Genomic DNA, 89,324 nt, shown 5'->3' with positions numbered 1-89,324 from the left:
TGCAGCAGGCGGACGATGAAGCTGAAGTCGTCCTCGCGGTACTGCAGGCAATAGCTCCGCGGCTGCGCCGGGCCGACCTTGAACTCGATGGTCTGGGCGCGGGCGAACACCGGGTTGGCCGCCTGATGCTCGTGGACGATCTGCTGGACGATGTCCGGCACGCTCAAGTCCTGGAACACCCGCGAGGTGCGGCGGTGGCGCAATAGCGCGATCGGCGGCTCGATGGTCAGGCCATACTGGGCGAAGCCGCCGTCGGACCCCATCAGCCGGGCCTGGCTGACCACGCCGCAGCGGATGGTCTCCTGGCCCTGAGCGTCGGCGATGCCGATGCGGGCGGACTGGCCAAGCAGGGTCTTGAGTTCGATGGTGCCGTCAGGGGACAGGCAGGTAAGTTGATAACGATAGGCCTTGGACACGCCCTCTTCGCCATCCAGGCTTTGCGGCAGCAGCTGCTCGGCGGCGACGGATCCGCTGCCCAGCTCCAGGGTGAGCAAGCGCTGGTCTTGATTGAAGGCGGAGGCGAAGGAGGAAAGAAGGCTGTCAAGGTCCATCGATTGTCCAAAACGAAAGCGCCCTTGAAGCAGGGCTTGAAAGTGAGAAAACCGAAAAGAACCAGCATTTTATGTGGGAGGCATCGCGTCAACAAGGCGAACATTCTGCTTCATTAGCGTACCTGAACTAAAGGACAGGTATGACTGGGCGTCGGGGAGACAGGCAGGGGGTGGCGCGATGGCCGGTGAAATGCTGATGAGGCGAAGGTTTCGAGATTATGAGCGAAATTGGCGACGCGAATCTACATTTTTCGTTTGGCGTCGCTCGCCGGGCCGGTCAGCCGGCGAAGCCGCCGTCGCGCAGAAAAGCGCTTCCCTCCGGCGTGGAAGGGCGGCCGAGTATCCGGTTGCGGTGGGGAGAGCGGCCGAAGCGTCGGATGATGTCGCGGTAGTCATCCGTATGGCGCAGCCAGGGCTGATGGAGGTGATGCCGACGCATCTGGTTTCTCCCAGCCGGCGGCATCTGTCGCGCCAGGCGCAGGTTTTTCTCGCCTGGCTGGCGGCCCTGCCGGCGGCGCATGCGGGAGGGACGCGCTAGTTATTAGTACTAAATGAGATTTTTTCAACAGAGTCTAATCTGAAAGCCGATTCCGGTCGGCGGAGGATGAGGCCATGAAGGATTCGAAGTACCACGGCATCTGGATATGCTTGCTGTTGCTGGACGGCGCCGGAGTGGGCCTGGGGTATAAATGGGTGGATCGCGAGTTTCCCACCCTTTCCCTCAGCGGCTACATCACATTGGCGCTGCTGGTTTCCTGCCTGGCGGCCGCGCCGCTGATCCGGTTTCTGGTGGTCGGCTGGGGAGCGCGCTACGAGGAGTTCCGCAACCGGCTGAATAACGGCGCGTTGGTATTTTACTTGCGGCAGTTCTGGCAGCCGCGCACCGACAGGATCCCGGCGTTGAAGGAGTGGCCGCTGCCGCCTGAGAGGAAAGGCGAAGCGGACGCGGCTGCCGAGAGCCTGTTCGAGCTCATCTACCGCGAGCATTACGGCCGCTCGGCCTTCATCATGCCGCTGGCGCTGTTGCAGGTGGCCATTTTGCTCATGGTCACTTTGTACGCGTTGGCGGAAATGGAGAAGCTGAAGCTGTTGGTGAACAATCTGGTCATTGTGGCGTCCATTGCCGGCGCTTATCTGTTTGTCGTCAGCGACATGGTGACGGCAGTGCGGCGGCGCAGCCTGAACGTGGCGGACGTTTACTGGTACGCGCTGCGCATGACGCTGGCCATTCCGATAGGCGCGGCGGTGAGCGCCGCCTCCAGCGCCGATGCCCACGCGGTGTCTGCCTTGCAGACAGTGGTGGCTTTCGCCATCGGCGCTTTCCCCATGGATGTGCTGATGAAACTGCTGCGGCGCCTGGCGTCGCGCAGCTTTGGGGCCAGCGAACAGGATCAGAACAGCGACCAGTTGATCAAGCTGGAAGGGGTGACCGCCGACATCGCCGCCGGGATGGCGGCCGAGGGCGTCAATTCCATCGAGCAATTGATCGGCACCGATCCGGTGCTGCTGTCCATCCGCACCGGCTTCCCGTTCAAGTTCATCCTGCGGTTGAGCAGCCAGGCCATCGTCTGGCGCTATTTCAGCGATCACGGCGCCAGCCTGGCAAGGTTGGGTTTGGCCGATGTGGAGACGATTTTCAACCTGAACGAGAAGCTGGAGCTGAAAGAGGACGACCCGCACCGCCAGCAGGCCGACAAGGTGGTGGCCAACGCGGCCGCCTGTCTGCAGGCCGGCGGCGGAACGACGCCGGACGAGGCGACCTTGCGTTTCTTGTTTGGCGAAATCTGCAACCAGCCGTATACCCGTTTCCTGCTCTCCACGCTGAAGCAGAAGAACGGCTATCGCCGTCCGCGGCTGGTGAACGCCAAATCGCCGGAGAAACCGCCGGAAGAGCCGCCCAACGCCGCGTGAGGCCCGGTTGGCATGGCTTACCCTTTGGCGCAATATGCAGTTAAGGCCGGACTCTAGCGGAGTCCGGCTTTTTCCAAGGGGAAACCATGTTCGATAACCTTTTTCGACTCATCCCGGCAGGGGAGACGCCATGAGCCTGGCCGCCGACCTCGTCATCGCCCTGGTGGGGTTGCTGCACGTCTATTTCCTGATCCTGGAAATGTTTCTGTGGGACAAGCCGCTGGGGATGAAGACCTTCCGCCTGACGCCGGAGCGGGCGCGGGATACCAAGGTTCTGGCCGCCAACCAGGGCTTGTACAACGGCTTTCTCGCCGCCGGCCTGGTCTGGGGGCTGTGGCAGGGCGCGTTTGGATTCCAGATCAAGCTGTTTTTCCTGGCCTGCGTGCTGGTAGCCGGCGTATTCGGCGCCGCCACCGTCAACCGGCGCATCCTGTTCGTGCAGGCTTTGCCGGCGGCGCTGGGCATCGCGTTGCTGTGGCTGGCTTGAGCTGCGAGCGCGTCGCGGGGAGTGCGGATGGTTCCGGACATGAGCATCTTGGGGCGGTTTTCAGGCAGAAGGTTCAAGCCGGCGCGCATTGTGTTCGATGAGCGGGGCTTGTCCGTGCTTCGAGGCGATGCCTTGCGATGGAGAGTGCCGCTGGAGGATATCGCGTCCGTTAACCTGAGGCGGGGGCGGCGTCTATTCGGCTTGTTTTCGTTCGGCCGGTGGCTGGTGGCGGAGTCTCGCGGCGGCAAACTCTATCTTGAACCCACCCTGGAGTACAAGAAAGAGGATCTGGAGCGTTTGGTCGCGCGAATCTGCCAGTTCATCGCTTGATTCCGCGGTATCAGCCCGTGCGTTCCAGTTCCTGCAAGAAGCGCTCCAGCACCAGGTTGGCGCGCCGGCCCTTGCGCACCGCCAGCGCCAGCGGCGCGTCGTAATGGCAGACTGCAGGCAGCAATGGGCGCATCAGACCTTGCGTTACCCAGCTGGCGGCGAAGTGCTCGGGCAGATAGCCGATGTAGCGGCCGGTGAGAATCAAAAACGCGATGCCTTCGCGGTCGGACGCGGTGGCGATGGGCTTGAGCCGTTGTTGCAGCGCCTGGGCCTGCGGCGGCAGGCGGTAGCCGGGCGCGACTGCGTCGGCGGCGGCGAGGTCCGCCTCGGCCAGATCGTCGTCCGGCCGGCTGAACAGCGGGTGCTCGCGGCTGCAATACAGCTGCGAGCGCTCGTCGTACAGCGGCAGGTAGTCCAGCCCGGACAAAGGCTGGATCAGCGGCACCACGCCGGCGTGAAGCTGGCCGTCCATCAGCCCGGTTTCGATGTCGTTGGGCGTCATCATGCCGATATTGACGCGCACGTCCGGCCCCTGTTTGGCCAGCGCCCGCAGCGCCTGGGTGATGCGCATCTTGGGCAGCGTGACCAGGTTGTTGATGATGCCGATGTTCAGTTCGCCGCGCAGCTGGCGGTGCAGCAGGTTCACCTCGCTGCGGAAGTCCTCCAGCGCCGCCAGCAGCGTCTGGCTGGCGCGCAGCACCTCGCGCCCCTCATCGGTGAGGGCGAAGCCGGCGCGGCCGCGCTGGCACAGCCGGATGCCGAGGCGCTTTTCCAGGTCGCCCATCTGCAGGCTGATGGCGGAGCGGCTGATGCCCAGCACGCCCTCGGCGGCGGAGAAGCCGCCGCACTCGGCCACCGATCGGAACAGCCGCAGCAGCCGGATATCGAAATCGCTGACCTGGCCCAGCGCTGGTTTGCGGTTCATTTAAGTTGATAAATATATAATCTGAACATAAGAAAGATAGCATTTAACTCACGCAATGTCCGGCGCATGCTGTGTCCATATTCCCGCCTGCGAGGCTTGCGATGAACCACCCGCTCACCACCCGTTCCGAATTCTCCCATCTCGACCTGCGCGCGCACTGGATGCCGTTCAGCGCCAACCGCAACTTCCAGCGCGATCCGCGGCTGATCGTCGCCGGCGAAGGCAATTATCTGACCGACGCCGACGGCCGCCGGATCTTCGACAGCCTGTCCGGCCTGTGGTGTTGCGGCGCCGGCCACAGCCGCAAGGAGATCGCCGAGGCCGCCTATCGCCAGTTGTCGACACTGGATTATTCGCCCGGCTTCCAGTTTGGCCATCCGCTGTCGTTCCGCTTGGCCGAGCGGGTGGCGGCGATGACGCCGGGCGAGCTGAACCACGTGTTTTTCACCAACTCCGGCTCCGAATGCGCCGACACCGCGGTGAAGATGGCGCGCGCCTACTGGCGGCTGAAGGGGCAGGCGTCCAAAACCAAATTGATCGGCCGCGCCCGCGGCTACCACGGCGTCAACATCGCCGGCACCAGCCTGGGCGGCATGAATGGCAACCGCAAATTATTCGGCCCGCTGATGGACGCGGACCATCTGCCGCACACCTTGCTGCCGGACAACGCTTTCAGCCGAGGGCTGCCGGAGCAGGGCGCGGAGCTGGCGGACGACCTGCTGCGGCTGATCGAGCTGCACGACGCGTCCAATATCGCCGCGGTGATCGTGGAGCCGATGGCTGGCTCGGCCGGCGTTATCGTGCCGCCGCGGGGCTATCTGCAGCGCTTGCGCGAAATCTGCAGCCAGCACGGCATCCTGCTGATCTTCGACGAAGTGATCACCGGTTTCGGCCGCACCGGATCGATGTTCGGCGCCGACTATTTCGGCGTGACGCCGGACATCATGAATCTGGCCAAGCAGCTGACCAATGGCGCGCTGCCGATGGGCGCGGTGGTGGCGACGTCCGAGATCTACGACGCCTTCATGGCGCAGGCGACGCCGGAGTACGCGGTGGAGTTCGCCCATGGCTACACCTATTCCGCCCATCCGGTGGCCTGCGCGGCGGCGCTGGCGGCGCTTGACGTGCTGGAGAGCGAAAACCTGGTGGCCAGGGCCGCCGAATTGGCGCCGCATTTTGAGCGTGGCATCCACGGCCTGAAGGGCTTGCCGCACGTGGTCGACATCCGCAATTGCGGCCTGGCCGGCGCGGTGCAGATCGCGCCGCGCGGCGGCGACGCCATCGTGCGGCCGTACGAGGTGGCGATGGCGCTGTGGCGCAAGGGCTTCTACGTCCGTTACGGTGGCGACGCGCTGCAGTTCGGCCCGCCGTTCACCACCACGCCGCAGGAGCTGGACAGCCTGTTCGACGCCGTCGGCGAGACGCTGGCCAAGCTGGCCTGAAACGATTGTCACCAATAAAACGAGATCCTGAAATGACGACTTTGCAACACCTGATCGACGGCGAAGCTTGCGACGGCGGCAGTCGGCGCGCGCCGGTCTTCAATCCGTCCACCGGCGAAGCCATCGCCGAAGCGCAATTGGCCGACGCCGCCACCGTGGCGCAGGCGGTGGCGGCCGCGCTGGCGGCGTTTCCGGCCTGGCGCGACACCCCGCCGGCCAAGCGGGCGCAAGTGTTGTTCCGCTTCAAGCAGCTGCTGGAGCAGCATGAAGCCGAGATCGTGCCGCTGATCAGTCGCGAGCACGGCAAGACACTGGAAGACGCCGCCGGCGAGCTGAAACGCGGCATCGAGAACGTGGAATACGCCTGCGCCGCGCCGGAGCTGCTGAAAGGCGAGTATAGCCGCAACGCCGGCCCCAATATTGACGCCTGGAGCGATTTTCAGCCGCTGGGCGTGGTGGCCGGCATCACCCCGTTCAACTTCCCGGCCATGGTGCCGCTGTGGATGTATCCGCTGGCCATCGCCTGCGGCAACACCTTTATCCTGAAACCGTCGGAACGCGATCCCAGTTCCACCCTGCTGATCGCCCGTCTGCTGCATGAGGCTGGCCTGCCCAAGGGCGTGCTCAATGTGGTGCACGGCGACAAGGAAGCGGTGGACGCGCTGCTGGCCGCGCCGGAGGTCAAGGCTGTCAGCTTCGTCGGCTCCACGCCCATCGCTGAATACATCTATGCCGAAGGCAGCCGCCGCGGCAAGCGGGTGCAGGCGCTGGGCGGAGCCAAGAACCACGCGGTGGTGCTGCCGGACGCCGATCTAGACAATACCGTCAGCGCCCTGATGGGCGCGGCCTATGGTTCCTGCGGCGAGCGCTGCATGGCGATATCGGTTGCCGTCTGCGTCGGCGACCAAGCCGCCGACGCGCTGATCGCCAAGCTCACGCCGCAGATCAAGGCTTTGAGAGTGGGGCCGGGCACCTCACCGGGCCTGGACATGGGCCCGCTGGTGACGCGCGCCCATCTGGACAAGGTGAGCGGCTACATCGCCGACGGCGTGGCGGCCGGCGCGGAGCTGGTAGTCGATGGCCGCGGCATCAAGGTGCCGGGCCATGAGGGCGGCTTCTTCCTCGGCGGCTGCCTGTTCGACCGCGTGACGCCTCAGATGCGCATCTACCAGGAAGAAATCTTCGGCCCGGTGTTGTGCGTGGTGCGCGTGAACAGCCTGGAAGAGGCCATCGCGCTGATCAACGCCCACGAATACGGCAACGGCACTTGCATCTTCACCCGCGACGGCGAGGCGGCGCGGCTGTTCGCCGACACTGTGGAGGTGGGCATGGTGGGCATCAACGTGCCGCTGCCGGTGCCGGTGGCCTACCACAGTTTCGGTGGCTGGAAGCGCTCCTTGTTCGGCGACTTGCACGCCTATGGCCCGGACGGCGTGCGCTTCTACACTCGGCGCAAGGCAATCACCCAGCGCTGGCCGCAACGCGCCAGCCACGAGGCTTCGCAGTTCGCCTTTCCCAGTCTGTAAATCAGCCGCGGCAGACGGGCCGCTCGCGAGGGTGGCCCGTTTCGCTGGCATAATGGCAATGTCCTGACCCTGTCTGACCGCCATGAAACCGTTCGCTTCCGCAACCATCGTCTCTTCCCCTTGGATCATCCGCCGCCTGAGCGCGGCCGATATCGATGCGCGCTGGCTGGACGACTTCCAGCGCCGGCAGGAGGTGACGCTGGTATATCGCGGCGCGCCCGGAGACAGGCGCATTGTGGCCGACCCCTTCATCGACGACTGGTCGGCGGACGAGCGGCGGGCGTTGTGCCGCGAACTGGCGGCGATGGCGGACGCGGGGCGGGTGTGGGCGGCGCGGGAAGGCGGCAGCTTGGCCGGCTTCGCCGCCATTGCGCCGGAGCCGCTGGGGCCGGACGGCGAATACCGGCAATTGCAGGAGCTGCAGGTGGATGTCCGCTGGCGCGGCCGGGGGCTGGGCCGCGAGCTGATGCGGCAGTGCATGGCCGGCGGCAAGGCGATGGGCGCGCGCCGGCTGTACATTTCCTCGCACTCGGCCATCGAGACGGTATCATTCTACGAGCGTTGTGGCTGCGCGCCGGCGCGCTGGCTGCACCGTCCTCAGGTCGAGCTTGAGCCGTTCGATTGGCAGATGGAGTGCGATCTGGCGCACCAGTGAAATGTCATTGTGCTATCTTGCTTAAGCCTGCTTTCCCCTCGACAAGGAGCCTGCCATGCCCAATACGATACGCCTGCACCGCGTGCTGAGCGCGCCGCCGGAGCGCGTCTACCGCGCCTTCATCGATCCGCTGGCCCTGGTCAAATGGCTGCCGCCCGAGGGCTTCGTCTGTCGGGTGCTGGAACGCGATGTTTGCGTCGGCGGCAGCTACAAGATGGAATTCGTCGCTTTCGCCAGCGGCCAAAAACATGCGTTCGGCGGCCGTTACCTGGAGCTGGTTCCGGGCGAGCGCATCCGCTACACCGACCGTTTCGACGACGCGAACCTGCCCGGCGAAATGACCACCACCATCACGCTGGTGCCGCTATCCTGCGGTACCGATCTTTTCATCGTTCAGGACGGCATTCCCGACGCGATCCCGCCGGAAAACTGCTATCTGGGCTGGCAGCAGTCGCTGAAGCAGCTGGCGGCATTGGTGGAGCCGGATATAGCGGGCTAGATCGGGAGGAGTCAAAAAAAGCCGGGCGCATGCCCGGCTTGGCTTTTGCGGGGAGCGTCCGCTCAGTTGGACAGCGCCCACGGATCGCCGGCGGTGGGCAGATTGCCCTGGGTCCACCATTTGGCGCAGTACTTCTTGCCCTGGTACAGCGCGCAGTCCTTGGCGGAATAGGCGGCGGTTGCCGACCATTGCTGCAGGCCGCCGCCCTGTTGCTGCCACACCGAAGCCTGGCCGGGCACGTCGCCTTGGGTCCACCACTGGGCTTTCCAGGTGGCGCCGGAGTAGGTGACGGTGTTGCCGGTGTTGTAGATCTGGCCCGACGACCACGGCTGGCCGTTCACCGGTCCGCCGCCACTGCCGTTGTCGCCGCCGCCGTAATTCGGGTCCTGGGTGACGCCGCTGCCCCAGTGGTCTTTGAAGCCCTTGAACACATTGCTGAAGGCGTACGGCGTTTGCACGATGCCGGAGCACTGCGCGTCGACGTAGTGGCCGTTATTGGGGCAAGACTTGTCGCGGCTGATCGACCACATCGACAGCAGTCCGAAGCGATTGCTGTTGGCCATGCCGTACAGGTCCTTGGCGTTGTCCACGGTGAAGGTTTCCGGCTGGGTGTCGTTCAGGCCCGCCATGGGCGTGACGCCCACTTTTTGCCACAGCTGGGCGTCGGTCAGCGTCTGGCTGTGGGCCTTGTAGGCGGCGTCGATCTGGCCGTACAGCGCCTGGGCGGCCTGTTTGGCGGCCGCGCCCATGTTCGGATTGGATTGGCCGTAGTCCATCGCCATGATGTTGACGGCGTCCAGGGCCACGCCGTTGGCGAGCGCGGAGGCGAGCACGCGCTGGCCGTCCTGAGTCAGGCCGAAGGGCATGGCCGGCAGGGTCAGCGACACATGCAGGGTCTTGCCTTTGGCCTTGTAATTCTTTTGCAGCGCGGCCACCACCGCGAAGTTGCGGTTGTTGGCGGCGGTGTCGGTTTGCGCGCCGCCTTCGATGTCGAAGTCGATGCGGGACAGATTGTAGGTGTCCAGCACGGTCTGGTAGGCGGCCTGCAGGCTGGCGTTGGTGGTGCAGGCCTGTTGCAGCGGGGTGCCGTTGGCGCCGCCGAAGGACACCATCACCTCGCCGCCCTTGCCGCGGAAATTATTGATGCCGCTGCGGATGGCGCTCAGTTGTTGATCGGAACCGTTGCCCGGAATGGCCAGCACGCCGCCCCAAGAGGGCGAGCAACCGCCCTTGGCGACGACGAAGGCGAGGGTGAATTGCTGGATGCCTTGATTGACGCCCAGCTTGTCGATCTGCGGCGTCGGCCACAAGGTCATGTCGACATAGGGCGCGAAGGCGCCGGCTTGGGCGGCTGGACTGGCGATACCGGCTGCGGCGGCGGCTAGAGCGGAGAGGGCGGCAAACCTTTTCATCATGAGCGGACTCCCGGGTTGCGCAGCATTCTGATGTTTTGAATGGCTGAACATATTAAATGGTTTATAAAAACGCCAACATTTGTCAGCAATTCCCAAATATACCCAGATAGAGTAAAAACTCAATAGAAAATGGTCGCTCGCTTTTGATTTTGAGCAAAGGTATTGGATTGATTGCCGAAGGGGCTGCGGGGGCGGGGAGGCGAGGCAGGCCGCCGCGCGGCGGCGGCCTGGATGGGTTAGTCCAGAGGCCAGGGCATCGATTTCGGTAAGGGCGCGTCGGCTTCCGGCTCGCTTGGGGAGGCGGGCGCAGCCACGCTGTCTACCTCGCGCCACCAGGGATGGGCGCGCTCTGCATGGGCCGGCTCCATCGCTTGTCCCAGCCGCGGCATCATCAGCCGGACATTCTCTTTTTCGCCGCTGGCCAGCAGGGACTCGGCCGGCGCGTCCCAGGCGTGCATCGCCAGGTTGAAGGTGCCCCAGTGCACCGGCAGGAAGGCGCCGCCGCCCAGCAGGTCCAGCGCTTTGAGCGCATTGTCCGGCCCCAGGTGGATATCGCCCCAGGCGGGGTGATGGGCGCCGACTTCCAGCATCACCAGATCGAACGGGCCCATGCGCTCGCGGATTTCGGCGAATTGCCCAGACAGGCCGGTATCGCCGCTGAAGAATACCGAATGCCGGGCGCTGCGGATGGACAGCGACGACCACAGCGTGGCATTGCGGTCTTTCAGGCCGCGCCCGGAAAAGTGCTGGGACGGCGTGGCGGTGACCGTCAGATCGGATTCGGGATGATGATAGCTTTCCCACCAGTCCAGCTCGGTGATCCGCTCGGGCCGCACGCCGAAGGCTTCCAGGTGGGCGCCCACGCCCAGCGCGGTGACGAAGGGGACGTCGGTCTTGGCCAGCTCGCGGATGGTGGGGTAGTCGAGGTGGTCGTAATGGTCATGCGAGACCAGCACCAGATCCAGCGGCGGCAATTGCTTCAGCTTGATCGGCACCGGCTGGAATCGCTTGGGTCCGGCCAGCCGGGTGGGAGAGGCGCGCGGGCCCCATACCGGATCGGTCAGCAGGCGCAGGCCGTCGATTTCGATCAGCACAGTGGAGTGCCCGAGCCAGGTGGCGCGCAGGCCGGACTGGGCTGGCTTGCGCCAGGCATCCAGCGGATTGTCGGCTGGAAGCGGCGCGGAGGGCGCCCGGCGTTCGCCGCCGCACAGGAAGTCGCGCAGCGACGGCATGGTTGCCGACGGGTCGCGCAAGGCGGGATCGATAGGGTAGATGTTGCGAAAACCACTGCCGGACCAAAGCGGCGACGCCTGCATTTTTTCCAGCCTGGGGCCGGACGCTTTTTTGCCGAGAGACTTCATCGAGATGCCTTCCTGTTCGTTGCCGATGCGGACGGGGCCGGCGGACGGTCCATATTGATGGTAGCCGGCCGGGCTTCCGGCGTGCCGCTTTCCCGCGGCGGGTCCTGATAAGATGGGCGCTGAGCGTCGGGATTCAAGGCGTCGCGCCATCTTGCCACCCCATCCGGGGCTGCCTAGGATTAATTGTTCGCCGAGTGATAATCATTTTTTTCGACAAGGACAAGACGCGGGCGGTCCAACCGCAGGCAAGGATAAGATGTGGGAACGCTGGAAGACATTTTGCTGCAATTGAGCCGGAGCGAGGGGCTGCCGGATTCGGCGGTGCTGGACATGGTGGCGGTGCAGAAAAGCCTGCATCCCCGTGCCAGCCTGCTGTACTGGGCGGTGGTCGATTATGGCCTGCCGTCGACGGAGAGCCGGCTGTTCGTGTTCGACACGCTGGAGGCCAGCGTGCAACGTTTTCTGGTCGCGCATGGCCGCGGGCTGGATCCGCACGCCAATCTGCTGAGGGCCGGCGCCTTCTCCAATGAGCTGGATTCCGATTTATCCTGCCTGGGCGTGTGCCGCGCCTCCGAAACCTATTTCGGCAGCCAGGGCTTGTCGCTGTGGCTGGACGGCCTGGAGCGAAGCAATTCCAATATGCGGCGGCGCAATCTGGTGATGCACGGCTCCGACCACGTCACCTCGCAGTATGCAGCCGAACATGGCATCTTGTGGCGCTCCGACGGCAGCCTGGCGGTGGAGCCGCAATACAGCGTCGGCTTGATCAATATGTTGCAGGGCGGTTCCTACATCAACTGCATTCGCAGCCGGCGCTGAGTCGGCGCCGGGCCGCGCGAGCGGCCCGGCGTTTCAGCGGGTTATTCCTTCAACCGCTGGAATGACGCGGCGTTCAGCATTGAACATGCAGGTGGAAGGCGTGGTCGTTGGCCGTCCCGTTGGTATCGGCCGTCCGCACGAAAATGCCGTTAGGATTGCCGCTGCGCAGGGTCACGCTGATGAAACCCAGCGCGGGGAAGGTCGGCGAGGGATCGCCCAGGGTCGCGGTATACACGCACTTTGAGACGTCGCTCGGGAAAATCACCTCGAAGTAGCCGTAATTGCCGCCGAAGTTGTTGGAACTGGCACCGGCAGGGCCTGCGGCGAGCGTGCCATCGGTATTGACGATCACGCTGTAGGTTTTGGTGACGACAGGCGCGACCGCCGCGGTTGCGGCGGCCCTCACTGCCTGGGAGGCGGGCTGGCTGGCTGCCAGCGCCGCTGAGGTCAAGAGGCCGGCGGCCATGACGGCTGACGCGAGCAGCGCGCAGCGATAGGTGCGACGAGTATTCATGATCTTGCTCCTGAGTAGGTATCGGATACATCAAGTTTTAATAGTTTTGGCAAGCCCGCTTCTGACGTGGGCTATGGCGATGGCGCTCGATGCGCGGGAATGCGGTGGAGAGGGAATGGCAGGGCCATCAAGCTGAGACGGGACCGCAAGATACGGTCCGGGAATACGGAGGCGGCGAAACGCGCGTCGGTCAGGAGCGCGCTGCCGAGATTGTGTTAAGAGAAAAAGTTTTTTATGTAACTGTTTTTATTGATACTGATGGAATAGCCGTCAATATAGAAGCAGAACAGGCGATTGCATCTGTTCTTAAGGACAGTTTTTGGCGTTGGAGCGGAAGTGCGCGGAAGGAAGTTTCCTGGAGGGAGAGGGAAAACGGGCTGGATAGGGGCCGGGGCGAATAGGCATGGCGAAGCGCCCCGGCGCGGATTCAGGAAAGCGGCGCTCAATACTCTCCGCTCATCGCCTGCTTGCTCTGGCAATGCACATAAGGCTGGCCGGTCCGCTTGCCAGGGAAGGGATAGCCGGTGGGGCCTCCCACCGTGCGCAGCATCGCCACGCTATAGTCGCCCTTGAGCCGGGCTTTTTTGATCGCCGCCTGTATCGCCGTTGCGTCGCCGTCCACGAACAGCGCCAGGAAGCCGCCATCGGTTTCGGAGAGCTTGACCGAGCGGATCGGCAGGCCGCCAAAGACATAGCCGTCAGGCAAGGACAGCTCCTGGTCCCATACCGTGTTTTCTGGCTGGCGAGTCGCTTTGCCTAGCAGGGAGGCGATGCCGTTTTCTCCGAAGTTCAGCCGCTGGCAATTGAGCTGCGCCGCCAGGCGCTTGTCCTTGGCCGCGACTTGGGTCTTTTTGGCGCCCGCCTGGTACAGCCCATCGAAAGGCACATCGCCGAAGACGCCGGCGCAACGCTCGGTTTTGAGTTGCAAGGCGGACGCCTGCGGGGTGAGCGTCAGCGTGCAGCGATCCTCGCGGTAGGTCCATTGCTTGCCGTCCGTCGAAGTCAGCTTGCCTGCTCCCGATCCGGCATGCCGCGGGAGGGTGTTTCCTTTCTGCAGCACTTCCAGTTCGAATCGGCCATCCGCCTGGATGGTGATGGCGCGCTCGAACTCGGCGTCGGAGCCATCGTATTTGCCGGGGGCGGGATAGCCGGCGGCAGGGGCGCCAGTGTTGGCGTTGTCGCCCTGCAGCGCTTTATGGATGCCGTCCTTGATGATCGAGCCCAGGTTCAAGGTGAAGGTTTCCGCGCGCAGCGCCGGACTGGGCAACGCGATGGAGGCCAGAAGCAGGGCCAAGCGGATGGATGTTGCTGTTTTCATGTAAGGTCCAAGGTTAGGGGGTGATCACGGATGGATATGCCAGCTATAAGGCTTTCACTCAAATAAATCAAGATATTGGTATCTTGTTTTGAGATGAAAAATGACATCATGGCTTTAGCCAGCCGGGCCGCATCACGGGATGCCTGGGAGTCTAACAGCGGCGCCGACAGGCTATCGAAAGCTGATCGAGCAGCCTGGGATGATTGCAGCGACTTTACCCCATGAGTGTCGCTGCTTATGGGTAAAAATCGTAGGCTGCGGGGAACGGAGAACGTCGCCATGGCAGCTGGTGGATTGAGGGGTATCATACAGACAGGTTTACGATGATGGTTTTTTGGGGGGCGGCGCTTGGGTGCAGTATTGGACGTCAGCAATATCAATTGATATATGGACCTGCATGTCCGTATAAACCCTGTTCGGCTGCTCTCGAGGTTTACCCGCTCAGGAGAATGCATGTTTGACCATGTCGTAATCGGAGTACGCAACTATGCGGTGAGCAGATTGTTTTTCGTCCAGGCACTCGAACCGCTGGGCGTCACCGTGGTGCATGATGGGCCGCTCGGCGTCGAGCTTTGCCGTCCTGACAGCCTTTCATCGTTGTGTATTCGTCGAGAGCCCGAGGAGAGCCCGGCGCATCTCCACTTGGCGTTTACCGCCGATAATCGCCAGCAAGTAGAAGCTTTCTATCGCGCAGCCCTTGCGGCCGGCGCCATGGATAATGGCGCGCCCGGCTTGCGCGCTCAGTACCATGAAAATTACTACGCTGCCTTCGTTATCGGCCCCGACGGGCATAACATAGAAGCTGTGTGTCATGAGGCCGAGGCCTAATGATCCATTCAAGCCGGAGCCGTTTCGTGGCCCGGCTTAATTCAGGCATTGGATTGCAATGCCTGAACTCAACCATCCGCAGAGGCGCTTTGGCCCCCGCCTCCTCGCCAGCATCAGTAGGGAAATTTTCAATCAATTCGGCTGATGCTTTGAATTGTCGGGTTTTGTCACGCGCAAGTTTGATAGCCAGCAAGAAAATGCCCCACGATCAAAAGAGCGCAGGGCATTATTATCAAGCTACAGCGAAAGCGGAAAATCTTTAGTCGCAGCTTATGCTGCTCACAACCGGAAGCTATAGGTTCTGGCTTGCTGGAGTCAGCCGCAAGCCCCCACGTGCCCGCACGCGGTGCAGAACTCGCAGCCGTCCTTCTTGATCAACGCGTGGTTGCCGCATTCGGGGCAGGCTTTGCCGGCCAGCTGCTTCAGCGTGGCGGGCGCCTCCTGGGCGAACAGGTCGCTTTGTTCCGGCGCCATCACGCCCATTTCCTCCACCGGCACGCCTTCCTCGGTCAACACGCCCAGCATCGCGTAGCGGTGGATGATCAGCCGCGCCAGATAGGCGACGGTGGATGGCCAGCTCTGCGATTTCTCCATGCCCGGGATGCGGGCGAAGAAGTCGCCCTGCGGCTCCGCGTAGTTCAGCAGCTTGCGCAGCTTCAGGCCGATCCAGGCTGGGTCTATCACCCGCATGTCGAGGGACAGCATCTTGCACAGGCCGTCCAGCTCGCGCGGGTAGGCGCCGGCCAGCCACACCGAGTACGGGCGGCGCTGGCCGTTGGGCAGCACCAGCTCCTTGACGAACAGCACGAAGTCGTCGCCGGTTTGCGGATTGACCACGTCCACCGACCAGCTCATGGTGCCGTCGCTGCCGGATTTGGGCTCCTTGCGGGCGAACAGCGCGTCCATCACCGGAGTGGCTTCGCCTTCTTCCAGCCGCAGCGCGCCCAGTTGTTCGACGCGGTGGAGCACCACCTGGCCCAGCGCGGCGGCGGCCGAGGTGGCGTGTATGGTCTTGTCGCCCAGCGTGAAGCGGTAGCGTTTGTCGCCATTGGCGCGCGATAGCGCGTCCAGCTTGGCGGCCAGCCAGGCGCGGTCGCGGCAGCGCATGTCCATCGACAGCGTCTTGGCGATGGCGGACAGGCCGCGTTGCTCATCCGTCGCGTTGACCCAGCACTCGAAAGGCTGGGCGCGGCCGTTTTCCATGTGGCCGACCACCACGGCGAAATCGCCGGCGTCGCCTTCCACCATGAAGGTCCACGACGGGTTGCCTTCCTTCAGCTTGGGGCGGTTCGGCCATTTCAGGCTGGACAAGGCCGGGGTTGGGGCGGTGTTCAGCGTCACGCGGCGGTCCGGGTCGCTGGCGGCGCCGGACAGGTCTTCCGGCGCGGCGGCGGCGCTCTGGGCCGGCTCCACCGACAATACCGAACCCAGCACATTGTTGGGGCGGTAGGTGGTGATGCCCTTCAGGCCGTTGCGCCAGGCCTCCAGATACAGGCTCTCGAAGTCCTCGAACGGGTAGTCGGCTGGCACGTTGACTGTCTTGGAGATGGCGGTGTCGACATAGGGCGCGACGGCGGCCACCATGCGCATGTGGTCCAACGCGCTCATTTCCAGCGCGGAGACGAAGTAGTCCGGCAGCTTGGCGGTGTCGCCGCCCTGCATCCGCCATACGCGGTAGGCGTGGTCTTCCACCAGGTATTCTTGCTGCGAGTTGTCCGCCATCCGTTTCTTGCGGGTGTAGAACCATGAGAACGGCGGCTCGATGCCGTTGGACGCGTTGTCGGCGAAGGCCAGCGAGATGGTGCCGGTGGGAGCGATGGACAAGAGGTGGGAGTTGCGGATGCCGTGCTTGCGTATCCGGGCCTGGATCTTGGCCGGCAGCCGGCTGGCGCAGTGCGGCGCGGCCAGGTATTTTTCGGCGTCGAACAGCGGGAAGGCGCCTTTTTCGATCGCCAGGTCCACCGAGGCGTCGTAGGCGGCGTCGCGCATGCTCTCCGAGATGCGGGCGGCGAAGCGGCGGCCTTCCTCGCTGTCGTAGCGTATCTTCAGCATGATCAGCGCGTCGCCCAGACCGGTGAAGCCGAGGCCGACGCGGCGCTTGTTCATCGCCTCGCGCTCCTGCTCAGGCAACGGCCATACGGTCAGGTCCAGCACATTGTCCAGCATCCGGATCGATGCGCGCACCACTTTCTCGAACGATTTGAAGTCGAAATGGGCCTTGTCGCCGAACGGGGCGCGCACGTGGCGGGTCAGGTTGACCGAGCCCAGGTCGCAGCAGCCGTAGTCAGGCAGCGGCTGCTCGCCGCAGGGGTTGGTGGACTCGATCACCTCGCAGTAGGACAGGTTGTTGTCCTGATTGATGCGGGTCATGAACAGCACGCCCGGCTCGGCGTGGTCGTAGGTGGACTCCATGATCTGCCGCCACAGCTCGCGGGCGCGCACGGTGCGGTACACCCACAGGCCGTCTTCGCGGCGGAAGCTGTCGGGGAAGGCGTCGGACATCGGCTCCACCGCGTGGGTGAGCTGCCAGTCGGCGTCGGCCTCCACCGCGCGCATGAAGTCGTCGGACACGCCGACCGAGATATTGAAGTTGCGCAGATCGCCCTGGTCCTTGGCATGGATGAAGTCCTCCACGTCCGGATGGCTGACGTCCAGCACGCCCATCTGCGCGCCGCGGCGCGCGCCGGCGGATTCCACCGTTTCGCAGCTGCGGTCGAACACGCGCATATAGGAGACAGGGCCGGAGGCGCGGCTGTTAGTGCCCTTGACCCGGGCGCCGCGCGGACGGATGCGCGAGAAGTTGTAGCCGACGCCGCCGCCGCGGCGCATGGTTTCCGCTGCCTGCAGCAATGCCTGGTAGATGCCGACCTTGCCGTGCTCGGTTTCGGAAACCGAGTCGCCCACCGGCTGGACGAAGCAGTTGATCAGCGTGGCCCTGAGGTCGGTGCCAGCGGCGGAATTGATGCGGCCTCCGGGAATGAAGCCATGGTCCAGCGCTTCGAAAAACAGCGGCTCGAAGCGGGCCGGGTCTTTTTCCAGCGCGGCCAGCGCGCGGGCGACGCGGTGGCGGACTTCGCTGACGCTTTGCTCGCCATTCTTGGCGTATTTCTCCAGCAACACCTCGCGGGAGATGTCTTGTTCCGCCATGGCGGCGATGTTTTCCTGCTGCATGGAACGCTCATCCTTCTGAAACGGTGTTCAACGACGATGGCATGGCCGGCTGCGCATGAAAAACGGCGTAGCACACTATATGTTGTTACGCCGTTATGGGGTGAAACGCAAGTTGTTGTGTTCCGGCGCCGTTTCCGATTGTACTCCCGACACGGCGCCGGCGGGTTATTTCGCGCTGATTTTCACTGCCAGCTCCACGCCGTCGCGGTTGGCCGAGGTCTTCTTCGGCTCATCCAGCGCGATGCGGTCAGCCAGCTCCGGCTGATGCCGCAGCATCACCTTGCGGGCGTTGTCGCCGCGCAACTTGGCCAGTTTGACCAGGTCGGCCGCGCCGACTTTCTCGGCCGCCAGCATTTCGTCGCGCAGCAGCTTGGCCAGCGCTTCGCCGGACGGGCCGCCCGGCTTCAGCGTGTGGCCCAGCAGCTTCAGCCGGCCGATGCGCTGGCCGTAGACCGATTTGATCGCCGACTGGGTTTGCGCGTCTTTCAGGTCCAGCGTGGCCAGCGGCTCGTCGTCCATCGGCGGGTGGCCGGCGGCGGCCAGCACCGCGGCGTCGACGCGCGCGCGCGCTAGCTGTTTGGCGTCTTCGTCGGCGTAGCCGCCGGCGATGGCCAGTTGCATTTTCGGCCGCTTGGCCATCAGCGCCGCCACCTTGTCCAGCTTCTCGCGCTCGGGCGGGCTGACGTGGGCTTCGCCGGCGACGAAGCGGATGTCGTCGAAGCCGTCGCCGCCCAGCAGGGCGCCCAGCGCGCGGAACGGCGCGGTGACCACCTTGGTGACCACGTTGACGATGGCCTTCCATACCAGCTGGCCATAGCTGAACTGCGGGTCGTCCAGGCTGCCGGCCACCGGCAGGTCCAGGTCGATGCGGCCGTCGCTGTCTTCCAGCAATGCCACCGCCAGCTTCAGCGGCAGGTGGGGCGATTTGTCGCCCTTCAGCTCGTCGCCCAGCTGGATGGAGTCGATCACAATGCGGTTTTCGCCCTTCAGCTGGCGATGATCCAGCAGGTAGCGCAGCTCCAGCGACAGCTTGCCGTCCTTCACCTGCCAGCCGGCGAAGTTCATCGAGTACGGGTTCAGGTTGTTCAGCGCCAGATTGTGGAAGTCCAGCAGGATGTCGGTGCTGTCGGTGGGCGACATCGGCGACAGCGCGCCGCGCACCTTGACCTCGCCGTACTGGTCCACCGCGCCGTCCAGCGTGATCCGGCCGCGGCCGCCGGCGCGGGTGGACAGATTCTGGATGCTGCCGCGCAGGTGGTGCATGCGGGTGGCGAAGTCGGGCGTCATGCCGTGGTCGGCGAACTCGACCGCGCCGTTCTGCACGTGGATGCTGTGCACGTCCACCTGCGGCAGCGGCCCGCTTTTGCCGCTGGACGGCTTGGTCGGGCGCTTGGCGAATATCTTCTGCCAGTTCAGGCTGCGCTGCGCGTCCAGTATCAGGCGGGCGCGGGGCTGGTCCAGGCGAACGTCGTTGATGGAAACCTTCAGCGGCATGCCTTGCGCCTGCAGCTGGCTGAGCGAGAGCATGTTCCAGCCCAGCAGCGGCAGCGGCTCGCCGGGTTCCTGGAGCGCCATCTTCGCCACTTTCAGCTGGCCGCCCAGGCTCCAGCGGCTGGCGGAGGCGGCATTGAGCTTGAGATCGGCGCTGAGCGCGCCGCCGGACAGTTTCAGCGGGGTGCCGGCCAGCGCGTACGGCGCCAGCGGGGCCACCGGCAGCGCGTCCAGCCGTATCGAGCCGCGGGCGGAAGGCGAGGCGGCGTCGATGTCCAGCTTGGCGGCGAGCTTGCCGGCGCCGGCGCGGCCGGCAAGGTCCAGCGCCAGCTGGTCGCCGCTCTTCAGCTCCAGCGTGCCGCCCAGCTGCTTCAGGCTGTATTCCAGCGGTTTGCCCAGGCTGAGATCGCGCCAGCCGACCGCGCCGTTTTCCAGCGTCACCGCCGGATAGGACAGCTTCCAGCCCGGGCCTTCGTCCCTGGACGGGCGAGGCGCGGCGGGACGCGGCCGCTGGGCCAGCAGCTGCTGCAGTTGCAGCTGGCCGTTGCGCTCGCGCTGCAGGGAGACCTGCAGGCCGTCCAGCGAGATGTCGCCAGGTTGGATGCTGCGCTGTTTCAGGTCGATCAGCGTTGGCTCCAGCTCGGCCTGGCTCAGGCTGAGCCAGGGCATGCCGCCGGCGGCGGCGAGCTTGAGATCGGCGAGGGAGAGACCGGCTTCATCCAGCCTCAGGCCGTGGTCGGGGTCGAGCGACAGCTTGCCCTGCAGCCGCGGCACCGCGGTTTCCAGCTGCATCGGCCGGATAAAGGTCTGGTCGCGCCAGGCGGCATGCCAGTCGTTGAAGCGCAGATTGTCTATCTTGACGATCCACGGCGAAGGTTTGGCTGGCTTGGCCGTCTTGTCTTCCGGTTTGGCCGGCGGCAGCGCGCGCAGCCAGTCCAGCTGGCCGGCGGCGTCGCGGCTGGCGGCCAGCTTGCCATGGTTCAACTCCACCTTGGCCACGGTCAGCAGCGAGCGCGACAAATCCAGCGCGCCGCCGTCCACGCGCAGCTCGGGCAGATCCAGCATGCCGTCGCCGGTCGGCGCGCGCAGCTTCAGGCCTTTCAGGTTGGCGCTCAGCGAGGAGACGGTCAGATCGGGCGAGGCGCCGCTCATGTCGAACTGGTAGCGGGCATTGACCGACAGCTCGCCTTCAGGCTTGGCCGTGGCGAAGTGGGGGCGGACGTAATCCCATACCGATGCCAGCGGCAGGCCCAGCATGCGGGCCTCGCCGCTGGACTGCAGCGGTTGCAGCCGCATGCTGCCTTGCCAGTCGAAGCGGCCGCCGCCTTCCATCTCGGCGTGCAGCGTGTAGCGGCCGTTTTCTTCCAGCGTGGTCAGGTCGTTCAGGCTGAGATTGATCGGCATCAGGCGGAAATTGCCGTGCTGGCCGGCCAGGTGGTCGCTGATGCGGATCTGGCCGTTGCGCAGATTGATCGCGTCCAGTTTGAGGCGAGGCAACTTTTCCGGCGCGGTGCCGTCTTCCAGCTTGGGCGGGCCGGAAACGTCGGCGACGAAGCGGGCCCAGTTCCACACGCCGTCTTTGTTACGCTCCAGCCATAGCTCAGGGCTGTCCAGCAGGAACTCGCTAGCTTGCCAGCGGCCCATCAGCACTGCATACAGCGCGGCGTTCAGGTAAATGCGGCGGGCCTGGAACAGCGGCTTGCCGTCGCCCTCGCGCAGCGCCACGCCATCCAGCGTCAGCTCCATGCTCCACGGCACGATGCGGACTTCGGCGATGGCCAGCTGGCGGCCGTGCTTGCGCGCCCAGTCGGCGGCGGCCTTTTGCAGCAAGTGGGGCGCCGCCAAGCCTAGGAAAGCCCAAAAGGCCAGCACCAGCGCGCAGGCTATGGCGAGCCAGCGCAGCCAGCGGCGGGGTCGGCGGGGAGGAGGAGCGAGGGGGGCGGCGTCTGCCTGAACGTGGGTATCCATATCGCTTAATTCTAATGCACTTTGACGCTGCCGTCCTGTTGCGTTGTTTGTCCTATTGTTGACTAAAAATGACGACGCGGGTCCGCAGCCCGTTGCCGGCGGGGGAGAACGCTGGCTAGGATGGGCGAAGCGTTGAAAATATTGAACGCGATTTTGCCAAATCTTTATCACGAAAGGACGATGATCTTGCAGCAAAACCACTGGTCAAGCCGGCCAGGCAATTTCACTCGCATCGCGGCCGAAAGGCCGCTGCTGGCCGACCGCAGCTTGTTTCTATTGCAGGCCGCGCGCCGCCACACCCTGACCCATCACGCCCGGAGGCTGGGAAGCTCGGGCAAACACAGCTGACAGAGGATTTATGGATAGTGCCCATCTCATCAATCAATGGCTCGACGAACATCATATCACCGAGGTGGAGTGTCTGATTCCGGACATGACCGGCCTCGCCCGCGGCAAGATCGTGCCGCGCCACAAATACGACCCTGCTGTCGGACTGCGCCTGCCGGAAGCGGTGCTGTCGATGACAGTGACCGGCGACTACCCCGACCGCGACTTCACCTCCGTCGCCGATCCCGACATGAAGCTGCTGCCCGACCTCAGCACGCTGCGCCCGGTGCCCTGGAACAAGGAGCCCACCGCGCAGATCATCCATGACTGTTACAGCTTCGGCGGCGAGGCGGTGGATCTGGCGCCGCGCAATGTGCTCAAACGCATCCTGAAGCTGTACGAGGACCAGGGCTGGAAACCGGTGATCGCGCCGGAGATGGAGTTCTACCTGGTGGAAATCCAGCCTGACGAGGACCTGCCGCTGCGGCCGCCGGTGGGACGCACCCGCCGCACCGAGGCGGGGATGCAGAGCTTTTCCATCGACGCGGTCAACGAATACGACGATATCTTCGACGTGATGTACGACTGGTGCGAGGCGCAAGGCCTGGCGCTGGACACGCTGATCCACGAGATGGGCACCGCGCAGATGGAGATCAACCTGGACCACGGCGATCCGCTGCAGCTGGCCGACCAGGTGTTCCTGTTCAAGCGCACCGTGCGCGAGGTGGCGATCCGCAACAATATGTACGCCACCTTCATGGCCAAGCCGATGCAGGGCCAGCCCGGCAGCGCGATGCACATGCACCAGAGCGTGGTGGACATCGCCAGCGGGCGCAATATCTTCAGCCTGGCCGACGGCCAGCCGTCTCCGGCCTTCCTGCACTTCATCGGCGGCCTGCAGCGCTACCTGCCGGCGGCGATGCCGTTCTTCGCGCCCTACGTCAATTCCTACCGCCGCCTCAGCCGCTACACCTCGGCGCCGATCAATCTCAGCTGGGGTTACGACAACCGCACCTGCGGCCTGAGGGTGCCGCACTCCGATCCGGAGGCGAGGCGGGTGGAGAACCGGCTGGCCGGCGTGGACGTCAATCCCTACCTGGCGATGGCTGCCAGCCTGGCCTGCGGCTATCTGGGCATGCGCGACAAGATCGACCCGTCGGAGCCGCTGTCCGGCAGCGCCTACGAACAGCCGCACCAGCTGCCGCGCCACCTGGACGACGCCATCGACATGCTGCTGCGCTGCCAGCCGCTGGCCGAGCTGTTCGGCGGACACTTCGTGGAAACCTACGCGGCGATCAAGGAGGCGGAGTACCGCGAGTACTTCGACGTGATCAGCCCGTGGGAGCGCCGCTTCCTGTTGCTGCACGTGTGAGGGGAGGGGCGGGCGCGGGCCCGCCCCGGAGTCAGGCGTCCTCGCCGGCCAGAACCGAGGCCAGCATAGCCACGCCGTTGTGCTGCTGAAGCGGATCGTAGAAGCTGAAGTTGAGCCGCATCGCATTCAGCCGAGGCTGGCTGTCGCGGAAGAACAGCGGCGCCGGCGCGAAGTGGATGCCTTGTTGCATCGCGGCCGGCAGGCGGGCGCGGCAGTCGCTTCCTTCCGGCAATTCCAGCCACAGGAAGTAGCCGCCCTGGGGAGTGATCTGGCGGGTGCCGGCGGGCAGCTGGACCGACAGCTGCTGGCTCAGCGCCAGCCAGTTGGCCTGCAGCCGGCTGCGCAGCAGGCTGAGCATGTCCTCGTGCTGGCCGCCGGACAGCAGCCGGGCCAGCGCCATCTGGCTGGGCAGCGGCGTGGACAGCGAGCTGCACAGCTTCAGGCCCAGGATGCTGTCGCGGTAGCGGCCGGCGGCGATCCAGCCGACGCGGTAGCCCGGCGCCAGCGATTTGCTGAACGAGGAACAGTACAGCACGCTGCCTTTCTGGTCATAAGCCTTCAGCGGCAAGGGCGCGCTTTCGCCGAAATACAGCTCGCGGTAGGTGTCGTCCTCGATGATGGGCAGGCGGTGGCGGTCGGCCAACGCCAGCAGCGCGGCCTTGTCGTTGTCGCTCATCGTCAGGCCGGTGGGATGCTGGAAATTGGCCATCGCCAGGATGCCGGCCGGCTGGTGCTGGAGGATCAGCTGCTCCAGCCGTTCCAGGTCCAGCGGCTGGCCGGGCGGCGTGGCCAGGGTGTGTACGGTGATGCCCAGCTGGTCCAGCTGGTCGAACAGCGCCGGGAAGGCCGGCGTCAGCACCAGCATCGCCTGGCTGCCGGACAGCTTGGTCACCGCGCGTATCGCCAGGCTCAGCGCTTCCATGCCGCCGCAGGTGACCAGCAGCTCGTCGCCGTCCAGCTCCACGCCCTGGGCCAGATAGCGCAGCGTCAGTTCGCGGCGCAGGCCTTCGTAGCCGGTGCTGGCGTTGCCGGACAGCGCGTAGCGGTAGTCGCGCAGCGCGCGGGTGAGGGCGCGGTTCAGCGGCGTGGTGTTGATCAGCGCCGGGTTCATGTAGGGGCAGCCCCAGGGCATGGGCAGCGCGCTGGTCAGATGTTCGATGCGGATGCCGCTGCCGTCGCTGTTCAGCGGCAGATTGCTGGGCAGCGCGCTGCTGCGAGCCAGCACGCGGAAGCCGGAGCGCGGCAGCGACTCGATCAGCCCCAGTTTTTCCAGCTCGGCGTAGGCGCGCTGCGCGGTGGTGATGCTGATCTTGTGGTCCTGGCATACCTTGCGCAGCGAGGGCATGCGGTCGCCGGCGCGCAGATGGCCCTGCTCTATCGCATGGCGGAAGCGTTGGCTTAATTGGCCGGTTTTGTTCATATATTGTTTTCCTGAGCCGGCTTACTCGCCGATGAAGCTGGATTTTTCCCTTATGGAAACGTCATCATTGAGCGAGCGTATCACGAAGTGGATGCGATGCGAGCCGCGCGGCGCGCTTTCCGGCTCGACTTGGACTCGAACCGGCACGGTCTCGGTCTGGGCGGGATCCACCTCGATCACCTGGCCGGGCTTCTCCATCCGGATGCCGGGCAGGCCCTCCACCGTCACCACGTAGCGTTGAGCCTGCTCGGTGGTGTTGATCACCCGCAGGCTGTAGCGGTTTTGCAGCAGGCCGTCGTCTGATTGCTCCACCAGGCTGGCGCGGTCGCGCAGCACATCCACCTTGAACGGTTTTTTCAGCACCAGAGCGGTGGTGGACAGGGTGATGATGCCGGCCAGCAGGCAGGAATAGATGACGATGCGCGGCCGGTGGAAGGACGGGCCGCTCTTGGCCGGCTTGCCTTGCAGCGCTTCGGCGCTGGTGTAGCGGATCAGCCCGCGCGGCGACTTCAGCTTGTCCATCACCTGGTCGCAGGCGTCGATACAGGCGGCGCAGCCTATGCATTCGTATTGCAGGCCGTTGCGGATGTCGATGCCGGTGGGACAGACCTGCACGCAGATGCCGCAGTCTATGCAGCCCTTGGTCTGCGCTTCGCTCTTTGCCTGGGTCTTGCCGCGCGGCTCGCCGCGCGTGGCGTCGTAGGAGATGACCAGGGTGTGGTCGTCGAACATCGAGCCCTGGAAGCGGGCGTACGGACACATGTGCAGACAGACCTTCTCGCGCAGCACGCCGGCCATCAGCCAGGTGAAGCCGCCGTAGAACAGGGTCCAGAACAAATCCCACGGCCCCATCTGCAGCGTGGCCAGCTCGCGCATCGGCGTGAAGTAGCCGACGAAGGTCAGGCCGGTCCACAGCGAGAACGCGGCCATCACCGCCTGGGTGGAGCCTTTCTTGACGAACTTGCCGACGCTCATCGGCGACGCGTCCAGCTTGCGGCGCGCGTTGTGGTCGCCCTGAATCGCTCTTTCTATCCAGATCATGATCTGGGTGTATACCGTTTGCGGGCAGCTGTAGCCGCACCACAGCCGGCCGGCCAGCGTGGTCCACAGGAACAGCCCCAGCGCCGATACAACCAACAGCGCCGCCAGGTAGATGAAGTCCTGCGGCCACAGGCTGATGCCGAAGATCAGGAAATGATGCTCCGCCAGATTGAAATGCACCGCCTGGCGGCCGTTCCACTGCAGCCAGGGCATGCCGAAGAACGCCAGTTGCGTCAGCACCACCATGCCGACGCGGACATTGTTGAAGCGGCCGCTGGTGAGGCGGGGATGGATCTTGATGGGGATGGGTTTGATTTCAGGCTTGGACATGGCTGCCACCACGCTATGAAGATGGCTATTTTTACTGCTGAGGATCAGTACAAACAATGAACAGGCAATGATGAAAATATCAGTACAGATCCCGCTGTATATTTACAGGAATGGATAGCGTATTGGCATAATCGTCAATGGGCGCAAGCTCAGGACTTCCTGCGAAGAGAGATGTCGCATACAGATTATCCGGAAGGGGGTATCGATGGATGCCAATATGGCCGCGGCGTTCGCGGTGTATCTGGTCGGGACGGCCAGCCCGGGGCCCAGCAATCTGGCCATCATGAGCGTGGCGATGGAGCAGGGGAGAAGCCGGGCCCTGTCGCTGGCGGCGGGCGTGGTGCTGGGCTCGGTTTGCTGGGGCATGTTCGCGGCGATGGGGTTCGCGGCGCTGATGCGCAACAGCTTGCGTTGGCGTGGGGGCTGAAGCTGCTGGGCGGCTTCTATTTGCTATGGCTGGCTTGGCAGTCGGCCAGACAGGCGGCTTGCGCGGCCGACGCGGCGAAAGCCGGGCAGGGATGGGCCGGGCTGTCGCACAAGCAGGCGTTGTTGCGGGGTTTGCTGATGCATCTGGGCAATCCCAAGGCGATCCTGGTCTGGCTGTCGCTGGTGTCGTTGGCGGCGCCCGCCGCGGGCGGCGGCGGGCTGCGCGCTGATCGCCGTCTGCGTGTTCTCAGCCTATGCGCTGCTGTTTTCCGCCGCGGTCGCGTGGCGCGCTTACCTGAGATCGAGGCGTTGGCTGCATGGCGCGCTGGCGCTGGCGTTCGCCTGGGCGGGCGTCAGGATGCTTAGGGGAGTGAAGGGCGGGTCGGCGGCGCCTGCTTTCGACGCGCGCTGGATTGTCCTCAGGGCTCCTGGCGGTTGGCGCCGGCCTGCACGGCCGAGAAGTGGTTGACCACATCGGCCAGCTGCGAGGTGCTGTTGCGTATCTGCTCGATCGAGTTGCTGGCCTCGCTGGCGTGTTCCTCGCCTTTCTGCGCTTTCACCAGCATTTCGTGAATGCTCTCGGTGGCGTTGCCGGTGCCGTTCTTGATGTCGTCTATCATCTCCGTCACCTCCTTGGTGGAGGAGCTGGTGCGCTCCGCCAGTTTGCGCACCTCGTCGGCCACCACGGCGAAGCCGCGGCCCTGCTCGCCGGCGCGGGCCGCTTCGATCGCCGCGTTCAGCGCCAGCAAGTTGGTCTGGTCGGCGATTTCATGGATGGTGTTGACGATGGTGGTGATGCGATTGGTTTTCTGTTCCAAGTCTTCTATCAGACGCGCCGACTGCCCCGCGCTGTCGGCTATCACGCTCATCGCCTGGATGGTGTCGCGGATCACCTGCTGGCCGTCGTTTGACGCGCTGTCCGACGCCGCCGACAGCCGGTGCGCTTCCTGCACCAGGCGCAGGTCTTGCTGGCGCGCGGTTTCCTGATTAGTGATGTCGGTGGCGAACTTGATGACCTTGAATACCACGCCATCGTCGTCGAAGATCGGATTGTAGCTGGCCTCCAGCCAAATCGGCCGGCCCGACTTGTGCAGGCGCTCGAACCTGCCGCTGACGAACACGCCTTGTTTCAGCTGTGTCCACAGATGTTCATAGGCGGGGCTGTGCACGAAGTCGGCGGGGCAGAAGATTTTGTGATGTTTGCCGATGATTTCCTCGGCGGTATAGCCTGTGGCGCCGAGAAAATTGGCGTTGGCAGTCAGTATGGTGCCCTCGGGGGTGAATTCGATGACGGCCATTGAGCGCTCGACGGCTTTCATGATGTTTCTCGCCTCATGGGCGAGCTTGACCTCCTGGGTGACGTCCAGCGCGAACTTGATCACTTTGACCACCTGGCCCTGCTTGTCGCAGACCGGGTTGTAGCTGGCCTCCAGCCAGACGGTGCGACCATCCTTGGCGATGCGCCTGAACTGATCCTTGATGATGCCCCCTGTCCGCAACACATGCCAAAAGGCCTTGTATTCCTGGCTGGCCGCGAATTGCGGTAGGCAGAACATTCTATGGTGTTTGCCGACGATTTCCTCGGCGCTATAGCCCATGGTCTGCTCGAAATTGGCATTGGCGGAGAGAATGATGCCGTCCGGACTGAATTCTATGATGGCGGTCGATTGGTTCAGCGCATCCAGCACGTTTTTTTGATTTTCCAGTTGCGTCAGGGCGTCGTTCAACGCGGATTTCAGTTTTTGATCGAACATCGTGGCATCCTCGCGGGATAGGGATGGTCGGGAGGGTAAGTGCGTTATCGCTTATTTGGTGTATGAAAAATGAGTGAGATTAGTCAAGGGGAGTGTGGGAGGAAGTCTGATTTTGGACGAGAGGCGCGTTGTCGGCTTGTTGGGAAAACGACGCGGCGGCGGCGCGGACCGGTCGCAACTGTCTGGCCATGAGTTCTTGACGGCCGCGATGGCGGCGGCCGCGGCAGGGCTGTGATGCGAGGTGTCGGGGCGCTCAGCGCGTCAGCTGCGGGAACAGCCGGTAAACGCCGTCGACGATGATTTCCACCGATACCGCCGCCAGCAGCATGCCCATTACCCGGTTGACGATATTGATGCCGGTCTGGCCCAGCAGCCGGGACAGCGGCGAAGCCAGCACCAGCGCGCCATAGCAGGTGATGGCCACCAGGAGGCCGCTGACCAGCAGGTAGACCACCTGCAGCCAGGAGTGGGCAGTGCTGGCGTAGATGATCACGGTGGAGATGGTGCCGGGGCCGGTCATCAGCGGGATGGCCATCGGCACCACCGCGATATTGGTCTTGTGGCCGGCTTCCTCCCGTTCCTGCTTGGTGGTCTTGGTCGGCCCGGGCTTGGCGTTCATCAGCGCGATGGCGATCAGCATCACCAGGATGCCGCCGCCCACCTGGAACGAGCCGATGCTGATGCCAAGGAAGCGCAGCAGCGTCTCGCCGACCACGGCGAACAGGCTGAGCACGATGGCGACGGCGATGGCGGTGGTCTTGGCGATTTTCCGCCTTTCCTCCAGGCCGGCGTTGGGCGTCAGGCTGATGAAGATGGGAATGGCGCCCAGCGGATTGACCAGCACCAGCAGGGCGATGAAGATTTTTGCGATTTCGATTTCCATGATGATGGAGCTTACCTGTTAGTTCGATCCACAACATTCGGCGTGGAGACGCAAACAACCATGGTTGCGTCAGGGAAATGGAAATATAAAAAAACCGGCGTCGCCGCCGGTTTCAGCATAGCGGAGCGCCGACGCTCACGCCTTGGCCAGCAAACGCTCCAGCGTGCGGCGGTAAATGTCGGACAAGGGCTCCACGTCGGCCGTTTCCACGCACTCGTTCAGTTTGTGGATGGTGGCGTTGACCGGGCCGAACTCCACCAGCTCGCGCGCGATGCGCTTGATGAAGCGGCCGTCGGACGTGCCGCCGGTGGTGGACAGCTCGGCCTTGGCGTCGGCTACTTCGGCGATGGCAGCGCTCAAGGCTTCCGTCAGCGCGCCGGGCGGCGTGATGAAGGGCTGGCCGGACAACTGCCAATGCAGTTCGTAAGCCAGGCCGTGCTTGTCCAGTATCCGGCAGACCCGTTCCTTCAGGCTGTCCGCCGGGCTTTCCGGCGAGAAGCGGAAATTGAACAGCAGCTCGCAGTGGCCGGGGATGACGTTGGTGGCGCCGGTGCCGGCCTGGATGTTGGACACCTGCCAGCTGGTGGGCGGAAAGAAGGCGTTGCCGTCGTCCCAGCGGGTGGAGGCCAGCTCTGCCAGCGCCGGCGCCATCAGGTGGATGGGGTTTTTCGCCAGTTGCGGATAGGCGATATGGCCCTGGATGCCGTGCACCACCAGCCGGCCCGACAGCGAGCCGCGGCGGCCGTTCTTGACGGTGTCGCCCAGGCGCTGCTCGGACGTCGGCTCGCCGACGACGCAGTAGTCTATCGTTTCGCCGCGCGCTTCCAGCGCGTCGACTACCTTCACCGTGCCGTCCACCGCCACGCCTTCCTCGTCCGAGGTGATCAGCAGCGCCAGCGAGCCATCATGGTCCGGATGCTCGGCGACGAAGCGCTCGCAGGCGGTGACGAAGGCGGCCAAGGACGCCTTCATGTCGGCGGCGCCGCGGCCGTACAGCAGGCCGTTGCGGATGGTGGGCTCGAACGGCGGACTGTCCCATTTTTCCAGCGGGCCGGAGGGCACCACGTCGGTATGGCCGGCGAAGCAGAACACCGGGCCGGCGTCGCCCCTGCGCGCCCAGAAGTTGTCCACGTCGCCATGGCGCATCTTCTCCACCTTGAAGCCGATGGCCTCCAGGCGGTCTATCATCAACGCTTGGCAACCTTCGTCGCGCGGGGTGACGGAATCGCGGCGGATCAGCTCGCGGGCGAGATCCAGCGTCGCGCTCATAGGCCGAAGCGCTCCGCCCAGTCGGCTTCGGAGAAGCCGACGCCGACCTTGCCGTTCAGGTCCAGCACCGGGCGCTTGATCACGGAAGTCTGCTCCCGCATCAGCGCGACAGCGCCGTCCGGCGTGTCGGCGGCGGCCTTGGCTTCATCCGGCAGCGCGCGCCAGGTGGTGCCCTGGCGGTTGACCAGCTTGGCCAGCGGCACCTGGGCGGTCCAGGCCTGCAGGCGCTCGGCGTCTATGCCCTGTTTCTTGAAGTCGTGGAAGATGTAATCGATGCCGTTGTCGGCCAGCCATTGCCGGGCCTTCTTCACGGTGGTGCAGTTGGGGATGCCGTACAGGGTAATCATCGGGTGGGTTTACAGGTCCAGTTTGATGCTGTCGAAGCCGGCCGCGCTGGCGGGGCCGGATTTGCCTTTGCCGCTCTCCTTCGACTGATTGACCAGCCAATACAGATTGGTGGGAGAGTCGGCGTTTTTCAGCGCTTCGTCCAGGCTGATCCGTCCGGCCTGGTAGAGCTGGAACAGCGCCTGTTCGAAAGTCTGCGCGCCATCGCTCATGCTGCTTTCGATGGCCTCCTTGATTTTGTCCATCTCTCCGCCGCGAATCAACTCCGAAATGTGCGGCGTGTTGATCAGCAGCTCCAGCGCCGGGGCGCGGCCGCCGTCCAGCGTCGACACCAGGCGCTGCGAGATCACCGCGCGCAGCGAGGCCGACAGGTCCATCAGCAGCGCGCCCCTGGCCTCGGGCGGGAAGAAGTTCATCACCCGGTTCAGCATGTGGTAGCTGTTGTTGCCGTGCAGCGTGGAGATGCACAGATGGCCGGACTGGGCGTAGGTGATGGCGTGGCCCAGCGTTTCCGGATCGCGGATCTCGCCTATCATCAGCACGTCCGGCGCCTCGCGCATCGCGTTCTTTAGCGCCCGCGTGTAGGACAGTGTGTCGAAGCCGATCTCGCGCTGGTTGACGATGGATTGGTCGTGGCGGAACAGGAATTCGATCGGGTCCTCGATGGTGAGGATGTGGCCCTTGGTGCTGCGGTTGCGCGCCTGCAGCATCGCCGCCACCGTCGAACTCTTGCCAGAGCCGGTGGAGCCGACCACCAGGATCAGGCCGCGCTTCAGCTGGATCAGCTCTTCCAGCAGCGGCGGCAGCTCCAGTTCCTCCATGGTGGGGATGCTGGGCAGGATGTAGCGCACCACCATGCCGACCGAGCCGCGCTGCCAGAACACATTGACGCGGAAGCTGCCGAGGCCTGGCACCGGATGGCCCAGGTTCATCTCGCGCTCGCGCTCGAAGACGGCGGCCTCTTCGTCGCTCATCAGGCTGTAGGCCAGTTGCTTGACCATGTCCGGCGTCAGCGGCTTTTCGTTGACCGGCGCCAGCTCGCCGCCCAGTTTCAGCATCGGCGGGGAAAAGCTGGTCAGGAACAGGTCGCTGGCTTTTTTTTCGGCCATCAGCTTGAAGAACGGCAACATCAGCATGGAGCGCTCCGACAGGACGGGGTGTCGATTCAGTTTAGCCGTCCGGCGCGGGCTTGCGGTTGTTCTGGATAAAACAAAACGCCGCCCCAAAGGGCGGCGTTGCATGGATGCCGGCGGATGATCAGGCCGGCTTGGCGGTTTCCTGGTCGCGCAGCGCGCGGCGCAGGATCTTGCCGACGTTGGTCTTGGGCAGCTCGGTTCGGAACTCCACCAGCTTGGGCACCTTGTAGCCGGTGAGGTTCTCGCGGCAGTAGCGGATGATGTCCTTGTCGGTGAGGGCGGGGTTCTTCTTCACCACGAATACCTTGACCACTTCGCCGGACTTGTCGTCCGGCACGCCGATGCAGGCCACTTCCAGCACGTCCGGATGGCCGGCCACCACGTCTTCGATCTCGTTCGGATAGACGTTGAAGCCGGACACCAGGATCATGTCCTTCTTGCGGTCCACCAGTTTGACGTAGCCTTCCGGGGTGATCACGGCCATGTCGCCGGTGGCGAGGAAGCCGTCGTCGCCCAGCACCTTGGTCGTCTCATCCGGCCGCTGCCAGTAGCCGCGCATCACTTGCGGGCCGCGGATGCACAGCTCGCCCTGTTCGCCCATGGCTACCGGCTTGCCTTCGGCGTCGCGGATCTCGATCTCGGTGGAGGGGACCGGCAGGCCGATGGTGCCGTTGTATTCCTTCAGGTCCATCGGGTTGATGCAAGCGGCGGGGCTGGTCTCGGTCAGACCGTAGGCTTCCACCAGCGGCACGCCGGTGACGGCCTTCCACTTGTCGGCCACCGCCTTCTGCACCGCCATGCCGCCACCCAGCGTCAGCCGCCAGCTGGAAAAATTCAGTTTGGAGAATTCCGGATTGTTCAGCAGCGCGTTGAACAGCGTGTTGACGCCGGTGATGCAGGTGATCGGGTATTTGCGCAGTTCCTTGACGAAGCCGGGGATGTCGCGCGGATTGGTGATCAGCACGTTCAGCGCGCCGATCTCGGTGAACACCATCAGGTTCGCGGTCAGCGAGAAGATGTGGTACAGCGGCAGCGCGGTGACGATCACTTCCTGGCCTTCGCGCACCAGCGTGCCTACCCAGGCGCTCGCCTGAAGCATGTTGGCGACGATGTTCCGGTGCAGCAGCACCGCGCCCTTGGCCACGCCGGTGGTGCCGCCGGTATACTGCAGGAAGGCGATGTCGTCGTGGGTTAGCGCCACCTTGTCGTAGGGTTTGGCCGCGCCGATGGACAGCGCGTCGTTGAAGCGGATGTGGCCGGGGATGTGCCAGGGCGGCACCATCTTCTTGACCTTGCGCACCACGAAGTTCACCAGCGCGCCCTTGAAGACGCCCAGCATCTCGCCGATGGAGGCGATCACCACGTTCTTCACCTGGGTGCGCGGCAGCACCTGCTCCAGCACGCCGGCGAAGTTCTCCAGGATGACGATGGTTTCCGCGCCGGAGTCCTTCAGCTGGTGCTCCAGCTCGCGGGGGGTGTACAGCGGGTTGACGTTGACCACCGCGCCGCCGGCGCGCAGCGTGCCGAACACGGCGATCGGGTATTGCAGCAGATTGGGCATCATCAGCGCGACGCGGTCGCCTTTTTTCAGGCCCAGCCTGTGTTGCAGGAAAGAGGCGAATCGGCCGCTGAGCGCGTCCAGCTCAGCATAGCTGAGCACCTTGTCCATGCAGGCCATCGCCGGCCGGCCGCTGAATTTCTTGACGCTGCGGTCGAACACCTCGGTTACCGACTGGAACTGGTTGATGTCGATCTCGTGGGCGACGCCGGGCTGGTAGTTTTTGAGCCACACCTTATCCATAAATCCGGGTTTCTCCGTCGTGCGGGTTTTAGCGAGCTTCGCCGCGGCGGGCGCGGACGAGCGTTTTTGCGAGTCGCTATTTAATAGTTGTTGTTGTCGGCCTGAAGGCCATTGCGATCAAACCGGAGTTTGATTCGCGGTAATGTATCGCAACTGAAATCGTCTCGCAAAGTTGTCTGGCATGCGGCGGCCTCCGCCCCGGGGGCGGGCGGCCGCGCCGGTTTTCTTTTTTGCGGAAATAGGTTACAATCGCAGCGGTTAGGGATGGGCGTTTCGCCCATTTTTTATTTGTGGAAAAAGCAATGGATGTTCGTTTGCTGCTGGAAAACACCCTGCAGGGTCTGGGCTATGAGCTCGTCGATTTCGAAATGACCCAAGGTGGAGGTTTCCGCGTATTTATCGATAAACCCGGTGGCATCACCGTGGAAGACTGCGTGCTGGTGAGCAATCACCTGACTCGGCTGTTCATGGTCGAGAACGTGGATTACGAGCGTTTGGAAGTGTCTTCGCCGGGCCTGGATCGCCCGCTGAAGAAGGAGGCCGATTTTGTCCGCTTCTCCGGTCAGCTCGCCAAGATCAAGACGCGGATGCCGATCGAGCAGCAGAAGAAATTTACCGGTCGTCTTGCCGGGGTCGAGGACGGCTCCGTGAAGCTGGATGTGGATGGCCGCATCGTGGAGATTCCGTTCGCCAACATCGACAAGGCTCGTATCGAGCCTGAGTTTTGATGTCTGGACGGCGATAGCCCGCGCTAAAGGACAAAATTCGGAGAGGAATGCATGAGTCGCGAGATTTTGTTGCTGGTGGATGCCCTGGCGAGCGAAAAGAATGTCAGCAAGGATGTGGTGTTCTCCGCCCTTGAGATGGCGCTTGCCTCGGCCACCAAGAAGAAGTTTACCGATGACGAGATGGACGTGCGCGTCGAAATCGACCGCCACACCGGGCAATACCAAACCTTCCGCCGCTGGACGGTGGTGGAAGACGAGCTGTTGGAATCCGAAAGCCGGGAACTCGGCCTGATCGACGCGCGCGACCGCGATCCGCGCATCGAGCTGGGCGCCGTCATCGAAGAGCAGATGGAGGCCGTAGAGTTCGGCCGCATCGGCGCGCAGACCGCCAAGCAGGTGATCCTGCAGCGCATCCGCGATGCCGAGCGCGAACAGCTGCTGAACGAATTCCTGCAGCGCCGCGAGCATCTGGTGATCGGCACCATCAAGCGCATCGAGCGCGGCAATGCCATCGTCGAGTGCGGCAAGCTGGAAGCCGTGCTGCCGCGCGATCAGATGATTCCGAAGGAAAACCTGCGCGTGGGCGACCGCGTCAAAGCCTACCTGCTGCGCATCGATCGCCAGGGCCGCGGCCCGCAGCTGATCCTGTCGCGCACCGCGCCGGAATTCCTGGTCAAGCTGTTCGAGCTGGAAGTGCCGGAGATCGAGGAAGGCATGCTGGAAATCCGCGCCGCCGTGCGCGATTCGGGCATGCGCGCCAAGATCGCGGTCAAGGCCAACGACGCCCGCATCGATCCGCAGGGCACCTGCATCGGCATGCGCGGTTCCCGCGTCCAGGCCGTGACCCAGGAGCTGGCGGGCGAGCGCGTCGACATCGTGTTGTGGGCGCCGGAACCGGCCCAGTTCGTGATCAACGCGCTGTCGCCGGCCGAAGTGAGCCGCATCATGGTTGATGAAGACAATCACAGCATGGATGTGGTCGTCGAGGAAGAGCAGCTGGCGCTGGCCATCGGCCGTAGCGGCCAGAACGTCAAGCTCGCCGCCGAGCTGACCGGCTGGTACCTCAACATCATGACCGTGACCGAGGCTGAAGAGAAGCACCTGGCCGAGGACGCCGCGTTGCGCCAGCTGTTCGTCAGCGCGCTCAGCGTGGACGAAGACACCGCCGCCAAGCTGGTGGCAGAGGGCTTCGCCGCGCTGGAAGAAGTGGCCTATGTGCCGTTGGAAGAAATGCTGGAAATCGAAGGCTTCAACGAGGAGCTGGTGGGCGAGCTGCGTAGCCGCGCCCGTGATGCGCTCCTGACGCAGGCCATCGCGTCCGAAGAGCAGGTCGAAAATGTATCCGACGACCTGAAGGACGTTGAAGGCCTGGATGCCGAGCTGGTTCGCAAGCTGGCCGCAGGCGGTGTGGCCACCCGCGACGATCTGGCCGACCTGGCCGTTGACGATCTGGTGGACATGACCGGCATGGAAGCGGAAGCTGCACGCGCAATCATCATGAAGGCGCGCGAACACTGGTTCAACCAGTAAGGCTTTCTCGGGAAGTATTTACGGAATTTGGGAAGACGCATGGTTTTGACGAATGTAAAACAATTTGCCGGTGAGATGAATCTCACGCCGGAACGCCTGCTGGAACAGCTGAAGGCAGCCGGAGTGAGCAAGCGCTCGCCGGATGACACCCTATCGGCGCAAGACAAGTCCCAGCTCCTGGACTACCTGAAACGTTCGCACGGCGCGCGCGAGGACTCCAACATCACCCTGACTCGCAAGTCGACTTCCGAAGTGAAGAAGGCTGACGGCAGCACCGTGACGGTTGAGACTCGCAAGAAGCGCGTGGTGGCCCGTCCGGATGACGCGCCGCGAGCCGAGGCTGCCAAGCCGGCCGAGCCGGCGCCTGTCGCCGCCGCGCCGGTGGAGGCCAAGCCGGAACCGAAGCCGGAGCCGAAGGTCGAGGCCAAGCCGGAACCGAAGCCGGAACCGAAGGTCGAGGCCAAGCCCGAGCCTAAGCCGGAAGCCAAGCCTGAGCCGAAACCGGTCGCCGCGCCGGCGCCGCGCACCGTAGCCTCCATCCTGTCGCCGGAAGAAATCGCCGCTCGCGAAGCGGAAGAGAAGCGCCAAGCCGCTTTCCGTGCCCGCCAGGAAGCGCTGATGCGCGAAAAGATCGAGCGCGAAGAGCGCCGCCAGGCCGCCAAGCTGGCCGCGTCGCAGCCGGCGCCCGCGCCGACTCCGGCTCCGGTCGCAGAGCCGCAGCGCGAAGAGCGCCGCGCCGCGCCGGCTGGCGATCGCAATGCCCGCCCGGCCGGTGATCGCGGTCCGCGCCCGGCAGGCGACAACCGCGGCCCGCGCCCGGCAGGCGCCGGCGATCGCGGTCCGCGTCCGGCAGGCGACAGCCGCGGCCCGCGTCCCGCAGGCGACAATCGCGGCCCGCGTCCGGCAGGCGCCGGCGATCGTGGTCCGCGTCCGGCTGGCGACAGCCGCGGCCCGCGTCCGGCTGCTGCCGGCGTTCCTGGCGCTCCCGTTGTTCCGGCTACCGTTGCCGGACGTCCGGATGCCAAGAAAGGCGGCGGCAAGAAGGGCGGCGATCGCAACTGGGACGACAAGAAGAAGGGTGGCCGCGGTCTGAAGACCAAGGGCGGCGACGCCGGCAACGACTGGAAGTCGCGCGGCAAGGGCCGGCACAAGCAAGGCAACAACCAGCATGCCTTCCAGGCGCCGACCGAACCCATCGTGCATGAGGTTCTGGTGCCGGAAACCATCACCGTGGCCGAATTGGCTCACCGCATGGCCGTCAAGGCCGTGGAAGTGATCAAGACGCTGATGAAGATGGGCATGATGGTCACCATCAACCAGGTGCTGGACCAAGAAACCGCGCTGATCGTGGTTGAGGAAATGGGCCACATCGGCAAGGCCGCCCAGGCGGACGATCCGGAAGCCTACCTGGAAGTGACCGGCGGCGAGACCATCGAAGTGGTTGAGCGTCCGCGCTCCCCGGTAGTGACCGTGATGGGCCACGTCGACCACGGCAAGACCTCGCTGCTGGACTACATCCGCCGCGCCAAAGTGGCGGCGGGCGAAGCCGGCGGCATTACCCAGCATATCGGCGCCTACCACGTGGAAACCCCGCGCGGCATGGTGACCTTCCTGGACACCCCGGGCCACGAAGCGTTTACCGCGATGCGTGCCCGCGGCGCCAAGGCCACCGACATCGTGGTGCTGGTGGTGGCTGCCGACGACGGCGTGATGCCGCAAACGATCGAAGCGATTCACCACGCCAAGGCGGCCAAGGTGCCGATGGTGGTGGCGGTCAACAAGATCGACAAGCAGGGCGCCAATGTCGAGCGCATCCGCCAGGAACTGGTATCGCATGAAGTGGTGCCGGAAGACTGGGGCGGCGACACCCAGTTCGTCGAAGTGTCCGCTAAAATGGGCACCAATATCGACGGACTGCTGGAAGCCATCCTGCTGCAAGCTGAATTGCTGGAGCTGAAGGCTCCGGTGGAGAGCCTGGCCAAGGGCATCATCGTCGAGGCCCGCCTCGACAAGGGCCGCGGTCCGGTCGCCACGCTGCTGGTTCAGTCCGGCACGCTGAAGAAGGGCGATGTGGTGCTGGCTGGCACGTCGTTCGGCCGCGTTCGCGCCATGATGGACGAAAACGGCAAGGCGATCGACTCGGCCGGTCCGGCCATCCCGGTGGAAATCCTGGGTCTGTCCGACGTGCCGCAAGCCGGCGAAGACGCGATGGTGCTGGCCGACGAGAAGAAGGCGCGTGAAATCGCCCTGTTCCGCGCCGGCAAGTTCCGCGACGTGCGTCTGGCCAAGCAGCAAGCCGCCAAGCTGGAGAACATGTTCGCCCAGATGTCCGAGGGCGAGGTGCAGACCTTGTCCGTCATCATCAAGGCGGATGTCCAGGGTTCGTACGAAGCGCTGGCGGGCAGCCTGCAAAAACTGTCCACCGAGGAAGTGCGCGTATCCATCCTGCACTCCGGCGTGGGCGGCATCAGCGAGTCCGACGTCAACTTGGCGATCGCGTCCAAGGCCATCGTCATCGGTTTCAACACCCGAGCCGACGCCGCCGCGCGCAAGCTGGCGGAGAACGAAGGCGTCGACATTCGTTACTACAACATCATTTACGATGCTGTGGACGAGGTGAAGGCCGCGCTGTCCGGCATGCTGGCTCCGGAGAAGAAGGAACAGATCCTGGGCACCGTCGAGATCCGTCAGGTGATCACGGTTTCCAAGGTGGGCAACATCGCGGGTTGTATGGTGACCGACGGCATGATCAAGCGCAGCGCTTCGATCCGCCTGATCCGCAACCACGTGGTGGTGCACACCGGCGAACTGGAATCGCTGAAGCGTTTCAAGGACGACGTGAAGGAAGTGAAGCAGGGCTACGAATGCGGCCTGATGCTGAAGAACTTCAACGACATCCAAGAAGGCGACCAGCTGGAAGCGTTCGAGATCGTGGAAATCGCGCGTTCCCTGTAATCGGGACGCCAGGGGCGGGTGCTTCGTCGGCCGGATGGCCGGTGGGCGCTCGCCTTTTTTGTATTTCGCCACGAAACCCACGAAAAACACGAAAAACGGCAGTGAATGGCGGCGTTGCGTTGCAAGATTGGTTGTGAGCGCGCCCGCGCAACTCGTTGCGCGCAGGAACGATGCTTATATTTCGTGCTTTCCGTGGTTTTCGTGGCTAAAGCGGTTCTGTGGACCGCAAAGCAATGATTGGAAATATCATGGCCAAAGCCAAAAAAGGTTTTTCCCGCTCGGACCGCATCGCCGAGCAGATCCAGCGCGAGCTGGCCGAATTGACCCGCAAGGGCCTGAAGGATCCGCGCGCGGGTTGGATCACCATCACCGCGGTTGAAGTCACCCGCGATTACTCGCACGCCAAGGTGTATTACACGGTGATGGTCGAGAGCACCCGCGAGGCCACCCAGGAAGCGCTGGACAGCTCCGCCGGCTATCTGCGCAACGAGCTGGGCCGCGCCATCAAGATGTTCAGCATGCCGCAGCTGCATTTCGTCTATGACGACTCGGTCGAGCGCGGCATGCACCTGACCAGCCTGATCAACCAAGTGGCGCGCGAAGACGCGGAGAAGTTCGGCGAGCAGGCCGAAGGCGAAGCCGGCGAGGGCAAGGCCGAATGAGCAAGCCGCGCAGCAACCGCCGCCAGATCGATGGCGTGCTGCTGATCGACAAGCCCTACGACATCTCCAGCAATAACGCGCTGCAGAAGGCGCGCTGGCTGTTGAACGCCGCCAAGGCGGGCCATACCGGCGTGCTCGATCCGCTGGCCACCGGCCTGCTGCCGGTGTGCCTGGGCGAGGCTACCAAGTTTTCCTCGTATTTGCTGGATGCCGACAAGGGCTACCGCGCCACGGTGAAGTTCGGCGCGGTGACCACCACCGGCGATATCGAGGGCGAAGTGGTGTCCGAGCGGCCGGTGAGCTTCAGCCGCGAGCAGCTGGAAGCTGTTCTGGAACGCTTCCGCGGCGAAATCAGCCAGGTGCCGCCGATGTATTCGGCGCTGAAGCACCAGGGCAAGCCGCTGTACGAATACGCGCGCGCGGGCATAGAGGTGCCGCGCGAGGCGCGCCAAGTCACCATCCGCAAGCTGGAGCTGCTGTCCTTTGACGGCGTGTCGGCTGAGATCGAGGTGCTGTGCACCAAGGGCACGTATATCCGTACTTTGGGCTGCGACATCGGCGATGCGCTCGGTTGCGGCGCGCATTTGACCGCGCTGCGCCGCACCGCCACTGGCGGCTTTGGCCTGGAGCAGTCCCATGCCTTGGCCGATCTGGAGCTGCTGGACATGCCGGGCCGCGAAGCCTTGCTGATGCCGGCGGACGTGCTGGTGATGCATTTCCCGCAGTTGGAGCTGGCCGATGGCGAGATCGGCAAGTTTCTTCAGGGCCAGCCCGTGCGTTTTGAACAAAAGTGTGAGAAAATGCAGCGTTTCCGGGTTTACCAACAGTCTTCCCGGAAATTCGTGGGGCTGGGCGAGGCTCGCGGCGATGGCCGCCTGCATCCGATCCGGCTCCTGGCGAACCAGGCGGCGACGTCCTGATTCGCCGCTTACCGAAGTGTGGAATGGGTTGGGTCTTCCGGCTCGCCGCACTTGTCGGGTTTTCAAACCCCTATTGAAACGGAGTAATCCAAATGGCAATGACCGCCGCTCAAAAAGCAGAAATCGTCAAGGGCTTCCAACGCGCTGAAGGCGACACTGGTTCGTCCGAAGTTCAAGTTGCCCTGCTGACCGCACGCATCAACGACCTGACCCCGCATTTCAAAGCCAACACCAAAGACCACCACAGCCGTCGTGGTCTGCTGAAGCTGGTTAGCCGTCGTCGCCGTCTGCTGGACTACCTGAAGCGTACCGACGCTGAAGGCTACCGCGCGCTGATCGCTCGTCTGGGCCTGCGCAAGTAATCGGTATACGGTTCTGAAAAAGTCGCAGCTCGCTGCGACTTTTTCACACCGACAGCTGTGCGAGTTCAACTGTCGTGACAACGGGGGGAGCCTCTACAAATTCCGATCATTCTTCAGGTCAGAATTTTTAGGGGTTCCCGTTGTTTTATCTGCTCGCGCATTTTCATCAGTGAACCAAAGATAGGGAAACCCTCGTGTTCAACAAGATCACCAAATCGTTCCAGCTCGGCCGCCAGACCGTCACCCTGGAGACCGGTGAAATCGCCCGCCAGGCGTCCGGTTCCGTAGTCGTTACCGTTGACGACACCGTCGTCATGGTCAGCGTCGTAGGCGGCAAGAACGTCAAGCCGGGCCAGGATTTCTTCCCGCTGACCGTCGACTACCTGGAGCGCACCTACGCCGCAGGCAAGATCCCGGGCGGCTTCTTCAAGCGCGAAGGCAAGCAGTCCGAGAAGGAAGTGCTGACCAGCCGCCTGATCGACCGTCCGATCCGTCCGCTGTTCCCGGAAGGCTTCTACCATGACGTGCAAATCGTCGCCACCGTGCTGTCGCTGAATCCGGAAGTGGATTCCGACATCCCGGCGATGATCGGCGCCTCCGCCGCTCTGGCCATCTCCGGCCTGCCGTTCGCCGGCCCGATCGGCGCCGCCCGCGTCGGCTACGCCAACGGCGAATACATCCTGAACCCGACCAAGACCGAACTGCAAACCTCGCAGATGGATCTGGTCGTCGCCGGCACCCAACGCGCCGTGCTGATGGTTGAGTCGGAAGCCAAGGAACTGCCGGAAGCCGTGATGCTGGGCGCCGTGGTGTTCGGCCACGAGCAGATGCAAGCCGCGATCAAGGCCATCAACGAGCTGGCCGACGAAGTGAACCCGGTGATGTTCGACTGGGCCGCTCCGGTCGCCAACGAAGAGCTGATCGCCCAGATCCGCGGCATCGCCGGCGAGAAGCTGGCCGAAGCCTTCCGCCTGCGCCAGAAGCAAGCCCGCACCGTGGCCATCAACGAAGCTTGGGCCGCGGTCAAGGCCGACCTGATCAACGAAGATACCGACACCCTGAAGGCCAACGAGATCAAGGGCATCTTCAAGGGTCTGGAAGCTGAAATCGTCCGCGGCCAAATCCTGGCCGGCGACGCCCGCATCGACGGCCGCGACACCCGCACCGTGCGTCCGATCAGCATCCGCAGCAACGTGCTGCCGCGCACCCACGGCTCCGCGCTGTTCACCCGCGGCGAAACCCAGGCCATGGTGGTGACCACGCTGGGCACCAAGCAGGACGAGCAGATCATCGACGCGCTGGCCGGCGAATACACCGAGCGCTTCATGCTGCACTACAACTTCCCGCCGTACTCCACCGGCGAAGCCGGCCGCATGGGCCCGCCGAAGCGCCGCGAAATCGGCCACGGCCGCCTGGCCAAGCGCGCGCTGGTCGCCGTGCTGCCGCCGGAAGACGAATTCGGCTACTCGATGCGCGTCGTGTCGGAAATCACCGAATCCAACGGCTCCTCGTCGATGGCTTCCGTGTGCGGCGGCTGCCTGTCGCTGCTGTCCGCCGGCGTGCCGCTGAAGGCGCACGTGGCCGGCATCGCCATGGGCCTGATCCTGGAAGGCAACCGCTTCGCGGTGCTGACCGACATCCTGGGCGATGAAGATCACCTCGGCGACATGGACTTCAAGGTGGCCGGCACCGCTGGCGGCATCACCGCGCTGCAGATGGACATCAAGATCCAGGGCATCACCAAGGAAATCATGCAGGTCGCGCTGGAGCAGGCCAAGGAAGGCCGTCTGCACATCCTGGACCTGATGAAGGAAGCCGTGGACGGCCCGCAAGAGCTGTCCGCCCACGCTCCGCGCCTGTACGTGATGAAGATCAACCCGGAGAAGATCCGCGAAGTGATCGGCAAGGGCGGCGAAACCATCCGCTCCATCACCAAGGACACCGGCTGCGAGATCAACATCGAGGAAGACGGCACCATCACCATCGCTTCGGTCAGCAACGAGGGCGCGGAAGCGGCCAAGAAGCGCATCGAAGAGATCACTGTTGAAGTCGAAGTGGGCAAGGTCTACGAAGGCACCGTGGTCAAGATCCTCGACAACAACGTCGGCGCCATCGTCTCCATCTTGCCGGGCAAGGATGGTCTGGTGCACATTTCGCAGATCGCCAACGAGCGCATCAAGAATGTGTCCGACTACCTGAAGGAAGGCCAAGTGGTGAAGGTCAAGGCCATCGAAATGGACGATCGCGGCCGCATCCGCCTGTCCATCAAGGCCCTGCTGGAAGAAGAAGCGAAAACCGCCCAGGCGACCGCTGATTCCTTCGGCCTGAAGACCCAGTAATCCTTTCCCGCTCTTCGCGAGCGGATCAGGAACGACAAACCCCCGCCTAGGCGGGGGTTTTGTTTTGTCGTTGGGTTGATGAGTGGTTTCGGGCTTCAGGCCACCGCGTACCGCGCCAGGGCGGCGCTTTGCTCGGCCAGCTTGTCTTCCAGCTGCTTGACGTAGAACTGCAGGATGCCGATTTGCTGGTTGTCCGCGCCTTGCTCGCGCAGCATGGCGTTCAGCGCCTGGTCGGCCTGGGTCTTGTGCCCGGCCAGCGCCTGTTCCGCCTCGGTCTTTCGGGCGGCCAGGGCCTGGTTTTGCTGCAGCAGCGGCGTGGCGGCGGTTATCTGGCCCTGAGCCTGCGCCTCGGCTTTCTCCTGCTTGCCCTTTTCCGCCGCGCGCAGCGCCGAGCCGGCGGCGACATGCTTGCCGATTTCGCCCAGGGTGGGGGTGACCAGGGTGCCCAGCACGGCGACGACCTGCTTGGCGGTGCCGGCGGTGGTGGCCGGGTCGAGATAGGCGGTGAGCAGGCCGCCGAGCAGATGGGCGGAGCGTATGCCCAGCGAGGTATAGGTGCCGACTTTCATCGCCGTGTCGTCAGATGCCTTGCAGCGCTTGGCGATGGCGTAGACGGCGTTGCCTATGCTGTCGCCCTCCATCGGCAGGCCGCTGCCGCCGCCGACCTTGCTGCGCCAGTCATGCAGCGCGCAGCAGGCGTCGGCCAGCGCCATGGTGAAGCCGACGCCGGCGAAAGCCAGCAGCGGCGCGCCGGCGCCGCCGGTGAGCACGGTGACGGCGATGGCCGCGCCCAGACCCACCGCCGCGCCGACGAAGCCCAGCGCCTTGACGATGAAGTTGCGCTTGGCCAGGTCCACGCCACAGGACTTGGCCTTGTCGGCCGCTTCCTTGGCGCTTTTATCCAGCTGCGCCAGGTCCGGCGCATCCTGGATCTCGCCAGGGACACGCGGCGGCGAGATGCCGATCTCCTCGCATTGGACGCCGACGCTGTGGGCGCGGCTGGCCGGCTCGTTGGGCTGAACGCCTTGAATCGATGAGCCGGAGATGCGTACTGAAGCTTCCATGCGTTTTCCTTTCCTTGATTCTTTGTCGGGTCAGTGATTCAGCTTGGCCAGCAGGTCTTCGGCGCGCAGGCGCAGCGCGTGATGGCCTGGCTTGTCCGCCTGGCCGTAGCACAGTGCGATGGCGGCATCCAGCGCGTCGCGCGCGCCCTCGATCTCGTCCAGCCGCAGCAGGCATTCGCCGATATGGAAAACGGCGAAGGGGTCGTCAGCCTGCATCGCGGCGGCGTAGCTGAAGAATGCCAGGGCATGATGCAGCTCGCCCTGCTGCTGCAGCGCGCAGGCGAAGGCGAAGTGAAAGCGGCGGTCGCGCGGCTGTTGCAGCACCAGAAAGCCGAAGTCCGAGGTGGCGGCGTCAAGATCGCCGGCGTTCCAGGCGTCGTAGCCGCGCGCGTAGATGGCCTCCAGCGCGGCGGCGTCCAGGCCGCCCAGCGAGGCGAGGCTGCTGCGTCCTTCTATGATGTCGCGGCAATGGCGGGCCAGCGCGTCGTGTTGGGGAGCATGAGCGGCGGGGTGATTCATGCGGGCATTTCCTTGGAGTGGAGGCCCCAGCATGGCGCCGGGCCAGGTTGGCCGCTTTGGCAAAGCGGCTGGGAATTTGGCAAATCGACGGCGAGCAAACCGTAGGCGCAGATGTCATGGCGGCCGTCCGCCAGCCGCAGCATGCCGCGCAGCGTGCCTTCGTGCTGAAAGCCCAGGCTGGCCAGCAGCCGGCGCGAGCGCTGGTTGCCGGACAGCACCCAGGCCTGGACGCGGTGGATGGGCTCGCCCAGCCCGCCGGCGAACAGCCAGGGCAGCAGCGGGGACAGGCATCCGGCCATCAGGCCCCGTCCCCAGAGCGTCGGGCATAGCGTGTAGCTCAGCGTCAGGTGGCCTGCCTGGCGCTCCCAGTCCGTCAGGCGCAACATGCCGGCCAGCCGCTCCTGGCCGGCATGGCGCAGCGCGTAGGCACGCCCTTGGCTGGGCGGAAGCGAACGCGCGGCGTCGAACCAGGTTCGCAGCGCGTCCTCGCCGCCGCTGGCCAGCCCGCAGGGGCCGGCCACCCGGGGATCGACGTAAAGCGCGCGATAGCGCGGGTAGTCCGCGGCGACCAGCTGATCCAGCCGCAGGCCGGCGCCGTTCAATGGCAGCGGTAGCGCAGCCATAGCTCGTCGTCCAGCCGCACCGGCTGGGCGCCTTCGGCCAACATCAGCTCGGCCAGCCGGCGTCGGGTCTGGTCCAGCTTGGGATCGCGCGGAGCGGACAGGATCATGGCGTCGACGTAGCGCAGCGCCGGCACTGCCCGCGTCAAGCGGCGCAGCAGCGTCATCAGCGCCAGCACCGCCTGGCCGTCCGCCGCGGCTGCGGCGAAATCGCACAGGATCAGGCGTTCGTCTTCTTGGCGGTAGGTGAGCGCGTAGCTGCCGGTCTCTATGCGCTGCCCCAGCAGGAAATCGCTGTCCAGAAAGCGCTGCGGCGCCGGGTTCAGGCCTTCGGCCTGGAGAAAGCGGGTGACCTCGTCCATGCTCCGTCTTCCTTACGAGAACCGCACGCTGCTGGCGATGCGCTCATGCGCCTGGTTGAGGGTGCTCAGAATCTCGCGCAGGTCGGACGATACCTTGAGCGCCTTCTCCAGCGTCTCGTCGGAACGCTTGAGCAGCTGCTCGGACAGACCGTGCTGGTAATCGGCCACCGCCTGCTGTTCCTGGGCTTCGCGCGACTGAACGTTGCCGAAGTGCACGCCGACGTTGCCCTGAATGATGCTGTCCGCGCCGCGGCCGATCTGGGAGAAGGCCTCGCTGCCCTTGGCGCCCGCCACGCCGCCCAGGAACTGGGTGACGCCGCCGGCGATCTGCGCCCAGGCCTGGGCGTTTTTCGCCGAGAAGTCCTTCTCGATGGCGTCCATCCGGGTGTTGAACGAGGTTTTTTGCATCTGGAAGGCGTTGTTCTGCTGGGTCTGGTTGTACTGGCGCAGCAGGTCGCGCAGCTTGCCGAACAGCTGGCCCAACTGGACCATCAGGTCGTTGAGCTGGCCGATGGCATCGCCGCCCTGGTCGCCGGCCACGCTGAGCACGGGAGCGCCGCCGCTTACGCCATTGGAAGTGATGGGGGATGTCATGATGCTTCTCCTTGTTTGATCAGGCGATGTTGGCGGCGATGCTGCTGAGCACCGCGCCGGTTTTGAGCTGGCTTTCGGAGCCGCTGGCCAGCGCCTTGCCGGCGCCGTCCATCAGCTGGCCGATGTCTTCGCGCGCGCGTTTCTTCAGCTTGTCGAACTCGTCGAGCATGAATTGCATGAAGTTGCCTTCGGCGATCAGCTGCTGGACGATCTTCTGCAGCTCGGCGCGCTCCTTGGCGATGGCGCCCTGCGCGATGCCGTTGGCGCCTTGCACGCCGCCGGTGACGACCGCCTTGACGACATTGGGCGCGCTCTTCAGGCAAGCGCTGACGGCCGCCTGCACGATCTCGCGCTGCACTTGCTTGACGATCTGGCGAGTCAGTTCCTGCGCCGTGGCTTCGGCGCCGGACTTGAGCGCCTTGGTGGCGACGGTTTCCACGGCCTTGGAGACCATGGTTTCGATCGCCTGCTTGCTGAACGCCTGCAGCAGCTGGCCCTGGCCGAAGAAGCGGGCGGCGGTTTCGCTGAGCTTCTTCGCCACTTCCGAGGCGGTTTTCTCGGCGACTTCCGTGGCGACCTGCTGCGCCACGTTCTTGATCACCTCCTGGGCCACTTCCTTGCCGGCGGCGCCGGAGGCCTGCTTGATGGTGTTCTCCAGCAGCTCGCCGGCGCCTTTCTCCACCACGGTCTTGGTGGTGTTGGCTACCGTCTTGGCCGCCATCACGCCGCGTCCCACGCTGATGAAGTCCACGACCATGCCGGCGATCTCAAACGCCAGCTGCACCTTGCCGGCCACGTCGCCCACTTCCTTGTAGCGCTCGGCGTTCTTGGGATCGATCAGCGCCAGGGTGGAGCACATGGCCTTGACCAGGCCGGCGCAGCCGGCCGCCAGGTCCATCGCGCCGCCGGCCACGCTGTTGGCGGCGCCGGTCAGGCAGCCCACGGCGATCTTGAGGACGCCGCTGACAACTTCGGCGATCGCGACGATCCAGTCGACGATGGCGGAGAAAATGCCGGCCTTTTGCGCCTTCTGCGAGTCTTCTATCGCCTTGTCCACCTGTTTGCGCAGGTCTTCGTTCTGGCGCAGGCGCAGGTTTTCCGCGCCCTGGGTGCGGATTTCCAGCGCCAGGGATTTCAGGTCGGCGCTGTCGCCCAGGGCTTTGACGCCCAGCAGCGAAGCGGCCAGGCTCATCGCCTCCATCGGCGTGCGCTCAAGCTGCGCCAGGGTGATGGGCTTGCCGTTCTCGCGCGGGCCGAACACCGCCAGGATGCGGTTGAGCGCGCCTTCGGCCATGCGCAGCGTCGCGGTTTCGCGCGGCGGGGGCGGGGAATGGAAGTCGCGGGCGGCGTTCGTCTCCCGGCCGCGGGCGTTGGGGGCCGACAGCGGGTCCAGCGCGCCGGCGCCTACGCGCTGGCTGGGCGCGGCGCCGTCGGTTTCCTCCGGGCGGCGCAGGTCGCCGAGCGGGACGGCGGAAAAGGTTTCTGTGATGGAATTCATGCGTGTTCCTCCTTGGGGCATGAGGCGGCTTGTTGCTGTATTTCAGCCTTGAGTTCGGCGTATTCGGGTTTGGCCGCGCACCATTTGAGCGCCGCCGCGAACGCCTTGGCCGCCTGCGGCCGATTGCCGATCAGCTGGTGGCTGAGGCCGGCCAGATAGGCGGAGCGCGGATCGTCCAGGCGCAGCAGGCCGGCCTGGCCGAAGCTGAAGATCGCTTCGGTGTGCTCGCCCAGCCGCTGGCAGCACAGGCCCAGCGACAGCCAGTAATCGAACTGCCAGTGGCTGAGCCGGGCCAGCATCAGGTAGAAGCGCTTGGCCCCGGCGTAGTCGCCGGCGTCGAACAGCTGGCAGGCGTAGGCGTAGACGCGGTCCAGGTCGGCGGGATCCAGGTTCACCAGCGCCTGCAGCGTGCCGCCTTGGGCGAAGAAGTCGCGCACCGTGTCCAGATCGTCTTGCATCGGCGTGTTCTCCATGGCGTTAGCGGATGTTCTGCGAGATGGATTTGTTCATCTCGGCCAGCAGCGACTGCATGCTGTTGATCAGGCTGACGCAGACGTTGTACGACTGCATGGTCTTCTGGATCTGCAGCTGGGCCTGGGTGACGAAGTCGGAGCAGCGGCCGGAGTCGGCTTCCAATGCGCCCTTGATCACGCTGAGCTGGCCCTTGTCCAATCCTCCGGACGCGGCCGCCAGCGTATCGGCGATGTGCTGCATGTGATCCCGGCTGATGTTCTGGTAGCTGCGCTGGCCAACTTCCGGCAGTCCCCAGATGTAGTCGGAGCATTTTTTGCCGTCGACCTTGATGCCTTGCTGGTCCATATAGCTGACGACATCCTGCCAGCTGTCCGACCGCATCCCCTCCGGGCCGGCCTGCGCGATCCGTTCGCGCAGCTTGTCCAGAAAGGCCGTGGCTGGATTGCTCGCTTTCAGGTAGTCGTCGATGGACTTGCCTTCCACCGCGATGTGGTGGTCCTTCAGGTACTGGATCACCTCGGGCGGCAGCGGCGACTTGTCGTCGGCCTTGGCCAGCCGGGAAATGATGGCGTCCACCTGGTTGGCGGCCTGCTGCGAGTCGCGGGCGCGGTCGGCCTTAGCGCTCATCTGGTCGTAGCGGCCCTGGGCCAGGTCGGAAAACAGCGTCATGAACTTGTAGAGCACCGAGATGCCCTGGGACATGATGGAGTCGCCCTGGCCGGCCTTGTTGTCGACGTAGTCCTCGTAGTCGGCCGACGCGGCGACCGGAACGCCGCCGGCAAAGCTGGTTGCGATAGCCATGATGCGTTTCCTTAACGGATGTTCTGGGCGATGGACTTGTTCATTTCCGCCAGCAGCGACTGCATGCTGTTGATCAGGCTGACGCAGACGTTGTACGACTGCATGGTCTTCTGGATCTGCAGCTGGGCCTGGGTGACGAAGTCGGAGCAACGGCCGGAGTCGGCGTCCAGCGCGCCCTTGATCACGTCCAGCTGGCCCTTGTCCAGGCCCTTGCCGTCCGGGTGCCCGATGCTTTTCAGATAGGCCATGATGTCGCTGGTGGAGTTCGTGCCGTCATTCTGCACGGTGATGCTGATGTGGTGGTCTTTCAGGTACTGGATGACTTCGGGCGGCAGATCGCCCTTGTCGTCGGCCTTGGCCAGCTTGGAGATAATGGCGTCCACCTGGTTGGCGGCTTGCTGCGAATTGCGCGCGCGGTCGGCCTTGGCGCTCATCTGGTCGTATTTGCCCTGGGCCAGGTCGGAAAACAGGGTCATGAATTTGTAGAGCACCGAGATGCCCTGGGACATGATGGAGTCGCCCTGGCCGGCCTTGTTGTCGACGTAGTTTTCGTAGTCGCTGGAGCTGGCGATGGGGTTGCTGGTGGCGAAGTTGGTGGCGAAAGACATGGCGTTATCCTCTTTGACGGTTCAGATGAAAGTGCGGCCCAGCTGCGGGCCGGTCTTGCGCGAAGCGGCCGGCTTGCCCGACGCTCCCTCTCCTGCGCGCTTGAGCGACTCCTCAAGCGATTTGAAATTGCCCTGCAAGCTTTCCACGCATTGCGACAGCTTCTGGTTCAGCGGCGCGAGCTCGCCTTGCATGGCGCGGCCCAGGCGGTCCAGGCGCTGGCGGGCCTGGGCGTCCTGCGGCGCGCGGCGCTGCAGGGCGGCGATTTCCTCCTGCAGCGCCTGGAAGGTGCGCAGCTGCTCGCCCAGCCCTTGCTGGCGGTTTTGCAGGTCCTGCATCAAGCTCTGCAGCGGATGGGTCGACGGCTGGTTCATGCGGGCTCCTTTTCTGGAACGGGTGATGTTGGAATCGATGCTAGGCCTGGCCGCGGCGGCCGACTTTCGAAAAAAGGCCGCGCCTTTCGGTTTCCAGGCGTTTGGTCGGCGGCGGAGTTTTCGCCGCGCCGATTGGCTTCAAGACAGCGGGCATCGCGGAAAAAAAAGGCACGCCGGGGCGTGCCATGCATGCGGGGAAGAAGGGCGTCAGACGTTCTGGCCGATCTGGCCGAGCTCCAGGCGGGTGGTCTGGATCTGCGGGGTTTCCCGCAATTCCGGATGTTCGCTCCGCAGCGCTTCCAGCGTGCTCTTGTGCGCCTCGGACAGGTCGGCGACATGGCCGGCGATGCCGGCTCCGGCGTGCTGGCCGACCAGGTTGGCCAGGCGGTCGTACAGCGCGTCATGCTGCAGATTGGTGTGCGTCGGCGCGGTCAGCTCCGCGGCCGCGTAGCCCGGCAGGTCCTGCAGCTTTCCCTGCTTTTGCAGCGCTTCGCCATAGGCGCTGGCGGTGCCGGAGGACGGGTTGTACTCGTCGTCGTCGTTGGCCACCGACATGCCGATCGGGATGGTTTCGGCGAAGGTATGGTAAGCGCCGAAGTTCATGAAGGCGGCGACGCCCAGCGTGGCCGGCTCCACGATGTCGGGCCGGTTGTAGATGCCTTCGTCGCTCAAGGTGTGCAGGGCGAGCAGGGTGTCGCAGGTGCCGCCGGATTGCGCGCCGGCGGAGGGCAGGCCGCGCAGATTGGACTCGGTGGCGAAGGTGCCGTAGGGCTGCCAGCGGTTGACGCCGGTGCCGTGCGGAAACTCATGCTGCTTGAGCAGTTCCTGGAAGCCGCCTTTGTCGCCGAACTGCAGTTTGGCGTAGGCCTCGGGCAGATTCTCGACTTCCGCCCGCGACATGGTGAATGGCCGGGTGGGCAGTTTGCCTGGATCCGATTCAATAGGCGCGCCCTGGCGCGGCACGCCATTGATGTTGGCGTAGCGCTGTCCTTTGTCTGGATCGTGCCCCAGCAGCGCATCCAGCGCCGGCTGGTTTTCCGCGTCATGGGCGGTGACCGCCACCCGGCCGAAGCCCAGGCCGTGATCGCCGGCGGACGAGTAATCCACTTGGTAGTCCACCTGCAGCGGCCGCTCGCTGCGCATGCGGCTGACCGCGTCGTCGAAGCGCTCGGTGCGGGTGCGGCTCTTGAATTCGTCGAAACGAGCGACGCAATCGCGCGACTGTGAGCCGCCCAGCGGCGCCAGCATGTCGCGCAGGGCTGCGCCGTTCTTTTCTCCGTGGGTCTTGTCGTTCAGCAGCTGCCAGACGGTGGTGCCGAAGGAGCTGGCGGCCTTGATCTTGGTCAGCAGGTCGTTGCCGCCTTTTTGGTCCGCGTATTTCAGCTCGCCGCCTTGTTCGCGCATCAGCGGGCTGGACAGCTGGGTGCGGATCCAGTCTTCGCCGCTGCCGCCGGAAGTCGTCTTTCTGCCGATCTGGTCGGAGGCGGGCGAGGTCAGCGGGCTGACCAGAGTGGAGCGGAACACATCGCGCAGCGCCATCGGCTTGCCGTTGAACACCACCGCGTCGGGTTCGTTGCAGGCTTTGTCGCCATCGGCGAACAAGGGCGTCAGCACCGACGCCAGTTTGGCGCCGTAGTCGTCGAACACGCGGCCGATCTGGCCCGGATCGTCCAGGATCATCATGCTGACGCCGGCTTCGAACAGCCGGCTGTTGCTGACGGCCGCTTCCTGGGCCTGGTCCAGCGATACGCCTTTTTCCGAGGAGACGACCTTGTCCGGACCACCTGCGGTTTCGGCGCGGATCTCGCTCAGTTGCGACCCGGCGGTGCAGGCTTTCAGATTGACGCTGTTGACCATAGTGTTTCCTTTGAAAATACAGGGGGATGGCGGATGGTTGCGGCGGATTTTCCGCCGCAACCATGGGGCGGTCTTTCCGAAAAGTGGCGGATCTTTTGAATTTGACTATTCGACGCAGGACGATGCGGGAGGGAGGCGCGGATAAGAGCGGAGCGCGTCACCCACGCGCCAGGATGCGCGCCGCCCAGCCGTCATCCAGCCGCAGCAGCTGGCCCTGCGCCCATAGCCGGCCTTGCGCGGTCAGGCGCAGCATGGGGTGGGCGGCGGCCGGCGCGTCGATTTCCCTGCCGGCCTCCCAATCGGCCAGCGCGTCGGCGCTCACGCGGATCGCGGCGGCCTCCGCGATCAGGCGCAGCGTGCCGGACGGCGCGGGGTCCAGTCCGGAGGACGGGGTTTCCATCACCGCGCGTTCGGCATCGATCAGCCGCAGCCGCCCCGGAGTGGCTTCCGGATGCAGCCACAGGGTGTCCAGCGCATCCGCCATGCCGTGGATGGGTAGCGCGTCGCCGATGGCGACCTTGTCCCAGTCCTGCTCCGGCAGCAGGCACCAGCCCAGGCCCAGCGCCAGCTGATGGGTTTGCTCGCGCGATGGCCGCAGCGCGGCCAGCCAGTCTCGAGGCGCTTTCCGCAGGTACAGCGGCAGCCGGCGCGGTCCGTCCCGCAGCGTCAGCCGCCAGCATTCGCCGCCGGGGGCCGGGGCGGGCTGGACGGCGGCCTGAGCCAGGCCGGGCAGGCCCTGGGCGCGCAGGAAGCCGTCCAGCGGCGCCAGCGTCCAGGCGGCCAGAACCGGCAGCAGCCCGGCTTCGATATCGGCAAGTTCGCCCACCGTCAGCTGAGGCTCCAGCCAGGCGCGCCAGTCGGCTTCGGTCGTCCATAGGCTGAGCGCCGCGCCATCGCACGTTGTAGACAGCAAGAGGCCGTGGCTGTCGGCGAGAGCCCGATCGGCTTCGATGAGCATCCCATCGTGTTCGGCGCGGGCGCCGACGCGGCTGAGGTGGAAGGCGTCGAGCGTGGTGTCAGCGGCCATCGCCAAGCTCCACTACGACGTCCACACCCAGCGCGGCGGACAACGCCGCGCCCAGGTTTTCCCGCTCGCGCGCCAGCCTGCCGGCTAGTTCCGGGGCCGGGGCGGACAGCCGCAGGCTCAGGCGCGCGCCGCGCCATTCGGCCTGCACCAGCAAGCCGGCCAGCGGGCCGGTGCTGGCGCGCAAGGCCAGCGTCTGGCTGTCGACGGGGGCCGCTAGCGCGGGCGGCGGCGGCAGATCGGGATGGGCGCGAGCGCTCGCGGGGCTGGATGGCGAGGCGTCGGGCGGGTTGGCAAGCGGCGGCGCGAACAGCGGCCACGGCGAGAGGGAGGGCGCGGGAAACTCCTGCTGCGGCTGCGCATCGTCCAGCAGCGCGCGGAAGCGCTGCGCGCCGCGGCGGTCGGCATGGGGTTCGTCGCGGTCGCGCGATGACGCGCGGGGGGCGGCGGAAGTGGGTTGCGCTTGCATGGTCGTGCCTTCTGTTGCGGTTGGGAGCGGTCCGGCCTCAGGCATCCTTGTCGGATTCGTCGTCCAGCAGCGCGCTCAGCTTTTCCTGTTCGCGCAGATTGCGCAGCAGCATGGTTTCCTGCTCGGCACGGGTTTGCGTCAGCCGCAGCCGCTCGGCGGCCAGTTCTTCCAACTGGCGCTGCAGGGATTGGTCTTCTCCTTCCAGCCGGGAGAGCGCGGCGCGCAGTTTTTCCAGCTCGGTCTGGTCGAACTGGCCGCTGCGCGCGGCCTGGAGCCGCCATTCGGCGTACAGCGCATGGCGGCGCTCGTGGATGGCGTCCCGGCGGGCGCACAGCTTCAGCTCCTCGTCCGCCAGCCGGACCAGCGCGGCGCGCAGGCTGTTTTCGCGGCGGCGCTTGATGCACAGCAATTGGCTCAGCATGGCATCCCCGCGGCGTCGCCCAGCTCCGCCAGCGTGCGGGAGAACGCGAATCGCTCATCCACCGCTTGGCGCAGCAAGGCGTTGATCGGCGCCCGGCGCGCCATGGCGTCGTCGGCGTCGGCGTCCTGGCCCGGGCGGTATTCCCCCACCCGGACCAATAGCTCGATTTCCCGCCAGGCGGCCAGCAGCTGGCGCAGCCGGGCGGCGGCGGCGCGGTGAGGCTGGGCGCAGATCTGATGCATGACGCGGCTGATGCTGGCGAGCACGTCTATCGCCGGGAAGTGGTTGGATTCGGCCAGCTTGCGCGACAGCACGATGTGGCCGTCCAGCAGCGAGCGCACCTCCTCGGCCAGCGGGTCGGCCTTGTCTTCCATCAGCACGGTGTAAAAGGCGGTGATGCTGCCGCGGGCGGCCGGGCCGGCGCGTTCCAGCAGCCGCGGCAGCCTGGCGTACAGGCTGGGCGGGTAGCCGCCGCCGACGATAGGCTCCCCGGCGGCCAGCGCCACCTCGCGCACGGCGCGGGCGTAGCGGGTGAGGGAGTCCACCAGCAGCAGCACGCGCTGGCCGCGGTCGCGGAAGTGCTCGGCGATGGCGGTGGCGGTGGCCGCCGCCTTGATGCGCTCCAGCGCCGGCCGGTCGGAGGTGGCGACCACCACCACGCTTTTGGCGCGCGCTTCCGCGCTGAGCACATGGTCGAGAAATTCGCGCACTTCGCGGCCGCGCTCGCCGATCAGCGCCAGCACGACGATGTCGGCCTCGCTGCCGGCGCACAACATGCCCAGCAAGGTGCTCTTGCCGCAGCCGGCCGGGGCAAAGACGCCCAGGCGCTGGCCGACGCCGACGGTGAGGGTGGCGTCGATGGCGCGCACGCCAGTCGGGAGGACGGTGTCTATCACCTGGCGCTGCATGGGATCGGGCGGCTCGGCATCGATGTCGCGCCGGGTTTCTATCCGCGGCGCGGGCAGGCCGTCCGCCGGCCGGCCCAGCGCGTCCAGCACCCGGCCCCGCAGCGCGTCGCCGACGCCGATGTCGGCGCGGCGGCCGCTGGGCTGGACCAGCATGCCGCAAGACAGGCCCAGCGGCTCGCGGTAGGGAGAGAGCAGCGCCTCGTCGCCGTCTAGGCCCACCACTTCGGCTGGGTCGCCGTCCGGCAGAAAGCACAGCTCGCCCAGTCCGGCGCCAGGCAGATGGGCGCGCAGCAGGGTGGCGCCGACTTCTGACAGGCGTCCTTCCAGGCGGCAATCGCCGCCGGCGGGCGGGGGCGGAGGCTCGATGGCGTCCAGGATGGCGTAGTAATCAGGCAGGCGCATGGCCTTCTCCTATTAGTTCGACGTGGCCCAGGATCTTCAGCTCGGCCTCGTCGCCCAGCTCCTGGAACGACAGCACCGGCACGGAGAACAGATCGCGTTCGATCAGCTTGCGCACGAAGCGCCGCACGTCGATCGCGGTGACCAGCGCGGCGCCGCCGGCGCCGCTTTGCTCCAGCGCGGAGCGGATCTCGCCGACGATGGCCTGGTTCTCTTCCGGCCCCAGCGCCGAGTAGGAGCCAGCCGAGGTCTGGCGGATGGATTCGCGTATGGTTTGCTCGATGTGGCCGCCGATGACCCAGGCGCTGATCCAGGGCTGGCCGCGGCGCTGGTGGCCGACGATGTGGCGGCGCAGCGCCAACCGGGCGTATTCGGTGAGCATCACCGGGTCTTTCTCGCGCGGGGCCCATTCCACCAGGGCTTCGAATACCGCGCGCAGGTCGCGGATGGACACGCCCTCGGCCACCAGCCGCTGCAGCACGTCGGCGATGCGGCCCACCGGCAGCTGGCGCTGCAGCTCTTTCACCAGTTCGCCGTAGCGTTGCTCCATCTGGTCCATCAGGTAGCGCGCTTCTTGCACGCCGATCAGCTCGGCGGCGTAGCGGTCCAGCGCCAGCGATACCAGATGGATGACGCGTTCGTGGTCGCGGTGAACCGTCAGACCCAGCTTGGCCAGTCCGGCGGCCTGTTCCGGCGCCACCCATTGCAGGGTGAGGCCGCCGAAGGGCAGCGCGTCGCGCGCCGCGGCCTGGGGCATGGGCGCGCTGGCGGCGTCCAGCAGCGGCAGCGGGCGCAGCTCCAGCTCCAGCACCGTTTCCTGGTAGAGCAGGAAGGACAGATGGCGCGGCGGCAGTCCTGCATCCACCTGCAGCAGGATTTCCGGCAGCGGCAGCCCCAGCTGCTCCAGCTTCTGCTGGCGCAGCTCGGCCAGCGCCCGGGCCAGGGCGGCGTCGCGGCCAAGTTCGGGATGGACGCGCAACAGCAGCGGAATGGCGCCGACCGGAGGCGGCATGGCGGCGTCGCCGGCATCCTGGCCGCCGCTGCCGGCGTCCCCGCCGAAGCCGCCAGCCGTCTCGCTGTGCTTGGCCCGCCGGGTCACCCAGGCGGTGCCGGCGGCCACCATGGCGGCCATCGGCAGAAATACCAGCGCGGGGAAGCCGGGCAGGCAGGCGAACAGCACCAGTACCGCCGCCACGATCCATAAGGCCTGATGCTGGCGCATCAGCTGCGAGGACAGCTCCTGCGCCAGGTTGCGGCGGGTCTCGCCCGGCACGCGGGTGACGATGATGCCGGCGGCGATGGAGATCAAGAGCGCCGGAATCTGCGCGACCAGGCCATCGCCCACCGACAGAATGGCGTAGGTGGCGGCGGCTTCGCCGGCGCTCATCTCATGCATGAACACACCGACGGCGATGCCGCCGAAGATGTTGACCAGGATGACGATGATGGAGGCGATGGCGTCGCCTTTGACGAACTTCATCGCGCCGTCCATCGCGCCGTAGAGCTGGCTTTCCTTCTGCACCAGGAGCCGCTGCTGCCGCGCCTGGCCGGCGTCTATGATGCCGGCGCGCATGTCGCCGTCTATGCTCATCTGCTTGCCGGGCATCGCGTCCAGCGAGAAGCGCGCGCTGACTTCGGCCACGCGTTCCGAGCCCTTGGTGATGACGATGAACTGGACGATGGTGATGATAGCGAACACTATCAGCCCCACCGCTAGATTGCCGCCGACGGCGAAGTTGCCGAAGGTGTAGACCAGCTCGCCGGCGTCGTGCTGCAGCAGGATCAGCCGGCTGGTGCTGATGGTGAGCGCCAGGCGGTACAGGGTGGTGATCAGCAGCACCGAGGGAAAGGCCGAGAATTCCATCGGCTCGCGGATGTACACCGCCATCATCAGCAGCGTGATGGACAACGCCAGATTGATGGCGATCAGCACGTCCACCAGCAGCGTGGGCAGCGGCACGATCATCATGAAGATGGCCAGCAGCAGCATGGCGGCCAGCACCACGTCCTGCCGCGCCTGCAGGCCTTGCAGCCAGTTATTGAGCTTCATGGCGGCCCTCCGCGACGCGGTCCAGCAGCCGGCGCTGCTGGCGGGAAATCCGGGCCCACTGCTCGGCGCCGCTGTCCCGCGGCATGGTGGCGGCCAGCCACAGGCAGCCGCGCGCGAGCCAGGCGCGCAGCGGGACGCCGTCGCCGGCCTCCGGCTGCAGCAGCGTCAGCAGGCGCAGCAGGGCGGGCCGGCGTCTGGCCTCCGGCAGTGGACGCGCCAGCGACAACAGGGCCCGACCGTCCAGCGATTCCAGATAGAACACATCCTGCCCCTGGCGCAGCGACAGCCGCAGCGCGGCCGGGATGGCGCTCTCGCCCATCAGGCGCAGCCAGAGCTCGGTTTGTCTTTGCCATTGCAGGTCCATCGTGCGCTTCCTCATGCTTGATGGCCGCATCTTGCGGCAGGGGCGGGGGGCGGGTGTATCCGGTGAAGACCTGAGGTCTGGCCAGGAGCCGGCGCAATGAATGTTTCTGCGCCGGACGAGGGCGGAAAATGCCCGGCATGGTCATTGCCGGGCATGAGGCGCAAGGATGGTCAGGCTAGCTTGAAGCGGGTGACGTCCAGCTCGGCGTGCCGCGCGACATGGCGCATTTCCGAGAGCGTGATGGGTTCGTTGAAGTCGGCGCTCCGGGTTTGGCCTGTTTTCCAGGGTTTGCGTTGCAGCTCGCTATCCGCCATCTCTTTTCCTGAAAAGTCCTGCCATGCGAAGGCGATTTTGGCGCCTGAGGACTGGAAGTATTCCAAACCCAGTTTGCTGGTCTGCCGGAAGAAGGCGGTGTTGAGCGCTTTCTCGACGATGTCCTGTTCAAAGGGAGTGAAGCGATCCTGGAGAAACTGGCCTTGTTCGGGACGGGGAAGCGCTGAGAGTTGTCCCAGCCGGTTGGCGAAAGTGGCGAAGTCGCCATCGCCGTCTTCTTTCGTGCGGGGATCTTTCAATGCCTCCAGATAAGTCGGCGGCGTGTTCTTGGCGAGAAAAGCATGGATTTCAGAATCGCTTTTGCCTTGCTGCTTGCTGAAAATATCCAATTTGCCGCTGTGGTCGCGCAGGAAATCTGTCCAGCCGGCCAAGCGATCGCGCTGCCACTGTATTTTCTGGTTTTCAGGGGCGTTGCCTGGATAGCCTTTGGCGAATGCCTCCAGTTTGTCCGGATCGATGTTGGCGGCAAGCGTACCGTTTTCCATACGGTCCAGGGCGTCGAAATAGCTCTCAGCAGTGAGGGGCCAGGCGATTCCTAGCGCGCTGTTGTACTCGTCTATGGTTTCGAGTTTGACGTCCTGGGCGACTTGCAGCTGCGTGAGCTTTTCACTCATTTGCCCGCGAATATGCGTGCCGCCGTATAGCGCGCAGCGAATAGGTTCGCCGCTGCCGGGTTTGGGCAGTTCGGCCTTGAGCGGGAGGGCTTGGGCAAGGCGGCTCGCGCGATGCGAAAACAGGCTGGAGTCTTCTCCGGCGGAAACGATGAATTCTTTCAGGCGGGAGCCGACGCCGAGATTCGCATCGCGTTGCGCGCTGGCTTGTTCGCCGTGGTATTCGATTTTGTAGGTTTGGCCATTGATGTCCAGGCGGCCAATTTTGTCAAAGCCGGGAAACTGCGCGGCGTGGCTAACTTCTCCCAGACCGCCGATTTTAATGGAGAGTTTGGCTTCCATGAGGTGTCTCCTTGTCAGGCCAGATTGTGGTGAGGCGATGGCTGCGGCTGATCGTCGCCGTGCCGGCTCAGGCGCATTCGCCAGTCGCGCATGGATTCGATGAACAGCGAAAAGCGGTCATGGAAGTCCGTCAGGCTGCTGCGGGCGACTTCCAGAGTCCAGTAAAGAAGCAGACTGCGGGTTTGGGCTTCGATGCCCAGACCGGGCGCTTGCCCTTTCAGCGGGTTAAGCGCGTCTGCCAGCAGCTCGGCTTGAATGGCAGGGGAAAGATCGTGAGGCAAGTCGCGAGCGACGACGCCGATCAGCGTCAGGGTGTCGTCGCTGTCTTGGCGGATCGCGACGTCAAAGTCGCCGTCGATGGTCAACTGGCATAGCCCATCATGATCGAAGCGGGCACCCGGAATGCCGATGCCGGCGGCGAATTGCTCTAGCAGATATTGGGTTTGCATTGCGTGATCTCAAAAATGGGTTGGACTGGCGATGGCCATGGTGAGAGGTCCGGCGACGCGCTGCTTTGGCAAAAGGTGACGATCTTTGGCAAAACGACTAGCCAGGCAGGCGCCAGGAAACGCCAGTCAGCCTGATGGGGCGAAGCCCATCGGGCCGATGCCTGGCCGCCGGGTTCAGGTGTTGGCCTGATGGGGATGGGCGCGGACCAGGAAGACAATGGGCGCCATGATTCCTCGGGAGCGCAACCATGGCACTCACAGACCAACCGGTACAACTGATCGCCTTGCTGGCGACGCTGTCGCTGCTGCCGCTGCTGGTGGTGATGGGCACGTCGTTTCTCAAGTTGGCGGTAGTGTTTTCCCTGCTGCGCAACGCGCTGGGCATCCAGCAGATTCCGCCCAATATCGCGCTTTACGGTCTGGCGCTGATCCTGTCCTTGTTCATCATGACCCCGGTGGGGCTGGCGGTGCAGGACAAGCTGGCGGCTTCGCCGGCCCAGCCCCAGGCCAGCCTGTTGGCGCGGCTGTCCGACGACACGCTGGACCCGTACCGCCAGTTTCTGAAAAAGCACGCGGCGCCGGCGCAGCTGCGCTTTTTCCGCGACACGGCGCGCAAGAGTTGGCCCGAAGCCGTCCGCGCGCGGGTGAGCGACGATTCGCTGCTGCTGCTGATGCCGGCCTTCGCCGTCAGCCAGCTGATCGAGGCGTTCAAGATCGGTCTGCTGCTGTTCCTGCCCTTCATCGCTATCGACCTCATCGTCTCCAACGTCTTGCTGGCGATGGGGATGATGATGGTGTCGCCGATGACGATATCGATGCCGTTCAAGCTGCTGGTGTTCGTGCTGGTGGGCGGTTGGGACCGGCTGCTGGGCCAGCTGCTGCTGTCCTACCGCTGAGGAGAGAGGCATGGGACAAGCCCAGATCGTTCAGCTGGCCAGCGAGTTGCTGTGGCTGGTGCTGATCCTGTCATTGCCGGTGGTGGTGGTCGCGTCCGTGGTCGGCGTCTTGGTCGGCCTGGTGCAGGCGCTGACCCAGGTGCAGGACCAGACCGTGTCGTTTTTGATCAAGCTGGTGGCGGCCTGCATCACCGTGGCGTTGACCCATCACTGGATGGGCCAGGCGTTGTTGCGCTACGCCGAGCGCAGCTTTGATCTGATCTCGCGCATGGGAAGCTGAGCATGGACCAGCTCAATCCCTGGTGGCCGCTGCTGGGCGCGGCGATGATGCGCCCGCTGGGCGCGATGCTGCTGTTGCCGCTGTTCAGCCCTTCGATGCTGGGCAGCGCGCTGCTCCGCAACGCGCTGGCGCTGATGGCCACCTTGCCGGCGCTGCCGCTGTTGGCGCCGCTGGTCTTGCCGGACCCGATCCAGGCGCCGGCCGCCTATGCCTTGCTGCTCGCCAGCGAACTCGCCGTCGGCCTGCTGCTGGGATTTTCCGCCGCCATTCCGTTCTGGGCGGTGGACATGGCCGGCTTCGCGCTGGATACGCTGCGCGGCGCGTCGATGGCGGGCGTGCTCAATCCGCTGATAGGCGGGCAGTCGTCGCCGATGGGGGCCTTGTTTTCGCAACTGGCGGCCGTGCTGTTCATGGCGCTGGGCGGTTTCCACGCCTTTCTGTCGGCCTTGTATGCCTCCTACCAGCAACTGCCGCCTGGCATGGGTTGGCATTGGTCCAGCCAGTTCATTCCCTTGCTGCAGCGCCAATGGCAAATGCTGTACACGCTGGGGCTGGGTTTTGCCATGCCGGCGCTGGTGATGATGGTGCTGGTGGATCTGGCGCTGGGCTTGATCAATCGCTCGGTGCAGCAATTGAACGTGTTTTCGCTGTCGATGCCGATCAAGAGCCTGGTGGCCTTGTTGATGCTGATCATCGGCCTGCAGTTCGGCCTGTCCGACGTCATTGCCGGCTTTGAACGCTTCGATGGCGGCCTGGCGCGCGTGCTGGAGCCGGGGCGGTGAGCGAGAAGACCGAACAGCCCACCGCCAAGCGGATACGCGACGCCCGCGAAGAGGGGCAGGTGGCCAAGAGCCAGGAAATCGCCGCGGTGGCGCAGCTGGGGCTGATCCTGTTGTGGCTGGTGGCGGAGGGGCCGGCGCTGCTGCGCGGCTTGGGCGGGCTGATGACGTCCGCGGTGGCGGTGTCGAATCTGCCGCTGCAGGCTGCGCTGGCGAAATTGGTGGGCGAAGTGGCGGCGCTGATGCTGCGCTTCGTTTTCGGCCTGGCGGGCTTGCTGACGGTGGCCTTGCTGCTGGTCGGGCTGATCCAGTCGGGCTTCTTGTTCGCGCCCAAGGCGCTGATGCCGTCGGGCGAGCGCATCAATCCCTTGTCCAACGTCAAGCAGATGGTGTCGGCGCGCACGCTGTTCGAGCTGGGCAAGATGCTGCTCAAGGTCGGGGTGCTGGGCTTGACCTTCACCTATCTGATCAAGCGCTACGCCGCGTCGTTCGCCCATCTGCCGCAGGCCGGCCTGGAGGCCGGATTGATGGTGTGCGTGCAGATGGCGCAATGGATGTGGGCGGTGCTGCTGGCCTTCACCGCGGTATTCGCGGTGGCGGATTACGCGATGCAGCACCATCAGCTGCGCAAGCAGCTGATGATGTCGCGCGAAGACATCAAGCAGGAGTTCAAGAATTCCGAGGGCAGCCCGGAGGTCAAGCAGCGCCGGCGCGAGCTGCACCGCGAGGTGCAGAGCGGCAGCCTGGCCGGCAAGGTGGCCAAATCGTCGGTGGTGGTGCGCAACCCCACCCATATCGCCGTCTGCCTGCGCTACGAGGCCGACGACACGCCGCTGCCCCAGGTGCTGGAGTACGGCCGGGACGAGTTGGCGCGGCGCATCGTGGCGCTGGCGGAGGCGCAGGGCATTCCGGTGGTGGAGAACGTGCCGCTGGCGCGCGCGCTGGTGGCGTCCACCCGTCCCGGCGACTACATTCCCGAGCCGTTGTTCGCCGCCGTGGCGCAGGTGTTGAGCTTGATCCGCGACCGTCTGCAAGAGGAGGATGACGATGAAGCTGCTGTGTAGCGTCCTGCTGTGGCTGCTGCTTTGCGCGCCGGCGGGCGCGGAGGCGCTGCAATGGTACGCGGTGCCGGCCGAAGCCGCGCCGTCGGCGGCTGAGCCGGAGGTTCGGGTCGAACCTGCATCCGCCGCGGCCAAGCCGCTGTCCTCTTCCGCCCAGCGCTATCGGCCATTGATAGACGATGTGGCGCGCCAGCATGCGCTGGACCCCATGCTGATCCACGCCGTGGTGCAGGTGGAGTCGGCCTACCGGCCGGAGGCGGTGTCGGGCAAGGGGGCGGTGGGGCTGATGCAGCTGATGCCTGCCACGGCGGCGCGTTTCGGCCAGACGGCGCTGTACGATCCCCGCGCCAATCTGCAGGCCGGCGCCGCCTATCTGGACTGGCTGATGAATCGCTTCGGCGGCCGCCTGGACTTGGCGCTGGCGGCTTACAATGCGGGAGAGGGCGCGGTGGCGCGCTACGGCAACGCCATCCCGCCCTATGCCGAAACCCGGGACTATGTCCGCAAGGTCATGGCCCATTACGCCGGCCTGAAGGGCGAGGCGGACGCGGCGCCGATGGCGGATGCCGCGCCAGTGTCCGCGCCTCGCCGGCCGCGCCGCGCCGCGGGAGGCATCGGCGACATGGAACAATTCTGGCGGCTTTTCACCGGCGGCTCCCCGCGGCCTCCGGCGGCCCGACTTTGATTAGGATCAGCATGCCCAATCTGCCTTGGCGCGCCTCGCTGCCGTTTCGCCTGTCCCTGGTTCTCAGCGGCGCCATCGCGCTGTTCTGGCTGCTTGGCACCGGCGTGACCCTGTTTCTGGACTATCAGGACACGCGCCGCGAACTGGTGGAGCGGCTGGAGGCGCAAACCGCCAACCGGGCCGCGCAGGAGAGCGCCGAGCTGCAAGGCGTGTCGCGCGATGTGCGCACCTTGCTCAGCAGCTGGCGCGGCTTGTCGGAGAGCGTGGGCAGCGGCAGCTACCTGAGCGCCTACTACATCCCTTTCGACGAGACGCGCCGGGACGCGCCGCCGCGCGTCGAGCGGGCGCTGGCCTTCGTCGAGGCTTTCGGCAGCGGCGGCCTGGGCAATCTGGTCAATACCTTCGTGGTGATGGACAAGGGCATCGCGCTGTCCAGCGCCAACGGCCCCAAGCATCAAGTCGAAAGCCAGCGGCATTTGTCCCAGCTGCGAGGCCTGCGCAGCCAGCCGGTGCGCGACGGCGTGCTCTGGGGCCGCCCCTATCAGTCGCACAACGGGAAGTGGTGCATGGTGGTGGCAGCCGAGGACTCCGCCAGCAAGGACCTGATCGGCATCACGGTGCAGCTGTCGATGAATTTCGGCCTGGACAAGCTGGATGTGCTGCACGAGGGCTGGCTGGCCTGGCTGGATGGCGCGGGCCGGGCGCTGACCCCGCTGCCGCCGTGGACGCCTCCCGGCTTGCCGGCGTCGCTGCCGGATTGCGTAGTTCCGTATTCGCGGCGGGTGGAGGGCGTGCGCGCCATCTGCACCAATGTGGAGCCGCCGGGCTGGCGCATGGTGCTGTTCTATCCGGCGGACGTGCTGACTGACAGGGCATTGGCGGCGCTGCCCCGGCACTTGCCGATGGCGCTGTTGGTGCTGGTGTCCCTGGTCGGCCTGCTGTACGCGGTGCTGCAGCGCAGCCTGGGCCGGACGCTCAGCCACTTCGTCCGCACCATCAGCCCCCAGGCGGATGTCAGCGCGCAGCAGCGTTTGCCGGAAGCGGGCGAGGACGAGCTGGGGCAGATCGCCTGCGCCTACAACCGCCTGCTGGATGTGGTGCAGGCGCAGTACGCCGAGCTGGAGGCCAAGGTGGCCGAGCGCACGACGGCGCTGGAGGAGGCCAGGTACCGCGCCGAGCGCGCCAGCGCCAACAAGAGCGAGCAGCTCACCAGCATCAGCCATGAAATCCGCACGCCGCTGAACGGCATCGTGGGCGCGCTGATGCTGCTCAACCGCATCGGCGGCACCGCCAGCCAGCACGATCTGGTGGACACCGCGCTGAAATGCTCCGGCCACCTGCTGGAGATCATCAACAATTTGCTGGATTTCTCGCGGATCGAGTCCGGGCAGATGGTGGTGACGCCGGCCACGCTGGACCCGCTGGAGCTGATAGACCAGGCCATGCTCACCGTGCAGCTGCAGGCGCTGGACAAGGGGCTGTCGCTGCAGACCGAGGCGGCGACCAGCTTTCCGCGGCAGTTGCTTACCGATGGTCTGCGCCTGCGACAGATTCTGATCAATCTATTGGGAAACGCCGTCAAGTTCACCTCGAGCGGCGGCGTCGTCCTGCGCGCCTGGAGCGTGGAGGGGCGGGTGTATTTCAGCGTCCACGATACCGGGCCGGGCATACCGGAAGAAAAGCGGACCGAGGTGTTCACCGCCTTCCATCAGCTGGACAACCATGTTTCCGGCAGCGGCCTGGGATTGCCGATCGCCCGCAGCCTCGCGCGCTTGCTGGGCGGGGATCTGTATCTGATGCCGGCCAGCCGCGGCGCCTGCTTCCAACTGGAGCTGCCGCTGGGCACGGTATGCGCCGACATGGTGCCGGACCTCGGCCCCATCGTCGCGCCGGAGCGCCTGCATGAGCAATTGCGCGCCTGGGGCTACCAGCCGGAAGCGGGCGCCAACCCGATGCTGGAGGCGCCGGAGCTGGCGTATCTGCCGGCTCGGCTGCGCCAGTGGCTGGACCCGGACGGGGCGCCGGGCTCGCGGCTGGACGACGGCGACGTGCCGGTTTCGGTCTGGTCGCTGCAGGTGCTGGTGGTGGATGACGTGGACACCAACCGTGACATTGTCGGGCGCATGCTGCGCCTGCAGGGCCACCACACCATGGAGGCGTCCAGCGGCGAGGACGCGCTGGCGCTGGGGCGCTCGCATGTTTTCGACGTGGTGCTGATGGACATGCGCATGCCCGGCTTGTCAGGCGGGCAGACGACGGCGCTGTGGCGCGAAGAGGCCAACGGCATGCTGGACCCGGACTGCCCCATCGTGGCTCTCACCGCCAATGCCCAGCCGGGCGAGCGGGAGCGGCTGCTGGCCGCCGGCTTCAACGAGTATCTGACCAAGCCGGTGACGCCGGCCATGCTGGCGCATATGCTGGACTTCGTCGCCGATCTGCAACTGACGCGCGGCATGGAGCTGGAGCCCAACGCCGGCTGCGACCAGCCCATCCTGGCGCGGGATCCGGATTTCCTGCGGCGGCTGGAGCAGGATTTGCGCCAGCGCTATCTGCGCCTGGGCGAGGCCGTGGCCGCGCAGGATCAGGCGGCCAGCCTGGATCTGCTGCATGCGCTCAAGGGGCTGGCGGGCCAGGCCGGGCTGCATCTGGTGTGCGAGGCGGTGGAGCACTGGGAGGCGCAACTGCAGCAGGGAGCCGGACTGCGCAAAGACGCGTGGCAGGCGCTGGGAAGATTGATAGACAGCGTGTTGTAGAGGCTCAGAACTCCAGCACGCCCAGCCGCCGGGCCCAGTTGCTCAGTTCCGCGGCGTTGTGGGCGTCCAGCTTGCGCATCAGGTTGAGGCGATGCGTTTCCACCGTTTTCAGGCTGATGGACAGCAGCTCGGCGATGTCGCGGTTGCGGCGGCCCTCGGCCACCAGTTTCAGCACCTGGCGCTCGCGCAGCGTCAGCGGCGTCTCTCCCAGCGTGCGCTCGGTGGTGTCCAGCGTTTCCAGCTTGAGCGCGGGGTCGATATAGGTCTTGTCCAGCGCTGCGTGCTGCAGCGCGGCCAGCAGCACCTGCTGCGGGCTCTGCTTGAGCACATAGGCCAGCGCGCCCGCGGACAGCGCGGCGCGGCCGCGGTGCTCCTCGTTCGACGCGGTGAACACGACCACGCGCAGCGCCGGCCAACGCCGGCGCAACTGGTGAATCACATCGATGCCGTCCATGCCTGGCAAGCCCAGATCCAGCAGCACCAAATCCGGATTGAGCTGTTGACAGGCTTCGTAGGCGGCCAGCCCATCGGATACGGCCCCGACAACCTCGTACCGCGGCCGGTCCGCCAGCAAAGAGCGGACGCCGTCTACCAGCAGCGAGTGGTCTTCAACGATAAGGACGCGCAGGGGGAGTGAACTCATCTGGCTAGGCCTTGTAAATAAAGTGTTAATTTTAATTGAAATTTTCTCTGTGACAGCAGAATTCACAATAAGCCTATGGGGCAGATCATGGTCATTATTAAGTTCTTTGACATGCCCAATTAGGTTTATATCCGTGAACCATCAAGCCGCCGTTTTTCCTGCGCGGCATGCCGCCGCCTTCGACCCCGCCCGGCGGAGCCATGGACAGGCTCGGCGTGAAATTCAGGTGTAGGCCGGATATTTCACGATAGCGCCTGTTGGCAGCATGAGGGCATGAAAAAAGCACTCGATCCCCATTCCGCATTGCGCAGTTTGGCCGCGCGCCTGGAACAGCCGCGCTGGTCCGCCGCCGGGTCGGTCGCCACCGGCATGCTGGGCGCGCACCGGGCGCGCGCTCGCAGCTTCGACGCGGGGCTGACCGTGGCGCTGACCCTGGATCGGCCTGTGTCGCAAGCGCCGGAAGCCTGCTTGCTGCTGGCCTCCACCCCGGAAGCCTGCGACGACGCTCTATACCTGGCCGACGACAGCCTGTGGCTGTTGCGCCGTTTTCCCGAGCGGCTGACCGAAGTGGAGTTCGACCTGCTGCTCAAGCAACAACTGGCGCTGGCGGCGCTGTTGGCCGGGCGCGACCGCGCTCCCCCCCTTGTTTTGCCCATTGCCGGGAGATACGCATGAAATGCCTGTCGTTGCTGATGGCCGGCGCGCTGGCGTCTTGCGCCGCCGCGGCCCAACCCATTCCCTGGCGCGGACAGCCCTTTTTCGTTTCCAGCCGCAACACGCCGCTGGCCTCGGTGCTGAAGGACATGGGCGCCAACTACCGCCTGCCGGTGGTGGTCAGCCCCAGGATCACGGAGGCCTATGCCGGGGAGCTGAGCGACAGTCCGCGCGGCAAGGCGCTGTCCGAGCTGTCGCGGCTGTATCAGCTGCTGCCGTATTACGACGGCAACACGCTGTACGTTTACAAGGCGCAGGAGATGGATCAGGCGCTGCTGACGCCGGCCTATCTGAGCGGGACGGAGCTGGAGGGGCTGATCCGCCAGAGCGGCCTGCTGGACGGCGCCGCCTGCCGGCTGCGCCAGGTGGGCGGCGCCAACGCGCTGCAGGTCAACGGCGTGCCGGTGTGCCTGACCCGGGTGGCGGCATTGGCCAAGCAACTGGACGAGCAGAATCTCAACCAGGAGCAGAACAAGGAAACCATCGCCATCTATCCGCTCAAATACGCCAACGCCGGGGACAGCAGCTACGCCTACCGCAGCCAGAACGTAGTGGTGCCCGGCGTGGTGTCGGTGCTGCGCGAGATGGCGCAGGGCAGGGCGCTGCCGCTGCCCGACAACAAGACGCCGGCGCCCGCCGACGCCAGCGGGCTGCCGATGTTCTCCGCCGACACGCGGCAGAACGCGGTGCTGGTCCGCGACCGCAAGAAGAACATGCCGCTGTACGCCGATCTGATTCCCAAGCTGGACCGTCGCCCGGGGCTGATCGAGATATCGGTGGCCATCATCGACGTGGACGCCGCCGACATCAACGAACTGGGCATCGACTGGTCCGGATCGGCCCGCATCGGCGGCGGGACGGTCAGCTTCAACAGCGACGGCGGCCTGGCGTCCGACAGCTTCTCGTCGCTGGTGTCCAACTCCGGCAACTTCATGCTGCGGCTTTCCGCGCTGGAGCAGAAGTCCAAGGCCAAGATCGTCTCCCGCCCGTCGGTGGTGACGCTGGACAATGTGCAGGCGGTGCTGGACCGCAGCGTCACTTTCTACACCAAGCTGGTGAGCGAAAAGAACGCCAAGCTGGAGTCGGTGACGGCCGGGGCGCTGATGCGCGTCACGCCGCGGCTGATCCACGAAACCGACGGCGACAAGGTTCTGCTCACGCTCAATATCCAGGATGGCCGCCAGGACAAGCCGATCAGCCGCGCCGAATCGCTGCCGCAGGTGCAGAACGCCGAGATCGCCACCCAGGCCAGGCTCAATCTGGGCCAGGCGCTGCTGCTGGGCGGCTTTGTCCAGGACGAAAGCGTGGAGGGCGTGCGCAAGATTCCATTGCTGGGCGATCTGCCGCTGATCGGCGGCCTGTTCCGCAGCACGACCAAGAGCGAGCGCAATGTGGTGCGCCTGTTCCTGATCAAGGCCGAGCCGCGGCAGTTGTAGGGGGAGACGATCATGGACGCCAGTTTCAAGCTCAAGCTGCTTAACGGCCCGCTGGCCGGACGCGAGCTGTTTTTGCCGCTCGGCCCGTTTACGGTGGGCGGCGGCGACAGCGACCTCTCGTTGCCGCTGGAAGGCGGCGCCGTCGCCACGCTGGAAGTCTCGGCCGACGCGGTCAGCCTCGGCAGCCGCACGCCGTGCTGGGTGGGCGGCCGCAGCCGTTCTCCCGGACCTTTGCCGCCCAATGCGGCGATAGACATGGCGGGGCTGCATTTCGTGCTGGGGCCCGCTGACGCCGAATTGGGCGCGCCGAAGGCGCCGCCGCGCGGCAGCCTGAAGCGCTCCGCCGCCGCCATCCTGGCCGCCACGCTGGCGCTGGCCGCGGCCTTGGCCTGGGCGGCGATGCCCGCCGATCCGCCGACAGCCCCCGGACCGCGGGTCTGGCTGCCGCAGGTGCTGGCCGCCGAGCCGGGATTGTCGGCGCGCTGGCTGGACGGCGGCGGGCTGCTGCTGTCCGGACGCTGCCGCAGCAGCGAGAAGCTGTCCGCGCTGACCGCCAGGCTGCGCGCCGCCGGCGTGCGCCTGCGCCAGGAAACGGTGTGCGACGACGAATTGCGGCGCTCGGTGCGCGCGCTGCTGGGCAGCTACGGCTATCCGGACGTCACGGTGTCGCTGGACGCGCAGGGACGCGCGGATATCGACGGCCAGGTGGAGAGCGGCGCCCGTTTCGCCGAGCTCTCCGCCGCGCTGGATCAATTGCCCGGCCTGCAGGGCTGGCGCTTCACCGATCGCGGCGCCGACGCCCTGGCGGCGCTGCTGGACCGCTTGCGGCAGGCTGGGCTGCTGTCCGGCCTCAGCGCGGCCAGAACGGAGCAGGGCTGGGTCTTGTCCGGACAGCTGGACGCCGCGCGCCAGGCCGCTTTGGACGCGCTGCTGGCGCGGTTCAACGCCGAAGCCGGCAAGAGCGGGCGCTTCCGCTTCATCAGCGCCGCCAGCACCGCCCAGCCGGCCGACTACCTGCCCGCCGCCATCTCAGGGGTGGGCGGCAATGTCCGGGAGCCTTATCTGGAGCTGGCCAACGGCATGCGCTTGCAGCCCGGCAGCCCGCTCAAGCGCGGCATGCGCATCGTAGCGATCACGCCGGCCGGCGTTTCCATCGCCGGCAATCGACAACTGGTGTTCCTGCCCTTGCACGGCTGAACGGAGAGTTTCCATGCATACCTTGACTGAACTTGAAGACACATTGGCGGCCGATCCGAACGGCCGCGATCTGGGACGGATGCTGGCGGCGCTGGCCGCTGAGGCCGCCGATCTGGGACTGAGGCAGCGCCAGCCGCAAAGTGCCGCCGCCTACGCCAAGCTGGAGCGCCAGCGGCTGGCCTGTCTGGCGGCGATGCGGGTGGTCGACACCGTCTGGCATAGACGGCATCGCGGGACCGCCCAACTCAGGTGATGACCTGATGGAGCCGGTTGGAGCCCGGCGCGATGATGGCCATATGGTGAACAAAAGGAGCGCGCGATGACTTGTCTGCACATCATCCTGACAACGGAAGACGACATGGTACGCGTTGCCGGGCAAAGCTATCCGGTCCTCGGCCCCAGCCTGTTGCTGATGGCCGGAACGGGGACGCCGGAGCTGTCCGCGACGGGACGGGCCTACCCCGTTTCCGCCATGGAGCTGCAACTGGTTTACCGCGACATGCAGCAGCTGCTGCCGGACGGCGGCAGCAGCGCGATGCTGGACATCCCCCGCAACATCCCCGCCGAGGACGGCGTGCTGCGCGCGGCGGGGCAACTGGCCGAGGCCGATCGCTGCGCGATGCTGCGCTTCGTGCTGTCGTATTGCCTGGCGGTGGACGGCGAATACTGCGCGGCCCTGCTGCGCTATCTGGTGGCCGCCGATCTGGACCTGTTCGATTTCATCCACCGCCACCGGCTGCAGCCGTGGCCGGTGGCCCGCTACGCCGACGCGCTGGGGCTGCCGCTGCGCAAGTTCAACCAGCTGTTCAAGGAAAAGTACGGCGTGTCCGCCAAGCACTGGCTGCTGGCGCAACGGCTGGAATACGCGAGGGGCTTGCTGGAAACCACCACCAAGAAAGTGATCGACGTAGCGCTGGAGTCAGGTTTCGGCAACCCGGCGCACTTTTCCGATAGCTTCCGCCGCCATTTCCGCATGTCGCCCAGCGACGTCAGGCGGGAGGCGCCGACCGTGCCGCTTGCGGCGTCGCTGCTGTTTTGAGCCAAGGAGCCTTTCATGAACATCGATTCCATCGTTTCCCAGATCGGCGGACAGATATCGCAGGCGGCCAACAACGCGGAGGCCGCCATGAACAGCGATGTGCAGAACAACCCGGAAAGCATGCTCAAGTCGCAGTACGCGCTGCAGCAGTACTCGGTGATGATCGGCTACGAAAGCTCGGTGATGAAGGCGGTCAAGGACATGATGATGGGCATCATCTCCAAGATCGGATGACGAGCATGCGCGCAGAACCCCCCATTTCCCGCCTGGTGATCGAGGCCGGCTTCGCCGCCGTCAACCATGGCCTGCGGGCCGAGATGCACGACATCCTGGCCGCCTTGCCCGACTGGCTGGACGACCCAGCCCAACTGGCGCGCTGCGAGGCCGTATTGCTGTTCGGCCTGGGCCGCCGCCGGGCCGCCGCCGCCCGGCTGGCCGCCTTGCCGGACGACGATTGCGCCCCCTTGCGCGCCTTGCTGAACGCGACTTCTTCGGAGGAAAAATCATGAGCATAGAAGCCATTTCCCACGCCCTAGCCGCCCTCGCTCCGCTGGGGCAGAGCGAGGCGCCAGCGCCCGACGCCTCTTCCCAGCAGCGTTTCGCGGCCTTGCTGGACAGCCAGAAAGCGGCCGACTCGCCGGACGCGCTGTTCGCCGCCCAGAGCGCGCTCAGCGAGCTCACCGTCGGTTCCGAGCTGACCGCCAAAGTGGCGGGCTCGCTGACCCAGTCGATCAACAAGCTGGTCAGCATGCAATGAAAATCGCGCCTTGGATCCTGCTGCTGAGCGTTTTGCTGCTGGCCGGCTGCAAGAGCGAGCTTTACAGCAAGCTGGACGAGAGCGAGGCCAACCAGATGCTGGCGCTGCTGATGTACAACAAGATTCCGGCGGACAAGGAGGTGTCCAAGGACGGCGTGACGCTGAAGGTGGAGCGCGACCGTTTCGTCGACGCGGTGGAAGTGTTGCGCCAGAACGGCCTGCCGCGGCGCAAGACGGTGACCATGCAGGACCTGTTCCCCAGCGGCCAGCTGGTGTCGTCGCCGGAGCAGGAGGAAGCCAAGCTCAGCTATCTGAAGAGCCAGCAGCTGGAAAAGATGCTGTCCAGCATGGACGGCGTGGTGGCCGCCGAGGTGTCGGTGGCCGAGCCGCGCGGCGTCGATGGCGAAGCGCCGCCGCCGGCGTCGGCGGCGGTGTTCATCAAATACAGTCCGGAGGTCAACCTGGCCGCGCGCGAGCCGGAAATCCGCGCGCTGGTGCGGGACGGCATTCCCGGCCTGGCCGCCGATCGCATCAGCATCACCCTGCAGCGGGCGGAATACCGCTACCAGCCCGCGGCAGAGCCCAGGGCGCAAGCCATTCCCTGGCTGCCCATCGCCGCGGGAGGGGGAACCCTGTTGCTGGGCGGCCTGTGCATCGCCGCGCTGTGGTGGCGCCGCCGGCCGGAGGCCGTCGGATGAACCCGGCCTTGCGGCGGCTGCATGCGCTGTGGCGGCGGCCGGGCCGGGAAATGGCCGATGGCTGGTGGGACAAGCTGGGCCTGGCCGGCTGGCGGTCCGCCTATGCAGGCCAGGCGCTGACGCGGCCGGCGCTGGATAGCCTGATCGCCAGCCGCCTGGGCCATGCGGGCGGCGCGCCCGAGCCGTCGCCATTGGCGGAGGCGTTGCTGGAGGACGACATGCGCCGCGAGGCGCTGTGCGCGTCGCTGGGTCTGTGGGCTTTGCGCTGTCCCGATTATCTGCTGCTCAAACCTTACCGCGAGGCGCTGTCGCCTGTGCTGGACGCGCGCGCGCAGACGCAGTTGCAAGCGCTGCTGCCCAGGGGCGCAGCCGCCGCGGAGCTGACGCCGGCCGAACTGCCGGATGCCGCCCGCGCGCTGGGCGCCGCCTGGCTGGCGGACGCGGCCGAACCGTCGCTGCGCTTGTGCCGCCTGCTGTGGGCGCCTTCCGCGCAGGCAGCGCCAGCGGCGCCGCTTGAGCCGGCGCTGCAAAAATTGTCGAGGTGGCTATGAACAATCCGCTGCGAATCCCCGTGGCGGTTCTGCCGGGGCCATTGCCGGCGGCAACCGTGATTTCGGCCGCCGAACTGGCGGCCAGGCAGGACATATTGGCCGCGATGGAGGCGGAGAGGGCGGCGGCGCGCGACGACGCCGATGCCCTGCGCCGCCAGGCGCGGGCCGAACTGGAACAGGCCCGGCTCGACGCGGACGCGCTGCGCGAGGCCGCCAGGCGCGAGGGCGAGCGCCAGGCGGTCTTGGCGCGGGAAGAGGCGGTGGCCGACGCGGTGCGCTGGTTGTGCTGCGAACAGGAAATGGAAGGCTTGATCGCGCGCCAGCTAGCCCTGCGTTGGCGCGGCATCACCGCCGGAGTGCTGGAGGCATTGTTGGGAAACTGTGATCAAAGCGAGCTGTTGCTGCGCCGGGTGGAGCGCCAAGTGGCGCGGCTGCTGCCGCGCGGCAGCGTCAATCTGCATGTTGCGCCGCAAGCGTTGAGGGCGGCGGAGCAGGCCTACGCCGATGTGCCGGAGGTGGCCGTGCTGGCCGACGCCGCGCTGTCCGTCGGGCAGGCCAGGCTGGACAACGGCTTGGTGCGCATCCACCTGGACACGCCCGCGCATCAGGCGCGGGTGCTGGAGCAACTGAGGGGCGATGCCCGGGAGGCGGCCCATGCTTAGGCTGGATCAGGTGACGGCGGGAACGGCGCTGGGCGGGGTGGATGACGGCATCGCCGCCCAGCCGATGGGCAGGCCGCCGGCGGCGGAGTCTGTGCTGGCGCTGGCGCAGGCGGAGCTGCTTGAGTTTCAGAGCGACGCGCTGACCGAGACCCAGGAAGACCTGGGCTTCGCTCTGGGGGGACGCCTGCGCGACAACCGGCGCGGCGGCATCGGCCAGGAAGGCGCGCGCGGCCGGGTGCTGGCGCAGAAGCTGGTGGCGGAGCTGGCCGCCGTGGAGGCCGCCGATCTGGACAGCCTGCTGAGCGGCCCGCAGGACTGGCAGCGCGCGCCGCACTTGCTGGCCGCGATGCAGGCGCAGACTCCGGACCCGGGCCGCATAGCCCTGCAGCTGGCCGCCTGGCTGGCCAAGGGCAGGCCGGACGCCAAACTGCGCCGCCGCATGGAAGAGGCGCTGGCGGCGTTGACCGCCGACGACACCCTGGCCTTGTCCTTGTTCGGCGCGCTGGAATACGGCGCGACGACGCCGGCCTTGCGCCAGGAGCTGCTGCGGCTTTACCACCGCGCCGGCGCGTCCCGGCAGAAGCTGTCGCAGTGGCTGGCGTCGCTGGGCGAGCGGGATGGGCGGCAACGCAAGCTGCGCACCATGCTGCGGGTGCTGTCCTACGAGCTGTCGGCCAGCGGCCAGGCCATCGTCGGCAGCCATCTGGCCGCGGTGATCGGCGACCTCCGGCAGCTGTTGCGCATCCTGGGCCTGGAGGCCCATTGCGACCAGGCCGCTGCGGCGCTGGCCTTACCGGCTCTGGATGGCGAAACCCTGCTGCGCGGCGTGGTGTCGCTGCTGGAGCAGGTATGGGTGAACGCGGACAGCGTGGCGGAGGCGCTGCCGCCGGTGGAGCCCGAGCAGCAGTATCGGCTGGCCCACGCCCTTGGCCGGCTGGCGCAGCTATTGCCCGAGGACTGCTTCGGCGATACCGAACAGAAGGCGCAGCTGGAGGCCGCGGTGGCGGAGCTGCGCGACCGCAGCCTGGAATAGCCGGCCCGCGCGGCATTGTTGTGTCAAAAACCGAATGATATGCGGTTTTCTGAAAGCCGTTTCCCGCGCCGGCTGATATGTTGGCCGCCATTATCTCCGCTGGCGCGCGACGGTCCCCGAACAAGTTGGGAGGCAGGCGGCGCGCGCCATGTCCCATCGAGTTGTCGGCAATTTGCGAGTCCAAACCACATGACCATTCAATTCAATCGCGCGGCGATCACGCCGGGCAATGTCGGCCAATCCCAGCTGGATTCCATTTCGAACCAGGCGCCGGGCGCAAGCGGCGAGCCGCTGGGCTTGGGACGGCTGGTTGAGGCGGTGAAGGATAAAACCGGGATGGTCGCCTCGCACCTGATTCCGCTGCAGCAGGTCGCGCGCGATCATAACTGCATCATCGGCATCCGGCCGGTGGACCGGCTGGCCACCGAGCTGATCGAAACCGGGCATCCCACCAAGGGGTTTCACATCAAGGGCAAAAGCGCGTCCTGGGGCGCGCAGGCCGGCTTGATCTGCGTCGATCAGCGCTTCAGCAAGCTGGAGAACGCCTCGGCCGACCGCATCGCCAAATTCAATTCCCAAACCCGGCAGTGCATCCGCGACGGCGACGCGGCGGCGGTGCCGTTGACGATCTCCGGTTCGCGCTTGTCCAGCCTGCTGCAGGCCGGCGTGCTGGACAATCTGTCGCGGGAAAACGCGGAAGGCGTGCGCACGTTCACCGCGAAAGCGCCCAGCGGCAAGGAGTGCGCTTTCGAAGCGGCGCGCCAGCCCGGCGGCGCGGAGGCCTATGAAATCCGCCACGATGGCGCGCCGATTGAGGTGCTGGCTCCCAACGCCGATGCCAAACCCCTCACCGCCGATTACGACTTGCTGGTGATCGGCCCGCATTTGAGCGATGTCGGTCCACAGGACAATCTGCCGGTGCCGGACGTCGCGCATCAGGTCTTTCGCGACCGGATCGACCATTACCGCGGGATTCCGGCCAATGTCGGCCTGCTGGACGCTTATCTGAATCCCAAGAGCTTTTATCGCCGCGAGGATGCGGAAATCGGCAATGCCTCGGCGCGCATCCGCGACATGATTCCCGTCATCAATCAGGCCCTGGTGGGCGACGGCGAGCGCGTGGTGCATCACAATGCCGATTCCGGCAGCCCGGCGACGGACCCGGACGCGAACTATCCGGCCACTTTCGCCCTGCCGGCCAGGATCGGCCGCTTCGACGAAATCTGCGTGATCGCGAACAAGGAGGAACTGGCGGAGCTGGTGAAGCAGGCCAAGGACAGCGGCTACCATCTGCCCTTGAATCCGCTGTGGGAAAAAGAAGTGAGCGGCGTCAGGCGCGAAAGCTTCGTCGATGCCCGGCGCAGGCTTGGCGGAGAGTGAGCGGCTGTCCGGCCTGCGCCCGGGGCCGGCGTGTTTCCGGCCCGGGCGCTGTCGGCGGAGGGCGGACTCAGCCGGCCAGCAGCGGCCGCAGCTTGGCGCGGGCGTCGCGCAGGATGTCGGCGGTGGTGTCCCAGTCCACGCAGGGATCGGTCACCGAGCAGCCGTAGCGCAGCTGGGCCAGATCGGCCGGGATGGACTGGTTGCCGGGTTCGATGAAGCTTTCCAGCATGAAGGCGCGGATGCTGCGGTTGCCGTGGCGGATCTGGGATACCGCGTCGGCCAGCACGCGCGGCTGCTGCGTGTGCTGCTTCCACGAGTTGGCGTGCGCGCAGTCCACCATGATGGCCGGCGGAATGTCGTGCTTCTTCATCGCCTGCTCGGCCAGCGCAATGCTCACCGAGTCGTAGTTGGGCCGTCCGCCGCCGCCGCGCAGCACCAGGTGGCAGTGCGGGTTGCCGCGGCTGTTCACCACCGCCACCCGGCCATCCTTGCCCATGCCCAGATAGGCGTGGGGCGCGCTGGCGGAGACGATGGCGTTGAGAGCCGCGTCCAGCGTGCCGTCGGTGCTGTTCTTGAAGCCCACCGCGCTGTCCAGCGCCGAGGCCAGCTCGCGGTGGATCTGCGATTCGGTGGTGCGCGCGCCGATCGCCATCCAGCTATAGAGGTCGGCCAGATACAGCGGCGACATCGGGTCCAGCGCCTCGCCAGCCAGCGGCAGGCCCAGTTCGGCGGCGGCCAGCAGGAAGCGGCGGGCGATGTGCATGCCCTCGTCCACGCAATAGCTGTCGTCCATGTAGGGGTCGTTGATCAGGCCTTTCCAGCCCACGCTGGTGCGCGGCTTTTCGAAATAGGCGCGCATCACGATCAGCAGCGTGTCGTTCAGTTCGGCTGCCAGTTCCGCCAGCCGGGCGGCGTAGTCCAGTCCGGCGCGGGGGTCGTGGATGGAGCAGGGCCCCACCACCACCAGCCAGCGCGGGTCATCGCCGCTCAGCACGCGTTTCACCGCCTCGCGGCCGGCGTGGACCGAGGCGCTGGCGCGCGCGCTGGCCGGCAGACTGCGCAGCAGTTCGGCGGGGCTGGCCATCGAGCGGTAGTCGGCCTGGCTGGATGGCGGCGCGTGGCCGTGTTCGAGCGCGAGTAGGCCGGGTTCCGGCCTGGCAAGCGTAGTCATGATGTTCTCCACAGGATGATCCGCAAACGAGCCGCGGATTCAGCCCGTCGTTTGCGGCAGGGCCGGCGGGCGGCCCCGATGTCGGCGACAGGGCGGCCGCGCGCCGTCGGCGCGCAGGCCTTCTTCCCGTCGCGGGGGCCGCATGTTCAGGCGGCCAGGGTGGCGCCGCCGTCCACCACGATGTCCTGCATCGTGACGTGGCCGGCCAGGTCGGAAGCCAGGTACAGCACCGCGCCGGCGACGTCGGCCGGCGTGGCCAGTTTGCCCAGCGGGATGCCCAGGCGGAACGCTTCCGGCTTGCCGGCGATGGTGCGGGCGGAGCCGTGTTCGTCCTGCCACATGCCGCGCAGCATCGGGGTGTCGGTGGAGCCGGGCGACACCACGTTGCAGCGCACGCCGTATGGCGCCAGCTCGAGCGCGGCGTTGTGGCTGAGGCTGGCCATCGCCGCCTTGGACGCGCCGTAGGCGGCCATGTCGATGCGCGGCACGTGGGCGGCGTTGGAGGCGACGTTGACGATGGCTCCGGCGCGGCGCGCCTTGAAGTGCGGCATCAGCGCGCGCAGCAGGTAGAACGGCCCGCTGACGTTGACGGCCAGGCATTGCTGCCAGTCGTCGACCGACAGCGCGTCGAACGCGCCCAGACGCAGCACGCCGGCGGCGTTGACCAGCACGTCTGGCAGCGCGTCCTCCTCGGCCAGGCGGCGGCACAGCGCGGCCACGGCGTCGGCGTCGCGGATGTCCAGCGGCAGCTCTCGCATCACGCCGCAATGAGCGGCCGGCTGCGCGAATTGCAGATCCAGCGCCACGACGCGGGCGCCCGCTTCGACGAAGCGGCGCGCCACTTCCTGGCCTATGCCTTGGGCCGCGCCGGTCACCCACACGCATTGGCCGGTGAAATCCATTCCGATCATGATCAGGCTTCCTGCGGCAGCTTGGCCTGGATGGCGGCCCACCAGCCGTCCAGCGTCAGGTCCTGGGCCAGATCTTCAAAGCCGATTTCCAGGCCCAGCTTCTGCCATTGCGCCACCAGCTCCATCACGCGGATGGAGTCCAGGCCGTAGTCCAGCAGGTTGTCGTCGCCTGCCAGGCTGTCGTCGCCGTCTTCCAGCACGGTCAGCACCTGGGCCTTCAGCCATTCGCGTGTCAGCGCGGCGTCGCCGCCGGCAACCGCCAGGTCGGACTGCGCGATCACCGCGCCGCAGCGGGTGGCCACGTAGCGCAGCGCCATCTTGTGCTCTTCCTCGCTGAAGTCGGCCACCGCGTCGCCGACCATGAAGGCCTGGATGTCGCGCATGAAGGCGTCGCAGGCGGTCATCATGCAGCCGATGTGGGCGTAGACGCCGCAGATCACTAGCTGGTCGCGGCCCCAGGCTTTCATCTTTTCCTGCAGATCGCTGCGCTGGAAGGCGCTGTAGCGCCATTTGACCAGCACGGTGTCCTGCTCGCGCGGCGCAAGCCGCGGCGTCACCACCTGCACCGCCGGATCGGCGGTGGTGAGGCCCGGGCCCCACATATCGTTCAGCAGCGCGCGGTCTTCTGGTTTCTGCTCGGTGGGCTGCGCGGTATAGATCACCGGCACGCCATGGCTATCGGCCCAGCGGCGCAGCGCTTCCACTTTGGAAACCAGTTCGTTCACCAGCGCGCTGTCCTCGCCGTAGAAGGCCAGGAAGTAGCGCTGCATGTCGTGGATCAGCAGCGCGGCGCGCTTGGGCTCCACGCGCCAGGCGGTCTTGTTGGCGGGGAAGTCGGCCGCTTGCGGCAGCGGGTAGGCGTTAAGCTTGGGAATGCTCATTGTGTTCAGGCTCCGGCCGCGGCGGCCAGCATGCCGCGCAGCGCTTGTTTGTCTATTTTGCCGACGTGGGTCAGCGGCAGGGTGTCCACCAGTTCGAAACGGTCGGGCAGTTTGTAGTCGGCCACGCCCTGTTCGCGCAGGAAGCGGCGCAGCGCCACCGATTTCAGTCCGTCCTCATGCGCCACCACGTAGGCGCAGCTCTTCTCGCCCAGCATCGCGTCGGGCATCGCCACCAGCGCGGCCTGAGCCACCTGCGGGTGTTGCAGCAGCAGGTGCTCGATCTCCTCGGCGGCGATCTTCTCGCCGCCGCGGTTGATCTGGTCTTTGACCCGGCCGACCACGCGCAGGTAGCCGCGCTCGTCGGCTACCACCACGTCGCCCGAGTAATAGAAGCCTTCGTTGTCGAATACGCGGGCATTGTGTTCCGGGGCCTGGTAGTAGCCGCGGAAGGTATAGGGGCCGCGGGTGGCCAGCATGCCCGGCGCGCCCAGCGGCACCGGGTGGCCGGCTTCGTCCACCACCTTCACCTCGTCGGCGTCGCTCATCGGCCGGCCCTGGCAGCCATAGACGATGTCGTCGCCGTCGTCGAGCCGGGTGTAGTTGACCAGGCCTTCGGCCATGCCGAACACTTGTTGCAGCTTGCAGCCCAGCACTTCCGGCACCTGGCGGGCGGTGGCTTCGGCGAAGCTGGCGCCGCCGACTTGCAGCAGTTTCAGGCTCTTCAGCTGGGCCTCGCGGCCGGGCGCGGCTTGCAGCCACAGCGCGACGGCCGGCGGCACCAGCGCGGCGATGTCCACCTGGTGGCGCTCCACCAGCGCGAAGCAGGCCAGCGCTTCCGGATTGGGCGCCAAGACCACCGCGCCGCCGGCATGGAACACGCCGAGCGCGCCCGGCGAGCTGAGCGGGAAGTTGTGCGGCGCCGGCAGCGCGCACAGGAAGCGGGTATGCGGGCCGAGTTCGCAGATCTCGGCGCTGCGGCGCACGCTGTAGAAGTAGTCGTTGTGGGTGCGCGGAATCAGCTTGGGCGTGCCGGTGCTGCCGCCGGACAGCTGGAAGAACGCCACTTCGTCGGCGGCGCTGGGGCCGGCTTGGTCCGGCAGGCCGCCGCAGTCTCGCTCCAGCACGGCTTCCAGTTCGTCGTGGGCGAACAGGCGCACGCTCAGCGCCGGCGAGATCGCGGCCAGCTCGTCCGCCATCGCGTCGTCGCCGAACAGCGGGTGGCGGCGGTCGGCGATCAGCAGCTTGGGCTGGATCTGGCGGGCGTAGGCCGACAGCTCCAGCTTCTGGTGGCTGAACAGCGCGTTGACCGGCGCGGCGCCGATCTTGAACAGCGCGAACAGCGCGATGTAGAACTCGGCCACATTGGGCAGCTGCACCAGCGCGGTGTCGTGGCGGGCCACGCCGCGCGCCAGCAGCCAGGCGGCCAGGTTGTCGGAGCGGCGGTCCAGCTCGGCATAGCTGATCTCGCGCTCGCCGCACAGCACGGCCGGCGCGTCGGGGCGCTCGCGGCATTGCCGGGCCAGCATCTCGGTCATCGGCTGGTCGTTCCAATAGCCGGCGGCGCGGTAGCGCGCCGCCAGATCGTCGGGCCAGCGGGTGAAGGCTACGCTCATGCCGCCGCCTCCTGGCCGGACAGGCCGAAGGCGCCCAGCATGGTGCCGAGTTTGGCCTGGGTTTCCGCCCATTCCGATTCCGGGGTGGACGCGGCGACGATGCCGGCGCCGGCGAACAACCGCACGCGGGTATCGGCCACGGTGGCGCAGCGTATGGTCACCGCCCATTCGCCGTTGCCATGCTCGTCGCACCAGCCGACGATGCCGCTGAACACGCCGCGCTCGAACGGCTCGATCTCGCGGATCAGCTGGCGCGAGGCAAGGGTGGGGAAGCCGCAAATGGCCGGCGTCGGGTGCAAGCGGCAGGCCAGCTGCAGAATCGGCAGCGAGGCGTCGGAGAGCACGCCGTCTATCTGCGAGCCCAGGTGCCACATCGCGCGGGTGCCCAGCAGCGACGGCGCGGACGGGATGGACAGCTCGGCGCAATAGGGGCCCAGCACGCTCTGGATGTCGTCGATGACCAGGCTGTGCTCGTAATGGTCCTTGGACGAGTCCAGCAGCTTGGCGCTGGCGGCGGCGTCGGCCGCCGGGTCGCCCTGGCGCTTGGCGGAGCCGGCCAGCGGGAAGGTGCGCACGCGCGCGCCTTCCTTCTGCAGCAGCAGCTCGGGGCTGACGCCCACCAGGCGGCCGCCGTCGGCCAGCGGCAGCTGGAACTGGTAGCCGTTGGGGTTCTGCGCGCACACGGCGTCGAACACGCGGTCCGCGGACACCGGGCGGTCGAAGTCCACTTCCAGCACGCGGGACAGCACCGCCTTGCGGATTTCGCCATGGCTGAATTGTTCGATGGCCTGGCTGACGGCGGCCTTGAAGCCTTGTTCGTCGGGGATGCTGCGCGAGCCGACCACCTTGCCGCCGTCGCCGGCGCGCTGGGCGGCCGCCTGCAAGCGCTCTTGGCGGTCGAAGAAGGCGTGGCGGGCGGGGATGAACAGTTCGGAGGGCTGGTCGATGTCGAAGGGGATGGCGCCCATCAGCACCGGAGAGGCGATGCCGTCGGCGCGGGCGTGGGCGAAGGCTTCCGCCACTTCGCGGGAGAACGCGCTGTCCGGATCGAGCGCGCCGCGGGCGGGGGTGTGGATGCGCGCATGTACACCGCCGGCCTTCAGGCTGCGGTGGGACGACATGAAATAAAACTCGCCGTCTTCGGCGCTGCCGGTCGTGGCCGACTGGGTGTGCATGGCTTAACTCCGATGATAATGATAATAATTATCGTTCAATGTATATTCAAAGTAATCGCCTGTCAATCGCCGAATACCCCTTTTCATGCCTTGGGAATATCGAAAAATTGCGCAATCGGGCCTGGATGGAAAATAAAATCCATTTTGCTGACGCAGGTGAGGGGGAGAAGCCCGGCGCGAGAACGCGCGCCGGGCGCGGGGCTTCAGGCGCGATTCAGCCGGCGCGACAGTTCCTCGCCGATGCGGCGCATCGGCTCCGGATCGCTCATGCCGAAGTGGTCGCAATCCAGTTCCACGCAGTCCAGCCGGCCTTGCAGATGCGGTTGCCAGTCGGCCGGCGTCGGCGCGTCGCCGGGATGGCGGCCGGCGCGGAACAGCAGCATGTCGCCCGCATAGGCCGGCGTGCGGCTGTCGCGGAACAGCCGCATGCCGTGCAGCGAGGCTTGGCCCAGCTTTTCCAGCGCGGCGCGGCCCAGCGGCGCCAGCGGGCTGCCGGCGCGCAGCAGGCGCTGGTAGATGGCGTCGTTGTCCAGCGGCAGGCCATCGGCATCGGCGTCCACCTCGCCGTTGACGCTGAGCACGGTCACCAGCGCGTCGTGCAGGGTCGGCTCGGGCCGGCCTTGCCAGCTGCTGACCGGGTAGCTGTCCATCAGCGCCAGCAGCTCAACGGCTTCGCCGGCGTCGGCGAGCGCCGCGGCCATCGCCTGCGCCAGCGCGCCTCCCAGCGACCAGCCCAGCAGCCGGTACGGGCCATGCGGCTGGACGGCGCGCATGCGGGCGACGTAGTCGGCCACCATCGCGTCGAAGCTGGCGGGCAGCTGGCCCTGGATGCCGGCGGCCTGCAGGCCGTAGATGGCGGTGTCCGGCAGGTGGCGGGCCAGTCCCAGGTAGCACCAGGACAGGCCTTCCGCCGGGTGCAGGCAGAACAGCGCCGGCAGCTTGCCCGGCTGGATGGTCAGCAGCGGCGCGAATTCGCCGCCCTGGCTGGCCGATGGCGGCCGGTGCGCGGCCGGCGCGCTCAGCGCCTGCGCCAGCGCGGCGACGGTGTTGTAGCTGAACAGCGCTGATACCGCGACTTCCCGTTGCAGCAACTGTGCCAGCCGATTGGCGGCCTGGATCGCCTGCAGCGACTTGCCCCCCAGCGCGAAGAAGTTGGCGTGCGGTCCTTCCGGCATGCGGCCCAGCACCTGGCTCCACACTTCCATGATCTGCCGCTCCAGCGGCGTGGCCTCGGCGGCTTGGGTCGCGTCGCCTGCCGGCGCGTCGTCAATGGCTGCCAATTGCTTGCGGTCTATCTTGCCGTTTACGTTGCGCGGCAGTTGTTCCAGCCATTGCCAGCGGTCGGGAATGGCGGCGGCGGGCAGCCGTTCGGCCAGCTGGCGCCGCAGCGCGCCGGCATCGCGCTCCGCGTCCGAGGCGAGGAAGGCGGCCAGCGTGTAGCCGCCGCCGGCCAGCGGCAGGCCGATCACCGCGGCTTCGCGCACGCCGGGGCAGGCCAGCAGCGCGTTTTCCACCTCGGCCGGATCGATGCGCAGGCCGCTGATCTTCAGTTCATGGTCCAGCCGGCCGAGGAAGCGCAGCTGGCCGCCGCGCCAAACCGCGCGGTCGCCGGTGCGGTAGGCGCGCGGCGCGCCCGGCAGCGCGTCCAGCGCCACGAAGCGGCGGGCGGTCAGCTCGTCTCGGCCCAGGTAGCCGATGGCCAGCGCGTCGCCCAGCAGGCATAGCTCGCCTTCCTCGCCCTGCGCCACCGGCTGCAGGCCTGCGTCGACGATGGCGGCGGCCACGCCGGGACGGGGCAGGCCGATGGGAATGTCCTCGCCGCCGTCCCACACCGCGTCAGGGCCGGACAGCGCGGCGCCGGTGGCGATGATGGAGGCTTCGGTGGGGCCGTAGCTGTTGAGCAAGGTGGCGTTCGGCAGCAGCTCGCGCCAGCGACGCGCGCGCTCGGGCAGCGCGGCCTCGCCGCCGATGATGGCGAGGCGGACGCGGGACAGCCGGCCGGCCAGCTCCGGCGTCAGCGCGTAGGCGAGCTCGTGCCAGAAGGCGGTGGGCAGGTCCAGCACATCAATTTTCAGCCGCGCGACGGCGTCGGCGAAGGCCGGCATCGATTCCAGCATCGCGTCGTCGCGCAGCGCCAGGGTGCCGCCGTGGCACAGCGCCAGGAAGATTTCCTCGATGCTGGCATCGAAGTGCAGCGGCGCGAACTGCAGGATGCGCTCGCCGGCGCGGACGCGGTAGAACTGGCCGGCGCTGGAGATGAAATGCGCGAGCGAGCGGTGGCCGACCAGCACGCCGTTGGGCTTGCCGGTGGAGCCGGAGGTGTAGAGCAGGTAAGCCGGGCTGTCGACGCCGGCGGCGCAGGCGTCCAGACGCGGCGCGTCTTCGCCCGGCGCTTCGTCCAGGCACAGCGCCGGCGCGTCGCCGCACAGCGCGGCCCAGCGGCGATGAGTCAACGCCAGCCGGGGGAGGGCGTCGTCCAGCACCATGGCCAGGCGGGCCGACGGACCGAGCGGATCGAGCGGGACGTAGCAGCCGCCGGCCCACAGCGTGCCGAGGATGGCGACGACGGAGTCCACCGAGCGCGGCAGCAGGATGGCGACGCGATCGCCGTCCTCCAGGCCCAGGGCCTTCAAGCGGCCGGCCAGCGCTCGCGCGCGGTCCAGCAGCTCGCGGTAGCTGAGGGCTTGGCCTTCGCCTTCCAGCGCGATCGCGTCGGGTTGGGCGGCGGCCTGCGCGGCCAGCCGCTCCATCGCCGGGACCGGCGGCTGCTCGATCGCGTCGCCTTCCAGGATGGACAGCGGCGGCAAGTCCGGCAGCAAGCTCGCCAGCGGCGTGCCGGGCTCGGCGTGGGCCAGTTGGTCCAGCCATTGCGGCAGGTCATGCCACAGCGCGTCCAGCCGCTCGGCCGGATAGGCGTCGGGATGGGCTTCCAGGCTGAGCCGCCACTCGGTGTTGAGCAGGCTGATGTTGATCGACAGGTCTTCCACCGGGCCGGAACTGATCGGACGGATGCGGGTTTCCAGGCCGTCGAACGGCGCGTGGCGGTCGAAGGGCATCAGGTTGAGCACCGGGCCGAATAGCCGCTGGCGGCCGTCCAGCCGTCCCAGGTCGCCGCGCAGCCATTCGTAGCGGTAGCGCTGGTGGGGGCGGATGTCGCGCAGGCCGTCGGCGGCCTGGCGGGCCAGTTCTCCCAGACTGCGGGCCGGGTCCAGCCGCAGGCTGAGCGGCGCGATGTTCATCGCCATGCAGGGCACGGCCAGCGCGGCCGAGCCCATGCGGTTCATCACCGGCAGGCCCAGCGTGATGGCGCGCTGGCCGCCGTGCCGCGCCAGCCAGGCGGCAGTCGCCGCCATCAGCCAGGCGGCCCAGTTGACGCCGCAGGCCTTGGCCGCGCGCTGCCAGGAGTCGATCTGGCCTGCGGCCAGCGCGCGGCCGGCCTTGCGCACGCCGTCGGCCAGCGGCTGGGGCGGGGCCAGCGTGGCGGCGGCGGGAAAGACTTGCTGCCGCGCGGTCCAGAACGCGCGGTCCCGCTCGCGCTGTTCGGATGTCTGATAAGCCTGGTCTTCCGCCAGAACTGGCTCCAGCCGCCAATCGGGCAGCGGTGGCGCGTCCTGTCCGCGCAGCGCGGCGTTGTAGCGCGCGGCCACGACCTTGGTCAGCAGGCCGTAGGCGAAGCCGTCCAACGCGATGTGATGGGTTTGCACGTACCACAGGAAATGGCGCGGCCCCAACTGGAGCAGCGCGCTGCGGTACAGCGGATCGACGGCCGGGTCGCAGGGCTGGGACAGCGTCCCGCGCATCCAGGCGGCGGCCGCGGCTTCGGGATCGGATTCGCCGCTCAGGTCGTGCCAGGGCAGCGGCTGGGGCGAGCTGCGCCGCGGATGCTGCCACAGCGTCTCGCCGTCGAACTCGAAGCGCATGTTCAGCGCCGGGCAATGGGCAAGCGCCTCGGCGGCGCAGGCGCGCAGGATGCCGGCGTCCAGCGGGCCTTTCAGCTCGATGGCCTCGGCGGTCCAGTAGCCGGGATTGTCGGGGGCCAGCCGCTGGCCCATCCAGATGCCGTGCTGGGCGTAGCTGACGGGAAGGCGCGTGGAAGTCTCGGTCATGAGGATGTCTGCCTGTTATTGTTGCCGGCCGCCTGGGCGGCGCGTGAGCGAAGGCTGACATCATAAATGCGATTGAATATCAATTTCAATCGCATTGCGTGAGAAAAGGGGAGAATTCAATCCAGCGGGACGGCGTTGGCCGTCCCGCCGGGAGGGTCAGCCTGCGGCCAGACCGTCCACCAGCACGTGGGGCACGCCTTGCGAGCAGCGCTCCACCCGGCCGTTGACGCCGTAGACCGCTTGCAGCGTGGCGGCGTCTATCACCTGGTCCGGGCCGCCGTTGGCCAGCAGCTTGCCGGCTTTCAGCATCAGCGCCCGGTCGGCATGGCGCAGCGCCGCGTTCAGATCGTGCAGCACGATCACCGTCACCATGCCGCGGCGGCGGGTTTCGCGCCGCAGCAGGTCCATCACGTGGAACTGGTAATTCAGGTCCAGCGCCGACAGCGGCTCGTCCAGCAGCAGCACCGCCGGCTCGCGGATCAGCGCCTGGGCGATGCCCACCAGCTGGCGCTGGCCGCCGGAGAGCTGGTCGAGGAAGTGCAGCGCCAGGTGGTCGATGCCCAGCGACTGCAGCAGCGCGAACACCTGCTGGTCGTCGTGGCGGCGGAACAGGCCGGCGGCGGTGGCCTGGCCGGCCACCATCAGCGACTCGAACACCGTCAGATGCACGCAGGGCGGCAGCGTCTGCGGCAGGTAGGCCACCTCGCCGCGCTGGCGGCTGAGCGGGCGGTCTCGCAGGCGGACCAGGCCGTCGCCGCCCTGCAGGCCGGCCAGCGCGCGCAGCAGGGTGGACTTGCCGCTGCCGTTGGGGCCGAGCAGGGCGGTGACCTCGCCCGCCCGCATACAGGGGACGGACAGCTTGTCGATGACGCGGCGTTTGCCGTAGCTGACCGACAGGTTCTCGATGGACAGCTGCTCGCTCATGTCCGGCCTCCGTTGCGCAAGACGATGACGATGAAGAAGGGGATGCCCACCAGCGCGGTGACGATGCCCACCGGCACGATGACGCCGGGGATCAGGTTCTTGGTGACCACCGAGGCCATGGACAGGATGGCCGCGCCGGTCAGCGCGCTCACCGGCAGGTAGAAGCGGTGATCCTCGCCCACCAGCCTGCGGGCGATGTGCGGAGCGATCAGGCCGATGAAGCCTATGGTGCCGACAAAAGCCACCGCCAGCGCGGTGAGCAGGCTGGCGCGCAGCAGGGAGGTCAGCCGCAGCCGGCGCACATCGATGCCGAAGCTGGCGGCGCGGTCCTCGCCCAGCCGCAGCGCGGTCAGTCGCCAGGCGTTGGCCAGCGACCACGGCAGGATCAGCGCGAAGGCGGCGAAGATCAGGCCGATCTTGGGCCAGTCGGCGCGGGACAGGCTGCCCATCAGCCAGAACACTAGGTCTTGCAGCGCGTCGGCGGTGGAGACGAATTGCAGCAGCGAAACCAGCGCGTTGAAGCTGAAAAACAGCGCGATGCCGAACAGCACCACGCCGCTGGCGGCCATACGCGTCCAGCGCGCCACCAGGTCCAGCAGCAGCGCCGAACCCAGCGCGAACACGAAGGCGTTGACCGGCAGCATCCACGACGCGGGAATGCCGGGCAGGCTGATGCCCAGCAGCAGCGCCAGCGCCGCGCCGAAGGCGGCGGCCGGCTGCAGGCCCAGCGTGAACGGGTCGGCCAGCGGGTTGTGCAGCACGGTCTGCATCTCCGCGCCGGCCAGGCCCAGCGCCAGGCCGGCGCCGACGGCGATCAGCGCGTAGGGCAGGCGGATGTCCCAGACGATGACCGCGGTGGCCGGATCGGCGGCGGACGGCTCCAGCAGCGTGCGCCAGAATTCGGCCAGCGGCATGCCGCTGGCGCCGGTGGTGACGTCCAGCGACAGCGACAGCGCCAGCAGCGCCAGCAGGCCGGCCACCAGCAGCAGCCGGCGCAGCAGCGCGCGGCGGTAGTCGCCGCTCACCGCGGTGGCGGTGAGCGGGGGCAGGGCGGACTCGCTCATTTGCCTCCCTTGACCCAGTAGGTGCCCTGCGGCGGGATCGCCAGGAAGTCGCGGTGCAGCTGCTGCCAGCTGGCGTCCGGGTCCAGTTTGGCGAAGCGCGTCGGCTGCAGCGTCTTGGCGAAGGCTTCCAGCAGCACGATGTGGTAGGGCGTGTTGTAGAAGTGGTGCCAGGCGCCGAAGGTGCGGCCGTCGCGCACGGCGGCGAGCGCGCCCACCGGCTTGCGCGCGGCGGCGCGGGCCAGCGATTCGCGGGCCTGGGCCGGTGAGATGTCGGCGCCGAACTGGACGCCGATCTTGTCTGCCGCGTCGGCGGTGCCGGTGCCGATGTACCAGTCTGGTTTGGAGGCCAGCACATGTTCCATGTTCACCTCGCCCACCGCGCCGGGGATCAGCTTGTCGCCGATGTTGACCCCGCCGGCGGCGTCCACCAGCTCGCCCAGGCTGCCCTTGCCGGCGCTGGTCACGTTGGGGAAGGCGGCGGCGCGCAGGTCGAGGAAGACCTTGGGCTTCTGCTGCGCTGGGATGGCGGCCACCGTCTTGCGGATGGCGTCAATCCGGCTTTGGTAGAAGCGGATGAAGCGCTCGGCCTCGGCCTCGCGCTGCAGCGCCTTGCCCATGATGCGCAGGCTGGGCACGGTGTGCTCCAGCGGCGCGTTGCGGAAATCGACGAACACCACCGGCACCTTGGCCGCTTGCAGCTGCTGGACGATGGGGTTGTTCAGGCCCGGGCCGTGGCCGGAGATGCTGAAAATGGCGATGTCCGGCTTCAGCGTCAGCACCTTCTCGGCGCTGACCGAGTTCTCGCTGGTCTTGCCGATCAGCGGGATGCGGTCTATCTCAGGGAAGCGTTTCTTGTACTGGGCGTAGGTTTGCGGGTCCAACTGGCGGAAATCGCCCTGCCAGCCTGTGACGCGGGCCAGCGGCTGCTTGCCTTCCAGCAGCGCCAGCGAGTAGAACAGCCGGCCTTCGCCCAGCAGGATGCGGTTCACCTTGGCCGGCACTTCCACCTTGCGGCCGGCGATGTCGGTGATGGTGGCTGCCTGGGCCGACAGCGCGGCGGCTGCGATCAGCGCGGCGGCCAGCAGGCGGGAGAATACGGTTTTCATCGGGCGTCCTTTACTTTTGCCAGTCGAGCTTGAGTTCCGGCTGCTTTGCCATCAGGCCCAGGTGCTCGTCCATGATGAATTCGATTTTGGCCAGTTTGTCGGCCGCGTCCGCCGCGCACACCATGTCCAGCGTGTCGCCTGAGCGCTGGATGTCGCAGGTGCCGATGGGGAATTGCACATGGGCGCGCTCGGTGTCGAAATCCACCGGCACCTTCAGCGCGTAGTGCTTGCACAGCTTGTACAGCACCTTGTCGGCGTTGGCGGTGGTGAGGGAGGCGCGGCTGCTCAGCATGATGTTTTCTCCATTCTTTTAAACGGGAACAGGCAGTTGGCGGACCGATGGGGTCCGGCAACTGCCGTGCGTAGCTTCCCGCCCGCTTTCGAAGAGCGGACGGGGAGCGCGGGGTTTAGAACTTGCCGGTCAGGGTCAGCCAATAGCGGCGGCCCTCGTCGACCATCCAGTTGCCGTCGAGCGGACCGTTGCTGCGGTTTCCAAGACGATCGTCGATGGCGACTGTGCGGTCAGCGACATTGAACACGGCGAAATTGACATCAAAGGTCTTGTTGATGCGATACGTGCCGCCCAGATCCCAGGTGCTGGAACCACCTCGGGTTCGTACGCCGCTCGCGCCGTTACGGAATGCTGCGTAGTACTGTTTGCCCTCGAAATTCAGGCGGGTATAGACGTCCAGTTTTTCCACCGGATTCCAGGCCAGCTTGACGTTGCCGGCGTGTTCCGGTGTCTTGTCCAGCGGCATGCCTTCCAGCGACTGGCCGGAGAAGGTGGTTTCCTTGCCGCCGTGGCGTTTGGACTTGGTGTAGGTGTAGTTGCCGGATACCGTCCAACGTGGCGCAAACG

At 66.1% G+C, this 89,324-nt stretch carries 87 protein-coding genes (1 of these 87 only partly in view); 39 read left to right on the top strand and 48 right to left on the bottom strand.

Annotation, left to right across the window (positions count from 1 at the left end; all coding sequences use genetic code 11):
• A partial coding sequence (locus VA599_RS18060; RefSeq protein ID WP_346789878.1) for a contractile injection system protein, VgrG/Pvc8 family occupies positions 1-551 on the bottom strand: 551 nt, incomplete at its 3' end.
• 277 nt (positions 552-828) lie between these two features.
• A complete protein-coding gene (locus VA599_RS18055) occupies positions 829-990 on the bottom strand; it encodes a DUF924 family protein (protein WP_021477195.1) in 162 nt (53 codons plus the stop codon).
• A gap of 173 nt (positions 991-1,163) precedes the next feature.
• Here VA599_RS18055 and VA599_RS18050 point away from each other — a divergent pair, with 173 nt between their 5' ends.
• The 3 genes from VA599_RS18050 (at position 1,164) to VA599_RS18040 (ending at position 3,279) form a co-directional block, all read left to right on the top strand.
• Entirely contained in the window at positions 1,164-2,462 is a 1,299-nt protein-coding gene (locus VA599_RS18050; RefSeq protein WP_021477194.1) for a hypothetical protein, read from the top strand.
• Positions 2,463-2,592: 130 nt separating this feature from the next.
• On the top strand, positions 2,593-2,949 hold the full coding sequence (locus VA599_RS18045; RefSeq protein WP_021477193.1) for a DUF1304 domain-containing protein: 357 nt from the start codon (positions 2,593-2,595) through the stop codon (positions 2,947-2,949).
• 27 nt (positions 2,950-2,976) lie between these two features.
• Positions 2,977-3,279: a hypothetical protein gene (locus VA599_RS18040; protein WP_021477192.1), complete on the top strand. Its 303-nt coding sequence runs from the start codon at positions 2,977-2,979 to the stop codon at positions 3,277-3,279.
• 10 nt (positions 3,280-3,289) lie between these two features.
• Here VA599_RS18040 and VA599_RS18035 read toward each other — a convergent pair whose 3' ends face one another.
• On the bottom strand, positions 3,290-4,204 hold the full coding sequence (locus VA599_RS18035; RefSeq protein WP_021477191.1) for a LysR family transcriptional regulator: 915 nt from the start codon (positions 4,202-4,204) through the stop codon (positions 3,290-3,292).
• 101 nt (positions 4,205-4,305) lie between these two features.
• Between VA599_RS18035 and aptA the strand changes: the two genes are divergently transcribed.
• The 4 genes from aptA to VA599_RS18015 all read left to right on the top strand — a co-directional run bounded on the left by aptA (position 4,306) and on the right by VA599_RS18015 (position 8,326).
• Positions 4,306-5,646 carry an omega-aminotransferase AptA gene (gene aptA, locus VA599_RS18030; protein ID WP_346789875.1) on the top strand — a complete coding sequence of 447 codons (1,341 nt, stop codon included), beginning with the start codon at positions 4,306-4,308 and terminating at the stop codon, positions 5,644-5,646.
• Positions 5,647-5,678: 32 nt separating this feature from the next.
• Positions 5,679-7,172, top strand: a complete 1,494-nt coding sequence (locus tag VA599_RS18025) for a CoA-acylating methylmalonate-semialdehyde dehydrogenase (protein WP_346789874.1) — start codon at positions 5,679-5,681, stop codon at positions 7,170-7,172.
• 82 nt (positions 7,173-7,254) lie between these two features.
• On the top strand, positions 7,255-7,827 hold the full coding sequence (locus tag VA599_RS18020; RefSeq protein WP_346789872.1) for a GNAT family N-acetyltransferase: 573 nt from the start codon (positions 7,255-7,257) through the stop codon (positions 7,825-7,827).
• 55 nt (positions 7,828-7,882) lie between these two features.
• Entirely contained in the window at positions 7,883-8,326 is a 444-nt protein-coding gene (locus tag VA599_RS18015) for an SRPBCC family protein (RefSeq protein ID WP_346789870.1), read from the top strand.
• A gap of 62 nt (positions 8,327-8,388) precedes the next feature.
• Here VA599_RS18015 and VA599_RS18010 read toward each other — a convergent pair whose 3' ends face one another.
• Together VA599_RS18010 and VA599_RS18005 are read right to left on the bottom strand one after the other, a co-directional pair.
• Positions 8,389-9,741 carry a chitinase gene (locus VA599_RS18010; RefSeq protein WP_346789868.1) on the bottom strand — a complete coding sequence of 451 codons (1,353 nt, stop codon included), beginning with the start codon at positions 9,739-9,741 and terminating at the stop codon, positions 8,389-8,391.
• 236 nt (positions 9,742-9,977) lie between these two features.
• The gene (locus VA599_RS18005) at positions 9,978-11,102 is read right to left on the bottom strand and encodes an MBL fold metallo-hydrolase (RefSeq protein ID WP_346789867.1); all 1,125 of its coding nucleotides are present in this window, start codon (positions 11,100-11,102) and stop codon (positions 9,978-9,980) included.
• Between the two features lie 258 nt (positions 11,103-11,360).
• Here VA599_RS18005 and VA599_RS18000 point away from each other — a divergent pair, with 258 nt between their 5' ends.
• On the top strand, positions 11,361-11,921 hold the full coding sequence (locus VA599_RS18000; protein WP_021477184.1) for a murein L,D-transpeptidase catalytic domain-containing protein: 561 nt from the start codon (positions 11,361-11,363) through the stop codon (positions 11,919-11,921).
• Between the two features lie 73 nt (positions 11,922-11,994).
• On the opposite strand, the gene VA599_RS17995 is transcribed toward VA599_RS18000, so the two are convergent.
• A complete protein-coding gene (locus tag VA599_RS17995; RefSeq protein WP_021477183.1) occupies positions 11,995-12,435 on the bottom strand; it encodes a hypothetical protein in 441 nt (146 codons plus the stop codon).
• A 442-nt stretch (positions 12,436-12,877) separates the two neighbouring features.
• Positions 12,878-13,753: a hypothetical protein gene (locus VA599_RS17990; protein ID WP_346789864.1), complete on the bottom strand. Its 876-nt coding sequence runs from the start codon at positions 13,751-13,753 to the stop codon at positions 12,878-12,880.
• A 453-nt stretch (positions 13,754-14,206) separates the two neighbouring features.
• On the opposite strand from VA599_RS17990, the gene VA599_RS17985 reads away from it, so the two are divergent.
• Entirely contained in the window at positions 14,207-14,581 is a 375-nt protein-coding gene (locus VA599_RS17985; RefSeq protein WP_104946532.1) for a VOC family protein, read from the top strand.
• 315 nt (positions 14,582-14,896) lie between these two features.
• Here VA599_RS17985 and VA599_RS17980 read toward each other — a convergent pair whose 3' ends face one another.
• Positions 14,897-17,752, bottom strand: coding sequence for an adenosylcobalamin-dependent ribonucleoside-diphosphate reductase (locus VA599_RS17980; RefSeq protein WP_346789863.1), 2,856 nt, complete (start codon positions 17,750-17,752; stop codon positions 14,897-14,899).
• A 165-nt stretch (positions 17,753-17,917) separates the two neighbouring features.
• On the bottom strand, positions 17,918-21,211 hold the full coding sequence (locus VA599_RS17975) for a DUF748 domain-containing protein (protein WP_346789862.1): 3,294 nt from the start codon (positions 21,209-21,211) through the stop codon (positions 17,918-17,920).
• Positions 21,212-21,331: 120 nt separating this feature from the next.
• On the opposite strand from VA599_RS17975, the gene VA599_RS17970 reads away from it, so the two are divergent.
• A complete protein-coding gene (locus tag VA599_RS17970) occupies positions 21,332-21,559 on the top strand; it encodes a hypothetical protein (protein WP_104946535.1) in 228 nt (75 codons plus the stop codon).
• A gap of 10 nt (positions 21,560-21,569) precedes the next feature.
• Positions 21,570-22,910 carry a glutamine synthetase family protein gene (locus tag VA599_RS17965; protein WP_021477177.1) on the top strand — a complete coding sequence of 447 codons (1,341 nt, stop codon included), beginning with the start codon at positions 21,570-21,572 and terminating at the stop codon, positions 22,908-22,910.
• Positions 22,911-22,941: 31 nt separating this feature from the next.
• Here VA599_RS17965 and VA599_RS17960 read toward each other — a convergent pair whose 3' ends face one another.
• Complete coding sequence (locus tag VA599_RS17960; RefSeq protein ID WP_021477176.1) at positions 22,942-24,330, bottom strand: aminotransferase-like domain-containing protein; 1,389 nt, start codon at positions 24,328-24,330, stop codon at positions 22,942-22,944.
• 21 nt (positions 24,331-24,351) lie between these two features.
• The gene (gene ccoG, locus VA599_RS17955; RefSeq protein WP_346789861.1) at positions 24,352-25,701 is read right to left on the bottom strand and encodes a cytochrome c oxidase accessory protein CcoG; all 1,350 of its coding nucleotides are present in this window, start codon (positions 25,699-25,701) and stop codon (positions 24,352-24,354) included.
• A gap of 205 nt (positions 25,702-25,906) precedes the next feature.
• Here ccoG and VA599_RS17950 point away from each other — a divergent pair, with 205 nt between their 5' ends.
• The gene (locus VA599_RS17950; protein ID WP_346789859.1) at positions 25,907-26,128 is read left to right on the top strand and encodes a LysE family transporter; all 222 of its coding nucleotides are present in this window, start codon (positions 25,907-25,909) and stop codon (positions 26,126-26,128) included.
• Positions 26,113-26,493 (top strand): LysE family transporter, encoded by a 381-nt coding sequence (locus VA599_RS17945; protein ID WP_346789858.1) that lies wholly within the window; start codon positions 26,113-26,115, stop codon positions 26,491-26,493. The genes VA599_RS17950 and VA599_RS17945 overlap by 16 nt, the downstream gene beginning before the upstream one ends.
• 53 nt (positions 26,494-26,546) lie before the next feature.
• On the opposite strand, the gene VA599_RS17940 is transcribed toward VA599_RS17945, so the two are convergent.
• The 6 genes from VA599_RS17940 to VA599_RS17915 all read right to left on the bottom strand — a co-directional run bounded on the left by VA599_RS17940 (position 26,547) and on the right by VA599_RS17915 (position 33,315).
• Positions 26,547-27,881: a methyl-accepting chemotaxis protein gene (locus tag VA599_RS17940; RefSeq protein ID WP_346789856.1), complete on the bottom strand. Its 1,335-nt coding sequence runs from the start codon at positions 27,879-27,881 to the stop codon at positions 26,547-26,549.
• A gap of 253 nt (positions 27,882-28,134) precedes the next feature.
• On the bottom strand, positions 28,135-28,764 hold the full coding sequence (locus VA599_RS17935) for a MarC family protein (protein WP_021477172.1): 630 nt from the start codon (positions 28,762-28,764) through the stop codon (positions 28,135-28,137).
• A 135-nt stretch (positions 28,765-28,899) separates the two neighbouring features.
• Positions 28,900-30,033: a succinyl-diaminopimelate desuccinylase gene (dapE, locus tag VA599_RS17930; protein WP_104946538.1), complete on the bottom strand. Its 1,134-nt coding sequence runs from the start codon at positions 30,031-30,033 to the stop codon at positions 28,900-28,902.
• Positions 30,030-30,380, bottom strand: coding sequence for an arsenate reductase (locus VA599_RS17925; protein WP_104946539.1), 351 nt, complete (start codon positions 30,378-30,380; stop codon positions 30,030-30,032). Before VA599_RS17925 ends, dapE begins: the two co-directional genes overlap by 4 nt.
• A 9-nt stretch (positions 30,381-30,389) precedes the next feature.
• The gene (locus VA599_RS17920; RefSeq protein WP_346789855.1) at positions 30,390-31,514 is read right to left on the bottom strand and encodes a PilT/PilU family type 4a pilus ATPase; all 1,125 of its coding nucleotides are present in this window, start codon (positions 31,512-31,514) and stop codon (positions 30,390-30,392) included.
• Positions 31,515-31,635: 121 nt separating this feature from the next.
• Entirely contained in the window at positions 31,636-33,315 is a 1,680-nt protein-coding gene (locus tag VA599_RS17915; RefSeq protein ID WP_104946541.1) for a long-chain-fatty-acid--CoA ligase, read from the bottom strand.
• A gap of 302 nt (positions 33,316-33,617) precedes the next feature.
• Between VA599_RS17915 and rimP the strand changes: the two genes are divergently transcribed.
• The 7 genes from rimP (at position 33,618) to pnp (ending at position 42,811) form a co-directional block, all read left to right on the top strand.
• Positions 33,618-34,043 carry a ribosome maturation factor RimP gene (rimP, locus tag VA599_RS17910; RefSeq protein ID WP_021477167.1) on the top strand — a complete coding sequence of 142 codons (426 nt, stop codon included), beginning with the start codon at positions 33,618-33,620 and terminating at the stop codon, positions 34,041-34,043.
• Positions 34,044-34,094: 51 nt separating this feature from the next.
• On the top strand, positions 34,095-35,573 hold the full coding sequence (gene nusA, locus VA599_RS17905; RefSeq protein ID WP_021477166.1) for a transcription termination factor NusA: 1,479 nt from the start codon (positions 34,095-34,097) through the stop codon (positions 35,571-35,573).
• Between the two features lie 39 nt (positions 35,574-35,612).
• Positions 35,613-38,528 carry a translation initiation factor IF-2 gene (gene infB / locus VA599_RS17900; RefSeq protein ID WP_346789854.1) on the top strand — a complete coding sequence of 972 codons (2,916 nt, stop codon included), beginning with the start codon at positions 35,613-35,615 and terminating at the stop codon, positions 38,526-38,528.
• A gap of 248 nt (positions 38,529-38,776) precedes the next feature.
• On the top strand, positions 38,777-39,190 hold the full coding sequence (gene rbfA, locus VA599_RS17895) for a 30S ribosome-binding factor RbfA (RefSeq protein ID WP_021475824.1): 414 nt from the start codon (positions 38,777-38,779) through the stop codon (positions 39,188-39,190).
• Positions 39,187-40,110 carry a tRNA pseudouridine(55) synthase TruB gene (truB, locus tag VA599_RS17890; RefSeq protein WP_021475823.1) on the top strand — a complete coding sequence of 308 codons (924 nt, stop codon included), beginning with the start codon at positions 39,187-39,189 and terminating at the stop codon, positions 40,108-40,110. Before rbfA ends, truB begins: the two co-directional genes overlap by 4 nt.
• Positions 40,111-40,202: 92 nt before the next feature.
• The gene (gene rpsO / locus VA599_RS17885; RefSeq protein ID WP_021475822.1) at positions 40,203-40,472 is read left to right on the top strand and encodes a 30S ribosomal protein S15; all 270 of its coding nucleotides are present in this window, start codon (positions 40,203-40,205) and stop codon (positions 40,470-40,472) included.
• A gap of 194 nt (positions 40,473-40,666) precedes the next feature.
• Positions 40,667-42,811, top strand: a complete 2,145-nt coding sequence (gene pnp, locus VA599_RS17880; protein ID WP_346789853.1) for a polyribonucleotide nucleotidyltransferase — start codon at positions 40,667-40,669, stop codon at positions 42,809-42,811.
• Positions 42,812-42,906: 95 nt separating this feature from the next.
• Here the strand turns inward: pnp and VA599_RS17875 are convergent, their stop codons facing one another.
• The 19 genes from VA599_RS17875 to VA599_RS17785 all read right to left on the bottom strand — a co-directional run bounded on the left by VA599_RS17875 (position 42,907) and on the right by VA599_RS17785 (position 58,950).
• Positions 42,907-43,875: a hypothetical protein gene (locus tag VA599_RS17875; protein WP_346789852.1), complete on the bottom strand. Its 969-nt coding sequence runs from the start codon at positions 43,873-43,875 to the stop codon at positions 42,907-42,909.
• Positions 43,876-43,905: 30 nt separating this feature from the next.
• Positions 43,906-44,394: a SycD/LcrH family type III secretion system chaperone gene (locus VA599_RS17870; RefSeq protein WP_346789851.1), complete on the bottom strand. Its 489-nt coding sequence runs from the start codon at positions 44,392-44,394 to the stop codon at positions 43,906-43,908.
• Positions 44,391-45,017, bottom strand: a complete 627-nt coding sequence (locus tag VA599_RS17865; protein ID WP_346789850.1) for a GNAT family N-acetyltransferase — start codon at positions 45,015-45,017, stop codon at positions 44,391-44,393. Before VA599_RS17865 ends, VA599_RS17870 begins: the two co-directional genes overlap by 4 nt.
• Positions 44,993-45,376 carry a type III secretion system effector protein SseE gene (gene sseE, locus VA599_RS17860; protein ID WP_346789849.1) on the bottom strand — a complete coding sequence of 128 codons (384 nt, stop codon included), beginning with the start codon at positions 45,374-45,376 and terminating at the stop codon, positions 44,993-44,995. Before sseE ends, VA599_RS17865 begins: the two co-directional genes overlap by 25 nt.
• Positions 45,377-45,388: 12 nt before the next feature.
• Positions 45,389-45,970, bottom strand: a complete 582-nt coding sequence (gene sseD / locus VA599_RS17855; protein ID WP_346789848.1) for a type III secretion system translocon protein SseD — start codon at positions 45,968-45,970, stop codon at positions 45,389-45,391.
• A gap of 19 nt (positions 45,971-45,989) precedes the next feature.
• Positions 45,990-47,468 carry a type III secretion system translocon subunit SseC family protein gene (gene sctE, locus VA599_RS17850; protein ID WP_346789847.1) on the bottom strand — a complete coding sequence of 493 codons (1,479 nt, stop codon included), beginning with the start codon at positions 47,466-47,468 and terminating at the stop codon, positions 45,990-45,992.
• Positions 47,465-47,926: a SycD/LcrH family type III secretion system chaperone gene (locus tag VA599_RS17845; RefSeq protein ID WP_021475289.1), complete on the bottom strand. Its 462-nt coding sequence runs from the start codon at positions 47,924-47,926 to the stop codon at positions 47,465-47,467. The genes sctE and VA599_RS17845 overlap by 4 nt, the downstream gene beginning before the upstream one ends.
• A gap of 19 nt (positions 47,927-47,945) precedes the next feature.
• The gene (locus tag VA599_RS17840; RefSeq protein ID WP_346789846.1) at positions 47,946-48,743 is read right to left on the bottom strand and encodes a hypothetical protein; all 798 of its coding nucleotides are present in this window, start codon (positions 48,741-48,743) and stop codon (positions 47,946-47,948) included.
• 11 nt (positions 48,744-48,754) lie between these two features.
• Positions 48,755-49,351 carry a type III secretion system translocon protein SseB gene (gene sseB / locus VA599_RS17835; RefSeq protein ID WP_221664243.1) on the bottom strand — a complete coding sequence of 199 codons (597 nt, stop codon included), beginning with the start codon at positions 49,349-49,351 and terminating at the stop codon, positions 48,755-48,757.
• 21 nt (positions 49,352-49,372) lie between these two features.
• The gene (locus tag VA599_RS17830) at positions 49,373-49,723 is read right to left on the bottom strand and encodes a hypothetical protein (protein ID WP_231153635.1); all 351 of its coding nucleotides are present in this window, start codon (positions 49,721-49,723) and stop codon (positions 49,373-49,375) included.
• A 207-nt stretch (positions 49,724-49,930) separates the two neighbouring features.
• Complete coding sequence (locus VA599_RS17825) at positions 49,931-51,580, bottom strand: hypothetical protein (protein ID WP_346789845.1); 1,650 nt, start codon at positions 51,578-51,580, stop codon at positions 49,931-49,933.
• Positions 51,581-51,737: 157 nt separating this feature from the next.
• On the bottom strand, positions 51,738-52,607 hold the full coding sequence (locus tag VA599_RS17820; protein WP_104946549.1) for a type III secretion system protein SepQ: 870 nt from the start codon (positions 52,605-52,607) through the stop codon (positions 51,738-51,740).
• Complete coding sequence (locus tag VA599_RS17815) at positions 52,597-53,073, bottom strand: hypothetical protein (protein ID WP_346789844.1); 477 nt, start codon at positions 53,071-53,073, stop codon at positions 52,597-52,599. Before VA599_RS17815 ends, VA599_RS17820 begins: the two co-directional genes overlap by 11 nt.
• A 37-nt stretch (positions 53,074-53,110) precedes the next feature.
• Positions 53,111-53,494, bottom strand: coding sequence for a hypothetical protein (locus tag VA599_RS17810; RefSeq protein WP_021475296.1), 384 nt, complete (start codon positions 53,492-53,494; stop codon positions 53,111-53,113).
• Positions 53,488-54,804, bottom strand: a complete 1,317-nt coding sequence (locus tag VA599_RS17805) for a FliI/YscN family ATPase (RefSeq protein WP_346789843.1) — start codon at positions 54,802-54,804, stop codon at positions 53,488-53,490. Before VA599_RS17805 ends, VA599_RS17810 begins: the two co-directional genes overlap by 7 nt.
• Positions 54,791-56,851, bottom strand: a complete 2,061-nt coding sequence (locus VA599_RS17800; protein WP_346789842.1) for an EscV/YscV/HrcV family type III secretion system export apparatus protein — start codon at positions 56,849-56,851, stop codon at positions 54,791-54,793. Before VA599_RS17800 ends, VA599_RS17805 begins: the two co-directional genes overlap by 14 nt.
• Positions 56,838-57,215: a hypothetical protein gene (locus VA599_RS17795; protein ID WP_346789841.1), complete on the bottom strand. Its 378-nt coding sequence runs from the start codon at positions 57,213-57,215 to the stop codon at positions 56,838-56,840. The genes VA599_RS17800 and VA599_RS17795 overlap by 14 nt, the downstream gene beginning before the upstream one ends.
• A 170-nt stretch (positions 57,216-57,385) precedes the next feature.
• Positions 57,386-58,501, bottom strand: a complete 1,116-nt coding sequence (locus tag VA599_RS17790; RefSeq protein WP_346789840.1) for a hypothetical protein — start codon at positions 58,499-58,501, stop codon at positions 57,386-57,388.
• Positions 58,502-58,515: 14 nt separating this feature from the next.
• On the bottom strand, positions 58,516-58,950 hold the full coding sequence (locus tag VA599_RS17785) for a type III secretion system chaperone (RefSeq protein ID WP_346789839.1): 435 nt from the start codon (positions 58,948-58,950) through the stop codon (positions 58,516-58,518).
• A 248-nt stretch (positions 58,951-59,198) separates the two neighbouring features.
• Here VA599_RS17785 and sctR point away from each other — a divergent pair, with 248 nt between their 5' ends.
• From sctR to VA599_RS17755, 6 genes are read left to right on the top strand one after another with little or no spacing between them, the layout of a single operon-like run.
• On the top strand, positions 59,199-59,846 hold the full coding sequence (sctR, locus tag VA599_RS17780) for a type III secretion system export apparatus subunit SctR (protein ID WP_346789838.1): 648 nt from the start codon (positions 59,199-59,201) through the stop codon (positions 59,844-59,846).
• Between the two features lie 10 nt (positions 59,847-59,856).
• Positions 59,857-60,126: a type III secretion system export apparatus subunit SctS gene (gene sctS / locus VA599_RS17775; RefSeq protein WP_346789837.1), complete on the top strand. Its 270-nt coding sequence runs from the start codon at positions 59,857-59,859 to the stop codon at positions 60,124-60,126.
• Between the two features lie 2 nt (positions 60,127-60,128).
• Positions 60,129-60,908 carry a type III secretion system export apparatus subunit SctT gene (gene sctT, locus VA599_RS17770; RefSeq protein ID WP_346789835.1) on the top strand — a complete coding sequence of 260 codons (780 nt, stop codon included), beginning with the start codon at positions 60,129-60,131 and terminating at the stop codon, positions 60,906-60,908.
• Entirely contained in the window at positions 60,905-61,969 is a 1,065-nt protein-coding gene (locus VA599_RS17765; RefSeq protein ID WP_346789834.1) for an EscU/YscU/HrcU family type III secretion system export apparatus switch protein, read from the top strand. The genes sctT and VA599_RS17765 overlap by 4 nt, the downstream gene beginning before the upstream one ends.
• Entirely contained in the window at positions 61,953-62,651 is a 699-nt protein-coding gene (locus tag VA599_RS17760; protein WP_346789833.1) for a lytic transglycosylase domain-containing protein, read from the top strand. The genes VA599_RS17765 and VA599_RS17760 overlap by 17 nt, the downstream gene beginning before the upstream one ends.
• Positions 62,652-62,662: 11 nt before the next feature.
• Entirely contained in the window at positions 62,663-65,404 is a 2,742-nt protein-coding gene (locus VA599_RS17755) for a two component system sensor kinase (protein ID WP_346789831.1), read from the top strand.
• Positions 65,405-65,408: 4 nt separating this feature from the next.
• On the opposite strand, the gene VA599_RS17750 is transcribed toward VA599_RS17755, so the two are convergent.
• Entirely contained in the window at positions 65,409-66,047 is a 639-nt protein-coding gene (locus tag VA599_RS17750) for a two component system response regulator (protein ID WP_346789830.1), read from the bottom strand.
• Between the two features lie 273 nt (positions 66,048-66,320).
• Between VA599_RS17750 and VA599_RS17745 the strand changes: the two genes are divergently transcribed.
• The 13 genes from VA599_RS17745 (at position 66,321) to VA599_RS17685 (ending at position 75,514) form a co-directional block, all read left to right on the top strand.
• Positions 66,321-66,722 (top strand): hypothetical protein, encoded by a 402-nt coding sequence (locus VA599_RS17745; RefSeq protein ID WP_346789828.1) that lies wholly within the window; start codon positions 66,321-66,323, stop codon positions 66,720-66,722.
• A complete protein-coding gene (locus VA599_RS17740; RefSeq protein WP_346789827.1) occupies positions 66,719-68,197 on the top strand; it encodes an EscC/YscC/HrcC family type III secretion system outer membrane ring protein in 1,479 nt (492 codons plus the stop codon). Before VA599_RS17745 ends, VA599_RS17740 begins: the two co-directional genes overlap by 4 nt.
• 12 nt (positions 68,198-68,209) lie before the next feature.
• The gene (sctD, locus tag VA599_RS17735; protein WP_346789825.1) at positions 68,210-69,394 is read left to right on the top strand and encodes a type III secretion system inner membrane ring subunit SctD; all 1,185 of its coding nucleotides are present in this window, start codon (positions 68,210-68,212) and stop codon (positions 69,392-69,394) included.
• Positions 69,395-69,407: 13 nt separating this feature from the next.
• A complete protein-coding gene (locus VA599_RS17730) occupies positions 69,408-69,647 on the top strand; it encodes an EscE/YscE/SsaE family type III secretion system needle protein co-chaperone (RefSeq protein ID WP_104946555.1) in 240 nt (79 codons plus the stop codon).
• A 66-nt stretch (positions 69,648-69,713) separates the two neighbouring features.
• Positions 69,714-70,433, top strand: a complete 720-nt coding sequence (locus VA599_RS17725; RefSeq protein WP_346789823.1) for a helix-turn-helix domain-containing protein — start codon at positions 69,714-69,716, stop codon at positions 70,431-70,433.
• 15 nt (positions 70,434-70,448) lie between these two features.
• Entirely contained in the window at positions 70,449-70,667 is a 219-nt protein-coding gene (gene sctF, locus VA599_RS17720) for a type III secretion system needle filament subunit SctF (RefSeq protein ID WP_021478894.1), read from the top strand.
• Positions 70,668-70,672: 5 nt separating this feature from the next.
• On the top strand, positions 70,673-70,942 hold the full coding sequence (locus VA599_RS17715; protein WP_346789821.1) for an EscG/YscG/SsaH family type III secretion system needle protein co-chaperone: 270 nt from the start codon (positions 70,673-70,675) through the stop codon (positions 70,940-70,942).
• Positions 70,939-71,190: a type III secretion system inner rod subunit SctI gene (gene sctI, locus VA599_RS17710; RefSeq protein WP_104946556.1), complete on the top strand. Its 252-nt coding sequence runs from the start codon at positions 70,939-70,941 to the stop codon at positions 71,188-71,190. Before VA599_RS17715 ends, sctI begins: the two co-directional genes overlap by 4 nt.
• Positions 71,187-71,888, top strand: coding sequence for a type III secretion system inner membrane ring lipoprotein SctJ (gene sctJ / locus VA599_RS17705; RefSeq protein ID WP_104946557.1), 702 nt, complete (start codon positions 71,187-71,189; stop codon positions 71,886-71,888). Before sctI ends, sctJ begins: the two co-directional genes overlap by 4 nt.
• A complete protein-coding gene (locus VA599_RS17700; RefSeq protein WP_346789819.1) occupies positions 71,885-72,439 on the top strand; it encodes a type III secretion system domain-containing protein in 555 nt (184 codons plus the stop codon). The genes sctJ and VA599_RS17700 overlap by 4 nt, the downstream gene beginning before the upstream one ends.
• Positions 72,436-73,101, top strand: coding sequence for a hypothetical protein (locus VA599_RS17695; protein ID WP_346789817.1), 666 nt, complete (start codon positions 72,436-72,438; stop codon positions 73,099-73,101). Before VA599_RS17700 ends, VA599_RS17695 begins: the two co-directional genes overlap by 4 nt.
• Positions 73,094-74,134, top strand: a complete 1,041-nt coding sequence (locus VA599_RS17690; RefSeq protein ID WP_346789815.1) for a TyeA family type III secretion system gatekeeper subunit — start codon at positions 73,094-73,096, stop codon at positions 74,132-74,134. Before VA599_RS17695 ends, VA599_RS17690 begins: the two co-directional genes overlap by 8 nt.
• A 189-nt stretch (positions 74,135-74,323) precedes the next feature.
• The gene (locus VA599_RS17685; RefSeq protein WP_346789813.1) at positions 74,324-75,514 is read left to right on the top strand and encodes an anthrax toxin-like adenylyl cyclase domain-containing protein; all 1,191 of its coding nucleotides are present in this window, start codon (positions 74,324-74,326) and stop codon (positions 75,512-75,514) included.
• A gap of 67 nt (positions 75,515-75,581) precedes the next feature.
• On the opposite strand, the gene VA599_RS17680 is transcribed toward VA599_RS17685, so the two are convergent.
• The 11 genes from VA599_RS17680 to VA599_RS17630 all read right to left on the bottom strand — a co-directional run.
• Positions 75,582-76,685 (bottom strand): 3-deoxy-7-phosphoheptulonate synthase, encoded by a 1,104-nt coding sequence (locus VA599_RS17680; RefSeq protein WP_021475927.1) that lies wholly within the window; start codon positions 76,683-76,685, stop codon positions 75,582-75,584.
• Between the two features lie 146 nt (positions 76,686-76,831).
• Positions 76,832-77,596 carry a 2,3-dihydro-2,3-dihydroxybenzoate dehydrogenase gene (dhbA, locus tag VA599_RS17675; RefSeq protein WP_199776132.1) on the bottom strand — a complete coding sequence of 255 codons (765 nt, stop codon included), beginning with the start codon at positions 77,594-77,596 and terminating at the stop codon, positions 76,832-76,834.
• A gap of 2 nt (positions 77,597-77,598) precedes the next feature.
• Positions 77,599-78,477 (bottom strand): isochorismatase, encoded by an 879-nt coding sequence (locus tag VA599_RS17670; RefSeq protein WP_021475929.1) that lies wholly within the window; start codon positions 78,475-78,477, stop codon positions 77,599-77,601.
• Between the two features lie 5 nt (positions 78,478-78,482).
• The gene (locus VA599_RS17665; RefSeq protein WP_346789811.1) at positions 78,483-80,090 is read right to left on the bottom strand and encodes a (2,3-dihydroxybenzoyl)adenylate synthase; all 1,608 of its coding nucleotides are present in this window, start codon (positions 80,088-80,090) and stop codon (positions 78,483-78,485) included.
• Positions 80,087-81,265, bottom strand: a complete 1,179-nt coding sequence (locus tag VA599_RS17660) for an isochorismate synthase (RefSeq protein ID WP_346789810.1) — start codon at positions 81,263-81,265, stop codon at positions 80,087-80,089. Before VA599_RS17660 ends, VA599_RS17665 begins: the two co-directional genes overlap by 4 nt.
• A gap of 203 nt (positions 81,266-81,468) precedes the next feature.
• Positions 81,469-85,371: an amino acid adenylation domain-containing protein gene (locus VA599_RS17655; protein ID WP_346789808.1), complete on the bottom strand. Its 3,903-nt coding sequence runs from the start codon at positions 85,369-85,371 to the stop codon at positions 81,469-81,471.
• Between the two features lie 156 nt (positions 85,372-85,527).
• Positions 85,528-86,295 carry an ABC transporter ATP-binding protein gene (locus VA599_RS17650; RefSeq protein WP_346789806.1) on the bottom strand — a complete coding sequence of 256 codons (768 nt, stop codon included), beginning with the start codon at positions 86,293-86,295 and terminating at the stop codon, positions 85,528-85,530.
• A complete protein-coding gene (locus tag VA599_RS17645; protein WP_346789805.1) occupies positions 86,292-87,359 on the bottom strand; it encodes a FecCD family ABC transporter permease in 1,068 nt (355 codons plus the stop codon). The genes VA599_RS17650 and VA599_RS17645 overlap by 4 nt, the downstream gene beginning before the upstream one ends.
• Positions 87,356-88,465 (bottom strand): ABC transporter substrate-binding protein, encoded by a 1,110-nt coding sequence (locus VA599_RS17640; RefSeq protein ID WP_346789803.1) that lies wholly within the window; start codon positions 88,463-88,465, stop codon positions 87,356-87,358. The genes VA599_RS17645 and VA599_RS17640 overlap by 4 nt, the downstream gene beginning before the upstream one ends.
• A 10-nt stretch (positions 88,466-88,475) precedes the next feature.
• On the bottom strand, positions 88,476-88,757 hold the full coding sequence (locus VA599_RS17635) for a DUF2218 domain-containing protein (protein WP_021474915.1): 282 nt from the start codon (positions 88,755-88,757) through the stop codon (positions 88,476-88,478).
• A 115-nt stretch (positions 88,758-88,872) separates the two neighbouring features.
• Positions 88,873-89,324: the final stretch of a TonB-dependent receptor domain-containing protein gene (locus tag VA599_RS17630; RefSeq protein ID WP_346789880.1), read on the bottom strand. It continues 1,705 nt past the right edge of the window; the window shows 452 of its 2,157 coding nt (coding positions 1,706-2,157); its start codon lies beyond the right edge, outside the window; the stop codon is at positions 88,873-88,875.

This window comes from Chromobacterium indicum, from assembly GCF_039708975.1.
GTDB classification, from domain to species: domain Bacteria; phylum Pseudomonadota; class Gammaproteobacteria; order Burkholderiales; family Chromobacteriaceae; genus Chromobacterium; species Chromobacterium piscinae.
The sequence above is the reverse complement of the archived record's forward strand: the minus strand, read 5'-3'. Positions and strand labels throughout refer to the sequence as shown.

What these genes read in the sequence shown, in the direction of transcription:
- VA599_RS17920 (WP_346789855.1), bottom strand. Translation starts at nt 31,514, where the DNA reads ATGCTGATGTTGCCGTTCTTCAAGCTGATGGCCGAAAAAAAAGCCAGC.
- VA599_RS17875 (WP_346789852.1), bottom strand. Translation starts at nt 43,875, where the DNA reads ATGGAAGCTTCAGTACGCATCTCCGGCTCATCGATTCAAGGCGTTCAG.
- sctT (WP_346789835.1), top strand. Translation starts at nt 60,129, where the DNA reads ATGGACCAGCTCAATCCCTGGTGGCCGCTGCTGGGCGCGGCGATGATG.
- VA599_RS18040 (WP_021477192.1), top strand. Translation starts at nt 2,977, where the DNA reads ATGGTTCCGGACATGAGCATCTTGGGGCGGTTTTCAGGCAGAAGGTTC.
- sctE (WP_346789847.1), bottom strand. Translation starts at nt 47,468, where the DNA reads ATGAATTCCATCACAGAAACCTTTTCCGCCGTCCCGCTCGGCGACCTG.
- VA599_RS17940 (WP_346789856.1), bottom strand. Translation starts at nt 27,881, where the DNA reads ATGTTCGATCAAAAACTGAAATCCGCGTTGAACGACGCCCTGACGCAA.
- VA599_RS17790 (WP_346789840.1), bottom strand. Translation starts at nt 58,501, where the DNA reads ATGGAAGCCAAACTCTCCATTAAAATCGGCGGTCTGGGAGAAGTTAGC.
- VA599_RS17650 (WP_346789806.1), bottom strand. Translation starts at nt 86,295, where the DNA reads ATGAGCGAGCAGCTGTCCATCGAGAACCTGTCGGTCAGCTACGGCAAA.
- sctD (WP_346789825.1), top strand. Translation starts at nt 68,210, where the DNA reads ATGGACGCCAGTTTCAAGCTCAAGCTGCTTAACGGCCCGCTGGCCGGA.
- VA599_RS17970 (WP_104946535.1), top strand. Translation starts at nt 21,332, where the DNA reads ATGGGCGAAGCGTTGAAAATATTGAACGCGATTTTGCCAAATCTTTAT.
- VA599_RS18020 (WP_346789872.1), top strand. Translation starts at nt 7,255, where the DNA reads ATGAAACCGTTCGCTTCCGCAACCATCGTCTCTTCCCCTTGGATCATC.
- VA599_RS17915 (WP_104946541.1), bottom strand. Translation starts at nt 33,315, where the DNA reads ATGGATAAGGTGTGGCTCAAAAACTACCAGCCCGGCGTCGCCCACGAG.
- sseB (WP_221664243.1), bottom strand. Translation starts at nt 49,351, where the DNA reads ATGTCTTTCGCCACCAACTTCGCCACCAGCAACCCCATCGCCAGCTCC.
- dapE (WP_104946538.1), bottom strand. Translation starts at nt 30,033, where the DNA reads ATGAGCGCGACGCTGGATCTCGCCCGCGAGCTGATCCGCCGCGATTCC.
- VA599_RS17760 (WP_346789833.1), top strand. Translation starts at nt 61,953, where the DNA reads ATGAAGCTGCTGTGTAGCGTCCTGCTGTGGCTGCTGCTTTGCGCGCCG.
- VA599_RS17820 (WP_104946549.1), bottom strand. Translation starts at nt 52,607, where the DNA reads ATGGCCGCTGACACCACGCTCGACGCCTTCCACCTCAGCCGCGTCGGC.
- VA599_RS17690 (WP_346789815.1), top strand. Translation starts at nt 73,094, where the DNA reads ATGCTTAGGCTGGATCAGGTGACGGCGGGAACGGCGCTGGGCGGGGTG.
- VA599_RS17980 (WP_346789863.1), bottom strand. Translation starts at nt 17,752, where the DNA reads ATGCAGCAGGAAAACATCGCCGCCATGGCGGAACAAGACATCTCCCGC.
- VA599_RS17795 (WP_346789841.1), bottom strand. Translation starts at nt 57,215, where the DNA reads ATGGACCTGCAATGGCAAAGACAAACCGAGCTCTGGCTGCGCCTGATG.
- VA599_RS17840 (WP_346789846.1), bottom strand. Translation starts at nt 48,743, where the DNA reads ATGGCTATCGCAACCAGCTTTGCCGGCGGCGTTCCGGTCGCCGCGTCG.
- rimP (WP_021477167.1), top strand. Translation starts at nt 33,618, where the DNA reads ATGGATGTTCGTTTGCTGCTGGAAAACACCCTGCAGGGTCTGGGCTAT.
- VA599_RS18010 (WP_346789868.1), bottom strand. Translation starts at nt 9,741, where the DNA reads ATGATGAAAAGGTTTGCCGCCCTCTCCGCTCTAGCCGCCGCCGCAGCC.
- nusA (WP_021477166.1), top strand. Translation starts at nt 34,095, where the DNA reads ATGAGTCGCGAGATTTTGTTGCTGGTGGATGCCCTGGCGAGCGAAAAG.
- sctJ (WP_104946557.1), top strand. Translation starts at nt 71,187, where the DNA reads ATGAAAATCGCGCCTTGGATCCTGCTGCTGAGCGTTTTGCTGCTGGCC.
- sctR (WP_346789838.1), top strand. Translation starts at nt 59,199, where the DNA reads ATGGCACTCACAGACCAACCGGTACAACTGATCGCCTTGCTGGCGACG.
- sctS (WP_346789837.1), top strand. Translation starts at nt 59,857, where the DNA reads ATGGGACAAGCCCAGATCGTTCAGCTGGCCAGCGAGTTGCTGTGGCTG.
- VA599_RS17815 (WP_346789844.1), bottom strand. Translation starts at nt 53,073, where the DNA reads ATGCAAGCGCAACCCACTTCCGCCGCCCCCCGCGCGTCATCGCGCGAC.
- VA599_RS17825 (WP_346789845.1), bottom strand. Translation starts at nt 51,580, where the DNA reads ATGGTCAACAGCGTCAATCTGAAAGCCTGCACCGCCGGGTCGCAACTG.
- sseE (WP_346789849.1), bottom strand. Translation starts at nt 45,376, where the DNA reads ATGGACGAGGTCACCCGCTTTCTCCAGGCCGAAGGCCTGAACCCGGCG.
- VA599_RS17800 (WP_346789842.1), bottom strand. Translation starts at nt 56,851, where the DNA reads ATGAAGCTCAATAACTGGCTGCAAGGCCTGCAGGCGCGGCAGGACGTG.
- VA599_RS17965 (WP_021477177.1), top strand. Translation starts at nt 21,570, where the DNA reads ATGGATAGTGCCCATCTCATCAATCAATGGCTCGACGAACATCATATC.
- VA599_RS18005 (WP_346789867.1), bottom strand. Translation starts at nt 11,102, where the DNA reads ATGAAGTCTCTCGGCAAAAAAGCGTCCGGCCCCAGGCTGGAAAAAATG.
- VA599_RS17805 (WP_346789843.1), bottom strand. Translation starts at nt 54,804, where the DNA reads ATGCGCCTGCCTGATTACTACGCCATCCTGGACGCCATCGAGCCTCCG.
- ccoG (WP_346789861.1), bottom strand. Translation starts at nt 25,701, where the DNA reads ATGTCCAAGCCTGAAATCAAACCCATCCCCATCAAGATCCATCCCCGC.
- VA599_RS17745 (WP_346789828.1), top strand. Translation starts at nt 66,321, where the DNA reads ATGAAAAAAGCACTCGATCCCCATTCCGCATTGCGCAGTTTGGCCGCG.
- VA599_RS17995 (WP_021477183.1), bottom strand. Translation starts at nt 12,435, where the DNA reads ATGAATACTCGTCGCACCTATCGCTGCGCGCTGCTCGCGTCAGCCGTC.
- VA599_RS17750 (WP_346789830.1), bottom strand. Translation starts at nt 66,047, where the DNA reads ATGAGTTCACTCCCCCTGCGCGTCCTTATCGTTGAAGACCACTCGCTG.
- infB (WP_346789854.1), top strand. Translation starts at nt 35,613, where the DNA reads ATGGTTTTGACGAATGTAAAACAATTTGCCGGTGAGATGAATCTCACG.
- dhbA (WP_199776132.1), bottom strand. Translation starts at nt 77,596, where the DNA reads ATGATCGGAATGGATTTCACCGGCCAATGCGTGTGGGTGACCGGCGCG.
- VA599_RS17700 (WP_346789819.1), top strand. Translation starts at nt 71,885, where the DNA reads ATGAACCCGGCCTTGCGGCGGCTGCATGCGCTGTGGCGGCGGCCGGGC.
- VA599_RS17730 (WP_104946555.1), top strand. Translation starts at nt 69,408, where the DNA reads ATGCATACCTTGACTGAACTTGAAGACACATTGGCGGCCGATCCGAAC.
- VA599_RS17715 (WP_346789821.1), top strand. Translation starts at nt 70,673, where the DNA reads ATGCGCGCAGAACCCCCCATTTCCCGCCTGGTGATCGAGGCCGGCTTC.
- VA599_RS17960 (WP_021477176.1), bottom strand. Translation starts at nt 24,330, where the DNA reads ATGAACAAAACCGGCCAATTAAGCCAACGCTTCCGCCATGCGATAGAG.
- sseD (WP_346789848.1), bottom strand. Translation starts at nt 45,970, where the DNA reads ATGACATCCCCCATCACTTCCAATGGCGTAAGCGGCGGCGCTCCCGTG.
- VA599_RS17655 (WP_346789808.1), bottom strand. Translation starts at nt 85,371, where the DNA reads ATGACCGAGACTTCCACGCGCCTTCCCGTCAGCTACGCCCAGCACGGC.
- VA599_RS17810 (WP_021475296.1), bottom strand. Translation starts at nt 53,494, where the DNA reads ATGCTGAGCCAATTGCTGTGCATCAAGCGCCGCCGCGAAAACAGCCTG.
- VA599_RS17925 (WP_104946539.1), bottom strand. Translation starts at nt 30,380, where the DNA reads ATGATTACCCTGTACGGCATCCCCAACTGCACCACCGTGAAGAAGGCC.
- sctI (WP_104946556.1), top strand. Translation starts at nt 70,939, where the DNA reads ATGAGCATAGAAGCCATTTCCCACGCCCTAGCCGCCCTCGCTCCGCTG.
- VA599_RS17845 (WP_021475289.1), bottom strand. Translation starts at nt 47,926, where the DNA reads ATGCAAGACGATCTGGACACGGTGCGCGACTTCTTCGCCCAAGGCGGC.
- VA599_RS17785 (WP_346789839.1), bottom strand. Translation starts at nt 58,950, where the DNA reads ATGCAAACCCAATATCTGCTAGAGCAATTCGCCGCCGGCATCGGCATT.
- VA599_RS17990 (WP_346789864.1), bottom strand. Translation starts at nt 13,753, where the DNA reads ATGAAAACAGCAACATCCATCCGCTTGGCCCTGCTTCTGGCCTCCATC.
- VA599_RS17725 (WP_346789823.1), top strand. Translation starts at nt 69,714, where the DNA reads ATGACTTGTCTGCACATCATCCTGACAACGGAAGACGACATGGTACGC.
- VA599_RS17660 (WP_346789810.1), bottom strand. Translation starts at nt 81,265, where the DNA reads ATGCACACCCAGTCGGCCACGACCGGCAGCGCCGAAGACGGCGAGTTT.
- VA599_RS17935 (WP_021477172.1), bottom strand. Translation starts at nt 28,764, where the DNA reads ATGGAAATCGAAATCGCAAAAATCTTCATCGCCCTGCTGGTGCTGGTC.
- VA599_RS17755 (WP_346789831.1), top strand. Translation starts at nt 62,663, where the DNA reads ATGCCCAATCTGCCTTGGCGCGCCTCGCTGCCGTTTCGCCTGTCCCTG.
- VA599_RS17975 (WP_346789862.1), bottom strand. Translation starts at nt 21,211, where the DNA reads ATGGATACCCACGTTCAGGCAGACGCCGCCCCCCTCGCTCCTCCTCCC.
- VA599_RS17695 (WP_346789817.1), top strand. Translation starts at nt 72,436, where the DNA reads ATGAACAATCCGCTGCGAATCCCCGTGGCGGTTCTGCCGGGGCCATTG.
- VA599_RS18055 (WP_021477195.1), bottom strand. Translation starts at nt 990, where the DNA reads ATGCGTCGGCATCACCTCCATCAGCCCTGGCTGCGCCATACGGATGAC.
- VA599_RS17680 (WP_021475927.1), bottom strand. Translation starts at nt 76,685, where the DNA reads ATGACTACGCTTGCCAGGCCGGAACCCGGCCTACTCGCGCTCGAACAC.
- VA599_RS17640 (WP_346789803.1), bottom strand. Translation starts at nt 88,465, where the DNA reads ATGAAAACCGTATTCTCCCGCCTGCTGGCCGCCGCGCTGATCGCAGCC.
- VA599_RS17665 (WP_346789811.1), bottom strand. Translation starts at nt 80,090, where the DNA reads ATGAGCGTAGCCTTCACCCGCTGGCCCGACGATCTGGCGGCGCGCTAC.
- VA599_RS18015 (WP_346789870.1), top strand. Translation starts at nt 7,883, where the DNA reads ATGCCCAATACGATACGCCTGCACCGCGTGCTGAGCGCGCCGCCGGAG.
- VA599_RS17950 (WP_346789859.1), top strand. Translation starts at nt 25,907, where the DNA reads ATGGATGCCAATATGGCCGCGGCGTTCGCGGTGTATCTGGTCGGGACG.
- sctF (WP_021478894.1), top strand. Translation starts at nt 70,449, where the DNA reads ATGAACATCGATTCCATCGTTTCCCAGATCGGCGGACAGATATCGCAG.
- VA599_RS17830 (WP_231153635.1), bottom strand. Translation starts at nt 49,723, where the DNA reads ATGAACCAGCCGTCGACCCATCCGCTGCAGAGCTTGATGCAGGACCTG.
- VA599_RS18050 (WP_021477194.1), top strand. Translation starts at nt 1,164, where the DNA reads ATGAAGGATTCGAAGTACCACGGCATCTGGATATGCTTGCTGTTGCTG.
- VA599_RS17865 (WP_346789850.1), bottom strand. Translation starts at nt 45,017, where the DNA reads ATGGCTGCGCTACCGCTGCCATTGAACGGCGCCGGCCTGCGGCTGGAT.
- VA599_RS17870 (WP_346789851.1), bottom strand. Translation starts at nt 44,394, where the DNA reads ATGAATCACCCCGCCGCTCATGCTCCCCAACACGACGCGCTGGCCCGC.
- VA599_RS18035 (WP_021477191.1), bottom strand. Translation starts at nt 4,204, where the DNA reads ATGAACCGCAAACCAGCGCTGGGCCAGGTCAGCGATTTCGATATCCGG.
- VA599_RS17740 (WP_346789827.1), top strand. Translation starts at nt 66,719, where the DNA reads ATGAAATGCCTGTCGTTGCTGATGGCCGGCGCGCTGGCGTCTTGCGCC.
- aptA (WP_346789875.1), top strand. Translation starts at nt 4,306, where the DNA reads ATGAACCACCCGCTCACCACCCGTTCCGAATTCTCCCATCTCGACCTG.
- VA599_RS18025 (WP_346789874.1), top strand. Translation starts at nt 5,679, where the DNA reads ATGACGACTTTGCAACACCTGATCGACGGCGAAGCTTGCGACGGCGGC.
- truB (WP_021475823.1), top strand. Translation starts at nt 39,187, where the DNA reads ATGAGCAAGCCGCGCAGCAACCGCCGCCAGATCGATGGCGTGCTGCTG.
- rbfA (WP_021475824.1), top strand. Translation starts at nt 38,777, where the DNA reads ATGGCCAAAGCCAAAAAAGGTTTTTCCCGCTCGGACCGCATCGCCGAG.
- VA599_RS17670 (WP_021475929.1), bottom strand. Translation starts at nt 78,477, where the DNA reads ATGAGCATTCCCAAGCTTAACGCCTACCCGCTGCCGCAAGCGGCCGAC.
- VA599_RS17685 (WP_346789813.1), top strand. Translation starts at nt 74,324, where the DNA reads ATGACCATTCAATTCAATCGCGCGGCGATCACGCCGGGCAATGTCGGC.
- rpsO (WP_021475822.1), top strand. Translation starts at nt 40,203, where the DNA reads ATGGCAATGACCGCCGCTCAAAAAGCAGAAATCGTCAAGGGCTTCCAA.
- VA599_RS18045 (WP_021477193.1), top strand. Translation starts at nt 2,593, where the DNA reads ATGAGCCTGGCCGCCGACCTCGTCATCGCCCTGGTGGGGTTGCTGCAC.
- VA599_RS17635 (WP_021474915.1), bottom strand. Translation starts at nt 88,757, where the DNA reads ATGCTGAGCAGCCGCGCCTCCCTCACCACCGCCAACGCCGACAAGGTG.
- VA599_RS17985 (WP_104946532.1), top strand. Translation starts at nt 14,207, where the DNA reads ATGTTTGACCATGTCGTAATCGGAGTACGCAACTATGCGGTGAGCAGA.
- VA599_RS17645 (WP_346789805.1), bottom strand. Translation starts at nt 87,359, where the DNA reads ATGAGCGAGTCCGCCCTGCCCCCGCTCACCGCCACCGCGGTGAGCGGC.